Here is a 115,343-nt window from a genome sequence, read left to right on the forward strand (position 1 = left end):
TTGACAAGCAAAACATACATATAAAAGGCCCAAATCGTGAAAGTTTCATTCTACTAAATGACTTTTTGTAGGGTAAAACGCAGGCTCTTTAACTTTATAGGGTATTTGACCTAACGAATTTTGGGGCACTTCTGAGTTACGGAGTGCCAACTGTGAAAGTTCTGGACATAATCGAGTGAGAATCAATTGAGCATGAAATCGTAAGACGTTATTTACAACTCTACGATACATCAATAAAAAGAAACAAAATAATGCAGCGTTCGCAGTGCGAACATCAATCCCACTTCACCAAAGACTAACCACGTTTGAATCTGTTTCCTCTGCTCTAGATAACTTGCTTTCCCATAACTCCAAAGCATAACGCTTCTCAGCCAAATATTCGTATCTATCGTAATGTTTTGAGCTAACGTCGTTTAGAGCATGGTTTTGTAGCCTGTCTCTCAATGCCTTACTTACCCCAATCTCTCCCATCAATGTTTTACAGGTTCGACGTAAATCCCTAGGGATAAAATACTCAAATTGCGGGTGATCATCTCTATAACGAGCAATGACTTGGCTCAATGAATCTAAGCGAACGTGGTCATTGTCATCTTTATGATGCGGGAAAATAAATGGACTAGCTGAGTTGCTTTCTCTGAGCCTCTCTAAGATAGACATCGCTGATTCAGTTAAAGGGACCAAGTGGCTACGCTTGTTTTTCGAAAGGTCCGGAGTGACAAGTAACGTTCGTTCATCCCAATTGATTGCCGTCCATTTTGATGCTGCAATCTCATAAGGTCTTTGTCCACCAGTATGAATACAAAGAAGAATAAGGCATCGCATCATTTCTGAGGATCGAACTCCTTCTATATCAAACTCAATATCATGCATAAACTGATGTAATTCCGTGAACGTTAGATAGCGCTCCCCTACTCGTTCTGCATCTTTTTGTTTTGGTATAGAAGATACTGGATTAAAGACGAGACCAAACTTAGCGTCTCTCAAGTAATTCGCAGGATCATTGTCATGTGAAAGGCCATAATTAAATGCGGCATGAAGGTAGCTTCTGACTCGATTGCTTTGTGTAGCGGCACCACGTTGTATCATGTGAGCTAATATCGTAACGATATTAGACGTCGTCACATCACAAGCCTTTGTTTCTTTGGAGATAAATGGATAAACCTCTTTCTCCAGTGACCGATAAACGTTTTGATAAGTCCGCTTCCCCTCTTTTTTCATTTGGTTTACATAACTTTGAAACAGCAACTCTAAGCTTCCCTTGCTCTCCTCCTCTCTTCGAGCTACTTCACGCTTTTTCTCTGCGTTGGCTAATTCAAATTTAGGATCGAGTCCCTGCTTTAACATTAAGCCCAGTTTATGCGCCTCCTTCCGCGCATCAACAAGACTGAGCGCCGGAAATCGCCCTAACTGAATAAAGAGACGTTTACCCTCGCGGTAGTAGCGAAAGACAAACCCTTTATTTCCACTAGCAAACACTTTCACTCCAAGACGTCCAGCGCCTTTAGTTCGGTCATCATCCCAAACGTAATACGCATTACTTTTAGGCTTTAAACCCACAATTTCTTTTTGCGTAATTGCCATAACAGTTCCTTTGTTGCGCAACTACACCCAGAGTTAAATTGGGTGTAGTTGTGGGTGTAGTTAGGAGGTCTCTTAATGACAGTTTGTGAGATATCACAAGATAAGGCAAGCTAAACAATCCACTAATTATCAATAATTTAAATACAATTTGAGATAACATGGAATTTGATAAAACAAATATTATCACGACTCATAATCGATTGGTCCGCAGTTCAAGTCTGCGAGGGGCCACCATATTCCGAAAGGCGTAGCAGGTTAATACCTACTACGCTTTTTTTGTATCTTATATCTTTGGGTACAATTTCGGTTGCGGTAACTCGTCATTAACCTCGTAATAGCTTTTCCTCTTCCCCTTTTCTTTAACTATTATCTGGCTTTCTATATGTAGCAATGAAACAAAATGTCCGCTCGTGATTTAAACCATTGACCCTCAGACAACTTCTGATAGGATGGACATACAAACGTATGGACGTCTAAAACAAAAAATGGAGCTACAATGAAAAGTATTGGTCACTTAAAGAAACTAGCTTTGATTCTCACGGCAGTAGTCGGCTTAAGCGCTTGTGGAGAAAAAGATGACTCTGTCATTAAAGTGGGCGCGACAGTTGGGCCACATGCACAAGTAGTCGAGGCGGTAGCGAAGGAGGCAGCGAAGCAAGGTTTGAATGTCGAAGTCATTGAGTTTTCTGACTACGTGACACCTAATGCCGCTCTTAGCGATGGTAGCATCGATATTAATAGCTATCAGCACCAGCCATTTTTAGACAACTTCAACAGTAGCCATAACGCCCAATTAGTATCAATTGGTCAGTCCATTCTTATGCGTATGGGGCTTTATTCCAATAAGTATCGCTCACTGCAAGAGCTTCCAAACAATGCACGTATAGCGCTTCCAAATGACCCTACCAACGGTGGTCGTGGTCTGTTGCTACTCGCCGATGCAGGTTTAATTGAGCTGAAACAGGGTGTTGGCCATAAAGCCGCCCTAACTGATATCACAAAAAACGCAAAATCATTTGAATTTGTCGAGGTAGATGCCGCTCAGCTACCAAGAACATTAGATGATGTGGACGCGGCTGCGATTACAATGAACTACGTAATGTCTTCTGGTTTAGATCCGAAGAAACAAAGTATCTATCTTGAAGCAAAAGACGCCCCATTAGCAGTCATGGTCATCGCCACTCGTGACGCAGACAAAAATAATGAAGCGTATAAAAAGTTCGTTTCTATTTATCAATCTCAAGCGATTCGTGATTATCTCGATCGCACTTTCAAAGGCACAATCGAAGCAGCTTTTTAATCAATAAAGCAGCGAATACTTTGCCCCACGAATCAGATAGAAAAGAGGCTAATGTTTTCTCATAGCCTCTTCTTTTCATTACTCACTAAATCGACTCATTGTCGACTTTCAGCCTCTAACTTCATTGCCAAATAAGCTTGATCAGCAGAAACCAATTCAGGGCGGTTAATCAACTTCCAGAGGAAGTATGGTGGGATTAAAAATACGATGAAGTAGAGAGATTCATGGAAAAAAACATCGGCTATCGTTTGCTGATGCTCCCAAAGTGCCGTCAGTGCGAAGAGCTCTAACATCACGCCTAATACGCCAAAGACGACAGAGACAACAATCGCTAAACCCAGTAGTTCTCTAACAAAGTGCTTGTATGCCATGATACTAATTCCTTCTAGCAATAAGTCATACTAACTTACGCTCATAAGAAACAAGTGAGCTTGATTATTATCAAACTCACCTCATCACTGTTAAGAACTTAGTTTTATAAAAAAGTACTTGTATATAGCGTCAGCGAAGACTGATTTCCCTATCACAGAGCATAGATACCTCTACAAATAGAAGGTGATGGAACGACCAACTATTGACTATATGAGCGCAACTTTAATCAGATAAGTAATATTGAACCGTCGATACCACTCGTACTTTCTTAATGTAAGGCGTGTTGCTGTCTCGGTCATAAATCGAGAACTGCCCTTGAGTTGCACGTTTGATCTTACCCAGTGAACTCTGTGAGTCTTTCGCAAATTTCTCAGCCACTTCACGCGCATTCTTAGTCGCTTCTTCGATCATGTCTGGCTTCACATCATTCAGCTTAGTAAAGCTGTACTCAACACGATTTGCATAAGGATCTTGGTTAAGCAAAACGCCTTGCTTTCCTAGCTCACCTATTTCATTGATTGCCGCTCGAACAACATCAACACTCTGGCTATAAACCGTAACGGTTCGCGAGGCCAAATAACGATACTCAATGTCTTGCTCGCTCCCATATTGCTGTGCTTTTCTGTCAATGACCGCTGGGGAAGAAAGGGAAACGCTGGTTTCAGGAAGCCCTTTGGCACTTAGAAAGTCCAAAATCAAACGGGTTTGCTGGTCAATTTCATCAAACATGGCTCCCATATCATTACTCGCTAGAGTAAATTGAATCGGCCAAATCACCGTATCAGCAGGATACTCACGCTCCGACAAACCTTTTACTGTCACGACTCTTTCATAGGCTCGGTATTTCACCGCCGTCTGCTGCATAAAATAGCCAAGTATGCCAAGACCAAGTATCAAACTTAGCCCAATCCAAAGTGCTGCTTTATTGGAAACTCGTTCCATTATTTCCCCCTGATAAATATCAACTTAGCTTAATCTTTGTTCTAGATAAGATAGCCTATCTCTTGTTTTAAGAGGGAGACATAACGCGAGTTTTGATTCATAGCACAGTGATATACCGTTTTCTTTAGTCAATAAAGCTTCATTGGTTTGTCACTAAAGGCTCATGCTTTTGCCTCTGAATTGTCATCTGTAATTTCTACTATCCAATCAGCAACTTGTACGCTGAGGTAAATATGGATAGTTCGACCCCTTTTCGTCTCCCACGTAAAACGCCGTTTGGCATTGGTGAAAACGTTGCTGAATGGGCAACCGGTTTAAACCAACTTGATAAGTTCTACGCCCAACGCCCCGTTAATGCCGATACCAAAACTTTTCTCCGCTTCACGCTGGATGTCTTAGGTATCGACTATCGTATTGCTCATGGTTCACTCGATTCAGTTCCCAAACAAGGTGCTACCGTCATTGTGGCGAACCATCCGCTTGGTTGTGTGGAAGGCGTGATCTTGGCTGAATTACTGTTGATGGTCAGAGACGATATCCAAATCCTAGCCAATCAATACCTGAAAACCGTGCCGGAGTTAGATCAGCTCTTTATTGGTGTCGATGTGTTTGAAGGCAAAGACGCCGTCAAATCAAATATGAAGGCCCTCAGAGCGGCTAATAAACACCTCGCAAGTGGCGGCTTATTGCTTGTCTTTCCTGCCGGTGAGGTTTCCCAGTTAGTCGATGCCAAACAGCAACGCTTGGAAGACAAAGCGTGGAGTCGAAGCGTAAGTAGCCTGATCCGCAAAAACAAAGCAACGACAGTTCCAGTATTCATCAGTGGTCAGAACTCGAAACGCTTCTATATGGCAGGGAAAATCCATCCACTTTTGCGTACCCTAATGCTCGGGCGGGAGCTACTGAACAAACATGCACAAACCATCAACTTGTCTTTTGGCCAAGCGATTAAATTCAAAGAGCTCAACACACTTAACGATGATCAAGTGGTGAACTATTTGCGGCTCAACACTTACTTGCTCAATCGTGAAACCCAATCAGTTAAGCCTTCTTCTTCATCAGAACTGCTCTCTCCAATAGCGGCAGGGTTACCCGTAGGCGAATTGCTTGAAGAGCTGAACAACTTACCAAAAGAGTCCAAGCTGCTAACAAGTGGTGAGTTCGATGTTTACTGCACGGAGTCGCAGAGTATCCCTTCCCTACTGCATGAAATTGGTCGCCTACGTGAGCTCAATTTCCGACAAGTTGGCGAAGGGACTGGACTAGCAATAGACATTGACCATTTCGATCATGATTACCTGCATCTGTTTGTGTGGGACAGAGAGAACCAATGCTTGGTGGGCGCGTATCGTTTAGGTCTGGTTGATCAACTGATTGAAAAGCGCGGCGTAGCAGGTCTGTATTCACGAACGTTGTTTAACTATGACCAACGCTTTATCGACCAAATGGGTAAATCCATTGAGATGGGGCGCTCTGTGATTGCACAGCAATATCAAAAGAGCATGAGCGCGCTACTGCTACTGTGGAAAGGCATCGCAACGTTCGTTCATCAAAACCCAGATTACACTCACCTATTTGGTCCGGTAAGCATTAGCAACGATTATAGCGATACTGCACGTCAATTACTGGCTCAATCAATGACACTGCACCACTACGACAACAATTGCGCAGAGTACGTCACACCTTCTAACCCACTTCCTGAGCACCACCGTGACTGGAACACCAGCATGCTCACTGCTCTGGGTGATTTACAGCTATTGTCACGTGTCATTGCCAGAATCGATGAAGGGAAAGGAGTGCCCGTTTTGCTACGTCAGTACTTAAGCCTCAATGGCAAGCTGGTATGCTTCAACGTCGACCCTGCATTCAATAACGCTCTAGATGGATTGATTATGGTGGATTTGCGCGATGTTCAAGAAAAGACGTTGGCAAGGTATATGGGACGCGAGCAAGCTCATGACTACCTCGTCTATCATACTAATAGCAACGATGATTAAGAACAGTGATTAAGTAGAGAGTTGGGAATCACAAGAAGAACCGTGTGGCGACTCACTTTATTTACCCTTTCACCAACTAATTAGGCGTGCTCCGTGAAGTGCGCCGAAAAGACTCTTACAGATACAATCTATCGAAAGATCTAGATAGCATTTATCTCACCAATTCCGTCACAAACTTTCACAAAAAACAAAAACAGATCCAAGTCACACTTTGAATCCACCACAACTCAACACAAAACGTGACATTGATCATCACAAGCATTTAATTCGAATTTCAAAAAAAATCAAAAGTGATCAAAGTCACAAAGTATTTTGATTTTAAATTTGTCAGAAGATCGGATTGATCACTAAGATTTTTATTGACAGGTTTGAAAGTTGCTTTTTGTTATTAAGTTACAAGTTAATAAGTTGAACTTGGTCACTTAAAAACCGTTTCTCAGCCTAAGAAATGCGGGCATAGATCACGAAAAACCCGTTGTCAGTTCCAATTGGAAAATGTGTGGTAAATTGATTGGGTACTAAGCAATCAAACAAACGGTTTTGGCGAACCGTTTACTACAACAAGATTCATCAGAACATCGAACGGGGAATTGTTATGATATCACCAGATGCCAAGATCAAGATACAAAATTTTGGTCGTTTTCTGTCAAACATGGTAATGCCAAACATCGGCGCGTTTATCGCGTGGGGCTTTATCACTGCTCTATTTATCCCAACTGGATGGCTACCAAACGAAACGTTAGCCTCTATGGTTGGCCCAATGATTACCTACTTGCTGCCACTACTTATCGGTTACACCGGTGGTAAATTAGTTGGTGGCGATCGTGGTGCGGTAGTCGGTGCAATCACAACAATGGGTGTGATTGTCGGCACAGACATCCCAATGTTTATGGGGGCAATGATGGTCGGCCCAATGGGCGGCTGGGCTATCAAGAAATTCGATAACTACATCGATGGTAAAGTAAAAAGTGGCTTCGAGATGTTGGTTAACAACTTCTCTGCGGGCATCATCGGCATGCTATGTGCGATCCTTGCTTTCATCTTTATCGGTCCATTCGTAAAAATTCTTTCTGGTGGCTTGGCGGCCGGCGTTAACTTCCTAGTTTCTGCTCACCTACTACCACTGACTTCAATCTTCGTTGAACCTGCGAAGATCCTTTTCCTAAATAACGCGATCAACCACGGTATCTTCTCTCCACTGGGTATCCAACAAGCGTCTGAGACAGGTCAATCGATCTTCTTCCTAATCGAAGCAAACCCAGGTCCTGGTCTAGGTATCCTGCTAGCTTACATGGTGTTTGGTAAAGGTACGGCTCGTCAAACTGCAGGTGGTGCATCAATCATCCACTTCTTCGGCGGTATCCACGAGATTTACTTCCCATACATCCTAATGAACCCTCGCCTAATCCTTGCGGCTATCGCAGGCGGTATGACTGGCGTATTCGTTCTAACTATCTTTAACGCAGGTATCGTTTCTCCAGCATCACCAGGTTCAATCTTTGCAATCTTGTTGATGACTCAGAAAGGCTCAATCGTTGGTGTTCTAGCGTCTATCGCAGCAGCAACAGGTGTGTCATTCGCGGTAGCAGCACTACTAATGAAGACACAAACGTCCACAGAAGAAGACGGTGATGAAGCAGCACTAGAAAAAGCAACATCACAAATGAAAGACATGAAATCTGCATCTAAAAACGATGCGGTGGTAAACAGCCAAAGCAAAGGTGACGTAGACCTAGCGACAGTACAAAGCATCATTGTCGCTTGTGATGCGGGCATGGGCTCGAGTGCAATGGGCGCGAGCATGCTACGCAAAAAGATTCAAGACGCAGGTCTGAACATCCACGTAACCAACCTTGCCATTAACAGCTTACCAGAGAGTGCAGATATCGTGATTACTCATAAAGACTTAACGGATCGTGCACGTAAGCATGCTCCAAACGCACACCATATTTCATTGACTAACTTCCTAAACAGCGAGATGTACAACCAGCTAGTCACCAAACTACTAGCAGCGCAAAACCAATCCGCAGCCAATGACGACCAAATGGTAAAAGTTTCGCTCGTGGCAGCAAACGACGACAACTTCGAGCCACAGCAAACGTCGGTGTTCCAAATCCAGCGTGAAAACATTCACCTAGGTTTGAAAGCTGCCAACAAAGAAGAAGCGATTCGCTTCGCGGGCAACAAGTTGGTCGAACTTGGCTACGCAGAACCAGAATACGTAGACGCGATGTTTGAGCGTGAAGCATTGGTTCCAACTTACCTAGGCGAATCTATCGCAGTGCCTCACGGCACGGTAGAAGCGAAAGACCGCGTGAAGAAAACCGGCATTGTAATCTGCCAATACCCATCGGGTATCCAATTTACTGAAGACGACGATGATGTAGCGAAACTGGTTATCGGCATTGCCGCTAAGAACGATGAGCACATCCAGGTGATTACCACCATTACGAACGCGCTCGATGAGCCGGAGGCAATTGAGAAGCTAACCAGCACCAACGATGTGGAAGAGATTCTAAACATCCTTGGCGGTCAACAAGCGGCTTAATTACCCCTTTAATTTGCTCCTGAGGCAAATGAGGTCAGCTGTCACCCCCTATGCGGTTGGCCTCCCCCTAGTTTCGTAAGTCAACATTTTAGACATTGGTAGGTAAGAATTATGAAAAACGCAGTTCATTTTGGCGCAGGTAACATTGGTCGTGGCTTCATCGGAAAACTCTTAGCAGATGCAGAAGTCGAGGTCACATTTGCAGACGTTGACGCTCCACTCGTCGACCAACTGAGTCACAAGCAAGAATACAAAGTAAAAGTGGTCGGTACTGAGTGCCAAATCGACACAGTAACTCACGTCACCGCGGTAAACTCAGCCAGTGAAGATGTCATCGACCGCATTGTAAAAACCGACTTGGTAACAACAGCGGTTGGCCCTAACGTACTGGACATCATTGCAAAAACCATCGCTACCGGCATTGCTAAACGCTTTGCAGCAGGTAACGATAAACCATTGAACATCATAGCGTGTGAAAACATGGTTCGTGGCACCACACACCTAAAAGGTGAAGTGTACAAACACTTGGATGAATCATTGCACGCGAAAGCAGACGAGTTGGTTGGCTTTGTCGATTCAGCGGTAGACCGTATCGTACCACCAGCAGAAGCGGCGAACGATGACCCACTAGAAGTCACTGTAGAGAGTTTTAGCGAATGGATTGTGGATGAGCAGCAATTCAAGGGCGAAATCCCTGACATAGCTGGCATGGAAAGAACCAACAACCTAATGGCATTCGTAGAACGCAAGCTGTTCACTCTCAATACTGGTCACTGCATTACCGCTTACCTAGGTTGCTTGAAAGGCCATCGCACCATTCGTGAAGCAATTGAAGACCCAAGCATTCACGCTGAAGTAAAACAGGCGATGCAAGAGAGTGGTGAAGTGCTGATCAAACGTTACGGCTTCGACCGTGACATGCACAACGCCTACATCGAGAAGATTTTAGGACGCTTTGCCAACCCATACTTAGTGGATGAGGTGGATCGCGTAGGTCGTCAACCAATTAGAAAATTGGGTGCAAACGATAGATTAGTGAAGCCTTTACTCGGTACAATTGAGTATGGCACTGAAAATCAAACACTTTTGAAAGGCATTGCCGCTGCGTTGAAGTACACTAACGACACTGACCCACAAGCCGTAGAGCTACAAAACTCATTAAAAGAAGTGGGTGTGAAGAAGACGCTAGCGACATACACAGGTCTTGCAGAAGACAGTGATGAAGTGGCTCAAATCGAGACACTTTACAACCAACTTTGATTTACCTAGGGGAGCTTGGCTCCCCTTCTATGTCCTTCTCTGCTTGAAGAGTTGGGATAGCTAATAATTAGAAATGTATTCAGTATATGGCAGATAACATCAACGAAACCGAGATCATTGAGCGATTAAACAGCGCCCCATCGGTACGAGGCTTTTTCATTGCAGCAGTCGACGTTTTTAACGATTCGATCGACGGGTTAGTGCAAAGAATCTTTCGTAAAGATAACTTCGCTGTTCAATCGGTTGTCGGTCCGCTGCTACAAGACTCTGGACCGCTGGGCGATCTGTCTGTTCGTTTGAAGTTATTGTTTGGCTTGGGAGTGCTCCCCGATGACATTTACCACGACATCGAAGACATCATCAAACTCAAAAACCAACTCAATAGTGACGCTTCAGATTACGAATTCACTGACCCGAATATTCTAGAACCAATTAAGAAACTGCACTTGGTGAAGAAAATGGGCATGGTGCAACTGGAAGTCAGCGAACCAGATGACGACATCGACCTTGAGTTTTATCAGCTACAACTGCAACGTCAACAACAAATCATAAAGTCAGGGCTCTCACTTGCCATTGTCGAGATTTGCAATGAGCTCGGCAAAGACAGCCCTTTTTAATCGAAAAACTGGCACGGAAGCCTCCTCAACTCGCCCCTCTTTTTGCACATTCTTCTATACAACGTGCGTGAAAGCCATCACAGTCCATATTCCGATGTCTCTGTAACATCAGACCAATCTATCGCTAGTATTGAAACGGTATCGCATGCTTTCAATCGAAGACACTAAAACTAAGTGGGAGTTTTTCCAGAAACACCACTGGGTATCTCCAGAATTTTCCCGCACTCCCGTCCTCGAGTCGTGGGAGCGTTGCATAAAGCAATGCAGCCCTTACACCTGGTCAAAACCACATATTGCCTCTGGATTTACCTTCTCATCTCTAATGAAGCGCAACGAACATCTCATCGAATGCGCCACGACCGTACTTGAAGATACGTACGATATGCTTGGTGACGAAGACCTGGTATTGATGGTAACCGATGGCAACGGCTGCATTCTATCTGTTGTGGGACATGACTCAATGCGACAAGAGATGCAAGCGCTCGGCATAAAACAAGGCTGTTTTCTCTCCGAAGGAAAGATAGGCACAAATGCAGTCAATCTCTGTATTAGTACTCATATCCCGTGTGAAGTTTTCGCAGCAGAACATTTCAATCGCCACTTACATCCTTATGCCTCTGTAGCGGCGCCTGTTTTCGACCAGTTTGGCAAGTTACGCGGCACAACATGCCTTCTCAAAAAAGCAGAGAGCTATAAGAAAGAAGACTTAGTCATCATCGCGTCGAGCGCGAAAGAAGTCAGCTTGCAAATCCACATTCAGTCGGAACAAGAAAACATGAACCGCCTCACTTGTGCGCATAACGCAACGTTAGAGTGCATGGATGACGGCCTTCTGGCCTGGGATGAAGAAAGCCGTATAACAATGGTAAATCACCAGTCCGAGCGTTTGTTAAACATTGAAGCCAGTCAGGTCTTGGATAAAGAAGTCTTTTCTGTTTTGCGCTTCCCACCGAATGTCCTTACTAGTATTGAGTCAGGTGCGAGCATAAACCGCAAACTCACAACGGTAGAGGTTCGTGGCGAGTTTGTTGAAGCGATCATCACCTTGCGTCCACTCAAAGACGGCACACACTTATTGTTCTTGCACCCTATCGATAAAATTCGCGAACTTGCTCAACAACAAATAGGTGGCAGTGCGCGCTATACGTTCAGCACTTTGCCTGTCATTTCACGAAAAATGAAGCATGTCATTACCGTTGCAAAACGGGCCATAAAGTCCAAATCACCAATTCTAATTACAGGTGAAGAAGGCGTAGGAAAAGCCACTCTCGCCATGGCGATTCATAACGAAAGCACCTACAAAGAAGGGCCATTCATTACGCTCAACTGTCGCTCCATCAATACAGAGCAACTGGTCAAAGAAACCCTGGGATACGACGAGGGGCAAGGCATGCCTTCAAAGTTTGAGCTCGCCCATGGCGGTACGCTCTTTTTAGAAAAGGTGGAATATCTGTCGCCCGATTTACAAGCCGTGCTACTTAAGTTGTTAAAAACTGGGCTCGTCAGCCGCAGCGACAGTTTGCGATTGATCCCCGTAGACTTTCAACTTATCACCAGCACCTCTTCAGAGATCAGCGAGTATGTCACTCAGCGCTCATTTGGTCGGCAACTTTATTATGAAATCTCCTCGAACGAGCTGCATATTCCACCACTACGAAAGCGTAAAGAAGACATTGAATTTCTCGTCCAGCAGCTTATCAGCCATTACGAACGCCGCCACAATGTGACTATCTCGATAGAGCCAGTCGCACTGGAAGCGTTGATGAATTTTCGTTGGTCAGGCAACAACTCTGAATTAAGAAATCGAACTGAGCGAATTTTGCTTAACCGCAGTTCCAACTTAATCAAGCTGAACGATATTCCTGAAGACATTAAACTGAATTCTCGCCATACCGCAGAAAATACGCCAGTAATCACGTTAGAAGAAGCCGAGAGAAGAGCGATTGTTCAGGCTTGGAATCAGTGTGATGGCAAAATGCATGATATGGCGAAAGCATTGCAAATTGGCCGCACGACCTTATGGAGAAAAATTAATAAGTTTGGGCTGCAGGAGCAAATGAAGCTGTATTAAGTCGTGAATTGGCGTTCCTATAACAAAAGTAAAACCGGCGTAAGCACGCCGGTACAGGTGTACTAACGATAAGGTATCGATTAAACATCGACAGACAACTGACGAATCTGCGCTTTTAGTCCCGGTAGCATGCTCGAACTGGCGCTGAATTTTCGCAACCCCACGCGGAGCAATGTTTCTGTGGCATTTGGATCGCCAGCCATCTCACCACACATACTAACCGGTATGCCCGCGCGATCGCCTGCTGCACACGTGAGCTCAATGGCTTTTAGTACCGATGGTTCAAAGTAGTTCACCAATTCAGCAACAGCGGCGTTACCTCGATCGGCGGCCATAACATATTGAGTCAAATCATTGGTGCCGATAGAGAAAAAGTCGACTTCTTGGGCTAACGCATCAGCATTTAATACCGCGGCTGGCACCTCAATCATAATACCAACGGGCAAATGAGTCGCATCCAAGCCGAGTTGGTTTGCTTGATGCGCCAACAGCACTTTTACTTTTCTCACTTCTTCAACCTGAGCCACCATCGGTATCATCAATTGAATATTCGGTTGCTCGTGAAAGGCTCTCAGAATGGCTCGAAGTTGAGCGGTAAACAATGACTCATGTTGAAGGCACAACCGCACCCCTCTCAAACCTAAAAATGGATTATCTTCCGCTGGCATAGGATAAGCGGCTAAAGGCTTATCACCGCCAACATCTAGACTACGAATCGTAAGTGGCTTATCACCAAGTGCGGCGGCAATATCACGATACACTTGGTATTGCGCTTCCTCAGTTGGCAACTCATCACTGTTTTGAAATAGAAACTCAGTCCGAAATAGACCAACGCCCTCAGCTCCTGATGTTAGTGCATCATCAATATCTTTCGGTCCACCAATATTGGCGAATACTGGAATATGGACACCATCACAGGTGACTGCGGCTTGCTGAGCACTCGCTAGTGCACTTTGTCGGGTGCTTTGCCACTCAATTTGTTGCGCTTCTAATTCCTGCTGTACGGCATCTGAAGGAGAGAACCATAAATGCCCTCGGAAGCCATCAATAGTCACCACTTGACCAGCACGCACAGCATCAAGGCAGCCCTGAGCTTTAACGATGGCAGGAATACCCATCGCACGGGCAAGAATCGCACTGTGAGAGGTTTTTCCTCCTTCACTCAAACAGATACCAAGCACTTTCGATTTATCAAGCCCGGCCACATCAGAAGGCATCAGGTCGCGGGCCAACAAAATACTCGGTTCCTGAATGTCGATGGCATTAGGCGTTACGCCTGTCATTTCAACCATAACTTGGCGTGCGATATCATGCACATCAGCTTCGCGTTCCCGCATGTACTGACTTTCTGCCTGGCGAAACTCTTCGGCCAACCTTTGCAGTGATTCTACCCAAGCTTGCTCGGCTATCATGCCCGTTTGAATTCGCGACTCGACCGATGCCCATAATTCTGGGTCACTGAGCATCATGCTATGAGCAGCAAATATTTCCCCTTTCGGCTGCTTCGCTTGCTCCTGCAAATGTTGAACAACCACGCCTATCGCACGCTTAACCCGTTCAATTTCATCTTGTTCACTTTGGAAATCACGTTCAGGCACAGCTGGCATTTCATGAGTAAAAAGGACAGCAGGAGCAGTAGCGATACCGTCATTAACTCGAATACCAACAACAGCACCTTCAATCTGACTTGAGGCCATGCCATCGAGCAGAGTATCCGAGCTTTCTTCAGGTTCGACAATGCCTTGCTCAACCGCCTCTTTTTCTCCGAAGTGCTCACTAGCTAAGGCTTCAAATGCCTTGATTGCTTCACTGGATTGAGAGCCGAGTGCGCACAGCGTGATCGTCTCTTGGCTACGAACGCCAAGTTTCGCAATGCTGTTTAAGCTTTTCGCGTTCACACGGCGCTCGCCTTTTTTCAACCATAATTGGCAGTCAAAAGGCGCGAGTGCACCAACAATGGCCGCAGCGGGACGAGCATGTAATCCATGCGGATTTTGCACTACCCAATCAAATGTCCGTTCTTGCTCAAAGTTCTCTGATACTGGCGCTATCTCAGCGGACGTTAGTGGCTGATCACCAAGGTGCTCTTGTTTTACGCTTAACGCATTCTGTGCCTCTTCGACTACCGTCGATAAAGGTAGTCCGGCGGCGGCAGCCACCGACGCCGCCATGGTTCCTTCAACAATAGGTGCCGAGATAAGGGTGACATTTTCCCTCACATGATCATCAATCAGATCCAGAGCCATTTCCGTGCTAAGCAACGCGCTGCCAAGATCCATCAACACAACAACCCCTTGTTGATCTTGTACCTGCTCAATCGCTTCCATCACTGCAATGGCATCGGTTCCGATCGGGTTCTCTGGATCATCAATCCCAGCAGCAATCGCAAGCTTGGCTTTGCCTTGCGTCATTTGGGTGGCAAGTTCTGCCACCCCTTCTGCAAGTCGACGACTATGAGATACAACTACAATTCCCACCATCTTAATTACCTGCTATTGCCTGCTGTAGTGCTTTAATCATTAACAAAGAAGAGGTTGCACCGGGGTCTTGGTGGCCAATACTACGTTCACCTAAATAGCTTGCTCGCCCTTTTTTCGCCAACATTTCAATCGTGGCAACCGCGTTCGTTTCTGCTAGCTCAACCATTTCATTCAGTAAGTGATCGGCGTTCATGCCATTTTCTAACGACGCCTTCACGCTAACTAAAACGGGTAACCAAACATCACACATGGTTTTATCACCCAGTTCTGCTTTACCACGAGACACCACGCCATCCACACCGCTTTTTAGTGCATCCACTAACTCTTCAAACGTTAATTGCTCTCGAGTTCCGACAGCGGCAGCCGTGCGAATAAACAGCGTGCCATACAGCGGGCCACTTGCCCCACCGACACTAGAAAGCAAGGTCATGCCCGTATTCTTGAGAATGCTGCCGATATTTTGGTCCGCAAATTGCGGCAGTTTTTCAGCAACTTTTTTAAAGCCTCGGTTCATATTGAGACCATGGTCTGCGTCACCAATATCACGATCAAGGTCGGTCAGAAAATCTTGATTCTCTTGATACGTTTTCGCACATAACTCTAACCAGTGAACGATATGTTGTTTTTCGATTTGCATGTTTGCTCCCCCCTGTTACCACTTGATTGCAGCCGTATCGACAGGAGCATCAAACAGCTCCAACATCTCTTTATCTGCTTTCAGCAACGTAATTGAAACGCCTTCCATATCGAGTGACGTACAGAAGTTACCAACCATATTACGCACGATACGGAACCCCGCTTGCTCGCAGTTATGGGCAAGACGGCGGTACACTCCGTAAAGCTCAGAAATTGGCGTTCCGCCCATACCATTCACCATCACAATGTAGTCGTGTTCAGCGGCGAAAGGCTCAATGCTGGATTCCACTTCATCCCATTCACCTTCGTCACGATTCCAAATACGCAATGTGCGCTGATAAGGCGTGTTTTCAGCAACTTCAGCAAACATTTCATCCACTAACGTATCGACGTCGGTGTATTTAACTCGCTTGATACCTGGTTCACCATGGATACCAACACCAAACTCAACTTCATCATCTTCCAGAACAAAAGATGGTTTACCCGCCGCTGGTACAACACAAGCATTAAGCGCCACGCCAAATGAACGACAGTGATTATTCACGCGACGAGCCAGCGCTTCACATTGCTCCAACGAATAACCTTTGTTCGCGGCAGCCCCAACTAACTTTTCAACCAATACCGTTCCAGCAACGCCACGGCGACCAGCGGTGTATAGGCTGTCTTTGACTGCAACATCGTCATCCACCAACACCGACCCAACTTTGATACCATCGGTATGAAGCAGCTCCACAGCCGTTTCAAAGTTCAACACATCACCGGTGTAGTTTTTAATGATAAACAGCACGCCCTCACCGGTATTCACTTGGTTGCCACATTCGTACATTTGATCGGGCGTAGGTGAAGTAAATACCTCTCCTGGGCAGGCGCCTGTCAGCATGCCTTTACCAATAAAACCTGCGTGCAAAGGTTCATGACCACAGCCACCACCAGAAACCAGTGCCACTTGCCCCGGAGTTTCCTCATGCCACATGTAACGAGGTTCGTAGTTCGCTTTTAGCTCAGGGCGGGACAATGCCAGACCTTCCATTTGCTGCAATACAACATCATCAACTTGGTTAATTAACTTTTTCATCGTTCTATCTCATTCCATTTATATTTTTATGTAGGGTATGAATTCATCTTAAACAGAGAAAAAGCGTGCTCAAAAAAAATCAATCTGTTTCATATTGAAACAAAAACTTCGGCATTATTGTTTCAATATGAAACGAAAAACGACAAATTTTCCTGAATAGTGATCGTCGCCATAAAGCATGCTGATGCTTATTACTTCTGACAGTCGGTTTGACACAGAGGTCATAAAAGCATGGAACAAAACCAGAGATATCCTTCACCACTTACCACACCAAACCTAATATAAACCTTATCCCTACAATGGATATTCATTGCAGTCCAAAACACACATAAAAAAGGTTAAAGGTTTGAATTATGGACAAAATTATTATCAGCCCAAGCAAATACGTCCAAGGTGAACAAGTACTTACATCTATCGCTCACTATGTGAAAACATTGGGTGAACGTCCGTTAGTAATTGCCGATGAGTTCGTGACTAACCTGGTTGGCGATGACGTCAAACAAAGTTTTGCTGACGAAAAGCTTCCACTCACTATGAACATTTTTGGTGGCGAATGTTCACGCGTTGAGATTGAACGCATCACGGACATTTGTGCCACTCAGAAACACGATGTCATTGTCGGTATTGGTGGTGGTAAAACGTTAGATACAGTAAAGGCTGTTGCGTTTTACACAAAAATTCCTGTCGTGGTGGTTCCTACGATTGCCTCGACTGATGCGCCAACCTCAGCGCTTGCGGTGATATACACACCTGAAGGTGAATTTGCAGAATATTTGATGATCCCTAAAAACCCAGACATGGTCATCATGGATACGTCAGTCATCGCCAAAGCCCCTGTTCGCTTACTTGTATCGGGGATGGGCGACGCGCTTTCCACCTACTTTGAAGCTCGTGCCAACATGACTTCTGGTAAGGCAACAATGGCTGGTGGGTTAGCGACGCGTTCAGCACAAGCGCTTGCGAAACTTTGCTATGAAACCTTGCTTGAAGATGGTGTAAAAGCAAAAGCTGCAGTAGAAAATGGTGTGAGCACCAAAGCGGTAGAAAACATTATTGAAGCCAATACATACCTTAGCGGTATCGGTTTTGAAAGCAGTGGTCTAGCGGGTGCTCACGCTATTCATAACGGCCTAACTAAGCTTGAAGAGTGTCATCATCTCTATCATGGTGAGAAAGTCGCGTTCGGCACACTAGTTCAGCTGGTACTAGAAAACGCAGCGATGGAAGAGATTAATACGGTTCTTGCATTCTGCCGCTCTGTAGGTCTACCAACCAACTTATTTGATATGGGCGTTAAAGAGCTTAACCACGCTAAGTTGCGCGAGGTCGCCGAAGCCTCAACGGCCGAGGGAGAAACCATCCACAATATGCCATTCCCAGTGACGGCAGAAAATGTCTACTCTGCAATTCTAACCGCTCACCAGTTGGGTCAATAACTCACAAACCTTAAAATGGGTTTAAATAAAAAAGCGGCACATACTCTCGCATGTGCCGCTCAGGATTTTTGCTGTTAAGCGTAATTACTCAACCGTTACCGCTTTCGCTAGGTTACGTGGTTGGTCTACGTCCGTACCTTTGATCAGTGCTACGTAGTAAGACAGCAACTGCATTGGGATGGTGTAGTAGATCGCCGCCGTGATTTCACTAACGTGAGGCATAGTGATGATCTTCATTGTCTCATCGCCTTCGAAGCCTGCGTCTGCATCTGCGAATACGTATAGAAGGCCGCCACGCGCACGCACTTCTTCAACGTTTGATTTTAGCTTTTCAAGTAGGTCGTTGCTTGGTGCAACCACAACAACAGGCATGTCAGCATCAATTAGAGCCAGAGGACCGTGTTTCAGTTCACCCGCCGCGTACGCTTCTGCGTGGATGTACGAGATCTCTTTCAGTTTTAGAGACGCTTCCATCGCGATTGGGTAGAACTCGCCACGGCCTAGGAACAATGTGTGGTGCTTGTCTGCAAAATCCGTTGCAAGTGCTTCAATTTCTTTCTCGAAAGAAAGTGCCGCGTTGATTTGCTTAGGAAGTGCGTGTAGCGCTTCAACAATCTCTTTTTCTTTCTCTTTGCTGATGCGACCTTGCTCTTTACCCAGTGCTGTTACCAGCATAAGTAGTGCAGAAAGCTGAGTCGTGAACGCTTTGGTTGAAGCCACACCGATTTCAACACCAGCGCGAGTCATGAACGCAAAATCTGATTCACGAACCAGAGAAGAGCCTGCTACGTTACAAATGGTCATCGCCGCCATGTAACCTTTCTCTTTTGCTAGGCGAAGTGCTGCTAACGTATCTGCAGTTTCACCAGACTGAGACAACGTAATAAGAAGGCTGTTTGGACGAGTCACAAACTTGCGGTAACGGAATTCAGACGCAATTTCTACATCACAGCTAACGCCTGCAATGTCTTCAAACCAGTAACGTGCCGTCATACCTGCGTTGTAAGACGTACCACACGCCACGATTTGTACGTGTTCTACTTTGCTTAGAATGTCTGCCGCGTGCACACCGATCGCGTCTGTCACAACAGAATCTGACGTGATACGACCTTCCATTGTGTTGATCAACGCTTTAGGTTGCTCATAGATTTCTTTTTGCATGAAGTGACGGTATTGGCCTTTATCACCTGCATCATGCTCTGCATTAGATTCAACAATTTCACGCTCAACTGGCTCACCCGTTGCATCAAACACAGTGACTTCACGGCGAGTAATTTCTGCTACGTCCCCTTCTTCTAGGTACATGAAACGGCGCGTAACGTTAAGTAATGCAAGTTGGTCAGACGCTAGGAAGTTTTCACCTACACCAAAACCGATCACGATCGGGCTGCCTGAACGTGCTACTACGATGCGAGATGGATCTTTGCGATCCAACGCTACCGTGCCGTATGCGCCTTCAAGTTGTTTTGCTGTTTTTTGTACCGCTTCTAATAGCGTTTCTGAAGTACGAAGTTCCCACTCAACCATGTGTGCGATAACTTCTGTATCCGTTTGCGATTCAAACACGTAGCCACGAGATTGAAGCAGCTCACGCAGCTCTTCATGGTTTTCGATGATGCCGTTATGGACCACTGCGATATCACCAGACATGTGTGGGTGAGCATTGATTTCAGAAGGTTCACCGTGCGTCGCCCAACGAGTGTGCGCAATACCAGTTCCGCCGATCACTTTTGCTTCTTCTACTGCATCAGCCAATTCTTGTACTTTACCCAAGCGACGAACGCGCGTTAGGTTTGATTCGCCATCAACAACCGCAACGCCAGCAGAGTCGTAACCGCGGTACTCTAAGCGGCGTAGACCTTCAACCAAAATTTCTGCAACATCTCGTTGTGCTACTGCACCTACGATTCCACACATGTGTTTATCTCCGTTTGTAGTTTTGTTCTTCCCTAGCCATGATTTCAAATAGAGGCAGCAAGCAAAGGCCTTTATCCAGAGGGAAGTAAAATATGAAACTGATTACATTATTAGGCGCAAATGACTTTCACGCCATGTTGTTCAATCTGTACTTTATGCTCTGCTTGGATATCTGCATCGGTCACCAACACATCAACTTGATGCCAAGCGAGCTCTAAGTTTGGGATCTTACGGCCGATTTTTTCGGACTCGATCATTACGATCACTTCACGTGACGCTTCTGCCATTACCTTACTTAAGCCAACCAACTCATTAAATGTCGTGGTTCCACGCTCGAGATCGATGCCATCCGCACCGATGAATAGTTGGTCAAAGTCGTAAGCTCGTAATACAGATTCGGCTACTTTGCCTTGAAAGGACTCTGAGTGCGTATCCCAAGTACCGCCAGTCATCAGCAGTGTCGGTTCGCTCTCTAATTCATTTAGGGCGTTAGCAACATGCAACGAGTTGGTCATGACCACTAAGCCACGTTTGTCATTCAACTGTTGAATCAGCGCGGCAGTCGTGCTGCCACTGTCGATCACGATGCGATTATGATCGCGAATCAATGATGCTGCTGCTTTTGCTAAGCTTAACTTTCGAGTCGAAACATTAGCGCCCAATTCTTCGTGAATGACTTCCTTTGGGATAGCAATCGCACCGCCATAGCGGCGTAGAAGTTGGCCGTTTTTCTCTAAAGAAGCTAAATCCTTTCTAATCGTGACCTCTGAGGTTTCGAATTTCTGAGCAAGTTCATCAACGCTGACTTCTCCTAGTTCAGAAACCAAGTTAGAAATGGCGTGTCTTCTTAATTGAGTGTTTCGTTTCGACATTTAAGTTTTGACTTTAAGTTTCGATGTGAAACTTATTATAGTCAAACCGAAACTTTTAAGTCCATTTATTTCGATCCAAAAAATTAATATTTCTCGATAAAACCTTGTCCTAAGACAATTCTTAAACAGTGATATTGGATTCATTCAGTGGTAGAATTCGCCACCGAAAAGAAAAAAAATTACAGAATTGAAGGCTATTTTTTTGCAACTTTCTGCATATAAAGTGGGATTAGTCACAAAAAGGTAACCAAAATCGCCGATCTTTTAGTCATAAAATGACTAAACTTGGTGAAAGACTTTCAGAATCTGAAGTTCTAATAATGAGACGAAAAATCGGTGGGTGACAGGTACTAAATGTCATCAAAAACGTCCTGACTTCAGAGTAAATAACCGACTTTCAAATTGTAACTATACTTACCGGAGAGTATCTTCCATGAAAAAGACCAAAATCGTATGTACGATTGGCCCTAAAACAGAATCTGTAGAGAAGCTAACTGAACTAGTTAACGCAGGCATGAACGTAATGCGCCTTAACTTCTCTCACGGTGACTACGAAGAACACGGCACTCGTATCGCGAACTTCCGTAAAGTAATGGAAGCTACTGGCAAACCACTAGCAATTCTTCTAGATACTAAAGGTCCAGAAATCCGCACTATCAAGCTAGAAGGCGGTAACGATGTTGATCTAGTAGCAGGTCAAGAATTCACTTTCACAACTGACACTTCAGTTGTAGGTAACAAAGATAAAGTTGCAGTAACTTACGCTGGTTTCGCAGCAGACCTAAACGTAGGTAACACTATCCTAGTAGACGACGGTCTAATCGAGATGGAAGTTATCTCTAAGACTGAAACTGAAGTTAAATGTAAAGTTCTTAACAACGGTGCACTGGGCGAAAACAAAGGTGTTAACCTTCCTGGCGTTTCTGTAAACCTACCTGCACTATCTGAAAAAGATAAGAACGACCTAAAATTTGGTTGTGAGCAAGGCGTTGACTTCGTAGCAGCTTCTTTCATCCGTAAAGCGTCTGACGTTCAAGAAATCCGTGAAGTACTTGCTGCAAACGGCGGCGAGAACATCCACATCATCTCTAAGATCGAAAACCAAGAAGGTGTTGATAACTTCGACGAGATCCTAGAGCTTTCTGACGGCATCATGGTTGCTCGTGGTGACCTAGGTGTTGAAATCCCAGCTGAAGAAGTAATCTTCGCTCAGAAAATGATGATCGAGAAGTGTAACCGTGCACGTAAGATGGTTATCACTGCAACTCAAATGCTTGATTCTATGATCAACAACCCACGTCCTACTCGTGCGGAAGCAGGCGACGTTGCTAACGCAGTAATGGACGGTACTGACGCAGTAATGCTTTCTGGTGAAACGGCGAAAGGTAAATACCCTGTTGAAGCGGTAACTATCATGGCTCAAATCGCGAACCGTACTGACTCAGCGCTAAAAGCTGAACTAGGTTCTCGTCTAGACAGCCCACGTCTTCGCATCACTGAAGCAGTATGTAAAGGCGCTGTAGACACAGCTGAGAAACTAGCAGCTCCACTTATCGTTGTTGCAACTGAAGGCGGTAAGTCTGCACGTTCAGTACGTAAGTACTTCCCAACTGCAAACATCCTAGCGCTAACAACTAACAAGAAAACTGCTGCACAGCTAGTTCTAACTAAAGGTGTTACTCCTGTAGTTGTTGATTCAATCGAAAGCACTGACGCATTCTACGTAGCGGGTAAAGAACTTGCTCTAGAATCAGGTCTAGGTAACAAAGGCGATATCGTTGTTATGGTTTCTGGCGCTCTAGTTGCTTCAGGTACTACGAACACAGCTTCTGTACACGTACTATAAGACTGAACTTTTAACACTTCAGTTTCTTGAGAAGGAGGGCTTATGCCCTCCTTTTTTATATGGCTTTCTTGCTCTCATAATAGGCTAATTGTATTATTCACCTCTATCAGAATTTCGTACTGTTTAATTTTATCGTCACGATTAAAGTTTCTTCTATGAGGTGTATGTGTCTAGTCCCACTCTTACCGACAAAGTATTAAGAATGATCCGTCAGGATATTCTCGATGGCGAGCTTAAACCAGGTCAAAAACTCGTGGTTGCCGAACTCAAAGAGAAGTACAACGTAGGAGCGTCACCCATTCGAGAAGCATTGGTGCAATTATCTTGGAGCAAATACGTCAAACTCGAGCCGCAAAAAGGCTGCTGGGTTGCACCTGTATGTAAAGATGAGTTACATGACTTGTACGAAAGCCTGCAAATGGTCTCCGCATGCTTACTCAGTAAGGCAATCATGATTGGCGATGAAAAATGGGAACTGGATGTACTAACTGCTTATCACAAGTTATCCCGAGTAAAACCTGGCGAAAGCTTTTGTTGGAGGGAATGGGAAGAGCGCCAAAATCAGTTTCTTACTGCGCTGTTTGAAGGTGCTGGCTCTGTCAATATGTTTGGGTTTTTCCGCGATCTACTCACGCAAATTAAACGCTACCAATACTTCGCGATGCTGATTTTAGGCACAGGGAACCCTGGGCACTGTAATCTCGATGAGCAAGAAATACTGATGAAGGCATCGCTAGACAAAAAGAGTCAGGATGCTTTAGGTTATCTAGAGCGTTATTTGAGACAGTCAATACAGTGTATCGAAGCCGCCATCGACAACCAATGTCGCATACTGGCTAGCGAATAACGCTGAGACTGAAAAAGCGGGGTCTATCCCCGTTTATTCGTTTTTGTAAAAGCGCTAAGCAATATCATCATAACTATGACACAGCGATACGCAGTTACGCCCTGCACTTTTTGACTCATACAAAGCAATATCAGCACATTTATACGTTCTTGTACGATCAGAGGTTAAATCACTATACCCAGCACTGACAGTAATGCCTCTATCACTACGCATTTGAACCGCGACACGTAGCCTGTTCAATACAATTTCAGCCTCTTCTAGTGTTGTATGCGGCATAATCACTGCAAATTCCTCACCACCGACACGAGATACAAAGTCTGTGCTGCGGACTTCTTCTAGGAGGGTTTCTGCGACACTACAAATCACCTTGTCTCCTTCGTCGTGGCCAAGCTCGTCATTAATACGCTTAAAATGGTCAATATCAAACAACGCCAAACAAGCAGGAGGGCTATCAGGATAGCGTTCAATAATCCCCGCATATTGCGCCAATTGCTCTTCAAATTTTCGGCGGTTCCACAACCCCGTCAAGCCATCTTTTTCGCTTAGGTTTCGTAATTTTTCTTCTAACTCTTTTTGCCCAGAGATATCCACCAGCGACGTAATGTAATAACTCACTTTACCTGATTTGGTTAAATTCGCCTGAATACGCATTATTGCAGTAAAGACTTGATTAAACTTAGTTCGACAACGAATCTCCCCTTCCCATACGTGTTCACTCTTCAGTGTTTTCCAGATACTCAGGTTTGCTTCGAGATCTTCAGGTAAGAGAATTAAATGATGTGCACTCCAACCTTGGGCATGCTTGGTTGAGTAACCCATCATGTTTTCAAACTCTTGATTAACCATGATGATTCTATGTGAAGCATCCGAGATCATCACCGCAGTCATACCATCAAGAGCAGCTCGAGCCAACTTCGATTCCATACTATGACGCCGATAATGCAGAGCAAGGGCTGCCGTCGGCAAAGTGAAGCCGAGCACCAAACTTAGAACAAAAAACGCTTCTTGGATTAAGTCATCAATATCCCTCTGAGCTCGGGATAATAACTGCTCATTGGTAAGATCAATAACCAGATGAAGAGGTTCGCTAGAAACAAACTGGATGGTGCGATACGCGACCAAATTCGAACCATTGTAAGCATAGCCCGAATCTTTTGAATTTAAACTACGCCAAATGTTTGGGTACATCCGGCCAAAATTAAATTGAGAGCGAGCGGGAATTATATGGCCATACAAACGAGCTGATTTAGGGCTATCAATGTAAAATCCGTCACTTTTAATCAGCTCAATATGGAAATCAAGCACTGACGAATAGTTGAGTCGAGAAGATAAATAGTCAATATCAACATTAAGGACGAGATACCCTTCGCGCTTTCCGTTAAGCGAAATAGGCATCAAAATGCGCAGTGACGGGCTATAGGGATAGACTAACTCGCCATACTCTCGTTCTAAACCTATCCCCCACGAAGCGATTTCGCCATCGTCTAAGTTCTTAGCGAATTGAAAGTAATCTCGCTCTGACTTATTTTGCAATTTGATCGCGGGCAACGCAGCGCCTGTTTCAATCTCATAATTAATCCTCACTTTTTCTCGACCAGAAACATCAAGAAAGCGAATTTGCTTATACAACTTTTGATTGATTGCGACCGAGATCCACATGTCTTCTAAGATGGAACGGTTCACCCGGTTAGGTTGGCGCAGATATTCATACAGACTTTGGCTGTGACCAAGTAGGTCACTGATCGTTTCGATTTGATCCTGAATATTGCTGTATTCACGGCCAGTATAGGCCAATTGATGTAACGCTTCTTGAGCGGTGTTCTCAACATTGTTTTCTAACAACGTCAGATATTTCTGATAGTAGTAAGCGGCAGTGAGTGCACTAAAAAATAGTGCTGTCGCCAATAAGGTGCCGACTCGCTTAGGTACTTTCACACGTCTAATGCCTATCATGCTTACTAAAACGACAATTATATCATTAATTGTTATTTTCTAAACAAAAAAGCCACTTAGATTAAGTGGCTTTTCTATATGCAATCAGAGAGTTAAGGTTTGAGGGCTCGCTCTCCTCGCGCAATGCCAACGACACCACTACGAGCAACTTCGACAACTTCGGTCACTTCGGATATCGCTTGAATGAAGGCATCTAGCTTTTCACTCGTACCCGCAAGTTGTACGGTGTATTGGGAAGCCGTGACATCCACGATCTGGCCACGAAAGATGTCTGCCGTCCGCTTCACTTCTGCTCGCGCAAAACCACTGGCTTTCACTTTCACCATCATCAGTTCACGCTCAATGTGCTCATACTCGGTGACTTCTTGCACTTTCAGCACATCGATCAATTTGTGTAACTGCTTCTGAATTTGTTCCAACTGCATCTCATCAGATGTCGTGGTAATGTTCATTCGCGACAGGGTTTCATCATCAGTCGGTGACACCGTCAAAGATTCAATGTTGTAACCACGTTGAGAGAACAAACCAACAACACGAGACAACGCACCTGGTTGGTTTTCCAATAGCAATGAAATAATGTGTCTCATATTAAGTTCTCTCCGTTTTGCTTAGCCACATTTTATCCATACCCTCACCTTTGATTTGCATCGGGTATACGTGTTCGGTTTCGTCTACGTTGATGTCCACAAACACCAGACGATCTTTCATATCCAACGCTTTTTGTAGCCCTTCTTCGAGCTGATCAGGCGTTTCGATACGAATACCGACGTGACCATAAGCTTCTGCAATCGCTGCAAAGTCAGGAACAGAACTCATGTAAGAATTAGAGTGACGACCTTGATAAATAATGTCTTGCCACTGTTTTACCATGCCTAAGAATCGGTTGTTCAGGTTGATGATCTTCACTGGAATGTCGTATTGCATGGCCGTAGACAATTCTTGAATGTTCATCTGAATACTGCCGTCACCAGTCACAACCACGACCTCTTCTTGTGGCATGGCAAACTTCACGCCCATACCAGCCGGAAGACCAAATCCCATGGTGCCAAGACCACCAGAGTTTATCCAACGGCGCGGCTTATTGAATGGGTAGTACAGCGCCGCAAACATCTGATGCTGGCCCACATCAGACGCCACATATGCGTCGCCATTAGTTAGCTTGTGCAGCGTTTCAATTACTTGCTGTGGCTTGATTCGTTCTGGAGACGTTTCATAAGACAAGCAGTTGCGGTCACGCCATACTTGAATGTCATCCCACCATGCAGTGATAGCATCTTGATCATTTCCACTACCTTGCTCTGCAAGCAGCCCGAGCATGGTTGTCAGCACTTTTTCCGCAGAACCTACGATCGGCAAATCCACTTTCACGTTTTTCGAGATCGATGACGGGTCGATATCAATATGCATCACTTTTGCGTTTGGGCAGTACTTTTCAAGGTTGTTGGTTGTACGGTCATCAAAACGCACACCGATACCAAAAATAAGATCGGCTTCATGCATTGCCATATTAGCTTCGTAAGTGCCGTGCATACCCAACATGCCCAGTGAGTTTTTATGTGTACCCGGGAATGCCCCCAAGCCCATCAAAGTACTCACAACGGGTAGGTTCAGTTTGTCGGAAAGCTCTAAAATATGTTCATGGGCGCCAGAAATCACCGCACCACCACCGATATAAAGCACTGGTTTTTTCGCTTCTAATAGCGATTTAAGCGCTTTTTTAATCTGGCCTTTATGGCCCGAAGTTGTCGGCTTGTAAGAGCGCATTGAAAGCGTTTCTGGATATTGATAAGGCAGTTTGATTTGCGGGTTCATTACATCTTTTGGCAAATCAATCACAACTGGACCAGGTCGACCTGTAGTCGCGATATAAAACGCTTTTTTGATTGTTTCAGGAATATCTTCCGCTTTTTTTACTAAAAAGCTGTGTTTGACCACTGGGCGGGAGACACCGACGATGTCACACTCTTGGAAAGCATCATTACCAATTAGGCTATTCGGTACGTTACCCGAGATAACGATCATTGGGATAGAGTCCATATACGCTGTTGCAATACCCGTAATGGTATTGGTCGCGCCCGGCCCCGAGCACACAAGTACGACACCCGGTTTACCGGTAGCTCGAGCGTAACCATCTGCCATATGAGTGGCGGCTTGCTCATGCCTTACAAGTACGTGTTTGATTTGATCGGTTTTGGCATGCAGTGCATCGTAGATATCCAAAACAGAGCCACCTGGGTAGCCAAAGATCTGCTCTACGTGCTCTTCTATCAGAGATTGAACCACCATCTCTGCGCCTGACAACATTGCTGTCATAATTGCTCTCCTTAGCCAGTTTCCTCACCGTAAGGTCAACGGATTGGTCTGGTTTTACATAGTCTAGGTCTTATTCGTAGCCTAATCGAAATACTTCCACGTTTTCGGCTATGTCTTGCGTTCGTCATAACATCCCGCAAGGTTACCCAACAAATGTAACGTTTTATTATCAAAGGGTCTAATGAGAGATTGGTCTACTTTTTAAACAAGATACTAGTAATTAGAATGTTAGTAGGAATAGCAGCCACACATCTCCTATTTCACAGTACAACCTAAAAAATTAACGCTAAAAAAAAGAACATTATTTCATAAGCTTTTAGCTACAGGGTGCGAAATAGCGTTATTTGACGAGCAGAACAGAAAAAATCAATACAAACAAAAATCCCCAGCAATGCGCGATCACATCACTGGGGATTTTTTCATCAATATAAAATCTAAGTCAGCTTAAGTTACTTTTTATCGGACTTTTCCTTATACATTTCTTCAATTTCATCTTGGTATTTGTCATTGATGACTTTACGACGAAGTTTTTGAGTTGGCGTTAACTCACCATCATCCATAGAGAAAGCTCTTGGTAACAGTTTAAACTTCTTCACTTGTTCAAACTTTGCCAACTCTTTTTGAAGATCGTTCACCCGCTTCTCAAGCATTTCGACCACCTGGTGGTGCTTAATCAACTCAACGCGATCGTGATATTTGATATTCAGCTCTTTCGCGTACTCTTCTAGCGAGTCATAACAAGGCACGATAAGCGCAGAAACAAACTTACGAGTATCCGCAATGACTGCGATTTGCTCGATGAAGTGGTCTTTACCAATCGCACCTTCAATCATTTGTGGAGCGATGTATTTACCACCTGAAGTTTTCATCAACTCTTTGATACGGTCGGTGATGAACAAGTTGCCATTTTCATCAATGTAACCAGCGTCGCCCGTTTTTAGGAAACCGTGCTCATCAAAGGTCTTTTCCGTCTCTTCTGGCATTTTGTAATAGCCACGCATCACCATTGGACCACGAACCAGAATCTCGTTGTTTTCGCCGATCTTAACCTGTGCGCCAGGCATCGACATACCAATAGAGTCGGGGTTAAAACATTTATCATCCCAACACGATACTGTCGCCGTGGTTTCAGTCATGCCGTAGCCCAACTTAACGTTGATACCAATCGCATGGAAGAATCGACCGATGGTTTCATCCAGCTTTGCACCGCCACAAGGCATAAAGTTGATTTGCCCGCCAAGTAGCGCACGCAGTTTGCTCAGAACCAACTTATCCGCCAAAGCGTATGACTTACGCAGCAAGAGCGATGGCTGACGTTTTTCTTGATGACAAGCGGCCATTTTTGCGCCCATGTTGACTGCCCAAGTAAACATGATCTTACGGTGAATCGGCGCGCGAGACACTTTCTCGTGAATCGCAGAGAAGATCTTCTCATAGAAACGCGGTACGGCACACATCACGGTAGGTCGCACCTGGCTCAGTGCATCACGTACTTGCATGGTGTCTTGCAAATAGCAGTTGGTCGCCCCTTTGTACAATACATAAAAGGTCCAAGCGCGCTCAAATACGTGTGACAACGGAAGGAAACATAATGACACGTCACTTTGAGAAAGGCTCAAGCGCTGATCGTGCCCTTCCAATTGCGCCGCAATGTTTGCGTAGTCCAACATAACGCCTTTTGGCTGCCCTGTTGTACCCGAGGTGTAGATCAGCGTGAGTAGATCATCTTCTTTTGCCTGATCTAAACGCGCATCCAATTCAACTTGATATGTAGTGTCGCCTTTGGCAACAAATGCTTGCCAAGAGATAACGAAATCATGATCGCCAAGTTCTATATCATCAGACATCGCAACAATGAGCTCTAACTGTTCGCACTGGTCGAAAATGCTCACGGCTGCATCAAATTGAGGCTGTTCACCAACAAACAGAACTTTGACGTCTGCATTGTTAATGATGTACGCCGACTGAGCGGCAGTATTGGTTGGGTAAATAGGTACTGTCACGCTGCGTAATTGCAGTGCTGCGATATCAGCGATCGTCCATTGCGGCATGTTGTTCGAGAAAATGCCGATCTTATCTTGGACTCCTAATCCCTGAGCCAAAAGTGCAAGTGATAAAGCATCAACTTGCTGACCAAATTGCGTCCACGTAATACCTTGCCACTCCTCACCCACTTTATGCTTGAGTGCAACGCGTGTACCACCGTTCGCAATTTGTTCACGAATACGTTTAACGATATGAAAATCTAACTTGGCCATTCTTTTACTTACCTTTTGGCTTACAGGCGTAAGCTAATTGAGCGAACAAGTGTACTCACGGCTTGCTAAAACGCAACTGACCAGTATCAAACTTATCACTAATAAGAGACAACTATCACTTATACGTCGCGTAACGTAACTCAAATTGCTGAATGATTACTCTATTTAACTTACTGTTTCGATTGTTGATTACGAAAACAAAAAGCCCCGAGAGACAAAAATCGCTCGGGGACCAATGAATTGTAAAAATTGATGATTACCAATATGGTCTAATCGAGAAGACCAAACGTCATCTTATTTTGCGGCAACGACTTCACCACAAGTGATCATCAGTTGATCGCGCAGCCAAATGTGGCCTTTATCTTTTTCGCTTGATTCATGCCAGCTTAAGAAGCCGCTGATTTCTTTGTTCGCAAATGGGAAATCAAGAATTTGCAGTTGATCGCTGTTTACCGCATTTTCCGCCATCCAACGTGGTGCAATAGTCACAAGCTCAGATTGACCCACCACGTATAGTAGGTTGCTTAAACTAGAACCTTCATACGCCGCTTGGCAATCCAGTTCACGGTACGCTTGCTCTGAGAAACTACGTTGGCCATGCACTTTCGATAACTTCGCATGCTTTTCGTTAAGCAGTTGCTCAGCCGTCACACCACCTTGAATGCGTGGGTGTGTTTTTGATGCGATAACCACTAATTCATCTTTGAAGATTTCAGTACTTGAGAAACCTTGCTCATCAAAACGAGCGTAGTCGATCACGAAATCAATTTCTTGGTAGCGCATACGCTCAGACAACAAACGGTCAAATTCTGCATCTAGGTGAAGCTGAACGTTTGGTGCTTGTTGATTCACTTTTGCCATGATCTTCGGAGCAAAACGCATGTCGCAAGGGCTGCAAATCGCAAGCTTGAATAAGCGAGTCGAAGATTCTGGCTGGAATACGGAGCTAGGAAGTTCATTGCGAATCAGCTGCAGTGCTTGGCGAATAGGACCAAACAGTTGACGTGCTCGTTGCGTAGGCTGAATACCACGGCCTTGGCGCATGAATAGCTCGTCGTTAAACATCACTTTTAAGCGTGCCACGGCGTTACTTACCGCCGGTTGAGACATGCCTAGGTTATGTGCTGCACGAGTAATATTTTGCTCTTGCATTACAGCATCAAATACAGTCAGTAGGTTTAAATCTACACCACGCAAAGTGCTTTCCATACGGTAGCTAGCAATTGCGCTCATCGCGTCTTTCTTCTCTAACATTGAGTGCGCCTCTTTTGTAATCGTCAACTTTGTTCATTAAATTCATAACGAATAGAATCCCATCTCGCACAAAAGACGGCGGCTGGATTCGAATCATTTTACGAATAGATAACCTAACTTTTTATTATATTTATCGTCCGGATACTTCCGGCTCGAACTGTACTATCAACTAATCGATTGCGGTTTCGCAACTAGATTGATATTTAATCAGCAAATTTTAGCCAATTAGGTATTTATTTATTAAATAACAAAGACTTGATAAAAACATAAAAAACTATAAAACACGTAAAAATGCATTCTTTGAGGACGTATTTAGCAAATTGATAGGACAGGCGGTCAACACAAGCATGCATTTAGCTCAGTTATTAGTTGGAATAAGAACAACAGATGACAGCTATATCTCTGATTGAATTTTGCACTTATCAGTCAAATTATCAGCAAATACACACTGAATAGAAATGAGAGAGGAAGAATAAAAATGCAGCCTTCTAAACAGAAAGGCTGCAACAAAATCGTGTCAAAAATGGAAGGAACAGTGTACTGAACAACGTACTTAAATGTTCGACACGTAACTTGGAAAATCAACCTGCTCCCACAGTTGTCTGGATAACTCTGCTTTTGAATCCCATGCACCTTGCAGTACCCAATGAACAATAGCCTGAGCAACATCTGGGTATTTCACACTTTCGGCTTGTTGCTCCTTTAGCCACTGGCGTACTGCGGAAATGTCTAAGCTCTCCATCGACATCGCAAGCCCTAAATCTTCTAAGGTCGCAACATTGCTCTGCTGCTCGAATTGACCCGCGAGTGGCTTTAGTAACAATTTTTTCCCCAAAGACAAGGCTTCTGAAGGAAGCTCAAACCCACCATTAGCAATGACACCACTACAGCGATGCAAATGATGCTGGAAGTTGCTGTGGCATAAAGGGCGCAGTTCTATGTTTTCTACCTGCTCACATTCGATCACATCCGGGTGATAACAGATAAACGCTTGTTGATTAAAGTGGAACAATAAGTCCGAGATATCTTCAATCGATTCGAACGGTAGATACACCAACACGAAGTCGTCGTTTTCTGCTTGGCTATCGACGGTATGCACTATCGGCGGTAACAAAGGTTGATCAAAATGATGCCAATGCAAACCAAGGTGGTGTTGAGAAGGCGCAAAGTATTCAATGACGGATTTATCTAACCAACTTGCTCCCTTTAGTGGCACCGGATAACGAAAAGCATTTTGGTGGCTGATACCAATAGAAGGTTTATTTTGTTGTCTCGCTGCCCACGCTGTCACAGGTTCGAAATCATTAATGATAAGATCGTAGGACGACAGATCGAGTTGCTTAACTTCTTTGAAAAACTGCACCAAATTGTTATTCAATGCTGTTTTCGCGTAGTTTACAGAGCCTTTTTCGGTAATAAAGGTGAAGCCTCGGCGAGTCTGGTAATCGCCAAATGCTTCCATTGAAAAGTATTTTTCCGGCGCTCGCCCAGAAAACAAAAAGTCGACCTTAACATCGTGCTCTTTAAACGCATGACTCATCGCCCTTGCGCGTGCAATATGTCCGTTTCCTGTCCCTTGAACACCGTACAAGATTTTCATCAATTAGCCTCCTAACATCGCAATCGCTAATCCACCACAAAGACTGCCAAGCAGTGCACCAATGATGACATCGGTAAAAAAGTGCACACCCAATAAGATTCGCGCGGTTCCGATTAAACTTGCCCAAAAGAATGCAGCAACGCCTAGGCTCGGATAGAAATGGTCAATCAGCGTCGCCATGACAAACGCAGCGGCAGTGTGTCCTGAAGGAAGACTATAGCGATCAGAGGGGGTAATAAAAGCAGGAAGGAGTGCATTAAGCTCTTCAGGGCGACGACGCTTAAAACTATTTTTCAGCGTCCAATAAATTGGTAGCTCGATAGCAAAAGCAAGTAAACCCGCCAGTAAAAACCAGACTCCTTGCTCCTTATCTAAATACCAAGCTAATAACCCCAACACCAAGTAAAGATGCCCGTCACCACTGTGGGAAACTCCTTTACTGATATTGGCGACTTGTTGATTAAAACGGTGCTTAAGACAAACACTAGAGAGCGCTAAATCAAACTTAGCAATGGTTGCAATTGGCTGTGTAATTGTCTCTATGGTTCGCATGTGACCTTTCCTTACTTTGACAACGCCTTTGTGTGAAAAGTAGGAGGTTTAGGTGACAACAGCATGACGGGAGTTTGGACAATTAATGACAAAGGCCAAATTAAGGTGCGCCCAACAATTTATCTATTGGGCATAACCATAAAAATAGAACATTAAGAAGGGTTTGATAGTTGCGGTTGAGGGGTGTCTATATACCAGACTTTTCTCTTCTTGCGGCAGGCGCGCAAAGAGCCCGTCGTCATGTCGCCATCTTTTGTAAGCTCATAGCTCAGTGAGCGGCAAGTATAGTTTCCCGACAGTTCATGCTCTATACTCGTTTGCTCCGTTTTACTCGAGTTAGGCTCTAGTAGAGGGTTAGGCTGAGTAGATAAAATGTCACGATTTATCACATTGCTGCGCGCATAATCCTTATGGACATAACCTTTTATCACTCCTTTCTGTTCAACGAGAAACCAAGGTTGATCAACCACTTTTGCTAGCACATTAAAGACTTCCCCTTTCGATAATACGCCAAGCTTTGCCCCTTCAAGACTCGGTTTGGAGCGTAGGTTTAATGTGGTCTTAGAGCGGTAAGAGACATCCATAAACTCTACTGGGTTTGAGGTATCGACACCTTCAGTGGTTGGTCGGAAAACTTCCGCTTGCTGTTTCTCACTAGGTTGAACACGGATCTTCCACCAAGAATACGTTTCCGGATCTTTACCTTTAAACTTATTTCGGCTGTCAGACTCAAGGGCAACAAGCATCTGATTCAAGAAAGATTCGCGTCCCTCATAACTCAAAAATCGATCCATTTGATCATTGATAACCATGACGCTCTGCGAGTGATCATTCATAACAACGGGGGAAGCCACTTCCACATAGGTCTGCGATTGAAACAGCTGACAACCCGACAAGCTGACCAGAGTAAATACTATGGCTGAACGTCCAAATTGTTTTGTTAACCTCATTCTTTCCCTAACCCTTATTTCTTTTACCTAGTGCAACTGCACTACTATAAATGGTCATTCAAAACTTTTGCCAAACAATTCGGACCTTTGTGTGACAAGTCGCAATCCCGATGCTTGTTTTGGTAATGAAACGTCGCAAACTTGATGAGAACTTACTTCTTCTAGCACGTTTCTATCGCATCATGTCGTTTCACTTAGTGCATCATTTTTTTCAAGCAAACGAAAAGACTCATCCGATATGAATAAAAAATCGACTTTAGGGTTGACGCGCTTCATGGAGTGCGGTACTAATTTGTTAACTTAATTATGTGGAAAGCTTAACAACTATGTCAGCTCATTTTTCTATCCTGCTTAGCCTCCTCCTGATCGTGACCAGTTCGCGCGGGTAGGCTGTGGAAGAAAAATAACCACACCAATTTCTAAGAACCCGCATGAGAATGCGGGTTTTTTTATATCTAAATACTGGAAGTAAACGATTCACTTGCGCGAAAGTGCAGAAATCAGGAAGGAAGCAAACATGAACGATCAGGTCATTATATTCGACACCACATTGCGTGATGGCGAGCAAGCGTTGTCAGCAAGCTTGACGGTTAAAGAAAAACTGCAGATTGCCTATGCGCTGGAAAGACTCGGCGTTGATGTTATCGAAGCTGGCTTCCCAATCTCTTCACCAGGTGATTTCGAGTCTGTACAAACCATCGCAAAAAACATAAAAAACAGTCGAGTTTGTGCCCTTTCGCGTGCCGTTGCGAAAGACATTGATGCTGCCGCTGAAGCATTAAAAGTGGCTGACCAATTCCGTATTCACACGTTTTTAGCCACTTCCACCATTCACGTAGAAGACAAACTACGCCGCAGCTACGACGATGTACTAGAAATGGCAGTCAACGCCGTTAAACATGCACGTAACTACACTGATGATGTCGAGTTTTCTTGTGAAGATGCAGGTCGTACTCCAATCGACAACCTATGTCGCATGGTAGAAGCCGCCATCAATGCAGGTGCGAGTACAATCAACATTCCAGATACCGTTGGCTACACCGTACCAAGTGAGTTTGGTGGGATTATTGAAACTCTATTTAACCGCGTTCCGAACATTGATAAAGCGATCATCTCCGTTCACTGTCACGACGATTTGGGGATGTCAGTTGCCAACTCTATTGCCGCCGTTCAAGCTGGCGCACGTCAGATAGAAGGCACGATCAATGGCATTGGAGAGCGAGCGGGTAACTGTTCACTTGAAGAGATCGCAATGATCATCAAGACTCGTCAAGAGTTTTTGGGCGTTCACACTGGCATTAAGCATGATGAAATTCACCGCACCAGTAAGTTGGTTAGCCAGCTATGCAATATGCCTATTCAAAGCAACAAAGCAATTGTGGGTGCAAATGCGTTTAGCCACTCTTCAGGCATCCACCAAGATGGCATGTTGAAGAATAAGAATACCTACGAAATCATGACCCCTGAGTCTATTGGCCTAAAAAACCAAGCTCTGAACCTAACCAGCCGCAGCGGTCGCGCTGCCGTGAAGAGCCATATGGATACCATGGGTTACAACGAAGACGAGTACAACCTAGACGCGCTGTATGCGGATTTCTTGAAACTTGCTGATCGCAAAGGCCAAGTGTTCGATTACGACCTAGAAGCCCTAATGCACTTCTCGAACTTGCGTGAAGAAGATGACTTCTACAAATTGAGCTACCTAAGCGTGCAGTCTGGCAGCGTAATGGCTACCACCAGCATCAAAATGCAATGCGGTGATGAAGAAATGTGTGAAGCAGCGGTCGGTAATGGCCCAGTTGATGCGCTATACCAATGTATCTACCGCGTGACAGGCTACGACATCGTTCTGGATAAATTCGACCTAACCGCGAAAGGTGAAGGTGAAGATGGTTTGGGTCAAGCAGACATCATTGCCAACTACAAAGGTCGCAAATACCACGGTACGGGTGTTTCCACCGACATCGTTGAGGCTTCCGGCCAAGCATTATTGCACGTTATTAACAGCATTCATCGTGCAGATAAAATCGAAGAAATGAAGCAGAAAAAGATTGCGACTGTGTAATAACAACCGGGCTACACGGCTCAGGAAAGAACACGCTCGTTGAAATAATTAAGCTCAAAATTAGAAAACTTAAAGGATTAACATGACAGACAAATCGTACAAAATTGCCGTCCTACCCGGTGACGGCATTGGCCCGGAAGTAATGGCGCAGGCACATAAAGTATTGGATGCAATCGAAAAGAAACATGGTATTGCGTTTGAGCGTGACGAGCATGATGTCGGTGGTATCGCGATCGACAACCACGGTTGCCCACTTCCAGAGAGCACAATAAAAGCATGTGAAGAGTCTGATGCAGTCCTATTCGGCTCGGTTGGCGGCCCTAAGTGGGAGCACTTACCACCAAACGACCAACCTGAACGTGGTGCCCTACTTCCACTACGCAAACACTTCCAACTGTTCTGTAACTTACGTCCAGCGCAAATTCACTCAGGTCTTGAAGCTTTCTCACCGCTACGTGCAGACATCTCGGGTCGCGGCTTTGACATCGTGGTAGTCCGTGAACTGACGGGTGGTATCTACTTCGGCCAACCGAAAGGTCGTGAAGGTGAAGGCGCAACAGAAAAAGCATTTGATACTGAGGTGTACCACCGCTTTGAGATCGAACGTATTGCAAAAATCGCTTTTGACTCTGCTCGTCTACGTCGCAAGAAAGTGTGCTCTATCGACAAAGCGAACGTTCTACAAAGCTCTATCTTATGGCGTGAAGTAGTCGAAGAAATCGCAAAAGACTACCCAGATGTCGAGTTGTCACACATGTACATTGATAACGCGACTATGCAGCTTATCAAAGACCCTGCTCAGTTCGACGTAATGCTGTGTTCAAACATCTTCGGCGACATCATTTCTGATGAATGTGCGATGATCACAGGCTCTATGGGTATGTTGCCATCAGCAAGTCTAAACGAAAGCAAATTCGGTCTGTACGAGCCAGCAGGCGGCAGTGCACCAGATATCGCAGGTAAGAACATCGCTAACCCTGTGGCACAAATCCTGTCTGCGGCACTGATGCTACGTTATAGCCTAGGTGAGGAAACGGCGGCACAAGACATCGAAACGGCAGTTTCAAAAGCGCTATCAGCGGGGGAACTAACGGGTGACCTTGCTGGTGACAACCCAGCACTTTCGACGTCTGAGATGGGCGATAAGATCGCTGAGTACGTCTTAAACTCTTAATACAAAACAGATTCATAATAAATACTAAATCCTCGGTCAACCAATGGCTTTCCTCTAAGTCATTGGTGCAATAGCAAGGCAGCAAGCCCATTTATATTAAGGCGTTTAGTTCGCTAAATAAGCTAAATAACTGGATAAACGGGTGTCGCTAACGCAGTTATTGCGGCAACGGCGATGAGGAAAGGAAGCAAACAATGGGCAAAACATTATACGAAAAAGTCTACGACGCACACGTTGCCGTCGCAGCAGAAGGGGAAAACCCAATCTTGTACATCGACCGTCACTTGGTACACGAAGTGACGTCTCCGCAAGCATTTGACGGCTTGCGTGAAAAAGGTCGTAAAGTGCGTCAGGTCAGCAAAACTTTTGCCACCATGGACCACAACGTTTCGACAACCACCAAAGACATCAACGCATCGGGTGAGATGGCTCGTATCCAGATGGAAACGCTATCGAAAAACTGTGAAGAGTTTGGCGTTACGCTTTACGACATCAACCATAAATACCAAGGTATTGTGCATGTTATGGGCCCAGAGCTTGGTATTACCCTACCGGGCATGACCATTGTTTGTGGTGACTCGCACACGGCTACACACGGTGCATTCGGCTCTCTCGCTTTTGGTATTGGTACATCAGAAGTTGAGCACGTATTAGCAACTCAAACGCTAAAACAAGCGCGCGCCAAAACGATGAAGATCGAAGTGAAAGGCAAAGTGGCTCCGGGCATTACTGCGAAAGACATTGTGCTAGCAATCATCGGAGAAACGACAGCAGCTGGCGGTACAGGCTACGTGGTTGAATTCTGTGGTGAAGCGATCACAGACCTTTCAATGGAAGGCCGCATGACCGTATGTAACATGGCGATAGAGCTAGGTGCGAAAGCCGGTTTGATTGCGCCAGATGAAACCACGTTCGAATACATCAAAGGCCGTAAATTCTCACCTCAAGGTGCCGACTTTGATGCAGCAGTAGAATACTGGAAGACATTAAAAACTGACGATGATGCTCAGTTTGATGCAGTCGTGACGCTAAACGCAGCAGACATTAAACCACAAGTCACTTGGGGTACTAACCCAGGCCAAGTGATCGCGGTAGATCAACCTATCCCAGCACCAGAAAGCTTTGCCGACCCAGTAGAAAAGGCATCGGCAGAAAAAGCATTGGCTTACATGGGCCTAGAGGCAGGCAAGTCATTGTCTGATTACAACGTCGATAAAGTCTTCGTTGGTTCTTGTACTAACTCACGTATCGAAGACATGCGCGCAGCCGCTGAAGTAGCGAAAGGTCGCAAAGTCGCGCCTCACGTTCAAGCGCTGATCGTTCCTGGCTCTGAGCAAGTAAAAGCGCAAGCAGAAGCGGAAGGCTTGGACGTTATCTTTAAAGAAGCGGGCTTTGAGTGGCGCCTACCAGGTTGCTCGATGTGTCTAGCAATGAACAATGACCGTTTGGGCCCACATGAACGTTGTGCGTCTACTTCAAACCGTAACTTTGAAGGCCGCCAAGGTCGTGATGGCCGTACCCACCTAGTGAGCCCTGCGATGGCAGCAGCAGCAGCAATTGCTGGTCACTTTGTAGATATTCGTGAACTAGACTAAGGAGCAAACCAATGTCAGGCTTTAAACAACACACAGGCTTAGTTGTTCCTCTAGATGCAGCGAACGTTGATACTGATGCCATCATTCCAAAGCAGTTCCTACAAAAGGTCTCCCGCCTAGGGTTTGGTAAGCACCTATTCCATGACTGGCGCTTCCTAGACGATGCTGGCGAACAGCCAAATCCAGAGTTCGTGATGAACGCACCTCGCTACCAAGGCGCGTCTATCTTGCTGGCTCGTGAAAACTTCGGCTGTGGCTCATCTCGTGAGCACGCACCGTGGGCACTAGCGGATTACGGCATCAAAGCGATGATCGCACCAAGCTTTGCCGATATTTTTTACGGCAACTCGATCAACAACCAAATGGTGCCAGTTCGTTTGACTGAACAAGAAGTGGATGAAATCTTCCAGTTTGTTGAGGCAAATGAAGGTGCAGAAGTCGAGGTCGACCTAGAAGCGAATGTCGTTCGTGCCAACGGCAAAGAATATGGTTTTGAAATCGATTCGTTCCGTCGTCATTGCTTGCTAAACGGTTTGGACAACATTGGCCTAACCCTTCAACACGAAGATAAGATTGCTGAGTACGAAGCGAATATTCCAAGCTTCTTGCGTTAAGACGCGTTAGTAAATACACAAATCAAGGGCTGGCAATTGTCGGCCCTTGATTTGTTTTGGGTGACTGATCTCATATCGCTTTGCTTACAGAATACCGAACGCCTCTGTTGAAATTCGTCATCCTGAACAGCGACGAAGGAACGTGATTCAGGATCGACTACCAGAGCGCACTGTACAGATTCATACTGTCTTTACTCAAGAGTTTGTGGGTATTAGATTCCTGATATCGCTTATGCTCCTCGGAATGACAGCGAATAAAGGCCACTGATTACTGAAAGAAAACAAGCACTAAACTGGTCTACACTATCAACAATATCTCATTCAAAGGTATCTCTATGAAGCGTCTGTTATTGCTGTTGTGTGCTCTGGTTTCTTTCTCGACATTGTCCGCGCCTAAATCCGACTTATGGCCATATTGGAAACAATCGAATCAAGCCAACCAAACCCAAATTTCTCATCAAGAATGGCAACAACTGCTCGATACTTATTTAGTTGAACAAGGCGAGAATACCTTGTTTCGTTATAGCCAAGTCTCCTCTGTCGATAAAACTAAGCTGAAACAATACATCCAGCGTTTGGCAAAACTAGACCCTCTACAATACAACCAAGCAGAGCAATATGCCTATTGGGTAAACCTTTACAACGCCATCACGGTAGATCTTATTTTGGATAACTATCCAGTCGAATCAATCACCAAGCTAGGTGGTTTATTTAGCTTTGGTCCTTGGGGAGACGATGTGGTCGTGGTCAATGGGAAGGATCTAACTTTAAACGATATTGAACATCGAATTTTGCGTCCAATTTGGAATGACCCAAGAACGCATTACGCGGTTAACTGTGCCAGCCTAGGATGCCCTAATCTGCAATCTCAAGCATTCACTGCTGACAACACGCAAGCTCTACTGGATAGTGCCGCCAAAACATTTATCAACAGCAGCAAAGGCGTATCTATCCAAGGTAACACGGCACAGCTGTCTTCTATTTATGATTGGTTTGCAACGGACTTTGGTGGAGAAAAACAAATCTTCAAACACATCGCAAAGTATGCTCCGCAATACAAAAACTTCTCTGGCAAAGTGAAATACGAATACGATTGGGACTTGAATCAAGCCAACTAAACTGGGGGGATGTGAGGTCAATTAGCATTAGGGACATGATAGGCCAAAAGCTAAAGACACAGGCAACTCAAAGACTAAGACATGAAAAAGGGCACTGAGTGCCCTTTTTTACATCCAAATGTTTGATAGAAAACGTCCGACTACTTAAAGCCTTTAACCTTCTTAATAAGATCGTAAGCGTTTTGAATCTCTTGAGATTTCTCTTTCGCGACGTTCATCATCTCTGGTGGTAAACCTTTAGCCATCAATTTGTCCGGGTGATGCTCGTTCATCAATTTACGATAAGCACGCTTGACGGTTTTACTGTCTGCATCTGAAGACACATCCAGAATTTTGTACGCGTCGGCCAACTGATCCGCTTGTGAAGCTTGTTGCCAGCTACCACCTGAAGATTGGCCTTGGTGCTGACCATGAAAACCGCCCTGGCTTTGGAAACGAAATGCGGCTTCTTGCATTTGCAAACGACGCTCTAATTGCTCAGAAGAGAAATCCAAACCACGTGCAATCTTGTGTAGTACATTTCGTTCACTCGGGTGGATCGATCCATCGGCAAAGGCCGCCGAGATTTGCAGCTCTAAGAAAAATTGCAACAAGTCAAAGCGACCAGCTGTCGAAATTTTCACACGAACAAGAACATCTTCTAACGGAAAGTCGCTGTCTTTACCTTCACGAAACGCGTCTTGCGCTGCGCGACGCTGTTCGCCATGCAAATTCATGCGGTCCATCATGGCTGAAGCCAGTTGGATTTCCTCTTTGGTGACTTGGCCTTTCGCTTTTGCCACATGTCCCATTACCGCAAACGCCGCTTTAAAAAACTCTTCTTGGCGCTGAGCTTGACTTGGCCCTTTTCCAAAGCCGCCAGTAGAGAACCCGGCTTGACTCAAGCGACGTGCTTTATCGAATTGATGGCCAATAAATAAGCCAAAGAGTAAACCTAGTGGCCCGCCAAGTAACAAGCCAAAAAAGGCACCCAGAATTTTGCCAAAAATATGCATTATGTGTTCTCTATCAATGAATTTTTATCGACGACGGCGGTCTTATAGTGCCGGATGCAACGATTTCCTTTATGATAATGGAATTAGTTTTATTTCGGCTAGGCCATTTCGCCTGCTTATCTTTGCAGCTATTTTGTCGTCATTATGCCACAGTGAATCAATACGCTGGGATAAATGCGACTATAGTTGATTCATTTGGCTATTACGCTAGGGTACAACAAGCCCTATAGCCATCGAGTAGTAGTGACACAGGAAAGTTCAATTCAATGCAACATTTCTCCCGCACATTTTTAGCGGCCTCTATCAGCACCGCCTTGTTTGTACCCACCACTCAAGCTGAAGCGAATATCCATGATAGTGTGCAGGAAATGCCCGCCACAGATCAATGTTTGGTCGATACAAGTGGCGAGGAGGACGCTCTTAATACCCCAGTAGTGGTAGAAGCTGACACCCTGCAAGCCATCAATGGTGACAAAGCTCAGTACTCAGGTAATGTACAAGTCACCCAAGGCCAGAAGAAAATTACCGCAGATAGCGTAACGCTGCACCAACAAGACAACGTCGTGGTTGCCGAAGGCAACGTGACTTTCAATGACGGCCAAGTCAAAGCTCGATCTGATCGTGTTACTAACGACATTAATCAAGATACGTTTTCACTTGAGAACACCGATTATCAGTTCCTTTGCCAACAAGGCCGAGGCACTGCAGCCTATATCGCTCGCACAGGTCAGTCGGTTTATGAACTCGAAGATGGCTCTATCACATCGTGCCCTCAAGGCGATAATTCATGGCGATTGGTTGCGTCAGGCATCGATGTTGACCAAGATGAAGAGACAGCGACGCTGCACCATCCTCGATTTGAAGTGTTAGATGTGCCTGTTTTCTATGTGCCGTATCTAACCATGCCAATTGGAGATACGCGTAAAACGGGTTTCCTCTTCCCTTCTTTATCGTACGGTTCTAGTGATGGTATGGAAGTCGAGGTGCCATTCTATTGGAACATCGCGCCTCAATATGACATGACACTCACCACGCTCTATATGCAGCAACGTGGTACAAAACTCGATACTGACTTCCGCTACCTAACAGATGGTTGGGGAAATGGAGAAATCAAAGGCGAATACCTCAATAGTGATCGCAAATATCAGGACGAGTCTCGTTGGGGCTACCAAGTTAAACACGACGGTATCATCAATAAACAGTGGATAGTCAAAGTCGATTACTCAAAAGTGAGTGATATTGATTACTTCCTCGATCTCGACTCCGACATTGGTAACCGTGAAGATGGTCAACTGGTTCAAGAAGGACAAGTACAATATCGTTCTGACTTCTGGGATGCCTCGTTAACCGTTCGTGACTTCCAAATCTTATTGAAAGAAGAGAACCGCCCTTATCGCCTGCTTCCTCAGTTAGACTTGAACTACTACACGCCATTGTGGGGAGACTACCTTAACTTTGACGTGAAGAGCCAAATCAGCCGCTTCGATACCAGCGATGCTGCGCGACCAAATGCGACCCGTGTTCACATTGAACCAGGGCTTACATTGCCACTCTCAAACTCATGGGCAACGTGGACAACAGAAGCGCGTGTGCTCTCTACGTATTACTCTCAAGACTTAACGGGTTTGACTGATGTAAACTTGCAAAACCAGTTGGATGATGAAGTTTCTCGTGTTATTCCTGAGTTCCGTACGCATGCGCAACTTTACTTAGAGCGAGATACAAGCTGGATCAAGGGCTACACACAAACACTGGAGCCTCAGCTGCAGTACTTGTACGTACCTGAAGAAGATCAAACCAACATCTACAACTACGATACCACCTTGCTACAAACCGACTACTACGGGCTATTCCGCAGTCGTAAGTACAGTGGCATTGATAAAATCGCCTCGGCGAACCAGTTAAGCTACGGTGCGAGTACTCGCTTCTTTGATGATGACTATAAAGAGCGTCTTAACGTTTCATTTGGTCAGATTTACTACTTCGATAAAAAGACCAAACTGAGCAACAGCCCAAATCTTCCGGATGAGACAACCAATTACTCATCATGGGCGATTGAAGCTGATTTCAACTACAACGATTACTTGTTCTATCACGGTGGAATTCAATACGATATTGATTTGAGCTCCATGCAGTTGGCAAACAGTACCTTGGAATACCAATTCAACGGCGGCTTTATTCAGGGTAACTATCGCTACGTTACGCGTGAATACATCGAAGATACGATCATTCTCGAAAACCTAGACACAATTACTCGTAAAGGTATTTCTCAAGCAGGTATTGTAGCGGCCTACGAGTTCAACCCGAACTGGTCTGCGAGTGGTCAATACTACTACGACCTCAATGAAAATGCGGACCTAGAATGGTTAGCGAGCCTACGTTACCAATCTGACTGTTGGTACATTGGCGTCACTTACTCAAACCAATTGCTTGGTTGGGAAGACCAAGCTATCGGCAGCACCGGGGCATCACCTGAATACGAAAATAACTTCAGCGTTAACTTCGGTATTCAAGGCTTTGCGACTAACCAGCGTGAAGACACTGCTGTCAAAGAACTGGATGGTTCTGACAACGCGATTAAGTACGGCCGCCCATTCTATCTGAACAATTAATCAAAATAGGCGTCTTAAATGAATAAGACGCCTATTCAAAAATACTGACGGAATTTTAAATGAAAATTTGGAAATCAATCTTATTCACGACCCTACTCTCTTGCGGAGCGGTTGCAGCACCAGTAGAGATCGATAAGGTTGCGGTCATCGTGAATGACGGTGTAGTTCTACAAAGCGACATCGAAACAGCGATGAAAACGCTGCAAGCCAACGCTCGTCAAAGTGGAAAGAGCTTACCTTCTACCAGCGTGTTAAAAGAACAAGTCGTTGAAAAACTTATCATTGATACGTTGCAAGGCCAAGAAGCAGACCGTATTGGTGTGCGTATTGACGACAACCGTTTAAACCAAGCGATTGCAGAGATCGCACGTAATAATGAGCAATCGGTAGAACAACTCGCTGCTTCTGTAGAAAGTGAAGGTTTAAGTTACCCAGAATTCCGCGAACAAATTCGTAAGGAAATCGCCGCATCAGAAGCTCGCAATGCACTGGTTCGTCGCCGTATTAATATCCTTCCAGCAGAGGTCGATAGCCTTGCTGAGCAACTATCACAAGAAACCAATGCGACTGTTCAATACAAAATTGGACACATTCAACTGCGCTTCTCTGACGATAAAGAAAAGTCAGCTGTAGAAGCAGAAGCTAAAGCGCTCGCGAAAAAGCTAAACGAAGGTGCAGACTTTACGGAGATGGCCTACACCTACTCAAAAGGTCCTAAAGCTTTACAGGGTGGTGATTGGGGATGGATGCGTAAAGAAGAGATGCCAACCATCTTTGCTGATCAGATCAAGATGCAAAACAAAGGCAGCATTATTGGTCCATTCCGTAGTGGCGTTGGTTTCCACATCCTAAAAATAGAGGATGTAAAAGGCCTAGAAACGGTTGCGGTAACGGAAGTAAATGCGCGTCATATTTTGATTAAACCAACAGTGATTCTGAGCGACGAAGGGGCGAAGAAGCAACTGAATGAATTTGTACGCCGCATCAAAGCCGGTGAAGCAACGTTCGCTCAATTGGCAACACAATACAGTCAAGATCCTGGCTCGGCAGCACAAGACGGTGAACTAGGTTATCAAACACCAGATCTTTACGTGCCAGAATTCAAGCACCAAGTAGAAACTCTGCCAGTTGGCTCAATCAGCGAACCGTTCAAAACCGTTCACGGCTGGCATATCGTTGAAGTGTTGGATCGTCGCCAAGTGGACCGTACTGACTCAGCGATGAAGAACAAAGCTTACCGTATTCTATTTAACCGTAAATTTAATGAAGAAGCGGGCGCATGGATGCAAGAGCTACGCGCAAGTGCGTTTGTTGAAATCGTGGATGACAACAATGACAACTAATACAATTCGTAGAATTGTCGTAACCGCAGGGGAACCTGCGGGTATCGGCCCAGACTTAGTGCTTGCCCTATCGAAAGAAGATTGGGCGCACCAAATTGTCGTCTGTGCCGATAAGAATATGCTGACGGAGCGAGCCAAGCAGCTTGGCATCGAAGTCCAACTGTCTGATTACAATCCAGAAGAAGCACCTAAAGCACAAAAAGCGGGCACGCTTATCGTTGACCATATCCAAATATCGGAACCTGCGGTCGCAGGCGAGCTCAATGAAGCGAATGGCCACTATGTACTAAAAACGCTAGAAAGAGCAGCTTTAGGCTGTATGAATGATGAATTTGATGCTATTGTCACCGGCCCTGTTCATAAGGGGGTGATTAATCGCGCAGGTGTTGCATTCAGTGGTCATACTGAATTTTTCGCCGAGAAGTCACAAACGCCGCTAGTCGTAATGATGCTAGCAACGGAAGGACTACGCGTGGCGCTGGTTACAACACATATTCCTTTAGCTTATGTGTCCAAAGCTGTCACCGAAGAGCGATTAGAAAAAATCATCGATATTCTTCATAAAGACCTTGTAGAAAAGTTTGCTATCGCACAACCAAACATCTACGTTTGCGGGCTTAACCCTCATGCTGGCGAAGATGGCTGCTTAGGTCGTGAAGAGATCGAGACCATCACTCCGACACTGGAAAAAATTCGACAAGAAAAAGGTATCAACCTGATCGGCCCTCTGCCGGCTGATACCATTTTCAATGAAAAATATTTAAATGATGCTGATGCTGTTTTAGGCATGTACCATGATCAAGTATTGCCAGTATTAAAATACAAAGGCTTTGGTCGTTCAGTAAATATTACTCTTGGTCTACCTTTTATTAGAACATCGGTGGACCACGGTACTGCATTAGATCTGGCAGGGACAGGTCAAGCGGATACAGGGAGTTTCCGAACAGCGCTCACGCATGCGATAGATTTGGTAGAGAAGAAACAATGAGAAATGATGTCCATTTAGGGCACAAAGCGCGTAAACGTTTTGGTCAAAACTTCCTGAACGATCCATACATTATTGATGGAATCGTATCAGCGATTAACCCAAAACCAGGTCAAAACCTGGTTGAAATCGGTCCTGGTCTTGGTGCAATCACTGAGCCAGTAGGTCGTGAAGTGGATAAGTTCACAGTTATCGAATTAGACCGCGATCTGGCGGAACGCCTACGTACTCACCCTGAACTGGCAGATAAGTTGACCATCCATGAGGGTGACGCTATGCGTTTTGACTTCACTCAACTAGTGAAGCCAAACAACAAGCTGCGCATTTTTGGTAACTTACCATACAACATCTCTACACCATTGATGTTCCACCTTTTTGAGTTCCATAAAGACATTCAAGACATGCACTTTATGCTGCAAAAAGAAGTGGTAAACCGCTTAGCCGCCGGCCCTGGCAGCAAAGCTTACGGCCGTTTAACGGTAATGGCTCAGTACTACTGTAAAGTGGTACCGGTACTGGAAGTACCGCCAACGGCATTCGTTCCACCACCGAAAGTGGATTCTGCCGTTGTTCGTTTAGTGCCTTACGAAGAGCTGCCATGCCCGGCGAAAGATCTGCGTTTGCTCGATCGCGTTTGTCGTGAAGGCTTTAACCAACGTCGTAAAACAGTTCGTAACTGCTACAAATCGTTGTTAAGCACAGAAGTACTAGAAGAGCTAGGTGTTAATCCAAGCATGCGTCCAGAGAACCTGACGCTAGAACAATTCGTCGCAATGGCGAACTGGCTTGCGGATAACCCGCAGCACTAAGAACTCAAACAATAAGCCAAACCCTTGTAGGTTTGGCTTATTATTATTGGGATATTACGTTTCTGAGGAGTGCACATGGACGTCATTCAACCTTGCATCAAAATTCAAGTTCACACCAAATACATCGAAGAACAGTCCAACCCAGAGCTACAACGCTACGTTTTCGCTTATATCATCACCATCAAAAACCTTAGCCAACAAACCGTACAGTTAGTGAGCCGCCGCTGGCTAATCACAGACTCGAACGGCAAGCAAATGACGGTTGAAGGTGACGGAGTGGTAGGCCAGCAGCCCTTTATTCCAAGCAATGATGAATACACGTACAGTAGCGGAACCGCGTTAGAAACCCCTGTCGGCGTTATGCAAGGACACTACAAAATGCTGGATGAGAAAGGGCAAGAGTTCATCACCGAAATCGAACCATTTCGCTTGGCTGTTCCAAATGTTTTAAATTAGTAAATTGGAGATTCAGTGGCTACCTATATTGTTGGTGACATCCAAGGCTGTTTTGATGAATTGCAGCGACTACTAGAAAAAGTATCTTTCTCTGCGAAAAAAGACCAACTTTGGCTTGCTGGTGATTTGGTCGCCAGAGGGCCTAAATCACTAGAAGCGTTACGCTTTGTGAAGTCACTTGGCGCAAGCGCAATCGTCGTGCTTGGTAATCACGACCTTCACCTTCTTGCAGTGGCTCACGGGATAAAAAAGGTCAAAGACAAAGATAGAACCGCACCTATTTTCACGGCCCCTGACAAAGAGGAACTACTGACATGGCTAGCTCAGCAACCTCTAATGGCCGAGCATGACGAGTTCGTGATGTGTCACGCTGGCATATCACCGCAGTGGAATCTAAAAACAGCGAGAAAGTGTGCCCGTGAAGTTGAGCGCATCATCCAAAGTGAAGAGCTGCCTTGGCTATTAAAAAACATGTACAGCAATCAACCTGATTCCTGGGATGACTCTTTACAGGGTTTGGACCGATACCGTTATATTATCAATGCTTTTACGCGGATGCGCTTTTGTTTCCCTGATGGTCGTTTGGATATGGATTGTAAATTGCCACCGCAACAAGTTTCCGGTAACGAACTTATTCCATGGTTTGATGTGCCTAAACGTATCCACTTAAACAAAGCGGTGCTCTTTGGGCACTGGGCTGCACTACAAGGCTATATGAACAACGAAGTCATCGGGCTAGATACTGGCTGCGTTTGGGGCGGAAGACTGACCATGATCCGTTGGGAAGATAAGAAAATTTTTACTCAGGATGCGTTAAGTTAAACACTGAATAACAGTCGATAATCCATAGTAGGAGGAATACCTGTCACTTAACACCTCCTGTAGGGTCAACGAGCCTTAACGAGACTAGGAATCTAATATCCTCGCGCTGCGAATAGATAGAAATACCTTTGACAACAAAGTACTCGTATAGAGGCTCCTGAATCTCGCTCTTTCGTCGCTTTTCAGGATGACGGTAGGTTGGGATGGCCGCTCGCTGTTATACGAACGGCATTACCGTATTAACTACGCGGTGTTAATCTCGAATTACTTTTCTAACACAGTAAAGCGCATGTTGTAGGCGTTCTTCTCATCGGCTTGATACATTTCTGAGTAAGTTTCCTTAAACTCGTCTCCCCAATCTGGGAACTGAGTATCACCATCAATGGCCGCTTCAATGTGTGTTACATACAGTTTATTGGCCATAGGCAGACAAGTGGTGTAAATCGCACCACCACCAATGATCATCACTTCTTCCACATCACCTGCGACTTCCAGAGCCTGCTCAATCGATGTTACGGTAGTGACGCCTTCGATCTTTAGTGTCTCATCACGGCTAATAACAATATTCAAGCGACCTGGTAAAGGGCGACCAATAGACTCATAGGTTTTGCGTCCCATCACAACCGGTTTTCCCATGGTACAACGCTTAAACCAAGCGAAATCGGCGGGAAGATGCCAAGGCATTTGATTGTCTTTGCCAATGATGCGATTGTCGGCCATAGCGGCAATCATACTAATGATCATGTTAGGTCCTTATACAATTGGTCTGCGGCGATAGAATAACAGCCCTGGAACCGCAAGACCAACAGCTAAACCTGCAATAATAAACATGGCCTTAAGAAAGTTTTCCATACAGGTTGCGACAAGCTCGGGTGAGTAGCCAACATGATTGATTTCTACCATAGCGATCATTGCTTTGTACGCAAACACACCCGGCACCATCGGGATCAAAGCAGCCACAGTAAACACTTTTGGATGCGCGAGAAAACGGTGAGACCAGTACACACCAATCATCCCAACTAACGTCGCAGCAAAAAAGGTTGCCCACTCAATAGGAATGCCAAACTGCATCATCAAGTAGCGGCTACCATGACCAATCGCGCCACCAACAGCGCAATACACTAAAGCTCTTTGTGGTACGTTAAAAACCAATGCAAATCCTACAGCGGGAATCGCCGCAAAAAACATGTCATTCAAAAGGCCAAACATCAATTCAAATAAACTCATTAGATTGCCCACCCCCAAATTCCAGTTACACTCATCGCAGCAACGATCCCCAAACATGTCGCCAACGTTAGTAAACTAGCCATCACAAATCGAGCAATCCCCATATTAATGTGGCCTTTCAACATATCTGCGACAGAGTTAATGAGTGGGAAACCAGGTACAAGCATTAATACTGACGATGCCATTGCTACGGTAGGTAGATTACCGATTTGGTAAATTTCCGCCTGTGCTGAAATTAAGGTGGTCACAAAAGCGGTCGCAGCAAAGTTCAATAGAGGGTTGAAATGACGATGACCAATTTCTTGGCGAACGATCATGCCACCAGCTGAAGCTAAAAAGGTCATAATGAATACTCCCCAATCACCACCAGCTAGATGACTGAATGCCGCACAAGACAAGCCAATCATAAACACCACCAACCAGCGGTTATAACGCTCTGGACTGATAGCGTTCAGCTTTTTCTGCGCCATGGTTGCATCGAGCAAACCACGCTCCATCATGATACAGATTCGTTGAATTTGCGTAATAACGCGCATATTGATGCCACGATCAGCGCAGCTTCGGGTGGTGGTGATGCAATGCCCATCCATTACCGTCGTCACAACCAATGCATTAGCTGATAGTGCTACCGCAACTTCATTCACCCCACAAGCTAGGCCAATACGACGCATAATATCGCTCACAAGAGTACTTTCAGCACCATGAGCAAGTAGCATTTGTCCGGCTTGGGCGACAAGACGAGAAATCGATCGTTGAGTAGATACCGCCAACTCTCTAGGCGGTATGGTTTCTAGAGTCATAAATAAGTCTAATTCCTTTTAGGGTGTTACTCATTCATACGCGCGAGGGCCAAACTAACCCTCAAAAAACACGACGTATCGGTTATTGTGCCGTAAATCACATCACCTAAATATGATTTAGATACAAAAAAAGCCGCAATAAATAATTGCGGCTTAATGAATTATAGGCAAACAGGCATTGTTTGACCGTTCTGATTAGTCACGAACGTAGACAACGTGACCGTCATCTTCTTCATCGTCCCAGTCATCCCAATCGTCGTCGTCATCTTCAGTGATAACGTCTTTACCCGCCATCGCATCTTTATGGTAATCATCCCACATGAAGTTAACTTTATCTTCTTCAGCCACTTCTTCCTCTTCGCGAGGTAGGTTATCCATAAAGTCAGCCAGTTTGTAACAAAGCTCTTTAGTACCGTTACGATTGATCGCCGAGATCTTAAAGTACTCGTCTTCCCAACCTAGTGCGTCTAAGATTTCTTGGATCTTCTCATTCGCTTCTTCTTCAGGCATTAGATCAACTTTGTTGAACACTAACCAGCGCGGCTTACTTGCCAGTTTTTCGCTGTATTGTTCTAGTTCATCAATGATCGTCAATGCATTTTGCACCGGATCGGACTGATCAATTGGCATAATATCGATCATGTGCAGCAACACTCGACAACGCTCTAAGTGCTTCAAGAATCGAATACCAAGGCCAGCGCCATCTGCTGCACCCTCGATCAAACCAGGGATGTCTGCAACAACAAAACTTTTCTCTGGTACGACACTTACGACACCCAAGCTTGGGATCAAAGTCGTGAATGGGTAATCAGCGACTTTCGGTTTTGCTGCTGATACTGCGCGGATAAAGGTTGATTTACCAGCATTAGGTAGACCAAGCATACCCACATCAGCAAGAAGCAATAGCTCAAGGCGAATTTCGCGTACTTCACCTTTTGTACCCAATGTTCTCTGACGAGGCGCGCGGTTTACTGAAGATTTGAAACGCGTGTTACCTAGACCGTGCCAACCGCCTTTTGCGATCATCACTTTCTTACCGTGTTCAGCAACTTCCGCCACGATTTCATTTGTGTGGATATCCACAGCGCGCGTACCCACAGGTACACGAAGAACGATGTCTTTACCACGCTTACCTGTACAGTTACCACCGCGACCGTTTTCACCACGCTCAGCTTCGTAGAAGCGCTGGAAACGGTAATCAATCAGGGTATTTAGGTTTTCATCAGCTTGGATATAAACATCACCACCGTCACCGCCATCACCGCCATCAGGGCCACCTTTAGTGATGAATTTTTCACGCCAGAAACTGACAACGCCACTACCGCCATCACCAGCCTGAACTTTTACTACCGCTTCATCTACGAACTTCATCTTTTACTCCGACTACTTCGTGCGTGGATTAAATCTTACTATGTCATCCGACAATTTTAGCAGATGACAGATCTAAGCTCCCAGATTCAAATCGCTTAGGATCTTAGCGAGAAACTTCGATATGTCGACTGCCACAAATAAAAAACCCCGCCGATTCGGCAGGGCTTTTGAATTCAGCTTAAAGCTATTAAGTAATTTGGTTAAAAACCTAATTACTCAGCTTCGATGCTTACAAACTTACGGTTCTTAGGACCTTTCACTTCGAACTTCACTTTACCTTCAGTAAGAGCGAATAGAGTGTGGTCTTTACCGATACCTACGTTGTTACCAGCGTGGAACTTAGTACCACGTTGACGAACGATGATGTTACCTGCAAGTACAGATTCACCACCGAAACGCTTAACACCTAGACGTTTGCTTTCTGAATCGCGGCCGTTACGAGTAGAACCACCAGCTTTTTTGTGTGCCATTGTTAAACTCTCCTAATAGATTAAGCGTTGATACCAGTGATCTTCACTTCAGTGAACCACTGACGGTGACCCTGTTGCTTACGAGAGTGCTTACGACGACGGAACTTAACGATTTTAACTTTATCGCCACGACCGTGTTGTACAACTTCAGCAACAATTTTGCCGCCCTCTACAAGAGGAGCACCAACTTTGATGTCTTCGCCGTTAGCAACAAGAAGAACTTTATCAAATTCTACAGTTGCACCAGTTTCAACGTCTAATTTCTCTAAACGAAGAGTTTGACCTTCGCTTACACGGTGTTGTTTACCACCAGATTGGAAAACAGCGTACATATTTTACTCCGCTTTTTCCGCACAGCCTTTCTTGAGGGTGTGCGCTAAACTAATCATCAATAGGGCGCAGATTCTACAGAATAGATGCTCCTATGACAAGCCATATTTTGAAAAAATTGGCGAAAAGCTAATCGCCAAAGAAAAGTGCGGCAATCATGCCCTTTAGTAATGTATTAATCAACGTTTTTTAGTGTATTATTCGACAATTATATAAATCGAATAAGCCTTGCAGGGTCTAACTTCAGCCGGATATACGATGGATTTTAAAACTATCCAAGCGCTTACTGCCGATGACATGGCAAAAGTGAATGAAACAATTCAAGCCCAACTTAATTCTGATGTCTCTTTAATCAACCAGCTCGGTTTTTATATCGTGAGTGGTGGAGGCAAACGTCTAAGACCGCTTTTAGCGATACTGTCAGCCCGTGCACTTGGTTACCAAGGCAATGGTCATACAATGGCAGCTGCGTTTATTGAGTTCATCCATACAGCGACTTTGCTGCATGATGACGTGGTAGATGAATCAGACATGCGCCGTGGTAAAGCCACTGCGAATGCAGCATTTGGCAATGCGGCTAGCGTATTAGTTGGGGACTTTATCTATACACGCTCATTTCAGATGATGACGGAACTAGGATCCATGAAGATCCTTAAACTAATGAGCAATGCCGTAAACGTGATCGCCGAAGGTGAAGTACAGCAGTTGATGAACTGTAACGACCCTGACACGACAGAAGAAAGCTACATGCAAGTCATCTACTCTAAGACTGCGCGCTTATTTGAATCCGCAACTCAAATCGGTGCAATCTTAAATGATGCTCCTGAGCATGTGGAAATCGCAATGCAAAATTACGGTAAGTATCTAGGCACTGCGTTTCAGCTCATTGATGACGTCATGGATTACACTTCTGATGGCGAAGACATGGGTAAAAATGTGGGTGATGACTTGGCCGAAGGCAAGCCAACTTTACCTCTACTCCATGCTATGCGTAATACCACACCAGAAAACGCCATCATGATTCGTGAAGCGATTGAGAAAGCGAATGGCATGGATCGCTTAGAAGAAATTCTTGCGGTCATGAAAGAAGCAGGCTCTCTGGAATACACAACGCAAAAAGCTCTAGAAGAAGCAGACAAAGCAATCGCAGAACTATCAGTGTTGCCAGAGTCTGAATACAAACAAGCGCTTGTTACTCTGGCTCATGTCGCAGTACAACGCACGAAGTAATCAATAGCTACCCATAACGCAAGACTTATAGCAAAAAGGAAGAGCATACTCTTCCTTTTTTACGTTTGATACCTAATGACGACGCCCGAGGCGCTAGTAATATCTGTCACTACCGCCATGCAGTTGTGGATCATCTTCTATTTCATCAAAGCTAACGGCGAGTTGCTGTTCAGTCCCTTGTTTGGACAACAATACCGTCTCTGCTTCATGGTCGACCACTAATATCGTACCGACGCCTTGTTGGCACTCAACAACCATGCCTTTACGGATTCGACTCGCTTCCATCATCTTCTCCTTCACTACGTGGTTTTATTCGACCATTTTTACGAAGTTGAGAAATCAAGGATCAAAAAAGCCGATCAAAATGATCGGCTTTCTTCTTATATAGGCTTTCTAGATTACTTTGCGAATTCAACACCAATGTTGATGTCGCCATTTAGTGTTTCTAGCATACCGTCTAATGCAGACTTTTCGTAATCGCTGAGTTTGCCGTAGCTTAGTACTTCTTCAACGCCTTCTTTACCCAGTTTCACAGGTTGCGCAAAGTAAGTCGCGTGTTCGCCGTCGCCTTCAACGTAAGCGCACTCAACTACGCCTTCTTCACCTTGAAGAGCACGAACCAGAGACAGACCAAAGCGACATGCAGCTTGGCCCATTGATAGTGTTGCACTACCACCACCCGCTTTCGCTTCTACAACTTCAGTACCTGCATTTTGAATACGTTTCGTTAATGCTTCTACTTCTTCAGCTGTAAACTCAACACCTTCCACTTGAGACAGTAGAGGTAAGATCGTTACGCCAGAGTGACCACCAATTACTGGCACGCGAACGTCACCTGGATCTTTGTCTTTTAGCTCAGCAACAAACGTTTCTGAACGGATAACATCCAACGTTGTTACACCAAATAGACGACGCTTATCATAAACACCCGCTTTTTTAAGAACTTCAGCAGCAATTGGCACTGTTGTATTTACAGGGTTTGTGATGATACCAACACAAGCTTTCGGACAAACAACCGCAATCTTCTCCGCTAGCGATTTAACGATACCAGCGTTTACATTAAATAGATCCGCACGATCCATACCTGGCTTACGCGCAACACCAGCAGAAATTAGCACAACATCCGCGCCTTCTAGTGCTGGAGTAGGATCTTCACCAGCGTAACCTTTGATAGAAACTGGCGTAGGGATGTGGCTAAGATCAGCGGCCACACCAGGAGTTACTGGAGCAATATCATATAGGGCTAGATCAGAACCAGCAGGAAGACGGTTCTTAAGTAGAAGGGCCAGGGCTTGACCGATGCCACCAGCGGCACCAATAACGGCTACTTTCATGTAGTTCTCCTTGAGAGTATTTCTCTTATAAACGTATTCGTAGGGTAGTTTGTAACCAACTTAAATAAAGCTATCGGAATCACAACTTGATTACAATCAATTAACGCTAGCTTTGCGACCTCGCGCAACTCGCTGTTACCGTGCTACAAATGGGGCTTGGATTATTCTTTTATTCTGTTGAAATGACAAGGAATTCAAGAAAACAGATACAGCCCTACTTCAGCGCGCTAAAGAATTCTATGTGGTATATAGTTTACAGTGACGCATCTAACATAATCCTGGGACTCTTTGGCACCGCCTGAATATATATGCGAGAATATGCAAAATTGCTGACCCGTAATAAGAGATTTGTAATGACTATGCGCAATTCAGAAAAACAAGACAACTTAGTTCGCGCCTTTAAAGCCCTGTTAAAAGAAGAAAGCTTTGGCTCACAGGGCGAGATTGTTGACGCACTCAAACAGCAAGGGTTTGAGAGTATCAACCAATCTAAAGTCTCACGTATGCTGACTAAATTTGGCGCCGTCCGTACGCGCAATGCAAAAATGGAAATGGTTTACTGTCTTCCTGCTGAGCTAGGTGTCCCAACAGTCAGCAGCTCTCTGCGTGAACTGGTACTAGACATCGATCGTAATGCAGCGTTAGTGGTAATTCACACCGGCCCAGGTGCAGCACAGTTGATTGCTCGCTTGCTTGATTCACTCGGTAAATCCGAAGGTATTCTTGGCGTTGTCGCGGGTGACGATACCATTTTCATTACGCCAACCATGGCAATTACGACTGAGCAACTCTTCAAATCAGTGTGCGAGCTGTTCGAATATACTGGTTAAGTTCTATAAAGCTTCAATCAGCTAACTCATTGTGGGTTATAAAAGAAGTCTCATTTTGTAGCCCATAATTTATGTAAATTTTTTGCTTACTCCGCTCGTTCTTTAACCACCCATTTTGTGATTAACATCACGCAATTGATCTTTTTCATTTCAGTTACTAAACGTTAATTAAGTAATTGTTATAAAAAGAATTAAATCACAAATTGAATCCTATCCCCTGATACAAAATTCAGACTTATCAACTATAACATTTAACAATTGGATAATTTTCTGCCAATTTTTTGTTATGATTCGCTCGCTTTTTCAAACGATTGGATTGAAAAAGGTGCCGTTTCCAAATAGGAAACTCCAGAAGTGATTTATGGTTATTTCCGGGTAAATAATGAATATAAGGAAGGGAAATTCATGGCATTTAACAAACTTCTCAAAGTAGGCGCTATCGCTGCAGCCGTAATGGGCGCAGGCGCAGTTAACGCTCAAGAGTTTATTACCATCGGTACTGGCTCTGTGACAGGTGTTTACTACCCAACTGGTGGTGCTATCTGTAAGTTGGTAAATAAAGGTCGTAAAGACCACAACATCCGTTGTTCAGTAGAATCGACTGGTGGCTCAATTTACAACGTTAACACTATCCGTGCAGGCGAATTAGATTTTGGTATCGTGCAATCGGATTGGCAGTACCACGGCTACAACGGTACGAGCAAGTTTGAAGAACAAGGCCCGTACAAGAAGCTACGCGCAATGTTCTCTCTTCATACAGAACCTTTCAACATCATTGCGCGTGCAGATTCAGGTATTGAAAACGTTGAAGACCTGAAAGGTAAGCGAGTAAACATCGGTAACCCAGGCTCTGGTGACCGTGCAACGATGGGCGTTGTCATGGAAGCGATGGGTTGGACAAACGACAGCTTCAAATTGGCGTCTGAGCTAAAAGGCTCTGAACGCTCTCAGGCACTTTGTGATAACAAAATTGACGCCTTCATTTACATGGTCGGCCACCCGAACGGTTCAATCAAAGAAGCAACCACATCATGTGATGCGAAGCTAGTTTCAGCAACAGGCCCTAAAATCGATAAAATTGTTGCCGACAACCCATACTACGCCTTTAGCTCAGTACCGGCTGGTATGTACCGCGGTACAGACAAAGACGTAAACAGCTTTGGTGTTGCAGCAACAATGGTAACGACCTCTGATGTTTCAGACGATGTCGCTTACAACGTGGCAAAAGCTGTGTTTGAAAACTTTGATACCTTCAAACGTCTACACCCTGCATTCGCAAACTTGAAGAAAGAAGACATGGTGAAAGCTGGTCTTTCTATTCCTCTTCACCCAGGTGCAGAAAAATACTACAAAGAAATGGGTCTAATTAAGTAATTACCTCAGACTCTACATACAGGCAGGAAAGAATATTTTCTGCCTGTTTGAGCATACAGGTTGTAGCACGTTCTAACTATATGCTTCATTCGCCAGTTTTCTTCTGAAAACTGCGAGCTCATACCCAAGAAAACTTAAACGCCGCCTAACAGAGTATCCAACAATCAACACTTTGAGTTCAGGCAGCAAAATACTCGAAAGCAAACTTCGCTCCATTCACTACACTGATAGAGGCGAAGTGTGGTTCTCGATAAAAATCAGACAGGACCATCAATAATAAGGAAAAAGTACATGGCGACGAATCAAGCTCCGTCACAAGATGTGCAAGAAATGGTGGCTCAGGCAGACACAGGTGCACGTAGCCCTTCGGGAATGCAAGGACGAATCCTTTGGTTTGTTCCTCTGTGTTGGTCACTATTTCAATTATGGTACGCATCCCCGTTACCATTTATTTTCAATTTTGGCGTACTGAACGACACGGAAGCGCGATCTATCCACCTTACTTTCGCGATCTTTTTGGCTTTCACTGCTTATCCAGCGATGAAGAATTCTCCTCGCGATCATATCCCTCTTGTTGATTGGATACTCGCGTTGGCTGGCAGCTTTTCAGCAGCCTATATATACCTTTTTTATACCGAGCTAGCAGGACGCTCAGGCGCACCGACAACAGTTGATATCGTTGTTGCTGTTATCGGTATGCTCCTCCTTTTAGAAGCAACACGCCGAGCACTTGGTCCACCATTAATGGTCGTGGCTGCTGTTTTCCTTACTTACACCTTTGCAGGCCCTTACATGCCTGACGTTATCGCGCACAAAGGGGCAAGCTTGAACAAGGCCATGTCTCACTTGTGGCTAACAACTGAAGGCGTATTTGGAGTTGCGCTAGGTGTTTCTACCTCTTTTGTCTTCTTGTTTGTATTGTTTGGAGCAATGCTGGAACGCGCTGGTGCTGGTGCTTACTTCATTAAAGTTGCCTTCTCGTTGCTTGGCCATATGAAAGGTGGTCCAGCTAAAGCGGCCGTTGTTGCATCAGGTTTATCTGGTCTGGTTTCTGGTTCTTCAATCGCAAACGTAGTAACAACTGGCACCTTTACCATTCCACTGATGAAGCGTGTTGGCTTTCCCGGCACAAAAGCGGGTGCGGTAGAGGTAGCGGCTTCAACCAATGGTCAGTTAACACCGCCAATCATGGGTGCAGCAGCATTTTTGATGGTGGAATACGTCGGTATCTCCTACGTTGAGGTGATTAAAGCTGCCCTACTTCCAGCGCTAATCTCTTATATTGCTTTAATTTACATTGTTCACCTTGAAGCATGTAAAGCAGGCATGACAGGCCTTCCTCGTCGCCACAACCCAACACTAGTACAAAGTCTGCTGTCCTTTACTGGCACAATCTTAGGATTGTGTGTGATCAGCGCATTGGTTTACTACGGAGTGGGTTGGACAAAGGACGTCTTTGGCGATGCCGCGACACCAATTGTTACCGTCGCACTATTAATCGCGTACGTTGGGTTGGTGAAAGTCTCAGCAAATCACGTGCAAGATGGCGCAATTGAGATTGATGCAGAATTAACAGAAGTACCTGATCCTGGCCCAACCGTTAAGTCAGGCTTGCACTACCTACTCCCTATCGTCGTATTGGTTTGGTGTTTGACTGTCGAACGTTTCTCACCTGGCCTTTCGGCATTCTGGGCAACGGTGTTCATGATTTTCATTTTGCTGACTCAACGTCCGTTGATTGCACTGCTGTCAAAGCAAGGTGACATGCTTCAGCAAACCAAAGATGGCTTTGTCGATCTTGCCGAGAGCTTAGTTTCTGGTGCGCGTAATATGATTGGTATCGGCGTTGCAACCGCGGCAGCGGGCACCGTTGTTGGTGTTGTTACACTAACGGGTATCGGCCTAGTGATGACCGACTTCGTCGAGTTTATCTCTGGTGGCAGTATCATTCTTATGCTGCTGTTTACCGCCATCATTAGCTTGGTTCTGGGGATGGGTCTGCCAACAACGGCGAACTACATCGTGGTCTCTACGCTAATGGCGCCGGTTATTGTTACGCTCGGCGCGGCGCATGGCTTGATTATTCCGTTGATAGCGGTGCACTTGTTCGTTTTCTACTTTGGTATTTTGGCCGATGATACCCCACCTGTAGGTCTTGCAGCTTTTGCAGCAGCCGCAATTGCGAAATCAGATCCAATTCGTACCGGTATCCAAGGTTTTACTTACGATATTCGAACCGCTATTTTGCCGTTCATGTTTGTGTTCAATACCCAGTTATTGTTAATGGGGATCGACTCTTGGTGGCATTTGGCACTCACGGTCATCTCATCGATCATTGCAATGCTGATATTCTCTGCGGCAACTCAAGGGTGGTGGTTCACGCGTAACAAGTGGTGGGAAACAGTCCTATTATTAGTACTGACGTTTTCGTTTTTCCGTCCAGGTTTTTGGTGGGACATGCTGTACCCAGCGAAAGTTCTTTCTCCTGGCGTTGAGGTAGCTCAAATCACGGAAACACTAAATGTAGGAGAATCATTGGAGTTACGTGTTGCCGGTGAAAACCTTGAGGGCGACTACATTGAGAAAACGGTTCGTCTTCCATTCGAAGACAGTGCGACAACAGCAGACGCACGTATTTCATCTATGGGTCTGATGCTGACCGAAAGTGACAACAAAATGATTGTCGATATGGTTGAATTTGGTAGTCCAGCAGAGTCCGCAGGTATCGACTTTGATTGGGAAATCAAGTGGGTTATCCAGGATGCAGACCGTCCGATGAAAGAGTGGGTGTTTGTACCATGCTTAATGATTTTGCTGGTGCTTGCCATGAACCAAAAACGTCGTGCTCGTAAGGAACAATTGAGCGCATAACCGATTTGGCCCCGAGGATAAAGGGGCCTTAATGAGAGACATTGAATGTACAAACAAATTCTTGTTCCGGTTGATCTAAATGACCAAGGCTTTTCAGACCGAGCGGTTGAACTAGCGGTTTGGCAGGCAAAGCAAGCAAATGCTCAAATCCATCTTCTGACGGTACTACCTGGTATTCACATGTCGATGGTTGCCACATACTTTCCGAAAGATGCTGCGGCCAAAATGAAGCAAGACGTGAAGCAGCAACTAAAAACTTTCGCTAATGAGCATATTGCTGAAGATGTGGTTTACCAAGTGCATGTTGCTGAAGGCAAGGCCTACGCGACCATTCTTGATTATGCAGAACGTTTAGGCGCTGATCTCATCATTATGCCAAGTCACAAGCGCTCTAAAATCAATAAAGTAATGCTTGGCTCTGTCGCGAGTAAGGTTGTGGAATATTCTCCAATCAATGTGATGGTCGTAAAACCGCAAGGCTAAGTAAATACAGAAACGAAAAAGGACGCTAACATTAGCGTCCTTTTTATATTAAACAAGTAAGGGTTATGCCATCATTGGGTAATCGGTATAACCTTCTGCTCCACCCAAATAAAAGTGTTCTGGTTTCGCCTCATTAAGAGGTGCATTTTTCTTAAATCGCTCAACTAAATCTGGGTTTGCGATAAAGGGAACGCCAAATGCGACCACATCAACTTTGTTTTCTGCAATTGCTGTTGCCGCTTCTTGTGCACTGTAGCCCACGTTCGCCATTAAGTGACCTTTATAGTTTTCGCGTGCTGGCTTGAGAACATCTGCTTTTTGTACGCCTTTCAGATCCGCACGCATCACGTGCCAATAAGCAAGATCGAAAGAATTAAGTTGCTCTGCTAAGTAACGCACCAAGCCAACTGGATCACTGTCTTTCATGTCATTAAATCCATTTAGCGGAGATGTACGCAGACCGACTCTTCCAGGTCCCCACACCTCAACGACTTCTTTCACTATCTCAAGTAAAAATCGAGCACGATTTTCAACCGAGCCACCGTATTCATCGGTACGTAAATTTGAACCGTCACGAAGGAAGTTATCAATAAGATAACCATTGGCGCCATGTATCTCGACCCCATCAAAGCCGGCTTTCTTGGCGTTTTCTGCACCTTGTTTAAACGCCGCAACAATGGAAGCTATCTCATCCACTTCGAGTGCTCGTGGTACCGTATATGCTTGCTTACCCGAAGGGGTATGGACTAATTCATCACGAATGGCCAATGCGCTCGCCGCTACAGGTGTTTTTCCTTCATTCAGATCAGGATGACAAGCTCGTCCCGCATGCCAAATTTGCAGTACAATCTTACCGCCTCTCTCATGAACCGCATCCGTTACCTTTTTCCAAGCTGCGATTTGCTCTTCGCTGTAAATGCCCGGCTCTGCCATGAAAGCAGACGTACCTTCCATCACCATGGTGCATTCAGCAATGATAAGTCCGGCACTCGCACGTTGAGCGTAGTATTCAACCATAAGGTCATTAGGAATATGGTCCGCACCAGCACGAGCTCGCGTTAAAGGCGCCATAATGGCACGGTTATCTAATGCTAATTGACCGAGTTCGATAGGAGAAAATAAGTCTACAGAGTTGGACATGTTGTTTACCTCAAATGACAATAACTTGATGGCTAAGGATGAGGTGCCAGACTATAATCAGATTAATATTGAAACAATATGGATAATTGAAAGTGATTGTTCGCAATTTAGAAACAATTGACTTTAGAACGCTTTCTATCTTTGTCACAAGCTGTCGACTACTGAGCTTAACCAAGTGCGCACTGGAGTTAAACCTACCAAAATCTACTGTTAGCAAAGCCATAACCAAACTCGAACAACACTTTGAAGCCAAACTGCTAGAGCGCACAACCCGAAAGTTAGTGATCACCGAAGCTGGCCAAATGGTTTTAGAGCGTGCTGCAAGCTTAGTTGAGGAATTCCACTCAATTGGCCATGACGTTCAGGAGATGGAACAACAGATCCAAGGCCGGCTGCGTATTTCCGCGCCACCAGCGTTGGATGCGTATATGGCGGAGCACATCTTTTTGCCATTTTTAAAACAATGGCCAAAAGTACAAATTGCGTTAGAAGCATCGAACGATTTTGTTGATCTGTTTTCACACGGCTTTGATATGGCAATTAGAGTCGGTCAGATAGTTGATGATCGATTAATCGCGAAAAAATTAGGCTATACCACTCGAGTCCTGGCTGCTAGCCCTGAGTATTTAGCTGAGTTCGGCGTACCTGAAACGCCAGAAGACCTGACAAAACATAACTGTTTGAGGTATCAATATGTTTCAGAAATAGGACCTTGGACGCTGATCTCACACGATAATACCGTCAATGTTTCAATAACCAGTAACTTCTCAAGTACAACTGTAGAAGCAATATTGAAAGGCGCACTTAAAGGACTAGGCATCGCGAACTTACCTGTGCAGAACATGACGCAAGAGCTAGAAAGTGGCACCTTAGTCAGAGTGTTACCGCAATGGCACACGGTACCAATGCCTATTTATTTAGTGTATCGTCCTGGAGCAAACCGCCCACGGCGTGTACAAGCAATGATTGACCATATCATGAGCTTAAGATCTCAATTTGAATTTGGCCCTCGGCATGGTTTGTGTTGCGGAGAAGCATAACCTAGCAACTATCAGGCACTAGCATGCTGCTCGGATAAATGCCGCAAGCTTCTCACTAGCATGCTGTTCACTCAATGCAGACATATCACCCGCGGCTTCCACTTTACCATCTGCCACAAACACAAAGTGGCTGGCAATCGCTTTGGCATCGCTTAAATGGTGCGTGACCATCAATACAGTTATTCCCCGCTCTGCTGCGAGTTTTTTTACCAAGCTCAGCATCTCTTCACGCAACACCGGATCAAGCGCCGAGAACGGCTCATCCAATAGCCACATGGGATGAGGCTGAACAAAACAACGCGCTAAGGCAACACGTTGACGCTGGCCACCAGAAAGATGCTCTGGCAAACGGTCGAGGTACTCTGCAACACCAACTTGCTGCGCGGCTTGTTCAATCTGACGATTTTGGTCCACCGTAAGCTTTAGCCCTGGGTGTAAGCCCAAACCGATGTTGTCACGCACCGATAAGTGAGCAAACAAATTGTGCTCTTGGAACAACATAGAGAACGGACGCAGATAAGGCTCTTTACGCACAATGGACTCACCATCAACACAAATATCACCACGGTCAGGATGGATGAATCCTGCCACCAACGCCAGCAAGGTTGACTTCCCTGCCCCACTTGGTCCCATCAGCGACACAATCTGTCCTTGCTCAATCGTTAAGTCAAAACGAAACAGTTCACGTTGGTAGGTGTACTGCACATCATCCAACACTAACATTACGCTCTCTCCTTCGTTTTCAATACTTTCTCAATCAAGGCAAAACAGCCCACACTCAACAACAATAGGGTCACCGATACCACCGCAGCTGCGTCCATCTGATAACTGCCAAGCAACTGGAACAAATACAGAGGTAAGGTACGAAACTCTTGTCCACCAAACAGTGCTATGGCACTTAAATCCCCTATTGCAAACATAAAGCTGATCGCAAACGCATGTGCAAACGGCTTGCGTAGCGCCTGCCACTCCACCACTTTAAACCGTTGCCAGCCACGCATGCCTAAGCTGGCACATACATACTGATACTGTTGTTCAATGTGCAGCATTGGCTGCGCTAGCGTTTTGATCACGTAAGGCAAAGCCATCAAACCGTTCACCAAAATCACGACAAAAAATGCCAAGCTAAAAACATCGGTAAATGCGCGCAGTAGTAAGAATAAACCGGTGCTAATCACCAGACCTGGAGTCACCAAAATAACGGTGCCGATTAACTCAATCTGATCGGCTCGCGTGTTTTTGTACTGCAACCGCCAACGGCGACTGGTCAATAGTATGGACACCCCTGCAGCGACCGCAAGCGCGCTAGCGACACAGGCGACTTTGAGGGAGTTCAATAGCGCAGACCAAAAACGCTCATCGGTTAATACTGTCCAAACTTGTTGGTTGATGCCACTCAGTAACACCATCAATAACGGCGGTATTACCAGTAAAAAGGCACCTATGATCCAAAAGCTATCCCAAGCTTTTGACCACCCATGATCCTTCGTTAAATATTGCTGTACCGATGTGCTTCCAGCACTGATAGAAACAGGCCTTGTTAACTTCTGCACTCCAATAGCAAGCAGTCCACATAACAGCATCTGCCACAGCGCCAATAACGCCCCAGCTTGTAAATCAAAATCAAACTTAATCGCTTGGTAAATGGCCAATTCAATGGTGGTGGATTTTGGCCCGCCCCCCAACGCCATTACAGTGGCAAAACTGGTAAAGCACAACATAAACACCAACCCACAAACGTGGGGAAGCTGCTGCCTTAAACGCGGCCATTCTACCCAACGAAACTTATCCCAATGGCTCATCCCAAGATGCGCGCAAAGCTTATGCTGCTCGGCAGGAATAGACTCCAAGGCTTGCAGAAGCAATCGTGCCGCGTAAGGTAAATTAAAGAACACATGGGCGAGTAAAATGCCGTTCAAACCGTAAATAGAGAATGGCAGTTTAGTGTCGAAACTTTGCAACCACTGCGCCAACAAACCACTGTTGCCATAAATCGCTAACAGCCCAAAAACACCAACCAAAACCGGCAAAACCAGTGTCGATGCAAACAGCTTAAGCAGTAATGATTTACCAATAAATTGGCGACGCGAAAGTGCGTGCGCTACTGGAATGGCAAAGCCAACACTGAGCAATGTGGAAAGAAACGCTTGGTAGAAACTGAACTTGGTGACATGTTGATAGTACGGGTCGCCCCATACCACAGACACATCAAGTGAAGGGGCTTGAACAATCAAAGCACCTAGGGCAGAAATAACAAAGGTCGCGATGATCATCGCGACCCCTAAACCTATTTTTGGAACAGAATTCAAAGGTAAAACCTATCTCATTCAGATGAGGATGGAAACGTCAGCTAAAACGTCAATGCGCTTTGCCATTCGCGAATCCAAGACTTACGCATTTTTGCCACTTCATCAGCACTAAAGCTCAACGACTTGCTTGGAACACTCAAAGTTTCAAAACCTTTAGGTAACTCAACGTCAGTGACTGGGTACATCCAGTTACCCGTTGGCATCGCCGATTGGAACTCATCACTTAAAATGAAACTCATAAATTGATCAGCAAGTTCTGAATTTTTTGCCCCTTTCACTTTGGCGGCGACTTCAACTTGCATGTAGTGGCCTTCAGCAAAATTCGCCGTCGCAAACTTCGAATCGTTTTCCGCAATTAAGTGGTACGCAGGTGAAGTGGTGTAAGAAAGCACTAAATCGGACTCACCATTGAGGAACATAGAATACGCCTCAGACCAACCTTTCGTGACCGTTACGGTTTTGCTCGCTAGCTTCTGCCACGCTTGCGTCACATCGTCGCCATAAATAGATTTCATCCATAGCATTAAGCCTTGGCCCGGCGTTGAAGTCCGCGGATCTTGGTAAATCACTTTCAGATCGTTGCGCGTTTCCACCAGCTCTTTCATGCTTTTCGGCGGATTAGCCAGTTTCTCTTTGTTGTACACAAACGCGAAGTAGCCGTAATCGTACGGTACAAACGTCGTGTCACTCCAACCGTTTGGTAACACTGTGTTAGCCGTATCCACATTGTGCTCGGCAAGCAGATCGGTTTTCTTCGCTTCTGCCATCAGATTGTTATCCAAACCTAATACGATGTCCGCTTTGCTATTACCGCCTTCAAGACGAAGACGATTCAGAATCGACACACCATCGTCCAACGCTACGAAGTTAACGTCACAGCCACATTTTGCTTCAAAAGCTTGCTCGATTTTAGGACCCGGCCCCCAATCTGCGGCAAAAGAGTCGTAGGTATAGATGGTTAATGTGTTTTCAGCGGCAAACGCTGAAGTAGAGGTGATTGCAGCTAGGGCAATCAGATTTAGAGTGGGTTTCACTGCTCGCTCTCCATGAGTATTTCAGAGAAATAAGTTGAGCGGCACAGGGTTTGAGGCGGCTATTAAGGACTTCCAATATCCAGACTCAATTCCTACGCCAGCATTATCTGGTTCAGGTAATACGGGTCCCTAGTTAAACACTTAGGTCTCAGCGCCCCAATGCATTGATTGACTCAATGCTAAATGGGTTTGCTCCCCGATGAGTTGGATGGATTGTAAAGGTATTTGAGTGGTTACACAATCAGCTCACGAGCGCTGGTCATAACCCCAACGAGGCACCAAACCTTGCTCAATACCTAAGTGGTCAAGAATTCTCGCCACCATAAAATCCACTAAGTCTTCAATACTCTTTGGCTGATGATAGAAGCCTGGAGCTGCTGGCATGATGGTGACGCCCATTTGCGACAGTTTGTGCATGTTCTCCAGATGTAGCGTTGAAAATGGTGTTTCGCGAACCACGAGCAACAACTGCCCGCGCTCTTTCATTACTACATCAGCGGCCCGTTCGATCAAGTTGTCCGACATACCGTGTGCTATGGCTGCAACGCTTCCCGCAGAGCATGGGCAAACCACCATTTGCTTGGGTGCAGCAGAACCAGAGGCAACCGGCGAGAACCAATCGTCTTTACCGCAAACGGTGATGTTATTTCGATTGCAGTTCAGGTGCTCTACCAATGCTTGCTGCGCCGCTTCTGGGCCACTTGGTAGCTTAAGATTATGCTCGGTTGCCATCACAACACGAGCTGCCGAAGAAATCAGAACGTAGACATGATAATCCGCCGCAACCAAGCATTCTAAAAGACGAAGGCCGTAGGGAGCACCAGAAGCACCCGTTAATGCCAACGTGATGGCTTTTTTATGAGAGGGTTGTGTTTTGTTTTGCATATCAATCAGGCTTTTTGTTTTAACTGCTCAAGAAGTTTTCCGTGAATACCACCAAAGCCACCGTTGCTCATGACTAGAATTTGGTCACCTGGTCGCGCACGTTCGACGATCTTGGCTACAAAGTTATCTATATCCGCATCGACAAACGCTGGCTGTGTGCATTGGTCGGCAATGTCTTGCACAGACCACTCGATATTATCTGGCTGGAACAAGAAGACTTCATCTGCACTGTGTAGTGACTCTGCAAGTGTGTTTTTGTGTACGCCACGCTTCATGGTGGCAGAACGCGGCTCTAACACAGCTAGGATGCGTTTTTCACCTACCTTGTTACGCAAACCACCGACAGTAAGTTCAATTGCCGTTGGGTGATGCGCAAAATCATCGTAAACCGTCACACCTTGTTCTTCACCTTTCAGCTCTAAACGGCGCTTGGTATTGATGAAACGCCCTAATGCCTGGCAAGCAAGATCCGGAGTGACTCCAACATGTCGTGCAGCAGCGATTGCCATCAGCGCATTATCCACATTGTGGTCACCCACCAAATTCCATTCGACGGTACCAACCTTCTCGCCTTTCAACGCAACGTCAAATTTTGAGCCATCAAGCACTAATTTGTGCGCTTGCCAGTCACCATTCTCACCAGAGAACTGTTTTTCTGTCCAGCAACCACGCTCTAATACATCCGCCAAAGCTTGGTCTTGCTTCGGAGCTAAGATTAAGCCATTGCCGGGAACCGTTCGCACTAAATGATGGAATTGGCGCTTGATCGCCTCTAGATCATCGAAGATATCAGCATGATCGAACTCAAGGTTATTCATGATTAAAGTGCGAGGATGGTAATGCACAAACTTAGAACGCTTATCGAAAAAAGCACTGTCATATTCGTCCGCTTCAACGACAAAAAACATGCTTTCACCCAAACGAGCAGACACTCCGAAGTTACCGAGTACCCCACCGACTAAGAAACCCGGTTGATAACCACAATCTTCAAGTATCCAGGCAAGCATGCTCGACGTGGTCGTTTTCCCATGTGTACCCGATACCGCCAATACCCACCGATCATGCAGCAAAAACTCGTTGAGCCACTGCGGACCAGAGGTGTAGCGCATGTTAGTGTTGAGCACATGCTCGACACAAGGGTTGCCACGGCTCATCGCATTACCAATCACCACAAGATCTGGTTGAGGGTCGAGTTGAGACGGGTCAAAGCCTTCAATAATTTCAATACCTTGAGACTCAAGCAGTGTGCTCATTGGCGGATAAACGTTGGCATCAGAACCAGTGACTTTATGTCCTAATTGGCGCGCTAGAATCGCTGCGCCGCCCATAAATGTGCCACAGATACCCAAGATATGAATGTGCATAAACTAAACCTTGTAATGCGTTTTTTAATGCTTTCATTATCGCGATTACCGCCTGAAAAGCGAGTGACTTTAGCCTTCTTCTTGCAGTCCCTTTCACAAATATGACAAGGTTGAACACAGACTGTACAACCTCTTGCTTACTGATGAATCCCTCAAACAAGTCTACAAATAAATTGAGATCTCAAACAGTTACTTCATTACCATTAAAAAGATCTGCGACTTAAACTTACATCCAGCGCAATCGTTTAACATCCATAAAGAGATGCTCACTTGCGCACCACCCCCAATGAAATGAAAATGTAAGGATTAACCATGTCAGGACTGCGCACCCTAGGCGAGTTCATTGTCGAAAAACAAGCGGATTTCCCCCACGCTAGCGGTGATCTATCATCCCTTTTAGCCTCCATTCGTTTAGCTGCAAAAATCGTTAACCGCGAAATCAACGCAGCGGGTCTCGGTGATATCACTGGTGCTGTAGGTACGGAAAATGTCCAAGGTGAAGATCAGCAAAAGCTCGATGTTTACGCGAACGATAAGTTCAAAGCCGCGCTCGAAGCTCGTGATCAAGTGTGTGGCGTTGCCAGTGAAGAAGAAGACGAAGCAGTTGCGTTCAATAAAGAACTCAACCAAAACGCCAAATATGTAGTACTGATGGACCCACTTGATGGCTCTTCTAACATCGATGTGAACGTCTCTGTTGGTACTATCTTCTCGATTTACCGTCGTGTTTCTCCAATCGGTACTCCACCAACTGAAGAAGACTTCCTACAACCTGGTCACAAACAAGTGGCTGCGGGCTACGTAATTTACGGCTCCTCCACCATGTTGGTATACACAACTGGTAACGGCGTAAACGGCTTTACTTACGACCCATCTATCGGCAGCTTCTGTCTTTCTCATGAAAACATGATGATTCCTGATGATGGTAAGATCTACTCCATCAACGAAGGTAATTACATTCGTTTCCCTCAAGGGGTGAAGAAGTACATCAAGTACTGCCAAGAAAACGTGCCAGAAGACGGTCGCCCATACACTTCTCGCTACATTGGCTCGCTGGTTGCTGATTTCCACCGCAACCTACTGAAAGGTGGTATCTACCTTTACCCAAGCACACAAAGCCACCCACAAGGCAAGCTACGCCTGCTTTACGAATGTAACCCTATGGCATTCCTCATTGAGCAAGCTGGGGGCATTGCATCGGACGGCGTGAATCGCATTATGGACATCAAGCCTACTGAGTTGCACCAGCGTGTACCTTTCTTTGTGGGTTCGAAGAACATGGTTCGCAAAGTTGAAGAGTTCCTTGAACTGCACCGCGACGAAGAATAATTTCAGACCTTTGTCCAACGCGGCAGGTGTTTACCTGCCGCGTTTTTGTCGCTAAAGTGAAACGCGAATTTATCATCAGATGAAGCCGCTTTTGTGTGACTCATCGTTAATGAAAAGGAATATTCTAATGAGCTTAAACCATGTACCAGCAGGCAAGTCGCTGCCTGAAGATATCTATGTCGTTATCGAAATTCCTGCAAATGCAGATCCAATCAAGTACGAAGTAGATAAAGACTCTGGTGCTGTATTTGTCGACCGTTTCATGTCTGCACCAATGTTCTACCCATGCAACTATGGCTACGTGAACAATACCCTGTCTCTTGATGGCGACCCAGTCGACGTATTGGTACCAACACCATACCCACTCATGCCAGGTTCAGTCATTCGCTGCCGTCCTGTTGGCGTTTTGAAGATGACAGATGAATCGGGTGAAGATGCAAAAGTGTTTGCGGTTCCCCACTCAAAAATCTCGAAAGAGTACGAGCACATCCAAGATGTGGGCGATATCCCAGAACTACTGAAAGCGCAGATCACGCAATTCTTTGAGCGTTACAAAGAGCTTGAAGCAGGCAAATGGGTGAAAGTGGATGGTTGGGCAGATGTTGCTGCCGCCAAAGCTGAAATCCTAGAATCTTACGAGCGAGCTCAGAAAAAATAAGTATCACTGCTGATACAAAATTAAAAAGAGCTGCTCTAGGGCAGCTCTTTTGCTTTCATCTTACCTGTGTCAACTAGATAGGTGCGCCTGCTGAAGACATTCGTCCAGCGTCGTAGTCATGTTGAAAGAAGGGGTCAACATCATCACAAATGCCAAAATACGGCCGCCCGATAACACCGAGCATATAAGCACTTTGCTCACAATACTCTTGTTTGCCTTGCTGGTAACCCGCTTGATAAGCCATTATCAGTTCTGGCGTCGCATGGTTAACATCATCCAGCTTCGCAATTCGCTCCTCAGATAACTCCCGTAATCCATCTAAAGCTGACTGCTTACCAAACACTTGCCAATCGGTCACATTATTCGAAGTCGGTAGTGTTGTTTGTGCGCATGCAGCAAGAAGCAACGCCATTACTCCAATTACGAATGCTTTCATCGCGACTCCTTAGTGTTTAGCTCGTTGCTATTGATAATGTCAGTATAGCTCACACCTTTTGACACCAATCTCCGGAAGCGATTTCTTCGGTTAATTGCTCAGTATCTTGATATAAGTAGATCCAAGCTTGGCCAAAAGGCGTAGCGATGCTCTCTCGGCGATATTCCACTGGCACATCTTCTAACCTATCTAGCTCAGATAAGGTTTCATCATCAATCAGATACACTTCACCTTGAATCGAGCGTTGCCCATCAGACAACGCTGGATAAGGGCCTAAGTCATACATTGCAAATTGAGCATCCGTTTCATGTAAACCAAGAAACTGCGCCGAGCGCAAATACTGATGGTTGTACTCTCCCTTGCGTAACGTGCCGTAGACAAAAATCAAATGCTGCATAACCACTCCTTAGTCATGACTGTGTATGCTTAGGTTAAAGCACTTTAATCGAACTCAAACTGATAGAGTAGGTCAACGGCGCTATCTACACCAGATACCGCTTCTAAATACAAGTCTTGCATCAATCGGTAACGCACAGTGAACTCACCTAGGGAGTTAAAGATGCCGACACCATATTTCACCTGCAAACCTGGCAGAATATAACCACTCACCGTCACTTGCGAGTCATCGCCCGACCCAGCAGTGTCCAGCTGTAAATCCTGTACGCCAAAGGCTTCACCGATTTCACCAACCACACGACCACTCTTCGCCAAGCTTAAACCAATTAAGGTAGTTGTCATTGCATTACCACCGGCTTCACCATCAATATCTTGACCACGAAGTAGATAAGAAAGTGCATTGGCTTGGTTCATCGCGGGCTCTGAGAAAATTTCTATACTCGGATCAGATGCTGGGCCTGACACTTGTACCCCCGCAATGACATCATCTTGGGTATTGTCTGGATTACGAATCGCTTTGATAGACAAGTAAGGTTGATCTGGTGGACCATTCATCAGAATCTTACCTTCTTTAATCAATAAGTCCTGACCAAACGAACGATAAGAACCGTCGACAACATTCACTTCACCAACGATGAAAGGACCTTTGTCTTTTTGTGTCACGTTTAGGTTCCCTTTCAACCCACCTTTTAAACCAAAAGCGGCAAGTTGGAAGTCATCACCAATTTTAATGTTGATGTTCGTTTCCACATCAAACGGCATCGCAGCCACATCGTCCACTGGCTGCAAGTTTTTATCGAGAATAACGGTATCACTCGATACGCCTACCGCACTTGGTGGAAGCTCTTCGACGACAATTCTGCCCCATGGCAAATTAATATCACCCTCAATTTTCGCAAGCTGAGGGGTCACATCTATTGTCATGTCAGGCTCCACTTTGATTTTTACCATTGGAGGCAAATCAACATTGAGCTCTTTAGCAAATACACGCGCTTTAGTGCGCCAGTTCTGTAAGTCCTGCCAGTCGGCATCACCGGTAACGTTCAACTCACCATCCGGGGTTAAAATTCCGGCATCCAAGTCCGCTTGATGGCCTTTAAAGTTGATGACGACCTGCCCTGAGTTTATATCTATCGGTGTGACTTCACCCTGTAGCTTCATTTGGTCAATCAAGAACTGACCGTTCACCTTCGGATGCATAACGTCACCTGATATCGCTAGGTCAGTATTCATGTTTGCTTTAAACAAGCTGTACTCACCAATCAACGGTGCCAAGAAGTCCAAGTGGAACGTAGAGAGTGAAACCTTACCATCAATAGTGGGCTTTTCAGACGAGACATTCAGTAAAGAAACCTTACCAGACAAGTCACCGTTATCTTTCACATCAAATAGCCACTCGGCATCAAGCTTGTCTTTCGCTAATGCTGCTTTAAAGTTGAAGCTTTCCCAACCGACTTTAATTGGCTGTTCAAACGCTTGTTCAACTTGGCCTTTTGGCATATTGACACTTAAGGTTACTTCAGGCTTTTTCTCTGGTGCCCATTTAGCAAAAGCCTGTGCATTAACCGAGCCTTGCAGCTTGGTTTCTGGCGGCAGGAATTGTTTGATTTGGTCAAAATCAAAATCATTGATGGCTAACTTCGCCTGGCCACTCTTACCGACACTAATGTCTTCGGTTAGACATACGCTCGACTCCGCTTGCAACCAACAATGCGCTTGAACGTTCGCGATCTGTTTGTCGATATTGACCTTCACCGCGGTCGATTTTTGCAACGCCCACGGGCCTTGTTGCGAGCTCAGCGTCAAGCGGCGCAGCGCCCCATCCCAAATCATTTCTGGTTTCTGCTGGAATGTCCCTTCAATTTCTAAACTGGTCGACACCAGGTCAGACACTACATCGAGCGTCAGTTGATGCAGTTTTTCATCCCCAGAGACTTCAAGGTCAGCACTATCAACTTTTATGTCGTCATAGGTAATGTTGTTCGCAATAAGGCTTATGTTCGCTTTTGGTGCTGGCAGAGGCTTCACATCACCCTTTAAGGTGATCGTTTCTACGTTCGCCTGTTGCTGCCAGTTTATCTGATTTAAAGCGAGATCAAGATTGATGTCTGGTTCTTTCAAGCTACCACGTAGTGCGACTTTACCTTGCATTTTACCTGCAAGATCCGGAACACTTTTCGCAAAATCAGGGAAGTTAACCTCAACATCCATCAGAATTTGCTTATCGATCTTACCCTTTGCACTGAGTTGGTTTGGACCATGAGAAAGCGCTAGACCCTGAGTGGTAAGTTGGATGTCTTCGCCTTTGCCGTTTTTATCAGACGCTTCAAGTTGCCCTTCAACATTCAGCGGATACCCTCGCAAAATGCCGTCAATGTCTAACTTAGGCAAACTGACTTGCCAACCGCCTTGTTCTGTTAACGACCCCGAAGTCGAAAGGTTACCGCTGATATCCCCTTCAGCTTCTTTCCATTGTAAACCTGGTTGAATGTTTTTCAGGTTCAAGTCAGCTTGCCAGTTGATTGGCGCGGCCCAATTGGCCATGACTTTCCCAGAGAGTTCGCCCCCTAAGGTTTTCACTACAAGGCTTTCGAGGTCAATTTGCTCTAGCGTACCTTTGCCGTTTAGTGCGACATCAACGGCGGGAATATCTTTGCCCGAAGCTTTGGTTTCTAATGCGACTTCGTAGCCATCAAGTGAGCCTTTTGCCGCCAAGCTTGGTACAGAAACCTGGTAATCGCTTTGTCCAAATAGCGGCCATTGCGCCTGTACATTTTTAATCGCGACATCAAACGGCAACTGTGTTTTAAGCGGTTGAATATCACCTTTGATCTCCGCTTGTACAAGCTCAGAAAGCGTAGCATTTAGTGACAAATCACCAACCGAACCCGAGACCGAAAGCGACAGTTTTTGTCCCTTCGCATCCGCTTGCTTCACTAACGCGTCCAATTGCGCTTTGATAGGGTAATCAGAAGAAAGCGTCACTTGTGTGCTCAACTTGCCTTCCACTTCTGGCATGTCGAGCTCTAACGTTTTGACATCAACACGTTCACCGCCTGCTCTTGCAACCAAACCAAGATGATTGACGATCACTGGCGTTTCACCCGCCAGTTTGAAATTGTGAATATCAAGACGACGCGCTTCAACCGTCAGTGGAATCCATACTTCGGGTAACACAATATCTTGCGGCGTAACGTCAGTTTCTTTCGGCTCCTCGGCAGCCGCTTCAGGTTCAGCCTCACTTGGTGCTAAAGCCACATTAATGTCTTTCAACGCGGTAGGTGCGATCACCAAACGATCGCCTTGCATCGACAAAGCGGTCGAGAATGTTTGCCAATCAATTTGATTGCCCAGCACATTGACATTGATATCATTAAAGCTGACTTTATTAACAAAAATTGGCACTGGCGTACTGATAGAGCGCAGTGGTGGTGTTTCCTCTTGCTCCTCGCTTGCTGGCGGTAGCTCTGGCATCTTAAAGTCAAGCCCCTGCAGTCTTAACTCATCGACACAGACCTTAGGGTCAAAGAAACAGCGGAAGTTCACTGCCAATGCTAAACGCTCGACTTTGGCGTCGATATTCAAAGACTCATCGACAAAACTGACGTTATGCAGTTCGAAGCGAGGAAACAATGAACCCTGCACTTTTTCAATCTGCAATTGTGGTAATGCTTTTTCGGCTCCCCACAAGGCAAATTTGAGGCCTGGGTGGGTAAACAAAACTGTCGCGACAATAATGATGAGCAACAGCAATAGACCAATCAAACTGAGCGACAGCCATTTGGTCCACTTAAACATCATTTTGATCATAGCTCAGGCCCCAATGAGAAGTGGATACGAAACTCTCGTTCTGGTTTTGCATCCAACCCCCATGCAAAATCAAAACTAACAGGGCCCACCGGAGACGCCCAGCGGATACCAACACCAGCACCTGATTTCCAATCTGGTGTTTCATTAAACGCATCACCAATATCGTAAAACGTTGCAGCCCACCAGTTTCCATAAACACGATATTGGTATTCTAATGTACTGCTAACAATGTATTTACCACCCGTCAAAGCACCACTCTCATCCACAGGTGAAATAGATTCATAGCCGTAACCACGAATATTATTGTCACCACCTGCGAAGAAACGCAGCGACGGTGATAGCTTTTCAAGTTCATCGGTAATATTCGCACCACCTTCTAAGCGGAACAAACCACGATGATTCTCTCCAATACCACGAATCCAAGAAGTCGAGCCAATTAAGCGGAGCACTCTAGTTTCAGAAAGCATAGCGGTATCACCATACTCAATAGTGATGCTTTGCTTGTCTCCCCACATTGGCATATTGCCCCCTCGAACCCTAGTCCGAGAAAATGTCGCACCTGGAAGTACGAAGTTGAATTCATCATCTTGTAAACCTTGCGTAAAGCTCTCGTACAAATGACGAACATAAACGGTATTATGCCAACCACCGTCTGCTAACCAATGACGTTCCACTGCAAGGTTAGACTCGATACTCTGCGTGTCACGGTTGTCTAGGTTTTTAAGCCCATATTGAACTTGATAATAATCGTTAGCGACATCTTCTAAAGGAATTTTGTAAGAAGCAGTCACGGTTTGCTCTGGCTTAGATAGGGATAAAGCAGTGTTGAAACTGTGTCCTCGGGAGCTCACCCAAGGTTTCTTCCACTTCAACGTTCCTCGAACGCCAACATCCGTTGAGTAACCAATACCCGTCTCGATCTGATTCTTCGAAGCAGGAGATAAAGACACTTTAATTGGCAAGTCTCGGCCATCATCAAGCCTATCCAATTCAGGCTCAACAAAAACTGAGGAAAACCACTCCGTATTTGATAGCTTCTGGTTAAACTCGCCCAGCTTCGAAACGTTGTATGGGTCCCCTTCTTTAAAAGGTTGTAGTGATGCGACACGGTCTTCCCAGATGTGGTTGCCAATAAAAGAAACGTCGCCAAAATTGAAACGTATTCCACTGCTGTAGTGCAAACGGACATTAGCTTCGTTCAGATCAGGGATAACCTCTAATCGACTTAGCGTAAACTCACCATTGAAGTAACCACGCTGAAGCGCCAAGTTACGAATGCCTGACTTAAGGCTGTCGTATTGGCCTTGATTCAAAACTTGACCAACTTTGAGCGGAGAGCGCTCAATAAGTTTTGCAAACTCTTCATCGTCCTTGGCCTCTCCAGTGATGACCACATCCATGACTTTCACTTTCACTGGCAAGCCCGGCTTGATGAGCACAATTAACTCATCATTCGCTTCAGGAATAGAGTATGAAATTTTTGCATGATAATACCCAAGCGCGTTAAGCGCTTCAGTGATACTTTGATCTAATCTCGCTTGAAAACGCAGAGAAGTGGAGTAATCCTTCTCTGGAATAGATGATAGATACGCACTGACATTCTCTTCTAAAGCGCCATCAATGCCTTTCAAAGTCAAAGAAACATCGGCATAGGCACCATGAGAAAAGGCAAACAGGCCAACAATGGTGGGGAGAGCTTTTTTTATCATGCTTTTATGGCTGAATGAGGTTAAGTAAACGTAAATAATGATAACGCCAATTAGATTCTAAGTCTGTAATATTAATAGGTTTAACGCGGTCTATGTCATCACAGCATCAGATACAGACGAAATGAAAAAGTTCGCAAATTTAAGACACGTATTGAAGGACAAATACCATGCTCAACAAACAAACATTGATCAGTATAGAAGATGCCTTGCCAGGTAGAGATCAACCAATGCAGATTGACGATCATCATTTTGTAAATAAATCTAACCTAAAGGCGCCTCTTGCGTCACACCAACAGCAGATTTTGCTCGGAATGGGCTGTTTTTGGGGCGCTGAGCGCGTATTTTGGCAACTCGACGGCGTTGTATCTACTTCGGTCGGTTACGCTGGGGGGTACACACCCAATCCCACGTATGAAGAGGTCTGTACAGGTAAAACGGGTCATACAGAAGTCGTACGAGTCGTTTTCGATGAACGCGTCATCTCATTAGAAAAGCTACTGGCTGTTTTTTGGGAAAAACACGACCCAACTCAGGGAATGCGTCAAGGTAACGACTTAGGTACTCAATATCGTTCTGCAATTTACACTTATTCGACGGAGCAGCTCGAGAGCGCAGAGAAATCGAAACTCTTGTATCAGCAAGCACTGCAAGAAGAGCAACGCGCGAACATCACCACCGAAATACAACCAGCAGGTCCGTATTACTTTGCGGAAACCTACCACCAGCAATATTTGGCGAAAAACCCTGATGGTTACTGTGGCATCGGAGGAACGGGAGTTTGCTTCCCACCAAGCCTCCAAGGATAAACCTAACTAGCAACAAAAAGAGCGACCGATATGGTCGCTCTTTTCTAAATCTAAGTGGGTACCAAGCTAACTAAGCCGATAATGATGCTATCACTTGGTTGACTTCTTTAAAGATGGTGAGCCTTTTATGATCGTTGACGTCAGGTAGTAACACTTTGCCATTGTCGAACTGAAAACAGCCAACCCCAACAATAAAAAACTGACCTTTGAACAACGTTTTAACAAAACGGGCCACTTGTAATGGTCGATATACAGCAAACTCACGTAGCATAACTCACCTCAATTCCTTTGAGAAAACACGGATTGCTTATTTTTCCTCTGCAATCTTAATGCGCAATTTGCGACGGAACTCATTTTAGCAAATTCTAAATATAACGCAAGATTACACCACTCCATACGTTAAATAAATGTTATAAACGGTCCTACAAATTTCTAAGATCTGGATATATACTGGAAGCTTCCAAACCTCGTACGGAATATAACAATATGAAAACTAAGACTCTCCTACCTCTACTACTGGCCTTAACGCCAAGCTTGACCTTTGCACACAACTTGTCAGTAGGAAAAAGCGTTCCTCCTGTCAATGTTGCCGCTTACGGCGAGATTGTTTTACAAGGCGAAGGCGTTGCATACCAACCCTGGGCAACTCAACATATGCAAGGCAAAGTTCGTGTTATTCAAGCCATCGCAGGCCGTAGCAGTTCAAAAGAGATGAATGCCCCTTTAATGTCGGCAATAACAGCGGCAAATTTTCCACAAGAAAGCTACCAGACGACGACTATCATCAACCAAGATGATGCAATTTGGGGGACAGGCTCTTTCGTGAAGTCTTCAGCTCAAGACAGCAAAAAAGAGTTTCCTTGGTCATCCATGGTTCTTGATGAAAATGGCGTAGTTGCTAATACTTGGGACCTGAAAGAAGAAAGCTCGGCCATTATTGTTCAAGACAAAACGGGCAAAGTTCTGTTTGTCAAAGAGGGCGCACTTGAGCAAGATGAGATAACAAAAGTCATTGAGCTTATTAAACAGAACATCTAGCTTCATTGAATGGCTCCTTGTTCCTGTTGTAAGGAGCTATATGAATTTGATTAGAAGCATGGGCAGTGATAACTCTGCTCTTTATAAGTGCGACACTTCCATCAGAGAGTATTACCAATATTTTTCGGCACGTATGTGTTGAGTTAAATTTTTCTGCTAGCCAACAAAAGAGTGAACTTTTATTCATTATGGGTGTTATATTATAACAGTCGGTAAGAGGAGCTCAGATGTACCACCACCAGCAAAAAACACTAAGATATTGGTATCGCACTGCTTTATTTTTCAGTGTTGCGTTGCTGATCGCTTGGAACTTTGCGGTTGTACTCCATCAAGTCGATCTGACGCCCGACCATCATACCCATCATCATTGCCAATTATTTTCTGGGGTTCAGCACGGTATAGCAAAGGTACAACCAACCCTCTCTACACCGACTTTTACGCGCGCCCAGCATCATCATGTTTTTTTGCATCTCGTGTACGGCGAAGAAGTTCTTGGCGCTGCTCGTGCCCCTCCTTATTTTGCTTAATTTCCAAACTATTCCACACTCAAAATTATTGAGTTCATTTCCGCACCTAGTGTGTCAGGGAACAATAACTTAGTGAAACTCGAATCTGAGCAATACCGCCTTTGGTTAATGCCAGTAAAATTAGGAAAAATACAATGTCATCAAAACACGTTTTAGCCCTTGCTATTGGCCTCACTTTATCGACAGCAGCGAATGCAAACGAATACCGCCAGCATGGTGCTCATGTGCATGGTCACGTCGAGTTTAATATCGCCCAAGATGGCAAAGATCTGTTAGTAGAGATCACAGCTCCTGGAGCTGATGTTGTGGGTTTCGAACATGCTCCAGAAAACGCACAACAAGAGCAAGCGCTTAAACAAGCCGTCGCTACACTCGAAGACAGCAACGCATTGTTCGCTATTAACTCACAAGCTGATTGTAATATTGAAGAAGCTTACGTGAGCCACAACCTAAGCGAAACTCATGAGGAACATGATCATAGTGAGCACGACCATGATGACCATGCACATCACGATCATGAAGGACACGAACACCATGATCATAATGAACATCATGATAAACATGACCACCATGACGATCATGATGAGGCGCACGATCATGGCGGTCACGGTGAATTTTCGGTGCAATATCGCTTCAATTGCGAACAAGTTAATCAGCTTAGCCAAATCCAAACCGATTGGTTTAACCAATTCCCAACTACAGAGTCCATCAGCGTCAATATATTCACTGATACCATGCAATCAGCAATTAAATTAAGCAAAGATAACACCCAAATCGTAATCAAATAACACGAGTGGCGTGTAAGTACCCACTTACACGCCACAGCTTTGGTGATTTAATATGACTGAAACCACACCAAATGTTGTCGAGCTAGAGGATGCCCAATTTTTCTGGCCCGGTTCAACCAACGCGACCATCCACATCCCCAAATTACACATTACACAAGGCGAACATGTGTTTATCAAAGGTCCAAGTGGCTGCGGTAAATCGACCTTGCTCGCTTTGTTGACGGGGATTAACACATTAACTTCAGGCTCTCTATCTGTACTCGATACTGACCTTGCTAGTTTAAGTGCCAGTCAGAGAGACCGCTTTCGCGCCAATCATATTGGCTACATCTTTCAACAGTTCAATTTATTGCCGTACCTTAACGTACTTGAAAACGTATTATTGCCATGTCAGTTCAGTAAAATACGACGTGACCGTGCCCATTTAGGTGCCTCATCTCAAACGTTAAATGAACAGGCTCAGGCCCTACTAGAACGACTGCACTTGCCAAACGAGCTTCATACACGCCCTGTCTCTGAATTGAGTATTGGTCAACAACAACGTGTGGCTGCGGCTCGAGCTCTGATAGGACATCCAGAGTTAGTGATCGCTGACGAACCAACCTCAGCTTTAGACTATGACAATCGTAAAGCATTTATTGAGCTCCTTATGGAGCAAGCGAATCAAGCCAATGCCACACTGGTATTCGTTAGCCACGACCCAACACTCGAACCCTTATTCGATCGCACGCTCAATCTACCCGACATTAATCAAGTATCTAGCCTAGGAGCCATATCATGAGTGCTGTTGTAAAGCTCGCCTGGAAAAGCTTGATGAACCGCAAAGCGACGGCAATTCTAACCATCATGACCGTTGCGATTTCAGTGGTACTCCTCTTGGGCGTCGAGCGTATCCGAACTCAAGCCAAGGATAGCTTCGCCAATACAATTTCAGGCACTGACCTCATTATTGGTGGACGCTCTGGGCAAGTGAACCTATTGCTCTATTCTGTGTTTCGTATTGGTAATGCGACCAACAACATCGATTGGAAAAGCTACCAAGAGTTTGCCAATCATCGTTCAGTCGATTGGGCTATTCCAATCTCGCTTGGCGACTCGCATAAAGGCTTCCGAGTTATGGGAACCAATCACAGTTACTTTGAGCATTACAAGTTTGGAAGTAAGCAAACACTAACATTTAGCAAGGGTAGAGAATTCAATGGTTTATTTGAAACCGTGCTAGGTTCTGATGTCGCTAAACAACTTGGTTATGATATCGGTAGCGAAATCATCATTGCCCACGGCATTAGCGACGTTGGCTTTAGCCGTCATGACAATCTGCCATTTAAAGTTGTCGGTATCCTTGCACCTACAGGAACACCAGTCGACAAAACCGTCCATGTATCATTGGAAGCCATCGAAGCCATTCACGTTGGGTGGGAAAGTGGTGCGCGTTTGGGCCCGACACCCAAGGCACAAGATCTCAAAAACAGAGATTTTCAGCCCAAACAAATTACCGCTATGCTCGTTGGTTTGAAATCTCGTATTCAAACTTTCGCTCTGCAAAGACAAATTAACACCTACCCCAAAGAGCCGCTCAGCGCCATTATGCCCGGCATTGCGTTGCATGAGTTATGGGGAATGATGTCTGTTGCAGAGCAAGCCCTAATGGCAGTATCTGGTTTTGTCGTGATCGCAGGGTTGTTAGGTATGTTAAGCAGTCTATTAACTAGCCTACAGGAACGCCGCCGTGAAATGGCGATTTTGCGTGCCATGGGAGCAAGGCCTCGTCATGTTTTCTCACTCTTAATTAGTGAAGCCAGCTTGCTTACTGCTGCTGGTATTATTACTGGCGTTACTGGGCTGTATGCCATTCTTGCTATCGCGCAGCCGATCATCCAACAGCACTATGGAATACATCTCACCTTAAGCATCTTATCTAATTATGAGTGGATGCTATTAGGTTTCGTACAATGCGCTGGTATTGTGATTGGTTTCATTCCCGCACTCCGCGCCTACCGACAGTCACTGAGTGACGGAATGACAATAAGGATTTAATAAAATGTGGAAAAAAATACTCGCAAGTTGCTTGCTGGTCGTCGCATTCACAGCGCCTGTTATGGCCAGCGAAGAACCATTAAAGCTTGACTGGATTGACCTTGTTCCAGAAAAAGAGCGTAAATTGTTCGACAGTATAGGCATGCCCGCATCTGATCACAGTGGTGGCGCAGCCCAGCAGTCCAAGATTGGTAACGTTCGACCAGAACTGAACGGAAGCCAAGTTAAAATTCCGGGGTTTGTTATCCCACTTGAAGGTGATGCCGATACCGTCACCGAATTTTTATTGGTGCCATATTTTGGAGCTTGTATTCACGTGCCACCACCGCCTCCAAACCAGATCATTTACGTGAAGTTTCCGAAAGGCGCGCCTGTTCAAGAGTTGTGGGATGTTATATATGTGGTTGGAACGTTGAAAACCGAGACGATAAACCACGAACTGGCAGAAACGGCTTACGTTATTGAGGGATCAGAAATAGAAGCCTACGACGATATGTAATTTAAGTCGTCGATAAGCCTCGCTACACCTAAGGCGTCACACTGGCGCCTTTTTTAGCTTTGTGCTACACGATATAACGAGATAAATACGCTAACACGCCCACATAAATAACCAAAAGAAACGCTATCGACAGGTGCTTTTTGAGTTTACCTGCTTCTGAGAACTTCATAGCCCCTCCAAAATAACGATAACAATTTTAACAACTCATTATCATTTTGAATAGCCCTATTCGTTCAAAAACTGAGAACTCCTGTCTGGTCGCTTGGTCAGATAAGGTGTAAATTTAAACGTGCGAACCGCGCAGTTCTTGGTAGGAAAACGAATGGCAGACCCGACAAAGCAACCTGTTGTCATCGAACATCAGTCAGACACAAAAAAAAATACGCAACAAGAAAAGAAACAAGGCTACATAAAAGACAGTGCTAGTAAGGTAAAAACCATAGCCCAAATACACGGTCTTGACGCCTTACTGCAAACCGAACCACCAGCCAAATCTGCGTTTGAAAGAGCCCAATTGCGAGAGCAACGACGCCAAGAACAGCGACAAAAAAACTTAGAACAGATTTTAAAATTAGCGCACAGTTCATGCCGAGATGAGACAGCGGGAGAGCCAGACCAAGATTGGTTGCATCGATTTTTTGAGATGGCTCAAGACATCCATAACAGCGCGATGCAAAAGCTATGGGCTCAAGTGATGAAGCGTGAAGTGACCAATCCGGGTTCAACGTCCATGAAAGCGTTGAAAACCCTCAAGGATATGTCACCAAAGGAAGCACAAACTCTGCAAAGAGCCGCCTCTTTAGCGTGCAGTTTTGGAGGGGATCACAGCAGAAAACTGCTGATTGGTTGCAAAGCCCAAGGAGGCATATTTAGCTTCGGCAAGCGAGACGTCGCTAACAGCCTAAATATGGGAAGTTTTCAACTGCCGTATTCAAGCTTGTTGCTCTTAATTGAATTAGGGCTGCTGCACAGTGCCGAACTTGAATCTGGCGAAATTAGTATCGAGACACCGTTGGTCCTCACCTACCAAGGTAAAAACTTGTCACTGAACGTAAACAGTAAAGGTGTCCGCCTTTTATATTACCGCTTCACACCCACAGGCAATGAGCTCTGTACCTTGCTCGGAAACAAACCACATGCCGAATACTACGATCAAATGCTTGCACTGTTAAATCATAGATTTAGTGTCCATAGTGAAGCTAAAAGTACGGTTCATCATACCGTCTAGCCAGCTTGAGAAGCATTTGATCACCTATGATCCAAATACTTCTCCAGCTGCTCAAAGAGCTTTAGGTCACCTATGATCTAAATGCTTTTTTATCGGATCACACCGCGTTGTTTAAGATCGATTAAGCACAAATCCACCAGCTCATCGACACTCTTTTCTCCCGCGGGCAAATCGATTTCAGGGTTCTCTGGCGCTTGATATTCCGAATCAATACCAGTGAAATTAGGAATCTCTCCCGCACGGGCTTTACGGTATAAACCCTTAGGATCTCGACCTTCGCAAACCTCTAGAGATGCATTGACATACACTTCGATAAACTCGCCTTCTGGCAATAAATCGCGCACTAACTTCCGCTCTGCACGATGCGGTGAAATAAACGCCGACAGAACAATTAAACCCGCATCTGCCATCAACTTCGCCAGTTCACCAATACGACGAATGTTCTCGCGACGGTCCTGTTCAGAAAAACCTAAATCGCTACACAAACCATGTCGTACATTGTCACCATCCAATAAATAGGTGTGGTAACCCAATGCTGCAAGGCGATTTTCCAACGCCCCCGCTACGGTTGATTTACCCGCTCCAGATAAGCCAGTGAACCACAATACGGCAGGTTTTTGCTTCTTTAATTCAGCACGAAACTGTTTATCAACCGAATGCTGGTGCCAAACAATGTTTTCATCTTTTACCGTCGTTTCGGCAGTCATAACGTATCCTTGTAAATATCGGAATTAAAACGGGAAAAAGACCGGGATCAAAGTAAGTACTAATACAGAGTACACAATCGAAATTGGCACTCCAATTCTCACGTAGTCGGTCAATTTGTAATTTCCTATGCTGTACACCAGCAGGTTAGTTTGGTAACCGTAGGGAGAGATAAAGCTCGCACTCGCGCCGAACAAAACCGCCATGATGAATGGCATCGGATCCACGCCATAACCCACCGCCATGCTATAGCCGATAGGAAAAGAAAGCGCAGCCGCGGCATTGTTTGTCACCAATTCAGTGAGTACCAATGTCATGATATAAGTCGCCACCAAGGCACCAAATACTCCCCAGCCATTAAACGCTTCAATAAACATCACTCCCATTCTTTCTGACAATCCAGAAGAGATCATCAGTTGAGCAATAGACAAAGCGGAACCGACAATCACGACGATATCGATCGGAAAACGGCGGCGCAGTTCTGAAATCTGCACAATACCAAACGCAATAAGCGCGATAAGGTACGCAGCTAGACCTTTAATAATCGGTACTAACTCTAATAGAGCGCATCCAATTACGGCTGCAAAGCCCAGTAATACAATAGAAGACTTATTCGTATCAAGCCGAGCGCTAGAGTCCAAGTCATGCACTAAAACAAACTCTTTACGATGAGCTCGGCGTTCAGACTCAAAACGCTTTCCTGGAACCAGAACTAACGTGTCTCCTGGCGCTAAGGTAATACTACCCAAGCCACCTTCTAGGCGTTCGTGGCCTCGGCGAATCGCCACAACAACGGCATCGAATCGGTCGCGGAATCGGCTCTCTTTGAGGGTTTTGTAGCAAAATGTCGCCGACGAGCTCACCACAACTTCGATAAAGTTTTGCCCATTTAAGTGCTGCTGACCAAACAACTTGAGGCCCGGAATTTCTTGCAGGGTCGCGACGCTCTCAACATCGCCACAAAATAACAGGCGGTCTTTTGCGTTGAGCACAAAATCCGGTCCCACAGAAGAAACAGTAACACCATCGCGCACCACTTCTGCAAGAAACAGTTTGCGCAGCGCACGTAAATTATTCTCGCTGATCGTACGCCCAACTAGCGGTGAGCCAGGCTCAACGCGAGACTCAAGAAAGTAAGGTAAATCTTCTTGGTTTTGATCATCATAATTCGGTAGCAAGTAGCTCAGTGGAATAAGAATCAGCATCCCTCCCACCAGCACAGCCAAACCTATCATCGTAGGTGTAAAAAAGCTCAGGCTCGGTAAGCCTGCGTCTTCGACAAAGCTGTTGATGATTAAGTTAGTCGACGTACCAATCAAAGTTAATGTGCCACCAAAAATGGCGGCGTAAGACAAGGGGATAAGTAATTTCGAAGGTGCATGCTGCTGATTACGCTTAATCGCCCCAATCAATGAAACAACCACAGCGGTATTATTCGTAAATGAAGAGAGCAAGGCTGTCGATACGCCGAGCTTAGCAATCACGCGACCTAACTGGCCCTCAGAGATACTTCGGCTCACCCAACTGATCAGCAGTGTTTTTTCTAGAGCACAGGATGCAAGAATCAATAGAACCAGGGTTAACAATGAAGAGTTGGTAAAATTGGATGCGATAGTGGCTGAATCCATCATCCCAGCCATGAATGCAATAAAAGCGGCACCCGCAAAGACATAACTAGGCTTAATTTTCGTGACAAGCAAGCAAGTGATAATGCCAAGCAAAATCGCTAACACAAACCCTTGTTCCCACATAGCCTTTCCTTACCAAATAGCCCTAAAGGGCACAACAACGACTCATTTATCCATGAATCACCGACAAACGAGCAAACAGACAAAAATCAGCGCAAGCGAAAAGAACATCAGAATGCTCGGTTTCTTGGGCTCCACCGAAGCATTCTGGTATTAGGAGAATACCTAACGACATTTCGCAATTCAGTTAGGTAGCGACACCCCAAGTACAACAGCAAACAGTGCCTGAAATTATCGTACTTGGGTGAGCCAGTTACTTTTTCAGAAACTGGCTGACGTCTTTTGCTTCCCAGTGTGGGAAGTGTTTACGGACAAGCGCATTAAGCTCAACTTCAAACGCAGAGATGTCCGTCAAATCGCGCTCAACCACGGCGAGGCTCTCTTTAACCATGCCGGCACCAACCGTCACGTTTGTCAGACGATCGATAATGATAAAGCCACCGGTATCTGCACAGTCTTGATAATTGTCCAGCGCGACTGACTCATTAAGAGACCATTCACACAAACCAATACCATTCAATGGCAGCTCTGCCGAGCTATGAGTCGAGAGATTATTAATGTCATATTGATGACGAATCGCTTCAACATGACCTACGGTTTTCTTACCTGCGATTTTGATGTCATAGTCACGACCCGGTTGCAGGGGTTGCTCTGTCATCCATACCACATCGGCAAGCAAATGGTTTGTGGTTTCCACTTGAGCATTATCTAGAACAATCAAATCGCCACGGCTAATATCGATCTCATCGCTTAGCGTCAGAGTGACAGCTAATCCGGCACGAGCTTCTTCGATATCACCATCAAATGTCACAATACGTGCCACAGTTGACGTTTTACCCGATGGCAATGCTTTAATGGCATCACCGACTTTGATCGAACCAGAAGAAATGGTCCCCGCAAAACCACGGAAATCGAGGTTAGGGCGATTAACGTATTGCACAGGGAAGCGGAATTCACCCGCGCCTTTTTCTTGATCCACATCGACCGTTTCAAGAAGCTCAAGCAATGATGGGCCTTTAAACCAAGTCAGGTTTTGGCCTTTATCCACAACATTGTCCCCTTCAAGCGCTGAGATCGGGATGATTTGAATATCAATATCCCCTGTCAGATTCTCAGAGAACTTCAGATACTCATCGCGGATCTCTTCAAAGCGCTCTTGGGAGTAATCCACTAAGTCCATCTTGTTGATCGCCACAACAAAGTGCTTCAAACCCAACAGGTTGGAAATGAAAGAGTGACGACGAGTTTGATCGAGAATGCCCTTACGTGCATCAACCAGAATCACAGCTAAGTCACATGTCGATGCGCCTGTAGCCATGTTACGTGTGTACTGCTCGTGTCCAGGAGTATCTGCAATGATGAATTTACGTTTCTGCGTCGAGAAATAGCGGTAAGCCACATCAATCGTGATCCCCTGCTCGCGCTCAGCTTGTAAGCCATCGACCAACAACGCAAGGTCAGGTTTTTCACCCGTGGTGCCCACACGTTGGCTGTCTGAGTGCACTGCCGCTAGCTGATCTTCATAAATTTGTTTTGAGTCATGGAGTAAGCGACCGATTAATGTACTTTTACCGTCATCCACCGAGCCACAAGTCAAGAATCTAAGTAACGACTTGTACTGGTGTTGTGTTAAATAGCCTTCGATACCAAGCTCGGCTAATTGAGCTTCAACTGCACTGTTCATTATCTTTCCTTAGATCCTTTAGAAGTAACCTTGACGTTTCTTAAGCTCCATCGATCCTGACTGATCGTGGTCGATCGCTCGGCCTTGGCGCTCACTCGACGTTGCCACCAGCATCTCTTCAATAATGCCAGTTAAAGTGTTCGCTTCAGACTCGATGGCCCCGGTCAATGGATAACAACCAAGGGTACGGAAGCGCACACTCTTCTCTTCAATCACTTCACCCGGTTGAAGCTCCATACGATCATCATCAACCATGATCAGCATGCCATCGCGTTCAACAACTGGGCGTTTGTCCGCGAGGTAAAGCGGCACGATCTCGATGTTTTCTAAATAGATGTATTGCCAGATATCAAGCTCAGTCCAGTTAGACAGCGGGAATACACGAATGCTCTCACCCTTATTAACCTGACCGTTGTACGTCTTCCATAGCTCAGGACGTTGGTTTTTAGGGTCCCATGTATGGTTCTTATCGCGGAATGAATACACGCGCTCTTTCGCCCGTGATTTCTCTTCGTCGCGGCGCGCACCACCAAAGGCCGCATCAAAACCGTACTTGTTCAGCGCTTGTTTTAAGCCTTGAGTCTTCATGATGTCAGTGTGCTTAGAAGAACCATGAACAAACGGACTACAGCCCATGGCTAGACCTTCTGGATTCTTATGTACCAAAAGCTCAAAACCGTATTTGGCCGCGGTGCGATCACGAAATTCAATCATCTCGCGGAACTTCCAATCGGTGTCGACATGCAGCAATGGAAATGGAATCTTACCTGGGTAAAAAGCTTTACGCGCTAGGTGCAGCATCACTGATGAGTCTTTACCAATCGAATACATCATGACTGGGTTATCAAACTCAGCCGCAACTTCGCGGATAATATGGATACTCTCCGCTTCGAGTTGTTTAAGGTGAGTTAAACGTTGTTGGTCCATGTTTTGTATTTCCTTTTTAAGCTTGAAGGCGCATTACGTCTCTAATCTTTGGTCTGAAATTATATGGAGTTGGCAATAGCACTTTTGTTGAATTCAGTACTAGACAAAAACCAGTCTAACTTTTGAGACAGTCGCACTACCTCTCCGACAACAATCAAAGATGGCGACTGTGCTTCCTTCGATAAATCAGAGAGTTGGGAGAGTTCTCCCGTAAATACTTTTTGTTGAATCTGCGTGCCACGCTCAATAATGGCAATCGGAGTCGACGCTGAACGACCATGCTTAATGAGTTGATTCTGAATATAGTGTGATTTCATCAGCCCCATGTAGATCACTAAAGTCTGATTCCCACGCGCCAACGTGGACCAATCCATCTCATCACTTTCTTCTTTCAAGTGGCCAGTCACAAAGATGGCCGATTGCGCATAATCACGATGAGTCAGTGGAATACCAGCATAAGCGGTTGCGCCAGCTGCTGCGGTAATGCCAGGGACAACTTGAAAACGAACGCCGGCATCAGCAAGCACTTCTAACTCTTCACCACCACGACCGAATACAAACGGATCCCCACCTTTAATGCGCACTACTTTGTAGCCCTGCTTGGCAAAATCCACCAAAAGCTGATTCGTCTTCTCCTGCGGCACACTGTGATGCCCAGCTCGCTTCCCAACGCACACCAAAATCGTATCGCTTGGAATCAATGCCATGATTTCTTCAGACACCAAGTAGTCGTACAAAACCACGTCAGCTTGCTGCAAGCAGTTCAGTGCTTTCACCGTCAGAAGTTCAGGATCGCCTGGTCCTGCACCGACTAAGGCGACTTCACCAGGCTGTAGCGATTGCTTTGCAAAACGAGTAACACCAGCGACTGGGTTGTCAGAAACTAACCGGGGCTTTGGTTTAGGAAAAGAAGTGACTGAATCGTTCGTTGCCATGTGCTTGCTCATCGTCCATTGATATCGTTATGCAAGCATTATGGCGGGGCGTTTATATTACCTGAAATTCTAAAATTTCATTTTTTATTCAAAAATCTGCTAAGAAGTTTTTGTTTGGTCTCATTCAAAAGCGTGCAAAAGTCGGCGGTTAATATGGATAAGGTTCAGTAAACTGATTAATGTTCACAGTTTTCTGTATCTTTATCATCAAGTTGCACCTGTGTTTGATACATTACGCAGTACGATTTCCCCTTATCATTGAATTGGAGCACCAAATGAAAGTGGCAGTTCATCCTATTTCCCTCGCAGTATTAAGTGGCATGCTAACGCTTGCTGGCCCAGCAATGGCCGATACCATCAAGCTTCGTATTATCGAAACCACCGACATTCACACCAACGTGATGGATTACGATTACTACAAAGACCAACCATCACAGCAAATCGGTTTAAGTCGCGCAGCAACAATAGTGAAACAAGCTAAGTCCGAGGCAGAAAACACGGTACTAGTTGATAACGGTGATTTAATTCAGGGCAGCCCAATGGGCGATTACATGGCGGCAAAGGGGATTAATCCCGGCGACGTGCACCCAGTCTACAAAGCGATGAACCAGCTAGACTACGATGTGGGCAATATTGGCAATCATGAGTTCAACTATGGCTTAGATTTTCTACAAAAGACGTTGAAGGGGGCAAACTTCCCTTACATCAACGCAAACGTATTTGATAAACAAACCGGTGAGCATTACTTCAAACCTTACCTCATCAAAACTCACACTTTTAAAGACACAAACGGCGAAGCGCATCAAATAAAAGTGGGTTACATCGGCTTTGTACCACCACAAATTATGGTCTGGGATAAGAAGAACTTAGAAGGCAAAGTCTTTGCTAAAGACATTAAGGAAACAGCAGAGAAACTGATTCCTCAAATGAAGAAAGAAGGCGCAGACGTGATTGTGGCGATTCCACACTCGGGCATTTCTACTGATCCATACAAGCTAGGCGCAGAAAACTCTGTTTACTACCTCACAGAAGTTGAAGGTATTGATGCGATTGCTTTTGGCCACTCTCACGCCGTCTTCCCAGGGAAAGACTTCGCAAACCTACCTGGTGTTGATATAGATAAAGGGACCATCAATGGTGTAACGTCCGTGATGCCGGGCCGCTGGGGAAGTCACGTAGGTGTGATGGATTTGATGCTGAAAGAGAAAGACGGCAGATGGCAAGTCGTCGAAGGCCAAGCAGAAGCACGCCCTATCTTCGATAAAGTAAATAAGAAGTCATTAGCTAAAGCCGATGAAGATATTGTGAAAGCGTTAGAAGAAGATCACAAAGGCACTCGTGAATTTGTAAACCAACCAATCGGCAAAGCAAATGATGTCATGTACAGCTTCTTGGCATTAGTGCAGGACGACCCCACCATTCAAATCGTTAACCTTGCTCAGAAAGACTACGTAGAACGCTTTATTCAAGGCGACCCAGACCTTTCTGACATTCCAGTACTGAGTGCGGCAGCACCATTTAAAGTCGGCGGTCGTAAGAACGATCCGAATAACTTTACAGAAGTAGAATCCGGTCAGCTCACCTTTCGTAATGCGGCCGATCTTTACTTATATCCAAACACCTTGGTTGCGATGAAAGTGAAAGGTAAAGAAGTTCGCGAATGGCTAGAGTGCAGTGCGGGTCAATTCAACCACATCGACATCAACAATCCTAAACCGCAATCTTTGATTGATTGGGATAATTTCCGTACGTACAACTTCGATGTTATTGATGGGGTTAACTACCAAATCGACGTTACCCAACCGCCGAAGTACGATGCGGATTGTAAAGTGATTAATCCAGATTCTCAGCGCATTGTGAATCTGACGTTCAATGGTAAGCCTGTCAATCCGAAGCAAGATTTCATCATCGCAACCAATAACTACCGTGCATATAGCAATACTTTCCCTGGTACAGGCCCAGATTTCATTGCATTTGACGCACCAGATGAAAACCGCTCTGTCGTCGCCACTTATATTTCTCGCGTGAGTGAAGAAAAAGGAGAAGTGACACCAAGCGCTGACAACAACTGGTCTTTCGCACCGATTAAGTCCGATAACAAGCTAGATATTCGTTTCGAAACCTCCCCTAGCGATAAAGCGGCGCAGTTCATCAAAGAGAAAGGACAATACCCAATGAAACGCGTGTCAACAGACGACATTGGTTTCGCAATTTATCAAATCGATCTGAATAAATAAGGTTGATTTGACAGCAACACTAAGCGGCTCTCATGAGCCGCTTTTTTGTTATCAATAAAACCCGTTAAAATAAAGAAAACCGTTTCCGAGTTATCACATGCACAGCGATCTTTTTTCAGACTTAGTCAATCATGGCTTTTTAGAGACAGAAGCAAACCAACTTATTGAAAATGGTGAGTTGCTCGAACTGCCTACACGCCACATTCTTAATCACCAAGGAGAGTTGAGCTCACACCTTTACTTCATCATTGAGGGGTTATGCCACGCAAGCTATCTCACGGAGCACGGCAAAGAATTCAGTAAAGAATTTTATTGGGAGAAGGACTGGGTTATCGGGTTTGAGAGCATAATAAAGGACCAACCTTCGCCTTACTTATTGGAAACGCTGAGCGCTTGTCAGCTATTTTGCTTGCCAATTGAAACGTTGCATCACTGGCGAGCAGAAAAGCACGCCATTTACTTAAAGCTACTCGAAAACCAACTGGTTAATAAAGAGAATAAAGAACGCTTTATGTTGCTCTACTCTCCAGAGGAACGATATCAATTATTTTGCGCTCATTACCCAGATTTAAAGCAACGTATTACCGATAGTCAAATTGCGGCCTACCTGGGCATTACGCCAATCAGTTTGAGTCGAATCAAAGCACGCTTAACCAAAGATCACACTCTCAAATAAACTCAAAAAAGAAAAAAGCTCTTCAAACGAAGAGCTTTTTCTCTGCTATTTGAGCTATTTAAGAATTCGCGCCCGGAACTGGCGCCCTTTCATCTTGCCGTTACTAATGGTTTGTAGAGCCTTTTTAGCCACAGATTTTTCGACGGCAACATAAGCGCGCACAGGGAACAGGTGAATCTTTCCGACTTGAGAGCCTGGAATACCATTTTTTCCTGTCAAACAACCTAAAATATCACCCGGTCGTACTTTCTGTTTCTTACCGCCATCAATGTTAATCGTCACCATCTTCGCTTGGTATGGCTGCTGATTTGATTTGGCAGGCAATGTTGCTGGTACCACGTCCATCTCTAGGTATTCTTCAATACGAGCTACACGTAAACCGTCTTTCTCACCAAAAAAGCTAAACGCTAAACCTTTACTACCCGCACGACCTGTACGACCAATACGGTGCACATGAACCTCAGGATCGCGCGATAGCTCAAAGTTAAAGACAGCATCAAGATTATCAACGTCCAAACCACGCGCCGCAACGTCTGTTGCAACAAGGATAGACACACTCTTGTTAGCAAACTGCACCAATGCTTGGTCGCGTTCACGCTGCTCTAAGTCCCCGTGGATATCGATAACGCTGAATCCTTTGTGATGCAACTCATCTGCGACACTTTGCACTTCTTTTTTGGTATTACAAAAAACCACCGCGGACTCTGGTTGGTGAGTCAGCAGCAAATTCGCCAATGCTTCATCACGTGCTTCCGAGCCTTCAACTTTATAGAAGTACTGCGCAATGCTTGAGGTATCATGCGTCGATTCCACCTTAATCACTTCCGGTGTCTGCATTATACGCTGCGCAATTTGCTCAATTTTTTCTGGAAAAGTAGCACTGAAAAGTAGAGTTTGACGCTGCTTTGGCGCTGCATCGATGATTGCATCTAATGCGTCTTGGAACCCCATGTCCAACATGCGATCAGCTTCATCTAGCACCAAGGTATTCAGTTCGCTAAGATCAATTCGGCCTTTTTCAAGGTGATCCAAAATACGACCAGGAGTACCAACTAGGATATGCGCACCATGCTCCAGCGAACCAATTTGTGGCCCCATAGGCATCCCACCGCAGAGAGTAAGCACTTTAATATTATGAATGCCGCGACCTAAAGTACGAATTTCCTTCGCTACTTGGTCTGCAAGCTCACGCGTTGGACACAATACTAATGACTGGACACGAAAGCGTTTGACGTTGAGGTTCGATAAAACCCCTAAACCAAATGCAGCGGTTTTACCTGAGCCCGTTTTACCCTGCCCGATGACATCACGATGTTTTAGGATTGCAGGCAAGCTCAAAGCTTGAATTGGCGTCATGTGGGTATAGTTCAGGGAATCAAGTGTGGCGAGTAACGCTGGGTTAAGCCCAACTTGATCGAATGTTTGTTTGCTCACGGGGATATCCTCAGGTGAGATGGAAAGAGGGCACATTATCACCAGATTTGGTGGGAAAACCAGTGCTAATTAACCTTTGTTAATGAGTATGAGCTCAAAACAAAGTAAAGTCAGTCACTCTATTCTCATTACGGATAACAACATGCTCACTTGGATTACTTTGCCCTTTGCTCAGCTAACAACCACGCAGCTGTATGAAATGATGAAATTGCGTGTGGATGTATTCGTTGTTGAACAAACCTGCCCTTACCCTGAACTGGATGGTAAGGACACGCTGGAAGGCGTTTATCATCTAATAGGCTATCACGGTGATGAACTGGTTGCTTGCGCAAGATTACTGCCCGCAGGCACTACGTATGACAATGTGAGTATTGGTCGAGTGGTGACAAAGCAGACCGCGCGAGGCGGTGGCTTAGGTCATAAGTTATTGGACAAGGCCTTGGCACAATGCGAAACATTATGGCCAGGACAGACAATAGATATAGGTGCTCAAGAACACCTCATCCAGTTTTATGCTAGTCATGGATTCAAGGTTATCTCAGAGTGCTATCTTGAAGATGGTATCCCTCATGTGGATATGCGGAAAGAATCCGTAGCGCTATAAGCTTCAACTCGATTGGTTACTATGAAAACTAATCGCTATGAAAAACTAACTAAAAAGACGCGATATCTTCGCGTCTTTTCATTTGAAGCGTTTACTTGTTACGTCCAAAGGTCCCATCCGATAAACGGAAAAACATAACGGACCGCCCGCTTTTTTCCAGCTGTAGCATATCTAACTCACCTTCGTCACTAAGCTTAAAGCGAATCAATTGTCCCTGCTTTATTTGGCTTAGCGGCTTATCACTGCCCTCTATTTTGACTAGAGCGCTAAGATCCGCCATAGAGAGCTGATTACTTCTGAAAACCTGCGCTAATGTATCACCATTTTTAACCGTGTACTCTTTCCAGTCTTCAGATTTCGGTCCAGAGTTCTGAGAGGTTCTCTGCTGGCTTAAACTCTGCGCGTTCAGCTCAATCGCTACGCGTGGATGATCGACCTCAGTCTGCTCAACTGGTTGTTCTGTTTTATTCGGCAAAGGAATAACAAGGAGTACCAGAATCAATGGCACTAAGACCATCAAAGCACGCTGATGAAATTTAGGCAGACGCAACCAAAACTGCTTAACAGGCTGTATACGCTCCAACCATTGCTCTTTGTTGAACGGCTGCTTCCAGTCGATAGCAGCGAATTTTTGTTTAACCAATTCGACATAGTCGACTTGCTGCTTTTTCTTTCTGCGACGATTCATTGTAATGAGTCCCTTAATACTTCTACGGCCAGTATAAAAATACCGACGCGGAGAGTATATGTTTTTCACCAAACTAAAATGGAATTGGGATTAAATTAGCAGAAATTTCACTTGGAGTAAGAGATAAGTCACAACCTGGCCGCCTCAATTAAGCATTCGGTCGCAATCATTTAAACCTAAGCTCGAAACTGATATCCTGTTACCTTTATCACTCCTAATAAGAGCGACATTCATGTCTGAAATTAAATTTGAAACTGCAGAACAAAAAGCAAGCTACGGCATTGGTCTGCAAATGGGTCAGCAACTTGCAGGCTCTGGTCTTGAAGGTCTTAGCGTTGATGCTATCGCAGCAGGTATTGCAACAGCACTAACTGGTGACATGCCATCAATCGAAATTGATGAAATCAACAAAGCACTACAAGAACTTCACACTCGTGCAGAAACAGCTCGCCAAGAAGCAGCAAAAATTGCGGCAGCAGAAGGCGAAGCGTTCCTAAAAGACAACGCTCTACGACCTGAAGTTAACGTTCTAGACTCTGGTCTTCAGTACGAAATCATTTCTGAAGGTACTGGTGCAGTTCCTACAGCAGAAAGCTCAGTTCGCGTTCACTACCACGGTGAGCTAACTGACGGTACTGTATTCGATAGCTCTGTATCTCGCGGTCAACCTGCTGAATTCCCTGTTACAGGTGTAATCAAAGGTTGGGTAGAGGCACTACAACTAATGCCTGTTGGCTCTAAGTGGAAGCTATACGTACCACAAGATCTTGCGTACGGTGAGCGTGGCGCTGGTGCGGCTATCCCTCCATTTGCAGCTTTAGTTTTCGAAGTAGAACTATTAGATATTATCTAATTGAAACCATTTTCAATTATGATTAAATAAAACGGCGCACTAGCGCCGTTTTTTTGTCTAAACTGAATAAACTTTCTCACCTCTGAACCTTTCACTCTGATAGCCTTTAAAAATAAAATCACTTTTAAAAAACGCTCAACCTTTGGAGGTACTATGCGTAAAACACTCCTAACTCTAGCACTCCTATCAATCAACATTGGTAGTGCGCACGCATTCTTAGATTCAGTCACTCAAAAAAGTAAAGAAAGTGGCCTGATGGACATGGTCGGCAGCAGCTTGAACACCGAGTCGTCTCCATTAACAGACATGCTAACTAGCCAATTACCAGTATCCACTGAGCAAGCAGCCGGAGGCAGTGGTGCACTACTCGCTTTGGCTCAAAGCCAGCTTTCGCAAGAAAATAGTAGTGAATTACAGTCTTTGATTCCTGGACTTTCAAACTTGCAAGGAGCACAAAGCTTACTAGGAAATATTGAGAATATCAGTGCAGTAAAAAGTGCATTCGATACGTTAGGTTTAGACCCATCTATGATCAGTCAGTTTGCTCCAGTAATCTTGGATTACTTGAACAAGCAAGGCGCTAGCGAAGGGCTTCTAAGTTCGTTGGGCGGGTTGTGGAATACTAGTAAATAAGCGTAAGTGATAATCACTTTTTAAATTGCCAGTCTGCATCGGTTGAAATAAATGCAGGCTGGATATAAAGGTTTACTGAATTACAGATACAAAAAAGCCGAGCTAATGCTCGGCTTTCTCGTTCTTACGAACTGATTACTCAGCAGCTTCTTCAGCAGCTGGGCGATCTACAAGCTCAATGTAAGCCATTGGAGCTTTATCACCAGCACGGAAGCCAGCTTTTAGGATACGAGTGTAACCGCCCTGACGAGCAGCAAAACGTGGACCTAGTTCGTTAAATAGTTTTGCAACTACTTCGTTGTCACGAGTACGTGCAAATGCTAGACGACGGTTAGCAACACTGTCAGTCTTAGCTAGTGTAATCAAAGGCTCAACTACGCGACGTAGCTCTTTTGCTTTTGGCAAAGTAGTCTTGATAACTTCATGACGTACTAGAGAGCTAGCCATGTTGCTGAACATCGCTTTGCGATGTGAGCTGTTGCGGTTGAGTTGACGACCACTCTTACGATGGCGCATGACCTAATCCTTCTAACTAGTATCGATTAATCTTCAGCGATTGATGCAGGTGGCCAGTTTTCTAGGCGCATGCCCAGAGACAGACCACGTGACGCAAGTACGTCTTTAATCTCAGTAAGAGACTTTTTACCAAGGTTAGGCGTTTTAAGTAGCTCAACCTCAGTACGTTGTACTAGATCACCGATGTAGTGAATCGCTTCTGCTTTCAGACAGTTAGCAGAGCGAACTGTTAGTTCAAGATCGTCTACAGGACGCAGTAGGATCGGATCGAATTCTGGCTTCTCTTCCTTCTCCTCAGGAACTCGTACATCACGAAGATCTACGAATGCATCCAATTGTTCAGCTAGGATTGTAGCTGCACGACGGATTGCTTCCTCAGGTTCTAGAGTACCGTTTGTTTCCATATCGATAACAAGCTTGTCTAGATCAGTACGCTGTTCTACACGAGCTGCTTCTACAGCGTAGGCAATTTTGTCTACTGGGCTGTAAGTAGCATCTACTAGTAGGCGACCGATAGGACGCTCGTCTTCTTCGTTATGGATACGCGCAGAAGCTGGAACATAACCACGACCACGTTCAACTTTGATACGCATTGCGATCTCAGCGTTGTCATCCGTTAGGTGACAAATTACGTGTTCAGGGTTAGCGATCTCTACATCACCATCATGGGTGATGTCACCTGCAACCACAGGGCCCGAGCCTGATTTGTTCAAAGTAATGAACACTTCATCTTTGCCTTCGGCAACGCGCACAGCCAAACCTTTAAGGTTTAGAAGAATTTCAAGAATATCTTCTTGAACGCCTTCTTTCGTGCTGTACTCATGAAGTACGCCTTCAATTTCTACTTCTGTTACAGCACAACCTGGCATAGAAGATAGAAGGATGCGGCGAAGTGCATTACCCAGAGTATGACCAAAGCCACGCTCTAATGGCTCAAGAGTTACTTTTGCGTGAGTCGAGCTGATTTGTTCGATGTCAACTAGACGTGGCTTAAGAAATTCTGTTACAGAACCCTGCATTGTGTCCTCTCTTTAGTTTAAACCTTACTTAGAGTAAAGCTCGACGATCAATTGTTCGTTGATGTCAGCTGATAGATCAGAACGCTCAGGCATACGCTTGAATGTACCTTCCATCTTGCCACCATCTACTTCAATCCAAGTTGGTTTTTCACGTTGTTCAGCAACTTCTAGAGCTGCTTTGATACGAGCTTGCTGTTTAGCTTTCTCGCGAATAGAAACAACGTCATTAGCCGCTACTTTGAAAGAAGGAACGTTTACAACTTTACCGTTTACTAGGATAGCTTTGTGGCTAACTAGCTGACGTGCTTCTGCGCGAGTTGCGCCAAAGCCCATGCGGTAAACTACGTTATCAAGACGACCTTCAAGAAGCTGAAGTAGGTTTTCACCAGTGTTGCCTTTTAGGCGAGCAGCTTCTTTGTAGTAGTTACGGAATTGTTTTTCTAGAACGCCGTACATACGACGTACTTTTTGCTTCTCACGAAGCTGAACGCCATACTCAGATAGACGACCGCGACGAGCGCCGTGTACACCTGGTGCGTTATCAATTTTACACTTGGTATCGATCGCGCGAACACCAGACTTAAGGAATAAGTCAGTGCCTTCACGACGGCTAAGCTTCAGCTTAGGACCCAAATATCTTGCCATGATTCTTCTCCAATTGTCCTAGAAACGTTATACGCGACGTTTCTTAGGTGGACGACAACCGTTATGAGGGATTGGTGTAGCATCAACGATGTTTGTGATGCGGAAACCAGCGGCGTTTAGTGCACGAACAGTAGATTCGCGACCTGGACCAGGACCCTTAACCATAACTTCCAAGTTCTTTAGGCCGTATTCTTTAGCCATTTCAGCACAACGCTCAGCAGCAACCTGTGCAGCGAACGGAGTAGACTTACGAGAACCACGGAAACCAGAACCACCTGCAGTAGCCCATGCAAGAGCGTTACCTTGACGGTCAGTAATGGTTACGATTGTGTTATTGAAAGAAGCATGGATGTGCGCAACGCCATCTGCAACTTGCTTGCGTACGCGCTTACGAGCGCGAGTTGGTTGTTTAGCCATTGTACTCTACCTTCCCGATTATTTCTTGATCGGCTTACGCGGACCCTTACGGGTGCGAGCGTTGGTTTTAGTACGCTGTCCACGTAGTGGTAGACTGCGACGATGACGAAGACCACGGTAACAGCCAAGGTCCATAAGACGCTTGATGTTCATAGATACTTCACGACGTAGATCACCTTCTACAGTGTACTTAGCTACACCATCACGCAGTTGATCGATCTGCTCTTCAGTTAGTTCACTGATCTTAACATTTTCAGCAATACCCACTTCAGCTAGGATAGCTTGAGAGCGAGTTTTACCGATGCCGTAGATCGCTGTTAGAGCGATTACTGCATGTTTCTGATCAGGAATGTTAATGCCTGCTATACGGGCCATTATTCACTCCTAAGTGTTTCTATAAAAGAATTAGCCGCAGCAAAGCCCGTTATGGATACGCTGCGGAATACTACTTCTTTTGCACGCAAAAGGTAGGCCGAGGAATATACTCGACCCAACCTTCATTTTCAAGTAAAAATTTCTGCTAATTAGCCTTGGCGCTGTTTGTGCTTTGGCTCACTGCAAATCACGCGAACGACACCGTTACGCTTGATTACTTTACAGTTACGGCAGATTTTTTTAACGGAAGCACGAACTTTCATTGCTAAACTCCGTAAATGAAACTGAGTCTACCGCCGGATTAACGGCCGTAGCCTTTCAGATTCGCTTTCTTCAACACAGAATCATACTGTTGAGACATCAGATGAGTCTGTACCTGTGCCATAAAGTCCATAATTACAACAACTACGATTAGTAGCGATGTACCGCCGAAGTAGAAACGTACGTTCCACGCGACCATCATGAACTCGGGAATCAGACAGATAAAGGTAATGTACAGTGCACCAGCAAGGGTTAAACGTGTCATTACTTTATCAATGTATTTCGCTGTCTGCTCACCTGGGCGGATACCGGGTACGAATGCACCAGACTTCTTCAAGTTATCTGCTGTTTCACGCGGGTTGAAAACCAACGCCGTGTAGAAGAAACAGAAGAAGATAATTGCTGCTGCATAAAGCATTACATACAACGGTTGACCTGGGCTAAGAGCCAAAGACACGTCAGTTAACCAACCGAACGCGCTGCTCTCACCGTTTTGACCAAACCACTGAGCCAATGTTCCTGGGAACAAGATAATACTTGATGCAAAAATCGCTGGAATTACACCTGCCATGTTAATTTTAAGAGGCAAGTGCGAGCTTTGCGCAGCAAATACTTTACGACCTTGTTGACGTTTCGCATAGTTAACGACGATTCGGCGTTGACCACGTTCCATGAAAACAACGAAGTAAATTACTGCAAAAGCTAATACCGCGATTAGCAACAGAAGAAGTACATGCAATTCACCTTGACGCGCTTGCTCGATTGTTTGACCGATTGCAGAAGGCAATCCAGCAACAATACCTGCAAAAATCAGTATCGAAATACCGTTACCAATTCCGCGCTCTGTAATTTGTTCACCTAACCACATCAAGAACATGGTACCGGTTACTAAACTTACGGTAGCAATTAGCGTAAACATGGTTTGGTTGATAACAACCAGATTGTCGACCATGTTTGGTAGGCCAGTTGCAATACCTATAGCTTGGAAGGTTGCAAGTACAAGCGTGCCGTAGCGTGTGTATTGGCTTATCTTACGACGGCCTGCTTCACCCTCTTTTTTGAGTTCAGCTAACGCTGGATGAACTACAGTTAGCAATTGGACAACAATAGATGCCGAAATATACGGCATGATGCCCAATGCTAATATAGATGCACGCTCAAGAGCACCACCGGAGAACATGTTAAACATTTCAACGATGGTACCTTTTTGCTGTTCGAACAAATCGGCAAGTACAGCAGCGTCAATACCAGGAATCGGCACAAAAGAGCCGGCTCGGAATACTAAAAGTGCACCAATTACGAATAACAAGCGCGACTTTAGTTCACTTAAGCCGCTCTGAGCACTACGAAAATCTTGTCCTGGTTTCTTAGCCATCTGTACCTCGTTCCTCGAGATTATTCCTCGATTTTACCGCCTGCAGCTTCGATTGCAGCTTTAGCGCCTTTAGTCACACGTAGACCTTTAACAGTCACTGCTTTGTTGATTTCACCAGAAAGAACAACTTTTACAAATTCGATGTTCTTAGTGATGATGTTAGCAGCTTTAAGACTGTTTAGATCAACTACGTCACCAGAAACTTTCGCTAGCTCAGCTAGACGAACTTCAGCAGACACTAGGCTCTTACGAGAAGTGAAACCGAATTTTGGTAGACGTTGTTTCAGAGGCATCTGACCGCCTTCGAAACCTGGACGAACACTGCCGCCAGAACGTGATTTTTGACCTTTGTGACCACGGCCACCAGTTTTACCTAGGCCTGAACCGATACCACGACCTACTCGCTTCGCAGAAGTTTTCGCGCCAGCAGCCGGTGCTAGAGTATTCAAACGCATTCTGATTACTCCTCAACTTTAACCATGTAGTAAACCTTGTTGATCATACCGCGAATACACGGAGTATCTTCAAGTTCTACTGTGTGGTTGATTTTACGAAGACCTAGACCGCGCAAAGTAGCTTTGTGCTTTGGCAGACGACCAATTGAGCTTTTAGTTTGAGTTACTTTAATAGTTGCCATGGTGTTCTTACTCCGAAATAGATTCAACAGTTAGACCACGTTTAGCAGCAACCATTTCTGGTGACTTCATGCTACCTAGTGCATCGATCGTTGCACGAACGATGTTGATAGGGTTCGTAGAACCGTACGCTTTAGATAGTACGTTGTGTACACCAGCAACTTCTAGTACTGCACGCATCGCACCACCTGCGATAACACCAGTACCTTCTGCAGCAGGCTGCATGTAAACTTTAGAGCCCGAATGGCGACCTTTCACTGGGTGGTGAAGAGTGCCTTCGTTTAGAGCGATCGTAGTCATGTTACGACGCGCTTTTTCCATTGCTTTTTGAATCGCTGCAGGTACTTCACGAGCTTTGCCGTAACCGAAACCTACACGACCGTTACCGTCACCAACTACTGTTAGTGCAGTGAAGCTCATGATTCGACCACCTTTAACCGTTTTAGAAACACGGTTAACTGCGATTAGCTTTTCTTGCAAATCATTCGCTTGAACTTGTTGTTCTTTAGCCATCTTCCAACCCTACCTTAGAATTTCAGACCAGCTTCGCGAGCAGATTCTGCTAGCGCCGCTACTCGACCGTGGTATTGGAAACCAGAACGATCAAATGCAACTGCAGTTACGCCCTTCTCTAGAGCGCGCTCAGCAATAGCTTTACCCACTGCTTTAGCTGCATCAACGTTACCAGTGTATTTCACTTGCTCACGGATCGCTTTTTCTACAGTAGAAGCTGCTGCGATAACCTCAGAGCCGTTAGCCGCGATAACCTGTGCGTACACGTGACGAGGAGTACGGTGTACAACTAGGCGAGTCGCACCCAGTTCTGCAATCTTACGACGTGCACGTGTAGCACGACGGATGCGAGATGCTTTCTTATCCATAGTGTTACCTTACTTCTTCTTAGCTTCTTTAGTACGCACATTTTCATCTGCGTAACGAACACCTTTGCCTTTGTATGGCTCAGGCTCACGGTAAGAACGAATGTCAGCCGCAACTTGACCAACTAGTTGCTTGTCAGCACCAGTGATCACGATTTCAGTTTGGCTTGGACATTCAGCTTTAATACCCGCTGGCAACTCGTGCTCAACTGGGTGTGAGAAGCCTAGTGTTAGACCTACAGCGTTGCCTTTGATAGCAGCACGGTAACCTACACCTTTAAGAGTTAGCTTCTTAGTAAAGCCTTCAGTAACACCAACAACCATGTTGTTAACTAGAGCGCGAGCAGTACCTGCTTGAGCCCATGCGTTAGCAACACCTTCTTTAGGACCGAAAGTCAGGTTATTTTCTTCCTGAGCGATTACAACTGCGTTGTTAAGAACGCGAGTTAGTTCGCCTTTCGCACCTTTTACAGTGATTTCTTGGCCGTTTAGTTTCACCTCTACGCCAGCTGGAATAGCGACAGGTGCTTTTGCAACACGAGACATAGTCTACTCCTTATTAAGCTACGTAAGCGATGATTTCACCACCAAGACCTGCTTTACGTGCAGCGCGGTCTGACATAAGACCCTTGGAAGTAGAAACGATAGCAATACCAAGACCACCCATTACAGAAGGAAGTTCATCTTTCTTCTTGTAAACACGTAGACCTGGACGAGAAACACGTTTAAGTTGCTCGATTACTGGTTTAGCTTGGAAGTACTTAAGTGTAACTTCTAGCTCAGGTTTTGCTTCGCCTTCAACAGCGAAGTCAACGATGTAACCTTCAGCTTTTAGTAGTGCAGCAATTGCAACTTTAAGCTTTGAAGAAGGCATTTTTACAGCAACTTTGTTTGCTGCCTGACCGTTACGAACGCGGGTCAGCATATCCGAAATCGGATCTTGCATGCTCATATGATTTACTCCAAATGATTAAGTGGCAATTACCAGCTAGCCTTACGAAGACCCGGAATCTCGCCTTTCATGCAAGCTTCACGAACCTTAATACGGCTTAGACCGAACTTACGTAGGTAACCGTGTGGACGACCAGTTTGGTTGCAACGGTTGCGCTGACGTGATGCACTTGAATCACGTGGAAGAGATTGCAGTGTAAGAACCGCGTTCCAACGATCTTCTTCAGATGCGTTTACATCGCTGATGATAGCTTTTAGCGCTGCACGCTTTTCAGCGAACTTAGCTACTAGCTTCGCACGTTTTGCTTCACGTGCTTTCATTGAATTTTTAGCCATAACAGTAACCCTTCACCTTACTTACGGAATGGGAAGTTAAAGGCAGCCAGCAGAGCACGGCCTTCCTCATCAGTACCAGCAGACGTCGTAATAGTGATGTCTAGACCGCGTACTCGATCAACTTTATCAAAGTCGATTTCCGGGAAGATGATTTGCTCGCGAACGCCCATGCTGTAGTTACCGCGACCGTCAAAAGACTTAGCGCTAACACCACGGAAGTCACGTACACGTGGAAGAGCGATGTTAATTAAACGCTCAAGAAAATCCCACATACGTTCGCCACGCAAGGTTACTTTACAACCGATAGGGTAGCCTTCACGGATTTTGAAACCTGCAACAGATTTGCGCGCTTTTGTGATAAGTGGCTTTTGACCAGAGATCGTTGCCATATCAGACGCTGCATTTTCTAGCAGTTTCTTATCGTTGATTGCTTCACCAACACCCATGTTTAGGGTGATTTTCTCGATTCTAGGGACTTGCATGACGCTTGTGTAACCGAACTGTTTGGTCAGTTCAGCGACTACAGACGACTTGTAGTAATCATGCAGTTTCGCCATAGTAGAACTCCAAATTACTTCTATTAGTTAGAAACGGTTTCGCCGTTAGACTTGAAGAAACGAACTTTTTTGCCGTCTTCAAAACGGAAACCGATACGGTCAGCTTTACCAGTAGCTGCGTTAAAGATAGCCACGTTAGAAACGTCGATAGCTGCTTCTTGCTCTACGATACCGCCTTGGATACCCATAGCTGGAACAGGTTTCTGATGTTTCTTAACTAGGTTGATACCTTCAACGATAACTTTACCAGTTGCTAGAACCTTAGTTACTTTACCTTTCTTGCCTTTGTCTTTACCAGCAAGAACGATTACTTCGTCATTACGACGGATTTTAGCTGCCATTTCTACGTGCTCCTTACAGAACTTCTGGAGCCAGTGAAACGATCTTCATGAACTTATCGCCACGAAGTTCGCGTGTCACAGGACCAAAGATACGTGTACCGATTGGTTGCTCAGTATTGTCGTTTAGCAATACGCAAGCATTTCGGTCGAAGCGAATGACAGAACCGTCAGGACGACGTACGCCTTTACGGGTGCGCACTACCACCGCCTTCAGAACATCACCTTTTTTAACTTTACCGCGAGGGATTGCTTCCTTCACAGTAACTTTGATGACGTCACCGATATGTGCATAACGGCGGTGAGAGCCACCCAGAACCTTAATACACATTACGCTGCGTGCGCCTGAGTTATCAGCTGCGTCCAGCATACTTTGCATTTGGATCATGTTAGTGCTCCGCTAAATATTAATAACTAGACCCATCACGGGTCGGGCTGCCTCTTTAAAAGGGACGCGAATTGTACCACCCTTTTTTGTGATTGGGTAGTCAAAAAATAAACGGCTCCAAAAATATTTTGGAGCCGCTTTAGTTTCATAGAATTAACGAGATTAAATCTTCGCCTTTTCTAGAACTTTTACCAAAGTCCAAGACTTAGTCTTAGACAGTGGACGACACTCTGCGATTTCAACTGTGTCGCCTAGGCCACACTCGTTGTTCTCGTCATGTGCGTGTACTTTAGTCGTACGTTTTACGTATTTACCGTAGATTGGGTGTTTTACGAAACGTTCGATAGCAACAGTGATAGACTTGTCCATCTTGTCGCTAACAACACGACCTTGTTGAGTACGTTTTACTTCGCTCATTATGCGCCTGCCTTCTCAGTCAAAACAGTTTTCACACGTGCGATATCACGGCGTACAGCTTTCAGAGTATGAGTTTGCTGTAGTTGACCAGTCGCAGCTTGCATGCGCAAGTTGAACTGTTCACGTAGCAAATTCATTAGCTCAGCGTTAAGCTCTTCAACGCTTTTCTCGCGTAGATCTTGTGCTTTCATCACATCACCTGCTTAGTTACAAATGTAGTTTTGAAAGGCAGTTTACGTGCCGCAAGACGGAACGCTTCACGTGCCAATTCTTCAGGTACACCACCCATTTCGTACATAACCTTACCAGGTTGGATTTGGGCTACCCAGTACTCAACGTTACCTTTACCCTTACCTTGACGAACTTCAAGTGGTTTTTCTGTGATTGGTTTGTCTGGGAACACACGGATCCAGATTTTACCTTGACGCTTAACGTGACGTGTCATTGCACGACGTGCCGCTTCGATTTGACGAGCAGTTAGACGACCACGGCCAACAGCTTTAAGACCGAATTCGCCGAAGCTTACATCAGTACCTTTAGCTAGACCACGGTTACGACCAGTCTGAACCTTACGGAACTTAGTACGTTTAGGTTGTAGCATCTGTCGACTCCTTACTTACGGCCTTTACGCTGCTTCTTAGGCTTGTCGCCTTTAGGCTCTACAGCGTTAGCTGCTGGCATACCACCTAGGATTTCACCTTTGAAGATCCAAGTTTTAATGCCGATCACACCGTATTGAGTGTGAGCCGAAGAAGTTGCGTAATCAATGTCAGCACGTAGAGTGTGTAGAGGCACACGGCCTTCACGGTACCACTCTGAACGTGCGATTTCAGCGCCGCCTAGACGACCGCTTACTTCCACTTTGATACCTTTAGCGCCTAGGCGCATTGCGTTTTGTACTGCGCGCTTCATAGCACGACGGAACATAACACGACGCTCTAGCTGAGACGCGATGCTGTCACCAACAAGTTGCGCATCTAGTTCAGGCTTACGTACTTCAGCGATGTTAATTTGCGCTGGTACACCTGCAATTTTAGCTACAGCTGCGCGTAGCTTCTCAACGTCTTCACCTTTCTTACCGATAACAACGCCTGGACGAGCAGTGTGAATAGTCACACGGATGCTCTTAGCAGGACGCTCGATAACGATACGTGATAGAGACGCTTTTTTCAGTTCACTTGTAAGGAACTGACGTACCTTGAAGTCGCCGTCTAGGTTGTCAGCGAAATCTTTGGTGTTAGCAAACCATGTAGCATTCCAAGGCTTAACGATGCCTAGACGAATACCATTTGGATGTACTTTTTGACCCATTGCTTACTCTCCTAGTCTCTAGCGATCTGCTACAACAACAGTGATGTGGCTTGAACGCTTCAAGATACGATCCGCACGACCTTTAGCACGAGGCATAATACGCTTCATGGTTGGGCCTTCATCTACAAAGATTTTTGCGACATTCAGATCGTCAATATCTGCACCTTCGTTGTGCTCCGCGTTAGCGATAGCAGACTCTAGAACTTTCTTAACTAGTGCAGCAGCTTTTTTGTTGCTGAACGTTAGGATTTCTAGAGCTTGGTCAACAGATTTACCACGGATTAGATCCGCAACTAAGCGAGCTTTCTGAGGCGAAATGCGAGCAAAGTTATGTTTAGCAATTGCTTCCATTATCTACTCCTTAGCGCTTCTTAGCTTTCTTATCCGCAGCGTGACCGCGGTAAGTGCGTGTTGGTGCGAATTCACCCAGTTTGTGACCGATCATTTCATCAGTTACAAATACTGGTACGTGCTGACGACCATTATGGACAGCGATGGTCAAACCGATCATCGTAGGGATGATCATTGAACGACGGGACCAAGTCTTAATAGGCTTTTTGTCTCCGCTTTCCACCGCTTTCTCTACCTTCTTCAGCAAGTGTAGGTCAATAAAAGGACCTTTCTTGAGAGAACGTGGCATGGCGATTCCTCTTTATATAGATTACTTGTTACGACGACGTACGATGTACTTGTCAGTGCGTTTGTTCTTACGAGTCTTGAAGCCTTTAGTAGGCATACCCCAAGGAGATACTGGGTGACGACCACCAGAAGTACGGCCTTCACCACCACCATGTGGGTGGTCAATCGGGTTCATTACAACACCACGAACCGTTGGACGGATACCGCGATGACGTGATGCACCTGCTTTACCAAGTTCACGTAGCATGTGCTCAGAGTTACCAACTTCACCGATTGTTGCACGGCCTTCAGAAAGAACTTTGCGCATCTCGCCAGAACGTAGACGGATAGTTACGTACGCACCGTCGCGAGCAACGATTTGAGCGTAAGCACCAGCCGAACGAGCTAGCTGACCACCTTTACCAGGCTTAAGTTCAACGTTATGTACTGTTGAACCTACTGGGATATTACGCATTGGTAGAGTGTTACCAGCTTTGATTGGTGCATCAACACCAGACTGAATAACATCACCAGCTACAACACCTTTAGGTGCTAGGATGTAGCGACGCTCACCGTCTTTGTAAAGAACTAGAGCAATGTTTGCGCTACGGTTTGGATCGTATTCAAGACGCTCAACTGTCGCTGGAATACCATCTTTAGTACGTTTGAAGTCAACTACACGGTAGTGATGCTTGTGACCACCGCCGATGTGACGTACTGTGATACGACCCTTGTTGTTACGACCACCGTTCTTAGAGTTTTTCTCTAGAAGAGGTGCGTATGGCTTGCCCTTGTGTAGGTCAGCGTTAACAACTTTAACAACGTGACGACGACCAGGGGAAGTCGGCTTACATTTAACAATAGCCATTTTTAACTACTCCTGTTATTCCGCGCCGCCAACGAAGTCAAGATCTTGACCTTCTTTCAAAGTAACGTACGCTTTCTTAACGTCGCTGCGGCGACCTTGGCGTAGACCTTGACGTTTGGTCTTACCCTTAGTGATAAGAGTATTTACAGACTTAACTTCAACTTCAAATAGCTTTTCTACAGCTGCTTTGATCTCTTTTTTAGTCGCATCTTTAGCTACTTTGAAAACGATAGTGTTCGCTTTCTCAGCTGCCATAGTTGCTTTTTCAGAGATGTGCGGTGCACGTAGAACTTTTAGGATACGCTCTTCAGTGATCATGCTAGCATTTCCTCTACTTGCTTAACTGCTTCTGCAGTCATTACAACTTTGTCAAACGCGATTAGAGATACTGGATCGATACCAGCAACATCACGTGCGTCAACTTTGTATAGGTTACGAGCAGCTAGGAATAGATTCTCATCTACTTCGCTAGTCACGATTAGAGCGTCAGTTAGCTCAAGCTCTTTAAGCTTAGCAACTAGCTCTTTAGTCTTTGGTGCTTCAACTGAGAAGTTATCAACAACGATTAGACGCTCTTGACGAACAAGCTCAGAAAGAATGCTCTTCATAGCACCACGGTACATTTTTTTGTTTACTTTTTGGCTGTGATCTTGTGGTTTCGCAGCAAAAGTAACACCACCTGTACGCCAGATTGGGCTACGGATTGTACCAGCACGCGCACGGCCAGTACCTTTTTGACGCCATGGCTTAGCGCCACCGCCAGAAACTTCTGAACGTGTTTTTTGAGCACGAGTACCTTGACGAGCACCTGCTGCGTACGCAACAACTACTTGGTGTACAAGAGCTTCGTTAAACTCACGTCCGAAAGTAGTTTCGGAAACAGTTAGTGCATCGGCACCTTTAACCATTAGTTCCATTACTTACTCCTGAGACGTTATGCTTTAACAGCTGGTTTAACGATCACGTTGCCGCCAGTTGCGCCTGGGACTGCACCTTTAATAAGAAGCAGGTTGCGCTCAGCGTCAACACGTACGATCTCTAGGTTTTGAGTCGTTACACGCTCAGCACCCATGTGACCTGCCATTTTCTTGCCTTTAAATACGCGACCTGGAGTCTGACATTGACCGATAGAACCAGGAGCACGGTGAGACAATGAGTTACCGTGAGTCATATCTTGAGTACGGAAGTTCCAACGCTTAACAGCGCCTTGGAAACCTTTACCCTTAGATGTACCAGTAACGTCTACTTTCTTAGTTTCGTTGAATAGTTCAACAGTTAGTTCTGAACCAACTTCGAACTCTTCGCCGTTTTCTAAACGGAATTCCCAAAGACCGCGACCAGCTTCAACGCCAGCTTTAGCAAAGTGACCTGCTTCAGCTTTGTTTACACGGTTAGCTTTCTTAGAACCAGCTGTAACCTGGATTGCTGCGTAGCCGTCAGTTTCAAGAGTTTTCACTTGAGAAACACGGTTAGCTTCAACCTCAACAACTGTTACTGGGATAGAAACGCCTTCTTCAGTAAATACGCGGGTCATGCCCACTTTACGACCGATTAGACCAATCATACTTCTAATCTCCCTTAACCTAGGCTAATTTGAACGTCAACGCCCGCAGCAAGGTCTAGACGCATTAGAGCATCAACAGTCTTGTCTGTTGGCTCAACGATGTCGATTAGACGCTTGTGAGTACGGATTTCGTACTGGTCACGTGCTTTCTTGTTAACGTGTGGAGAGATAAGAACTGTGAAACGCTCTTTACGAGTTGGCAGTGGGATTGGACCACGAACCTGTGCGCCAGTGCGCTTAGCTGTTTCAACGATTTCCGCTGTAGAAGCATCGATTAGTTTGTAATCGAAAGCTTTTAGGCGGATACGGATACGTTGGTTCTGCATGAGACAGAGCTCCAAATTTAATAAATTACACAAACAATATCGCCACTCAAACTCGTCAAGACGAGAGAATGCCGATTGATTTATGTGAAACCGTAGCATCCAAGATTAGGACGCATTGTCAGTTAATTTTCGATTAACTATCCCTATATGCCAAAGTCACCTTTGAGGATAGTTTTTCCGAAGAAAAGATAGCTAATTGTATTAACCGCGAACATAAGCTGAGTATACATTACCTCGCAAATCCTTAGATTTGCTCGCTCCTCACTGCTCATTGGTTCACAACTGGCTTAACCAGTGCGCTGCATTATACAGATCACACTTTAGGTTGCAAGCGCTGAGTGAAAAATAATCGGGAATATTCCAAACCCCATACATTCCTCTTCGCTTGGTAGCCATTAAACAAAAAGGACGCCGAAGCGTCCTTTTCTAAACTGTAATCGTAATAGCGGCTGCTATTATTTCTTACCGCTTGATAGTGCACCGAAACGCTTGTTGAAGCGATCAACACGGCCGCCTGTATCAACGATACGTTGCTTACCAGTGTAGAATGGGTGACACTTGTCACATACGTCTAGGTGGATAGACTCTTTACCTAGAGTAGAGTTGAACTCAAAAGAGTTGCCGCAAGAACAAGTCGCTTTTACTGCTTTGTATTCTGGGTGGATACCAGCTTTCATGGGATAACCTCAATAGTAGGCCGTGTCGCTATACGAATCTAAGCCGCACACCACACGCAATTAATAATAAAATGGGATACCGCATCAACTAATTGCCGAAGCCATATCTCAAGGCGCGATATAGTAAAGAATCACATTGTTCGGATCAACACATTTGGCAACTTTTTCGCCACTTTTTTAGCAAGACTAATCATAGAGGCACGATTCACGCTGAATCACATAGCTTTACTCGAATTTCCATACCGATTTTAATAGACTCTCATTTCCTTTCCCTCTTTTTAATAGCTAAGAATTTATGCGTCCAACCATTGCTAGAGTGGCATTACCCGTTCCGCTCGACAAACAATTTGATTACGCCATTCCGGGGCACCTGTTTCCGATCATTGGTGGACGCGTTTCCGCGCCTTTTGGACGCCAAACCTTAGTCGGCATCGTCACCGCAATGGTTAATCACTCGGACTTTCCCAAAGATCAACTCAAGCCAATCAAAGCAGTTCTTGATTCTCAGCCGATATGGTCTGAAAAGCTTTATTCGTTGCTGACTTGGTGCAGCCAGTTCTACCAATACCCACTTGGAGATACGCTACACAATGCGATGCCAGCAGCTCTACGTAAAGGAAAGCCTGCAGATTTTGCGACGCTACAAGAGTGGCAAATTACCGAATCCGGTAAAGACAAGCTGATGCAAGGGCTTGATCGTCGAGCGGTCAAACAACAGAAGGTCTTGCAAATGTTGGTTAACGGCGCTTTGCCTCACCAGGAATTTGTCGACCAAGAGATAGCCTCAACAGTACTAAAGTCTTTAGAAGAGAAAGGCTGGATTGAACGTATCGAGAAGAAGCCTGTAATCACCCCGTGGGGACAGCACGTTGAATGCGACGTCGAGAAGCCAAAGCTCAACCACGAACAAGCGCTGGCTATTGCAAGTGTAAATAGCCAAACAGGCTTTGCTTGCTATTTATTAGAGGGAGTAACTGGCTCTGGTAAAACCGAAGTTTACTTAAACCTTATCAAGCCAGTTTTAGAGCAAGGGAAACAAGCCTTGGTTTTAGTACCAGAGATTGGCTTAACGCCCCAAACCATCAACCGCTTTAAACGCCGTTTTAATGTGCCAGTTGACGTCATCCACTCCGGGTTAAACGAGACGGAGCGTCTGAATGCGTGGCTTTCTGCACGCGACAAAGCGGCCGGAATCATTATCGGCACACGCTCTGCCCTACTCGCGCCTTTTGCTGATCTCGGGATTATCATTGTGGACGAGGAACATGACACCTCTTACAAACAGCAAGATAGCTTGCGTTATCATGCACGCGATGTTGCTGTAATGCGCGCTCATAAAGAACAAGTTCCGATTGTTCTGGGCTCAGCCACACCTGCACTGGAGACATTGCACAATGCCTTGTCAGGCAAATATCACCATTTAACACTAACCCAACGAGCTGGCTCTGCCGTGCCAACCACTAATAAAGTGTTAGATGTAAAAGGTCAGTATTTAGAAAGTGGCTTATCTGCCCAACTGATTGCCGAGATGCGCAAGCATTTAAAAGCGGGCAATCAAGTAATGTTGTTTCTTAACCGCCGAGGCTTTTCGCCCGCTTTGATGTGCCATGAATGCGGTTGGATTGCAGAATGTAAACGTTGTGATGCGTACTATACGTTCCACCATTACAGCAACGAAATACGCTGCCATCACTGCGGCTCACAACAACCGGTAATTCATCAATGTCAGGGGTGTGGTTCAACTCAACTGGTTACCGTCGGCGTAGGAACGGAACAACTCGAACAACAATTGGCTCAGTTATTTCCAGAATACAACGCCATTCGCATCGACAGAGACAGCACACGTCGCAAAGGTAGTTTGGAAGATGCCCTTGAATCGATTCGTAAAGGTGAACATCAAATTCTGATTGGCACCCAAATGCTGGCTAAGGGGCACCATTTTCCAAATGTAACACTCGTTGCTCTTTTGGATGTTGATGGCTCTCTCTATAGTAGTGACTTCCGCGCTTCCGAGCGACTAGCGCAGTTGTTTATTCAAGTCGCAGGTCGTGCCGGCCGCGCAAGTAAACCTGGCGAGGTTATCCTACAAACCCACCATCCTGAGCACAGCTTGCTGCAGGCCCTGCTTCAAAAAGACTATCGCCACTTTGCTATGACTGCTCTGGAAGAACGCAAACTGGCTCAGCTTCCGCCTTATAGTTTCTTGACTCTGTTTAAAGCAGAGGCGAACCAAAGTGAGATAGTTGAAGACTTCCTGCGTCAGGTTCGCTTTACGCTAGAGTCACACCCTCTGTTCGATGATTCCTGCATGGTGTTAGGCCCTACTCCTTCACCTTTGGCCAAGCGGGCTGGTAAATACCGTTGGCAACTATTACTGCAAACTCAGCATCGTTCATTGATGCAAAAGTTATTAACCAGTGCCAAACCTGCTATTGAGTTGTTGCCAAATGCTAAGAAAGTACGCTGGAATTTAGACATAGAACCACAAGATCTCAGCTAGCAAACGTTTAACTATGTAATGAATTACCACTTAATGTGACCAGAATCACACCAAGATTACAATTTTTGTTAAACAGACCGTAACTTTCACTTTAGAAATGAATAGACTATCCAAATTAGAAAAGTCTAAAGTGACTTGTTTGCACAGGCTTAGATTAAAACAATGACTATTCCCACAAATTGATATCGCGGTGAAGAATCCATTTTCCCACTCGTTAACACGAACTGAGCGAAGAGCAAACACAGCTCTAACTCGGTTTGATTACTCTGATTTCAAACCGGAATAACGTCATCTTGGCAAAAAATAAATGAGAGGTTAAAAACTATGGCGACAATGAAGGATGTTGCCCAGCTTGCGGGAGTGTCTACGGCTACGGTATCTCGAGCCTTAATGAATCCAGAGAAAGTCTCTTCTTCTACAAGAAAGAGAGTAGAAGATGCCGTACTTGAAGCGGGTTATTCTCCAAACTCATTAGCGCGTAACTTACGTAGAAACGAATCAAAAACCATTGTTACTATCGTTCCCGACATCTGTGATCCTTATTTTTCTGAAATTATTCGCGGTATTGAAGATGCAGCCATGGAACATGGCTATCTAGTCCTGCTGGGCGATAGCGGACAACAGAAGAA

The 115,343-nt window shown here is 45.3% G+C and carries 115 protein-coding genes and 1 riboswitch (1 of these 116 running past the window's edge); of the genes, 43 read left to right on the forward strand and 72 right to left on the reverse strand.

Annotated elements, in window-relative coordinates; translation table 11 throughout:
• Window positions 1–285: 285 nt before the first annotated feature.
• Window positions 286–1,581, reverse strand: coding sequence for a tyrosine-type recombinase/integrase (locus tag R7M72_RS06800; RefSeq protein WP_017633489.1), 1,296 nt, complete (start codon window positions 1,579–1,581; stop codon window positions 286–288).
• Window positions 1,582–2,077: 496 nt separating this feature from the next.
• Between R7M72_RS06800 and R7M72_RS06805 the strand changes: the two genes are divergently transcribed.
• Window positions 2,078–2,881: a MetQ/NlpA family ABC transporter substrate-binding protein gene (locus R7M72_RS06805; RefSeq protein WP_017633488.1), complete on the forward strand. Its 804-nt coding sequence runs from the start codon at window positions 2,078–2,080 to the stop codon at window positions 2,879–2,881.
• Window positions 2,882–2,976: 95 nt separating this feature from the next.
• Here R7M72_RS06805 and R7M72_RS06810 read toward each other — a convergent pair whose 3' ends face one another.
• Window positions 2,977–3,252, reverse strand: coding sequence for a hypothetical protein (locus R7M72_RS06810; RefSeq protein ID WP_005379716.1), 276 nt, complete (start codon window positions 3,250–3,252; stop codon window positions 2,977–2,979).
• 223 nt (window positions 3,253–3,475) lie between these two features.
• Window positions 3,476–4,195, reverse strand: a complete 720-nt coding sequence (locus tag R7M72_RS06815) for an SIMPL domain-containing protein (RefSeq protein WP_005379714.1) — start codon at window positions 4,193–4,195, stop codon at window positions 3,476–3,478.
• 233 nt (window positions 4,196–4,428) lie between these two features.
• Between R7M72_RS06815 and R7M72_RS06820 the strand changes: the two genes are divergently transcribed.
• The 5 genes from R7M72_RS06820 (at window position 4,429) to dhaR (ending at window position 12,688) form a co-directional block, all read left to right on the forward strand.
• The gene (locus R7M72_RS06820) at window positions 4,429–6,192 is read left to right on the forward strand and encodes a lysophospholipid acyltransferase family protein (RefSeq protein ID WP_315956841.1); all 1,764 of its coding nucleotides are present in this window, start codon (window positions 4,429–4,431) and stop codon (window positions 6,190–6,192) included.
• Between the two features lie 595 nt (window positions 6,193–6,787).
• Window positions 6,788–8,740 carry a PTS mannitol transporter subunit IICBA gene (locus R7M72_RS06825; RefSeq protein ID WP_064377416.1) on the forward strand — a complete coding sequence of 651 codons (1,953 nt, stop codon included), beginning with the start codon at window positions 6,788–6,790 and terminating at the stop codon, window positions 8,738–8,740.
• A 111-nt stretch (window positions 8,741–8,851) separates the two neighbouring features.
• The gene (locus R7M72_RS06830) at window positions 8,852–10,000 is read left to right on the forward strand and encodes a mannitol-1-phosphate 5-dehydrogenase (RefSeq protein WP_005379709.1); all 1,149 of its coding nucleotides are present in this window, start codon (window positions 8,852–8,854) and stop codon (window positions 9,998–10,000) included.
• A gap of 86 nt (window positions 10,001–10,086) precedes the next feature.
• The gene (locus R7M72_RS06835; protein WP_005379708.1) at window positions 10,087–10,617 is read left to right on the forward strand and encodes an MltR family transcriptional regulator; all 531 of its coding nucleotides are present in this window, start codon (window positions 10,087–10,089) and stop codon (window positions 10,615–10,617) included.
• A 145-nt stretch (window positions 10,618–10,762) separates the two neighbouring features.
• Window positions 10,763–12,688 carry a dihydroxyacetone kinase operon transcriptional regulator DhaR gene (gene dhaR, locus R7M72_RS06840; protein WP_136976970.1) on the forward strand — a complete coding sequence of 642 codons (1,926 nt, stop codon included), beginning with the start codon at window positions 10,763–10,765 and terminating at the stop codon, window positions 12,686–12,688.
• Window positions 12,689–12,768: 80 nt separating this feature from the next.
• Here dhaR and ptsP read toward each other — a convergent pair whose 3' ends face one another.
• Genes ptsP through dhaK form a run of 3 tightly spaced genes read right to left on the reverse strand, consistent with a single transcriptional unit; the run spans window position 12,769 to window position 16,879 of the window.
• Entirely contained in the window at window positions 12,769–15,168 is a 2,400-nt protein-coding gene (gene ptsP / locus R7M72_RS06845; RefSeq protein WP_258657546.1) for a phosphoenolpyruvate--protein phosphotransferase, read from the reverse strand.
• A 1-nt stretch (window position 15,169) separates the two neighbouring features.
• The gene (gene dhaL / locus R7M72_RS06850) at window positions 15,170–15,805 is read right to left on the reverse strand and encodes a dihydroxyacetone kinase subunit DhaL (RefSeq protein WP_170890667.1); all 636 of its coding nucleotides are present in this window, start codon (window positions 15,803–15,805) and stop codon (window positions 15,170–15,172) included.
• A gap of 15 nt (window positions 15,806–15,820) precedes the next feature.
• Window positions 15,821–16,879, reverse strand: a complete 1,059-nt coding sequence (dhaK, locus tag R7M72_RS06855; RefSeq protein ID WP_025768377.1) for a dihydroxyacetone kinase subunit DhaK — start codon at window positions 16,877–16,879, stop codon at window positions 15,821–15,823.
• A gap of 353 nt (window positions 16,880–17,232) precedes the next feature.
• Here dhaK and R7M72_RS06860 point away from each other — a divergent pair, with 353 nt between their 5' ends.
• On the forward strand, window positions 17,233–18,315 hold the full coding sequence (locus R7M72_RS06860; protein ID WP_258657549.1) for a glycerol dehydrogenase: 1,083 nt from the start codon (window positions 17,233–17,235) through the stop codon (window positions 18,313–18,315).
• 84 nt (window positions 18,316–18,399) lie between these two features.
• Here R7M72_RS06860 and glmS read toward each other — a convergent pair whose 3' ends face one another.
• Entirely contained in the window at window positions 18,400–20,232 is a 1,833-nt protein-coding gene (glmS, locus tag R7M72_RS06865) for a glutamine--fructose-6-phosphate transaminase (isomerizing) (RefSeq protein WP_005379702.1), read from the reverse strand.
• Window positions 20,233–20,342: 110 nt separating this feature from the next.
• Window positions 20,343–21,104 (reverse strand): DeoR/GlpR family DNA-binding transcription regulator, encoded by a 762-nt coding sequence (locus tag R7M72_RS06870; RefSeq protein ID WP_005379701.1) that lies wholly within the window; start codon window positions 21,102–21,104, stop codon window positions 20,343–20,345.
• A gap of 433 nt (window positions 21,105–21,537) precedes the next feature.
• Between R7M72_RS06870 and pykF the strand changes: the two genes are divergently transcribed.
• Together pykF and R7M72_RS06880 are read left to right on the forward strand one after the other, a co-directional pair.
• On the forward strand, window positions 21,538–22,950 hold the full coding sequence (gene pykF, locus R7M72_RS06875; RefSeq protein WP_005392243.1) for a pyruvate kinase PykF: 1,413 nt from the start codon (window positions 21,538–21,540) through the stop codon (window positions 22,948–22,950).
• A 160-nt stretch (window positions 22,951–23,110) separates the two neighbouring features.
• Window positions 23,111–23,797, forward strand: a complete 687-nt coding sequence (locus R7M72_RS06880; protein ID WP_213869777.1) for a GntR family transcriptional regulator — start codon at window positions 23,111–23,113, stop codon at window positions 23,795–23,797.
• Window positions 23,798–23,851: 54 nt separating this feature from the next.
• Here R7M72_RS06880 and R7M72_RS06885 read toward each other — a convergent pair whose 3' ends face one another.
• The 8 genes from R7M72_RS06885 to R7M72_RS06920 all read right to left on the reverse strand — a co-directional run bounded on the left by R7M72_RS06885 (window position 23,852) and on the right by R7M72_RS06920 (window position 34,677).
• Window positions 23,852–25,732, reverse strand: coding sequence for a GGDEF domain-containing protein (locus R7M72_RS06885; protein ID WP_005379698.1), 1,881 nt, complete (start codon window positions 25,730–25,732; stop codon window positions 23,852–23,854).
• Window positions 25,733–25,842: 110 nt separating this feature from the next.
• Window positions 25,843–26,337, reverse strand: a complete 495-nt coding sequence (gene ilvN, locus R7M72_RS06890; RefSeq protein WP_005379697.1) for an acetolactate synthase small subunit — start codon at window positions 26,335–26,337, stop codon at window positions 25,843–25,845.
• Window position 26,338: 1 nt separating this feature from the next.
• Window positions 26,339–28,063, reverse strand: coding sequence for an acetolactate synthase 3 large subunit (locus tag R7M72_RS06895; RefSeq protein WP_005379695.1), 1,725 nt, complete (start codon window positions 28,061–28,063; stop codon window positions 26,339–26,341).
• Window positions 28,064–28,512: 449 nt separating this feature from the next.
• Window positions 28,513–30,321: an AMP-dependent synthetase/ligase gene (locus R7M72_RS06900; RefSeq protein ID WP_033906039.1), complete on the reverse strand. Its 1,809-nt coding sequence runs from the start codon at window positions 30,319–30,321 to the stop codon at window positions 28,513–28,515.
• A 294-nt stretch (window positions 30,322–30,615) separates the two neighbouring features.
• Window positions 30,616–31,575 (reverse strand): LysR family transcriptional regulator CalR, encoded by a 960-nt coding sequence (gene calR, locus R7M72_RS06905; RefSeq protein WP_005379693.1) that lies wholly within the window; start codon window positions 31,573–31,575, stop codon window positions 30,616–30,618.
• Window positions 31,576–32,128: 553 nt separating this feature from the next.
• Entirely contained in the window at window positions 32,129–33,175 is a 1,047-nt protein-coding gene (locus R7M72_RS06910; protein WP_203345700.1) for an MJ1255/VC2487 family glycosyltransferase, read from the reverse strand.
• A 3-nt stretch (window positions 33,176–33,178) separates the two neighbouring features.
• Entirely contained in the window at window positions 33,179–33,727 is a 549-nt protein-coding gene (locus R7M72_RS06915) for a phosphatase PAP2 family protein (RefSeq protein ID WP_033906038.1), read from the reverse strand.
• Window positions 33,728–33,879: 152 nt separating this feature from the next.
• Window positions 33,880–34,677 (reverse strand): SH3 domain-containing protein, encoded by a 798-nt coding sequence (locus R7M72_RS06920; RefSeq protein ID WP_203345701.1) that lies wholly within the window; start codon window positions 34,675–34,677, stop codon window positions 33,880–33,882.
• A 517-nt stretch (window positions 34,678–35,194) separates the two neighbouring features.
• Between R7M72_RS06920 and leuA the strand changes: the two genes are divergently transcribed.
• The 5 genes from leuA to R7M72_RS06945 all read left to right on the forward strand — a co-directional run bounded on the left by leuA (window position 35,195) and on the right by R7M72_RS06945 (window position 41,243).
• Window positions 35,195–36,742, forward strand: coding sequence for a 2-isopropylmalate synthase (gene leuA / locus R7M72_RS06925; RefSeq protein ID WP_005379685.1), 1,548 nt, complete (start codon window positions 35,195–35,197; stop codon window positions 36,740–36,742).
• Between the two features lie 82 nt (window positions 36,743–36,824).
• A complete protein-coding gene (gene leuB, locus R7M72_RS06930) occupies window positions 36,825–37,916 on the forward strand; it encodes a 3-isopropylmalate dehydrogenase (RefSeq protein WP_017820268.1) in 1,092 nt (363 codons plus the stop codon).
• A 194-nt stretch (window positions 37,917–38,110) separates the two neighbouring features.
• Entirely contained in the window at window positions 38,111–39,511 is a 1,401-nt protein-coding gene (leuC, locus tag R7M72_RS06935; RefSeq protein ID WP_005379681.1) for a 3-isopropylmalate dehydratase large subunit, read from the forward strand.
• Window positions 39,512–39,522: 11 nt separating this feature from the next.
• The gene (gene leuD / locus R7M72_RS06940) at window positions 39,523–40,125 is read left to right on the forward strand and encodes a 3-isopropylmalate dehydratase small subunit (RefSeq protein ID WP_005383071.1); all 603 of its coding nucleotides are present in this window, start codon (window positions 39,523–39,525) and stop codon (window positions 40,123–40,125) included.
• A gap of 335 nt (window positions 40,126–40,460) precedes the next feature.
• The gene (locus tag R7M72_RS06945) at window positions 40,461–41,243 is read left to right on the forward strand and encodes a DUF547 domain-containing protein (protein ID WP_005383074.1); all 783 of its coding nucleotides are present in this window, start codon (window positions 40,461–40,463) and stop codon (window positions 41,241–41,243) included.
• A gap of 140 nt (window positions 41,244–41,383) precedes the next feature.
• On the opposite strand, the gene djlA is transcribed toward R7M72_RS06945, so the two are convergent.
• Window positions 41,384–42,238, reverse strand: a complete 855-nt coding sequence (djlA, locus tag R7M72_RS06950) for a co-chaperone DjlA (RefSeq protein ID WP_203345702.1) — start codon at window positions 42,236–42,238, stop codon at window positions 41,384–41,386.
• Window positions 42,239–42,504: 266 nt separating this feature from the next.
• Here djlA and lptD point away from each other — a divergent pair, with 266 nt between their 5' ends.
• From lptD to apaH, 6 genes are all read left to right on the forward strand, one after another.
• Window positions 42,505–44,850 (forward strand): LPS assembly protein LptD, encoded by a 2,346-nt coding sequence (gene lptD, locus R7M72_RS06955; RefSeq protein ID WP_203345703.1) that lies wholly within the window; start codon window positions 42,505–42,507, stop codon window positions 44,848–44,850.
• Window positions 44,851–44,909: 59 nt separating this feature from the next.
• Window positions 44,910–46,193: a peptidylprolyl isomerase SurA gene (gene surA / locus R7M72_RS06960; protein WP_005379672.1), complete on the forward strand. Its 1,284-nt coding sequence runs from the start codon at window positions 44,910–44,912 to the stop codon at window positions 46,191–46,193.
• Window positions 46,183–47,181 (forward strand): 4-hydroxythreonine-4-phosphate dehydrogenase PdxA, encoded by a 999-nt coding sequence (pdxA, locus tag R7M72_RS06965; RefSeq protein ID WP_005383085.1) that lies wholly within the window; start codon window positions 46,183–46,185, stop codon window positions 47,179–47,181. The genes surA and pdxA overlap by 11 nt, the downstream gene beginning before the upstream one ends.
• The gene (rsmA, locus tag R7M72_RS06970) at window positions 47,178–47,987 is read left to right on the forward strand and encodes a 16S rRNA (adenine(1518)-N(6)/adenine(1519)-N(6))-dimethyltransferase RsmA (protein ID WP_005379669.1); all 810 of its coding nucleotides are present in this window, start codon (window positions 47,178–47,180) and stop codon (window positions 47,985–47,987) included. Before pdxA ends, rsmA begins: the two co-directional genes overlap by 4 nt.
• Before the next feature lie 75 nt (window positions 47,988–48,062).
• Window positions 48,063–48,443, forward strand: coding sequence for a Co2+/Mg2+ efflux protein ApaG (gene apaG / locus R7M72_RS06975; protein WP_005379668.1), 381 nt, complete (start codon window positions 48,063–48,065; stop codon window positions 48,441–48,443).
• Between the two features lie 15 nt (window positions 48,444–48,458).
• Entirely contained in the window at window positions 48,459–49,265 is an 807-nt protein-coding gene (gene apaH, locus R7M72_RS06980; protein WP_054574252.1) for a bis(5'-nucleosyl)-tetraphosphatase (symmetrical) ApaH, read from the forward strand.
• Window positions 49,266–49,529: 264 nt separating this feature from the next.
• Here the strand turns inward: apaH and folA are convergent, their stop codons facing one another.
• From folA to rplU, 6 genes are all read right to left on the reverse strand, one after another.
• Entirely contained in the window at window positions 49,530–50,009 is a 480-nt protein-coding gene (folA, locus tag R7M72_RS06985) for a type 3 dihydrofolate reductase (RefSeq protein WP_005379666.1), read from the reverse strand.
• A 9-nt stretch (window positions 50,010–50,018) separates the two neighbouring features.
• On the reverse strand, window positions 50,019–50,492 hold the full coding sequence (locus R7M72_RS06990; protein WP_053306852.1) for a threonine/serine exporter family protein: 474 nt from the start codon (window positions 50,490–50,492) through the stop codon (window positions 50,019–50,021).
• Window positions 50,492–51,292, reverse strand: a complete 801-nt coding sequence (locus R7M72_RS06995) for a threonine/serine exporter family protein (RefSeq protein WP_005383089.1) — start codon at window positions 51,290–51,292, stop codon at window positions 50,492–50,494. Before R7M72_RS06995 ends, R7M72_RS06990 begins: the two co-directional genes overlap by 1 nt.
• Window positions 51,293–51,487: 195 nt before the next feature.
• Window positions 51,488–52,663 carry an Obg family GTPase CgtA gene (gene cgtA / locus R7M72_RS07000; RefSeq protein WP_005383091.1) on the reverse strand — a complete coding sequence of 392 codons (1,176 nt, stop codon included), beginning with the start codon at window positions 52,661–52,663 and terminating at the stop codon, window positions 51,488–51,490.
• A gap of 212 nt (window positions 52,664–52,875) precedes the next feature.
• Window positions 52,876–53,133, reverse strand: a complete 258-nt coding sequence (rpmA, locus tag R7M72_RS07005; protein ID WP_005383095.1) for a 50S ribosomal protein L27 — start codon at window positions 53,131–53,133, stop codon at window positions 52,876–52,878.
• Window positions 53,134–53,153: 20 nt separating this feature from the next.
• The gene (gene rplU / locus R7M72_RS07010; RefSeq protein WP_005383096.1) at window positions 53,154–53,465 is read right to left on the reverse strand and encodes a 50S ribosomal protein L21; all 312 of its coding nucleotides are present in this window, start codon (window positions 53,463–53,465) and stop codon (window positions 53,154–53,156) included.
• Window positions 53,466–53,721: 256 nt separating this feature from the next.
• Here rplU and ispB point away from each other — a divergent pair, with 256 nt between their 5' ends.
• Window positions 53,722–54,693, forward strand: coding sequence for an octaprenyl diphosphate synthase (gene ispB, locus R7M72_RS07015; protein ID WP_005383097.1), 972 nt, complete (start codon window positions 53,722–53,724; stop codon window positions 54,691–54,693).
• Between the two features lie 93 nt (window positions 54,694–54,786).
• Here the strand turns inward: ispB and R7M72_RS07020 are convergent, their stop codons facing one another.
• Together R7M72_RS07020 and mdh are read right to left on the reverse strand one after the other, a co-directional pair.
• Complete coding sequence (locus R7M72_RS07020; RefSeq protein WP_005379661.1) at window positions 54,787–54,978, reverse strand: hypothetical protein; 192 nt, start codon at window positions 54,976–54,978, stop codon at window positions 54,787–54,789.
• Between the two features lie 113 nt (window positions 54,979–55,091).
• On the reverse strand, window positions 55,092–56,027 hold the full coding sequence (gene mdh / locus R7M72_RS07025) for a malate dehydrogenase (RefSeq protein ID WP_005379660.1): 936 nt from the start codon (window positions 56,025–56,027) through the stop codon (window positions 55,092–55,094).
• 359 nt (window positions 56,028–56,386) lie between these two features.
• Here mdh and argR point away from each other — a divergent pair, with 359 nt between their 5' ends.
• The 4 genes from argR to R7M72_RS07045 all read left to right on the forward strand — a co-directional run bounded on the left by argR (window position 56,387) and on the right by R7M72_RS07045 (window position 61,585).
• A complete protein-coding gene (gene argR / locus R7M72_RS07030) occupies window positions 56,387–56,857 on the forward strand; it encodes a transcriptional regulator ArgR (RefSeq protein ID WP_005379659.1) in 471 nt (156 codons plus the stop codon).
• Between the two features lie 405 nt (window positions 56,858–57,262).
• On the forward strand, window positions 57,263–58,231 hold the full coding sequence (locus R7M72_RS07035; RefSeq protein WP_005379657.1) for a TAXI family TRAP transporter solute-binding subunit: 969 nt from the start codon (window positions 57,263–57,265) through the stop codon (window positions 58,229–58,231).
• Between the two features lie 291 nt (window positions 58,232–58,522).
• Entirely contained in the window at window positions 58,523–61,102 is a 2,580-nt protein-coding gene (locus R7M72_RS07040; protein WP_017820274.1) for a TRAP transporter permease, read from the forward strand.
• Window positions 61,103–61,147: 45 nt separating this feature from the next.
• Window positions 61,148–61,585: a universal stress protein gene (locus tag R7M72_RS07045; protein WP_005379654.1), complete on the forward strand. Its 438-nt coding sequence runs from the start codon at window positions 61,148–61,150 to the stop codon at window positions 61,583–61,585.
• A 63-nt stretch (window positions 61,586–61,648) separates the two neighbouring features.
• On the opposite strand, the gene R7M72_RS07050 is transcribed toward R7M72_RS07045, so the two are convergent.
• Window positions 61,649–62,725: an alkene reductase gene (locus tag R7M72_RS07050; protein WP_005379652.1), complete on the reverse strand. Its 1,077-nt coding sequence runs from the start codon at window positions 62,723–62,725 to the stop codon at window positions 61,649–61,651.
• A 92-nt stretch (window positions 62,726–62,817) separates the two neighbouring features.
• Between R7M72_RS07050 and R7M72_RS07055 the strand changes: the two genes are divergently transcribed.
• Window positions 62,818–63,765: a LysR family transcriptional regulator gene (locus tag R7M72_RS07055; RefSeq protein ID WP_005379650.1), complete on the forward strand. Its 948-nt coding sequence runs from the start codon at window positions 62,818–62,820 to the stop codon at window positions 63,763–63,765.
• An 18-nt stretch (window positions 63,766–63,783) separates the two neighbouring features.
• Here the strand turns inward: R7M72_RS07055 and thiQ are convergent, their stop codons facing one another.
• From thiQ to mpl, 5 genes are all read right to left on the reverse strand, one after another.
• The gene (gene thiQ / locus R7M72_RS07060) at window positions 63,784–64,488 is read right to left on the reverse strand and encodes a thiamine ABC transporter ATP-binding protein (RefSeq protein ID WP_005379648.1); all 705 of its coding nucleotides are present in this window, start codon (window positions 64,486–64,488) and stop codon (window positions 63,784–63,786) included.
• The gene (thiP, locus tag R7M72_RS07065) at window positions 64,488–66,074 is read right to left on the reverse strand and encodes a thiamine/thiamine pyrophosphate ABC transporter permease ThiP (protein ID WP_017820277.1); all 1,587 of its coding nucleotides are present in this window, start codon (window positions 66,072–66,074) and stop codon (window positions 64,488–64,490) included. Before thiP ends, thiQ begins: the two co-directional genes overlap by 1 nt.
• A 41-nt stretch (window positions 66,075–66,115) precedes the next feature.
• On the reverse strand, window positions 66,116–67,108 hold the full coding sequence (gene thiB / locus R7M72_RS07070) for a thiamine ABC transporter substrate binding subunit (RefSeq protein ID WP_047101920.1): 993 nt from the start codon (window positions 67,106–67,108) through the stop codon (window positions 66,116–66,118).
• A 72-nt stretch (window positions 67,109–67,180) separates the two neighbouring features.
• Window positions 67,181–67,317: riboswitch (TPP riboswitch) on the reverse strand.
• Between the two features lie 37 nt (window positions 67,318–67,354).
• On the reverse strand, window positions 67,355–67,993 hold the full coding sequence (locus R7M72_RS07075) for a flavin prenyltransferase UbiX (RefSeq protein WP_005379640.1): 639 nt from the start codon (window positions 67,991–67,993) through the stop codon (window positions 67,355–67,357).
• 5 nt (window positions 67,994–67,998) lie between these two features.
• Entirely contained in the window at window positions 67,999–69,357 is a 1,359-nt protein-coding gene (gene mpl, locus R7M72_RS07080) for a UDP-N-acetylmuramate:L-alanyl-gamma-D-glutamyl-meso-diaminopimelate ligase (RefSeq protein ID WP_053303335.1), read from the reverse strand.
• A 312-nt stretch (window positions 69,358–69,669) separates the two neighbouring features.
• On the opposite strand from mpl, the gene fbp reads away from it, so the two are divergent.
• Together fbp and ppa are read left to right on the forward strand one after the other, a co-directional pair.
• The gene (fbp, locus tag R7M72_RS07085; RefSeq protein WP_005383114.1) at window positions 69,670–70,686 is read left to right on the forward strand and encodes a class 1 fructose-bisphosphatase; all 1,017 of its coding nucleotides are present in this window, start codon (window positions 69,670–69,672) and stop codon (window positions 70,684–70,686) included.
• A gap of 127 nt (window positions 70,687–70,813) precedes the next feature.
• The gene (gene ppa, locus R7M72_RS07090) at window positions 70,814–71,344 is read left to right on the forward strand and encodes an inorganic diphosphatase (protein WP_054574250.1); all 531 of its coding nucleotides are present in this window, start codon (window positions 70,814–70,816) and stop codon (window positions 71,342–71,344) included.
• Between the two features lie 73 nt (window positions 71,345–71,417).
• Here ppa and R7M72_RS07095 read toward each other — a convergent pair whose 3' ends face one another.
• Genes R7M72_RS07095 through R7M72_RS07110 form a run of 4 tightly spaced genes read right to left on the reverse strand, consistent with a single transcriptional unit; the run spans window position 71,418 to window position 77,695 of the window.
• Window positions 71,418–71,780 (reverse strand): DUF2799 domain-containing protein, encoded by a 363-nt coding sequence (locus tag R7M72_RS07095; RefSeq protein WP_017633454.1) that lies wholly within the window; start codon window positions 71,778–71,780, stop codon window positions 71,418–71,420.
• Between the two features lie 49 nt (window positions 71,781–71,829).
• The gene (locus R7M72_RS07100; protein WP_053303337.1) at window positions 71,830–72,177 is read right to left on the reverse strand and encodes a gamma-glutamylcyclotransferase; all 348 of its coding nucleotides are present in this window, start codon (window positions 72,175–72,177) and stop codon (window positions 71,830–71,832) included.
• 44 nt (window positions 72,178–72,221) lie between these two features.
• The gene (locus tag R7M72_RS07105; RefSeq protein WP_158173621.1) at window positions 72,222–75,986 is read right to left on the reverse strand and encodes a translocation/assembly module TamB domain-containing protein; all 3,765 of its coding nucleotides are present in this window, start codon (window positions 75,984–75,986) and stop codon (window positions 72,222–72,224) included.
• Window positions 75,983–77,695, reverse strand: coding sequence for an autotransporter assembly complex protein TamA (locus R7M72_RS07110; RefSeq protein WP_005383121.1), 1,713 nt, complete (start codon window positions 77,693–77,695; stop codon window positions 75,983–75,985). Before R7M72_RS07110 ends, R7M72_RS07105 begins: the two co-directional genes overlap by 4 nt.
• A 167-nt stretch (window positions 77,696–77,862) precedes the next feature.
• Between R7M72_RS07110 and msrA the strand changes: the two genes are divergently transcribed.
• Entirely contained in the window at window positions 77,863–78,501 is a 639-nt protein-coding gene (gene msrA, locus R7M72_RS07115) for a peptide-methionine (S)-S-oxide reductase MsrA (protein ID WP_005379620.1), read from the forward strand.
• Between the two features lie 70 nt (window positions 78,502–78,571).
• Here the strand turns inward: msrA and R7M72_RS07120 are convergent, their stop codons facing one another.
• Window positions 78,572–78,772: a DUF1107 domain-containing protein gene (locus R7M72_RS07120; protein ID WP_005379612.1), complete on the reverse strand. Its 201-nt coding sequence runs from the start codon at window positions 78,770–78,772 to the stop codon at window positions 78,572–78,574.
• Window positions 78,773–78,987: 215 nt separating this feature from the next.
• Between R7M72_RS07120 and R7M72_RS07125 the strand changes: the two genes are divergently transcribed.
• From R7M72_RS07125 to R7M72_RS07155, 7 genes are all read left to right on the forward strand, one after another.
• Entirely contained in the window at window positions 78,988–79,539 is a 552-nt protein-coding gene (locus R7M72_RS07125) for a YtfJ family protein (protein ID WP_005383122.1), read from the forward strand.
• Window positions 79,540–79,766: 227 nt separating this feature from the next.
• Window positions 79,767–80,066: a DUF2607 family protein gene (locus R7M72_RS07130; RefSeq protein WP_005379608.1), complete on the forward strand. Its 300-nt coding sequence runs from the start codon at window positions 79,767–79,769 to the stop codon at window positions 80,064–80,066.
• A gap of 134 nt (window positions 80,067–80,200) precedes the next feature.
• Entirely contained in the window at window positions 80,201–80,854 is a 654-nt protein-coding gene (gene zrgA, locus R7M72_RS07135) for a zinc uptake protein ZrgA (protein ID WP_085569684.1), read from the forward strand.
• Between the two features lie 52 nt (window positions 80,855–80,906).
• Window positions 80,907–81,635: an ABC transporter ATP-binding protein gene (locus R7M72_RS07140; RefSeq protein WP_042522447.1), complete on the forward strand. Its 729-nt coding sequence runs from the start codon at window positions 80,907–80,909 to the stop codon at window positions 81,633–81,635.
• On the forward strand, window positions 81,632–82,891 hold the full coding sequence (locus R7M72_RS07145) for an ABC transporter permease (protein WP_318056114.1): 1,260 nt from the start codon (window positions 81,632–81,634) through the stop codon (window positions 82,889–82,891). Before R7M72_RS07140 ends, R7M72_RS07145 begins: the two co-directional genes overlap by 4 nt.
• 4 nt (window positions 82,892–82,895) lie before the next feature.
• Window positions 82,896–83,390: a DUF3299 domain-containing protein gene (locus R7M72_RS07150; protein WP_005379600.1), complete on the forward strand. Its 495-nt coding sequence runs from the start codon at window positions 82,896–82,898 to the stop codon at window positions 83,388–83,390.
• A 322-nt stretch (window positions 83,391–83,712) separates the two neighbouring features.
• Window positions 83,713–84,618, forward strand: a complete 906-nt coding sequence (locus R7M72_RS07155) for a TIGR03899 family protein (RefSeq protein WP_203345705.1) — start codon at window positions 83,713–83,715, stop codon at window positions 84,616–84,618.
• 89 nt (window positions 84,619–84,707) lie between these two features.
• Here R7M72_RS07155 and cysC read toward each other — a convergent pair whose 3' ends face one another.
• The 5 genes from cysC to cobA form a co-directional block, all read right to left on the reverse strand.
• A complete protein-coding gene (gene cysC, locus R7M72_RS07160; protein WP_005379598.1) occupies window positions 84,708–85,325 on the reverse strand; it encodes an adenylyl-sulfate kinase in 618 nt (205 codons plus the stop codon).
• Between the two features lie 24 nt (window positions 85,326–85,349).
• Window positions 85,350–87,074: an SLC13 family permease gene (locus tag R7M72_RS07165; protein ID WP_318056115.1), complete on the reverse strand. Its 1,725-nt coding sequence runs from the start codon at window positions 87,072–87,074 to the stop codon at window positions 85,350–85,352.
• 250 nt (window positions 87,075–87,324) lie between these two features.
• Window positions 87,325–88,755 carry a sulfate adenylyltransferase subunit CysN gene (cysN, locus tag R7M72_RS07170; RefSeq protein WP_017633444.1) on the reverse strand — a complete coding sequence of 477 codons (1,431 nt, stop codon included), beginning with the start codon at window positions 88,753–88,755 and terminating at the stop codon, window positions 87,325–87,327.
• Between the two features lie 18 nt (window positions 88,756–88,773).
• Complete coding sequence (cysD, locus tag R7M72_RS07175; RefSeq protein ID WP_005379592.1) at window positions 88,774–89,682, reverse strand: sulfate adenylyltransferase subunit CysD; 909 nt, start codon at window positions 89,680–89,682, stop codon at window positions 88,774–88,776.
• A gap of 59 nt (window positions 89,683–89,741) precedes the next feature.
• Complete coding sequence (gene cobA / locus R7M72_RS07180) at window positions 89,742–90,617, reverse strand: uroporphyrinogen-III C-methyltransferase (protein WP_031780800.1); 876 nt, start codon at window positions 90,615–90,617, stop codon at window positions 89,742–89,744.
• Between the two features lie 275 nt (window positions 90,618–90,892).
• Between cobA and cpdB the strand changes: the two genes are divergently transcribed.
• Together cpdB and R7M72_RS07190 are read left to right on the forward strand one after the other, a co-directional pair.
• On the forward strand, window positions 90,893–92,854 hold the full coding sequence (gene cpdB / locus R7M72_RS07185; protein WP_085569689.1) for a 2',3'-cyclic-nucleotide 2'-phosphodiesterase: 1,962 nt from the start codon (window positions 90,893–90,895) through the stop codon (window positions 92,852–92,854).
• Between the two features lie 97 nt (window positions 92,855–92,951).
• Window positions 92,952–93,530 (forward strand): Crp/Fnr family transcriptional regulator, encoded by a 579-nt coding sequence (locus R7M72_RS07190; RefSeq protein WP_033906009.1) that lies wholly within the window; start codon window positions 92,952–92,954, stop codon window positions 93,528–93,530.
• A 54-nt stretch (window positions 93,531–93,584) separates the two neighbouring features.
• On the opposite strand, the gene dbpA is transcribed toward R7M72_RS07190, so the two are convergent.
• Window positions 93,585–94,964 carry an ATP-dependent RNA helicase DbpA gene (gene dbpA / locus R7M72_RS07195; RefSeq protein ID WP_005379583.1) on the reverse strand — a complete coding sequence of 460 codons (1,380 nt, stop codon included), beginning with the start codon at window positions 94,962–94,964 and terminating at the stop codon, window positions 93,585–93,587.
• Between the two features lie 142 nt (window positions 94,965–95,106).
• Here dbpA and R7M72_RS07200 point away from each other — a divergent pair, with 142 nt between their 5' ends.
• Window positions 95,107–95,568, forward strand: coding sequence for a GNAT family N-acetyltransferase (locus R7M72_RS07200; RefSeq protein ID WP_017820295.1), 462 nt, complete (start codon window positions 95,107–95,109; stop codon window positions 95,566–95,568).
• 91 nt (window positions 95,569–95,659) lie between these two features.
• On the opposite strand, the gene R7M72_RS07205 is transcribed toward R7M72_RS07200, so the two are convergent.
• A complete protein-coding gene (locus R7M72_RS07205; RefSeq protein ID WP_053303347.1) occupies window positions 95,660–96,256 on the reverse strand; it encodes a LysM-like peptidoglycan-binding domain-containing protein in 597 nt (198 codons plus the stop codon).
• A 232-nt stretch (window positions 96,257–96,488) separates the two neighbouring features.
• On the opposite strand from R7M72_RS07205, the gene R7M72_RS07210 reads away from it, so the two are divergent.
• Window positions 96,489–97,109: an FKBP-type peptidyl-prolyl cis-trans isomerase gene (locus tag R7M72_RS07210; RefSeq protein ID WP_005383137.1), complete on the forward strand. Its 621-nt coding sequence runs from the start codon at window positions 96,489–96,491 to the stop codon at window positions 97,107–97,109.
• Between the two features lie 153 nt (window positions 97,110–97,262).
• The gene (locus R7M72_RS07215) at window positions 97,263–97,742 is read left to right on the forward strand and encodes a DUF2780 domain-containing protein (protein WP_017820297.1); all 480 of its coding nucleotides are present in this window, start codon (window positions 97,263–97,265) and stop codon (window positions 97,740–97,742) included.
• Window positions 97,743–97,877: 135 nt separating this feature from the next.
• On the opposite strand, the gene rplQ is transcribed toward R7M72_RS07215, so the two are convergent.
• From rplQ to rpmE, 29 genes are all read right to left on the reverse strand, one after another.
• A complete protein-coding gene (gene rplQ / locus R7M72_RS07220; RefSeq protein ID WP_005383141.1) occupies window positions 97,878–98,258 on the reverse strand; it encodes a 50S ribosomal protein L17 in 381 nt (126 codons plus the stop codon).
• Between the two features lie 26 nt (window positions 98,259–98,284).
• Window positions 98,285–99,277 (reverse strand): DNA-directed RNA polymerase subunit alpha, encoded by a 993-nt coding sequence (locus R7M72_RS07225; RefSeq protein WP_005383143.1) that lies wholly within the window; start codon window positions 99,275–99,277, stop codon window positions 98,285–98,287.
• A 24-nt stretch (window positions 99,278–99,301) separates the two neighbouring features.
• Window positions 99,302–99,922 carry a 30S ribosomal protein S4 gene (gene rpsD, locus R7M72_RS07230; protein WP_005383146.1) on the reverse strand — a complete coding sequence of 207 codons (621 nt, stop codon included), beginning with the start codon at window positions 99,920–99,922 and terminating at the stop codon, window positions 99,302–99,304.
• 27 nt (window positions 99,923–99,949) lie between these two features.
• Window positions 99,950–100,339: a 30S ribosomal protein S11 gene (gene rpsK, locus R7M72_RS07235; RefSeq protein ID WP_001118870.1), complete on the reverse strand. Its 390-nt coding sequence runs from the start codon at window positions 100,337–100,339 to the stop codon at window positions 99,950–99,952.
• A gap of 18 nt (window positions 100,340–100,357) precedes the next feature.
• Window positions 100,358–100,714, reverse strand: coding sequence for a 30S ribosomal protein S13 (gene rpsM, locus R7M72_RS07240; protein ID WP_005383154.1), 357 nt, complete (start codon window positions 100,712–100,714; stop codon window positions 100,358–100,360).
• A 149-nt stretch (window positions 100,715–100,863) separates the two neighbouring features.
• Window positions 100,864–100,977 carry a 50S ribosomal protein L36 gene (gene rpmJ / locus R7M72_RS07245; RefSeq protein WP_000868186.1) on the reverse strand — a complete coding sequence of 38 codons (114 nt, stop codon included), beginning with the start codon at window positions 100,975–100,977 and terminating at the stop codon, window positions 100,864–100,866.
• A gap of 38 nt (window positions 100,978–101,015) precedes the next feature.
• Complete coding sequence (gene secY / locus R7M72_RS07250) at window positions 101,016–102,350, reverse strand: preprotein translocase subunit SecY (protein WP_005379562.1); 1,335 nt, start codon at window positions 102,348–102,350, stop codon at window positions 101,016–101,018.
• A 20-nt stretch (window positions 102,351–102,370) separates the two neighbouring features.
• Window positions 102,371–102,805 carry a 50S ribosomal protein L15 gene (rplO, locus tag R7M72_RS07255; RefSeq protein WP_005383155.1) on the reverse strand — a complete coding sequence of 145 codons (435 nt, stop codon included), beginning with the start codon at window positions 102,803–102,805 and terminating at the stop codon, window positions 102,371–102,373.
• 5 nt (window positions 102,806–102,810) lie between these two features.
• A complete protein-coding gene (gene rpmD / locus R7M72_RS07260) occupies window positions 102,811–102,987 on the reverse strand; it encodes a 50S ribosomal protein L30 (protein ID WP_005379565.1) in 177 nt (58 codons plus the stop codon).
• Between the two features lie 7 nt (window positions 102,988–102,994).
• Window positions 102,995–103,498 carry a 30S ribosomal protein S5 gene (rpsE, locus tag R7M72_RS07265; protein ID WP_004745894.1) on the reverse strand — a complete coding sequence of 168 codons (504 nt, stop codon included), beginning with the start codon at window positions 103,496–103,498 and terminating at the stop codon, window positions 102,995–102,997.
• Window positions 103,499–103,512: 14 nt separating this feature from the next.
• On the reverse strand, window positions 103,513–103,866 hold the full coding sequence (gene rplR, locus R7M72_RS07270) for a 50S ribosomal protein L18 (RefSeq protein ID WP_005379568.1): 354 nt from the start codon (window positions 103,864–103,866) through the stop codon (window positions 103,513–103,515).
• 9 nt (window positions 103,867–103,875) lie between these two features.
• Window positions 103,876–104,409, reverse strand: a complete 534-nt coding sequence (gene rplF / locus R7M72_RS07275) for a 50S ribosomal protein L6 (RefSeq protein ID WP_005379570.1) — start codon at window positions 104,407–104,409, stop codon at window positions 103,876–103,878.
• A 13-nt stretch (window positions 104,410–104,422) separates the two neighbouring features.
• Window positions 104,423–104,815, reverse strand: coding sequence for a 30S ribosomal protein S8 (rpsH, locus tag R7M72_RS07280; protein WP_005379572.1), 393 nt, complete (start codon window positions 104,813–104,815; stop codon window positions 104,423–104,425).
• Between the two features lie 29 nt (window positions 104,816–104,844).
• Window positions 104,845–105,150 (reverse strand): 30S ribosomal protein S14, encoded by a 306-nt coding sequence (rpsN, locus tag R7M72_RS07285; RefSeq protein WP_004410442.1) that lies wholly within the window; start codon window positions 105,148–105,150, stop codon window positions 104,845–104,847.
• A gap of 17 nt (window positions 105,151–105,167) precedes the next feature.
• On the reverse strand, window positions 105,168–105,707 hold the full coding sequence (rplE, locus tag R7M72_RS07290; protein WP_005379573.1) for a 50S ribosomal protein L5: 540 nt from the start codon (window positions 105,705–105,707) through the stop codon (window positions 105,168–105,170).
• A gap of 23 nt (window positions 105,708–105,730) precedes the next feature.
• Window positions 105,731–106,048: a 50S ribosomal protein L24 gene (gene rplX / locus R7M72_RS07295; protein ID WP_005379574.1), complete on the reverse strand. Its 318-nt coding sequence runs from the start codon at window positions 106,046–106,048 to the stop codon at window positions 105,731–105,733.
• 13 nt (window positions 106,049–106,061) lie between these two features.
• Window positions 106,062–106,433, reverse strand: coding sequence for a 50S ribosomal protein L14 (rplN, locus tag R7M72_RS07300; RefSeq protein WP_004410450.1), 372 nt, complete (start codon window positions 106,431–106,433; stop codon window positions 106,062–106,064).
• Window positions 106,434–106,595: 162 nt separating this feature from the next.
• Complete coding sequence (gene rpsQ, locus R7M72_RS07305; protein WP_005379575.1) at window positions 106,596–106,850, reverse strand: 30S ribosomal protein S17; 255 nt, start codon at window positions 106,848–106,850, stop codon at window positions 106,596–106,598.
• Window positions 106,850–107,041 (reverse strand): 50S ribosomal protein L29, encoded by a 192-nt coding sequence (gene rpmC / locus R7M72_RS07310; protein WP_005379576.1) that lies wholly within the window; start codon window positions 107,039–107,041, stop codon window positions 106,850–106,852. The genes rpsQ and rpmC overlap by 1 nt, the downstream gene beginning before the upstream one ends.
• Window positions 107,041–107,451 (reverse strand): 50S ribosomal protein L16, encoded by a 411-nt coding sequence (rplP, locus tag R7M72_RS07315; RefSeq protein ID WP_005379577.1) that lies wholly within the window; start codon window positions 107,449–107,451, stop codon window positions 107,041–107,043. The genes rpmC and rplP overlap by 1 nt, the downstream gene beginning before the upstream one ends.
• Before the next feature lie 11 nt (window positions 107,452–107,462).
• Window positions 107,463–108,161, reverse strand: a complete 699-nt coding sequence (rpsC, locus tag R7M72_RS07320) for a 30S ribosomal protein S3 (RefSeq protein ID WP_005383161.1) — start codon at window positions 108,159–108,161, stop codon at window positions 107,463–107,465.
• Between the two features lie 18 nt (window positions 108,162–108,179).
• Window positions 108,180–108,512, reverse strand: a complete 333-nt coding sequence (gene rplV, locus R7M72_RS07325; protein ID WP_005383164.1) for a 50S ribosomal protein L22 — start codon at window positions 108,510–108,512, stop codon at window positions 108,180–108,182.
• Window positions 108,513–108,522: 10 nt separating this feature from the next.
• Window positions 108,523–108,801, reverse strand: a complete 279-nt coding sequence (rpsS, locus tag R7M72_RS07330) for a 30S ribosomal protein S19 (protein ID WP_004394525.1) — start codon at window positions 108,799–108,801, stop codon at window positions 108,523–108,525.
• Window positions 108,802–108,822: 21 nt separating this feature from the next.
• Window positions 108,823–109,647: a 50S ribosomal protein L2 gene (gene rplB, locus R7M72_RS07335; protein WP_005383168.1), complete on the reverse strand. Its 825-nt coding sequence runs from the start codon at window positions 109,645–109,647 to the stop codon at window positions 108,823–108,825.
• Between the two features lie 15 nt (window positions 109,648–109,662).
• Window positions 109,663–109,965, reverse strand: a complete 303-nt coding sequence (gene rplW, locus R7M72_RS07340; RefSeq protein WP_004398471.1) for a 50S ribosomal protein L23 — start codon at window positions 109,963–109,965, stop codon at window positions 109,663–109,665.
• Entirely contained in the window at window positions 109,962–110,564 is a 603-nt protein-coding gene (rplD, locus tag R7M72_RS07345) for a 50S ribosomal protein L4 (RefSeq protein WP_005379556.1), read from the reverse strand. The genes rplW and rplD overlap by 4 nt, the downstream gene beginning before the upstream one ends.
• 17 nt (window positions 110,565–110,581) lie before the next feature.
• A complete protein-coding gene (rplC, locus tag R7M72_RS07350) occupies window positions 110,582–111,211 on the reverse strand; it encodes a 50S ribosomal protein L3 (protein ID WP_005379555.1) in 630 nt (209 codons plus the stop codon).
• Window positions 111,212–111,225: 14 nt separating this feature from the next.
• Window positions 111,226–111,537 (reverse strand): 30S ribosomal protein S10, encoded by a 312-nt coding sequence (rpsJ, locus tag R7M72_RS07355; RefSeq protein WP_004410492.1) that lies wholly within the window; start codon window positions 111,535–111,537, stop codon window positions 111,226–111,228.
• A 455-nt stretch (window positions 111,538–111,992) separates the two neighbouring features.
• Window positions 111,993–112,214 (reverse strand): 50S ribosomal protein L31, encoded by a 222-nt coding sequence (gene rpmE, locus R7M72_RS07360; protein WP_005379546.1) that lies wholly within the window; start codon window positions 112,212–112,214, stop codon window positions 111,993–111,995.
• Window positions 112,215–112,509: 295 nt separating this feature from the next.
• On the opposite strand from rpmE, the gene priA reads away from it, so the two are divergent.
• Entirely contained in the window at window positions 112,510–114,714 is a 2,205-nt protein-coding gene (gene priA / locus R7M72_RS07365; protein ID WP_318056116.1) for a primosomal protein N', read from the forward strand.
• 303 nt (window positions 114,715–115,017) lie between these two features.
• On the forward strand, window positions 115,018–115,343 hold the beginning of the coding sequence (gene cytR, locus R7M72_RS07370) for a DNA-binding transcriptional regulator CytR (RefSeq protein ID WP_254901949.1). It continues 703 nt past the right edge of the window; the window shows 326 of its 1,029 coding nt (coding positions 1–326); its start codon is at window positions 115,018–115,020; its stop codon lies beyond the right edge, outside the window.

It is taken from the genome of Vibrio sp. YT-18 (assembly GCF_033337345.1).
In the GTDB taxonomy this organism is placed as follows: Bacteria; Pseudomonadota; Gammaproteobacteria; order Enterobacterales; family Vibrionaceae; genus Vibrio; species Vibrio alginolyticus.

Coding starts and splice junctions, on each gene's coding strand:
- mpl (WP_053303335.1), bottom strand. CDS start 69,357: ATGCACATTCATATCTTGGGTATCTGTGGCACATTTATGGGCGGCGCA.
- rpmE (WP_005379546.1), bottom strand. CDS start 112,214: ATGAAAGCTGGTATCCACCCAGAATACAAAGCAGTAAAAGCGACTTGT.
- R7M72_RS07205 (WP_053303347.1), bottom strand. CDS start 96,256: ATGAATCGTCGCAGAAAGAAAAAGCAGCAAGTCGACTATGTCGAATTG.
- calR (WP_005379693.1), bottom strand. CDS start 31,575: ATGTTAGAGAAGAAAGACGCGATGAGCGCAATTGCTAGCTACCGTATG.
- R7M72_RS06995 (WP_005383089.1), bottom strand. CDS start 51,292: ATGACTCTAGAAACCATACCGCCTAGAGAGTTGGCGGTATCTACTCAA.
- leuD (WP_005383071.1), top strand. CDS start 39,523: ATGTCAGGCTTTAAACAACACACAGGCTTAGTTGTTCCTCTAGATGCA.
- R7M72_RS07215 (WP_017820297.1), top strand. CDS start 97,263: ATGCGTAAAACACTCCTAACTCTAGCACTCCTATCAATCAACATTGGT.
- cgtA (WP_005383091.1), bottom strand. CDS start 52,663: ATGAAGTTCGTAGATGAAGCGGTAGTAAAAGTTCAGGCTGGTGATGGC.
- R7M72_RS07125 (WP_005383122.1), top strand. CDS start 78,988: ATGAAAACTAAGACTCTCCTACCTCTACTACTGGCCTTAACGCCAAGC.
- rpmA (WP_005383095.1), bottom strand. CDS start 53,133: ATGGCACACAAAAAAGCTGGTGGTTCTACTCGTAACGGCCGCGATTCA.
- ppa (WP_054574250.1), top strand. CDS start 70,814: ATGAGCTTAAACCATGTACCAGCAGGCAAGTCGCTGCCTGAAGATATC.
- R7M72_RS06800 (WP_017633489.1), bottom strand. CDS start 1,581: ATGGCAATTACGCAAAAAGAAATTGTGGGTTTAAAGCCTAAAAGTAAT.
- rpmD (WP_005379565.1), bottom strand. CDS start 102,987: ATGGCAACTATTAAAGTAACTCAAACTAAAAGCTCAATTGGTCGTCTG.
- rplV (WP_005383164.1), bottom strand. CDS start 108,512: ATGGAAGCAATTGCTAAACATAACTTTGCTCGCATTTCGCCTCAGAAA.
- rplB (WP_005383168.1), bottom strand. CDS start 109,647: ATGGCTATTGTTAAATGTAAGCCGACTTCCCCTGGTCGTCGTCACGTT.
- rpsM (WP_005383154.1), bottom strand. CDS start 100,714: ATGGCCCGTATAGCAGGCATTAACATTCCTGATCAGAAACATGCAGTA.
- rsmA (WP_005379669.1), top strand. CDS start 47,178: ATGAGAAATGATGTCCATTTAGGGCACAAAGCGCGTAAACGTTTTGGT.
- rplN (WP_004410450.1), bottom strand. CDS start 106,433: ATGATCCAAATGCAAAGTATGCTGGACGCAGCTGATAACTCAGGCGCA.
- R7M72_RS06810 (WP_005379716.1), bottom strand. CDS start 3,252: ATGGCATACAAGCACTTTGTTAGAGAACTACTGGGTTTAGCGATTGTT.
- R7M72_RS07145 (WP_318056114.1), top strand. CDS start 81,632: ATGAGTGCTGTTGTAAAGCTCGCCTGGAAAAGCTTGATGAACCGCAAA.
- R7M72_RS06920 (WP_203345701.1), bottom strand. CDS start 34,677: ATGAGGTTAACAAAACAATTTGGACGTTCAGCCATAGTATTTACTCTG.
- R7M72_RS06835 (WP_005379708.1), top strand. CDS start 10,087: ATGGCAGATAACATCAACGAAACCGAGATCATTGAGCGATTAAACAGC.
- rplF (WP_005379570.1), bottom strand. CDS start 104,409: ATGTCTCGTGTTGCAAAAGCACCTGTCGCTATTCCAGCTGGCGTAGAG.
- R7M72_RS07040 (WP_017820274.1), top strand. CDS start 58,523: ATGGCGACGAATCAAGCTCCGTCACAAGATGTGCAAGAAATGGTGGCT.
- priA (WP_318056116.1), top strand. CDS start 112,510: ATGCGTCCAACCATTGCTAGAGTGGCATTACCCGTTCCGCTCGACAAA.
- rplO (WP_005383155.1), bottom strand. CDS start 102,805: ATGCGTTTGAATACTCTAGCACCGGCTGCTGGCGCGAAAACTTCTGCG.
- rpsH (WP_005379572.1), bottom strand. CDS start 104,815: ATGAGCATGCAAGATCCGATTTCGGATATGCTGACCCGCGTTCGTAAC.
- R7M72_RS06820 (WP_315956841.1), top strand. CDS start 4,429: ATGGATAGTTCGACCCCTTTTCGTCTCCCACGTAAAACGCCGTTTGGC.
- rplX (WP_005379574.1), bottom strand. CDS start 106,048: ATGGCAGCTAAAATCCGTCGTAATGACGAAGTAATCGTTCTTGCTGGT.
- folA (WP_005379666.1), bottom strand. CDS start 50,009: ATGATCATTAGTATGATTGCCGCTATGGCCGACAATCGCATCATTGGC.
- R7M72_RS07020 (WP_005379661.1), bottom strand. CDS start 54,978: ATGGAAGCGAGTCGAATCCGTAAAGGCATGGTTGTTGAGTGCCAACAA.
- R7M72_RS06915 (WP_033906038.1), bottom strand. CDS start 33,727: ATGCGAACCATAGAGACAATTACACAGCCAATTGCAACCATTGCTAAG.
- rplD (WP_005379556.1), bottom strand. CDS start 110,564: ATGGAACTAATGGTTAAAGGTGCCGATGCACTAACTGTTTCCGAAACT.
- rplE (WP_005379573.1), bottom strand. CDS start 105,707: ATGGCGAAACTGCATGATTACTACAAGTCGTCTGTAGTCGCTGAACTG.
- surA (WP_005379672.1), top strand. CDS start 44,910: ATGAAAATTTGGAAATCAATCTTATTCACGACCCTACTCTCTTGCGGA.
- dhaR (WP_136976970.1), top strand. CDS start 10,763: ATGCTTTCAATCGAAGACACTAAAACTAAGTGGGAGTTTTTCCAGAAA.
- dhaL (WP_170890667.1), bottom strand. CDS start 15,805: ATGCAAATCGAAAAACAACATATCGTTCACTGGTTAGAGTTATGTGCG.
- thiQ (WP_005379648.1), bottom strand. CDS start 64,488: ATGTTAGTGTTGGATGATGTGCAGTACACCTACCAACGTGAACTGTTT.
- rplU (WP_005383096.1), bottom strand. CDS start 53,465: ATGTACGCTGTTTTCCAATCTGGTGGTAAACAACACCGTGTAAGCGAA.
- ispB (WP_005383097.1), top strand. CDS start 53,722: ATGGATTTTAAAACTATCCAAGCGCTTACTGCCGATGACATGGCAAAA.
- rplQ (WP_005383141.1), bottom strand. CDS start 98,258: ATGCGCCATCGTAAGAGTGGTCGTCAACTCAACCGCAACAGCTCACAT.
- rpsC (WP_005383161.1), bottom strand. CDS start 108,161: ATGGGTCAAAAAGTACATCCAAATGGTATTCGTCTAGGCATCGTTAAG.
- R7M72_RS07130 (WP_005379608.1), top strand. CDS start 79,767: ATGTACCACCACCAGCAAAAAACACTAAGATATTGGTATCGCACTGCT.
- pdxA (WP_005383085.1), top strand. CDS start 46,183: ATGACAACTAATACAATTCGTAGAATTGTCGTAACCGCAGGGGAACCT.
- dhaK (WP_025768377.1), bottom strand. CDS start 16,879: ATGAAAAAGTTAATTAACCAAGTTGATGATGTTGTATTGCAGCAAATG.
- R7M72_RS07150 (WP_005379600.1), top strand. CDS start 82,896: ATGTGGAAAAAAATACTCGCAAGTTGCTTGCTGGTCGTCGCATTCACA.
- R7M72_RS06900 (WP_033906039.1), bottom strand. CDS start 30,321: ATGGCCAAGTTAGATTTTCATATCGTTAAACGTATTCGTGAACAAATT.
- rpmC (WP_005379576.1), bottom strand. CDS start 107,041: ATGAAAGCACAAGATCTACGCGAGAAAAGCGTTGAAGAGCTTAACGCT.
- rpmJ (WP_000868186.1), bottom strand. CDS start 100,977: ATGAAAGTTCGTGCTTCCGTTAAAAAAATCTGCCGTAACTGTAAAGTA.
- rpsD (WP_005383146.1), bottom strand. CDS start 99,922: ATGGCAAGATATTTGGGTCCTAAGCTGAAGCTTAGCCGTCGTGAAGGC.
- rpsS (WP_004394525.1), bottom strand. CDS start 108,801: ATGCCACGTTCTCTCAAGAAAGGTCCTTTTATTGACCTACACTTGCTG.
- rplP (WP_005379577.1), bottom strand. CDS start 107,451: ATGCTACAACCTAAACGTACTAAGTTCCGTAAGGTTCAGACTGGTCGT.
- R7M72_RS07045 (WP_005379654.1), top strand. CDS start 61,148: ATGTACAAACAAATTCTTGTTCCGGTTGATCTAAATGACCAAGGCTTT.
- argR (WP_005379659.1), top strand. CDS start 56,387: ATGCGCAATTCAGAAAAACAAGACAACTTAGTTCGCGCCTTTAAAGCC.
- rpsN (WP_004410442.1), bottom strand. CDS start 105,150: ATGGCTAAAAATTCAATGAAAGCACGTGAAGCAAAACGTGCGAAGCTA.
- ilvN (WP_005379697.1), bottom strand. CDS start 26,337: ATGAGACACATTATTTCATTGCTATTGGAAAACCAACCAGGTGCGTTG.
- R7M72_RS06805 (WP_017633488.1), top strand. CDS start 2,078: ATGAAAAGTATTGGTCACTTAAAGAAACTAGCTTTGATTCTCACGGCA.
- rpsE (WP_004745894.1), bottom strand. CDS start 103,498: ATGGCTAAAGAACAACAAGTTCAAGCGAATGATTTGCAAGAAAAGCTA.
- R7M72_RS07105 (WP_158173621.1), bottom strand. CDS start 75,986: ATGATCAAAATGATGTTTAAGTGGACCAAATGGCTGTCGCTCAGTTTG.
- R7M72_RS06830 (WP_005379709.1), top strand. CDS start 8,852: ATGAAAAACGCAGTTCATTTTGGCGCAGGTAACATTGGTCGTGGCTTC.
- R7M72_RS06990 (WP_053306852.1), bottom strand. CDS start 50,492: ATGAGTTTATTTGAATTGATGTTTGGCCTTTTGAATGACATGTTTTTT.
- R7M72_RS07140 (WP_042522447.1), top strand. CDS start 80,907: ATGACTGAAACCACACCAAATGTTGTCGAGCTAGAGGATGCCCAATTT.
- ptsP (WP_258657546.1), bottom strand. CDS start 15,168: ATGGTGGGAATTGTAGTTGTATCTCATAGTCGTCGACTTGCAGAAGGG.
- R7M72_RS07225 (WP_005383143.1), bottom strand. CDS start 99,277: ATGCAGGGTTCTGTAACAGAATTTCTTAAGCCACGTCTAGTTGACATC.
- R7M72_RS06910 (WP_203345700.1), bottom strand. CDS start 33,175: ATGAAAATCTTGTACGGTGTTCAAGGGACAGGAAACGGACATATTGCA.
- cpdB (WP_085569689.1), top strand. CDS start 90,893: ATGAAAGTGGCAGTTCATCCTATTTCCCTCGCAGTATTAAGTGGCATG.
- rplR (WP_005379568.1), bottom strand. CDS start 103,866: ATGGATAAGAAAGCATCTCGCATCCGTCGTGCTACACGTGCACGTCGT.
- R7M72_RS07120 (WP_005379612.1), bottom strand. CDS start 78,772: ATGCTACGTGAGTTTGCTGTATATCGACCATTACAAGTGGCCCGTTTT.
- leuA (WP_005379685.1), top strand. CDS start 35,195: ATGAACGATCAGGTCATTATATTCGACACCACATTGCGTGATGGCGAG.
- lptD (WP_203345703.1), top strand. CDS start 42,505: ATGCAACATTTCTCCCGCACATTTTTAGCGGCCTCTATCAGCACCGCC.
- R7M72_RS07165 (WP_318056115.1), bottom strand. CDS start 87,074: ATGTGGGAACAAGGGTTTGTGTTAGCGATTTTGCTTGGCATTATCACT.
- rpsJ (WP_004410492.1), bottom strand. CDS start 111,537: ATGCAGAACCAACGTATCCGTATCCGCCTAAAAGCTTTCGATTACAAA.
- rplC (WP_005379555.1), bottom strand. CDS start 111,211: ATGATTGGTCTAATCGGTCGTAAAGTGGGCATGACCCGCGTATTTACT.
- R7M72_RS07110 (WP_005383121.1), bottom strand. CDS start 77,695: ATGATAAAAAAAGCTCTCCCCACCATTGTTGGCCTGTTTGCCTTTTCT.
- R7M72_RS07075 (WP_005379640.1), bottom strand. CDS start 67,993: ATGCAAAACAAAACACAACCCTCTCATAAAAAAGCCATCACGTTGGCA.
- R7M72_RS06895 (WP_005379695.1), bottom strand. CDS start 28,063: ATGACAGCAATGTTGTCAGGCGCAGAGATGGTGGTTCAATCTCTGATA.
- R7M72_RS07035 (WP_005379657.1), top strand. CDS start 57,263: ATGGCATTTAACAAACTTCTCAAAGTAGGCGCTATCGCTGCAGCCGTA.
- R7M72_RS07200 (WP_017820295.1), top strand. CDS start 95,107: ATGCTCACTTGGATTACTTTGCCCTTTGCTCAGCTAACAACCACGCAG.
- mdh (WP_005379660.1), bottom strand. CDS start 56,027: ATGAAAGTAGCCGTTATTGGTGCCGCTGGTGGCATCGGTCAAGCCCTG.
- msrA (WP_005379620.1), top strand. CDS start 77,863: ATGCTCAACAAACAAACATTGATCAGTATAGAAGATGCCTTGCCAGGT.
- rpsK (WP_001118870.1), bottom strand. CDS start 100,339: ATGGCTAAACAACCAACTCGCGCTCGTAAGCGCGTACGCAAGCAAGTT.
- djlA (WP_203345702.1), bottom strand. CDS start 42,238: ATGCATATTTTTGGCAAAATTCTGGGTGCCTTTTTTGGCTTGTTACTT.
- glmS (WP_005379702.1), bottom strand. CDS start 20,232: ATGTGTGGAATCGTAGGTGCAGTAGCACAACGAGATGTTGCAGAAATT.
- R7M72_RS06860 (WP_258657549.1), top strand. CDS start 17,233: ATGGACAAAATTATTATCAGCCCAAGCAAATACGTCCAAGGTGAACAA.
- R7M72_RS07190 (WP_033906009.1), top strand. CDS start 92,952: ATGCACAGCGATCTTTTTTCAGACTTAGTCAATCATGGCTTTTTAGAG.
- cysN (WP_017633444.1), bottom strand. CDS start 88,755: ATGAACAGTGCAGTTGAAGCTCAATTAGCCGAGCTTGGTATCGAAGGC.
- R7M72_RS06815 (WP_005379714.1), bottom strand. CDS start 4,195: ATGGAACGAGTTTCCAATAAAGCAGCACTTTGGATTGGGCTAAGTTTG.
- R7M72_RS07050 (WP_005379652.1), bottom strand. CDS start 62,725: ATGTCCAACTCTGTAGACTTATTTTCTCCTATCGAACTCGGTCAATTA.
- R7M72_RS07100 (WP_053303337.1), bottom strand. CDS start 72,177: ATGCAGCATTTGATTTTTGTCTACGGCACGTTACGCAAGGGAGAGTAC.
- R7M72_RS07095 (WP_017633454.1), bottom strand. CDS start 71,780: ATGAAAGCATTCGTAATTGGAGTAATGGCGTTGCTTCTTGCTGCATGC.
- cysD (WP_005379592.1), bottom strand. CDS start 89,682: ATGGACCAACAACGTTTAACTCACCTTAAACAACTCGAAGCGGAGAGT.
- cysC (WP_005379598.1), bottom strand. CDS start 85,325: ATGACTGCCGAAACGACGGTAAAAGATGAAAACATTGTTTGGCACCAG.
- cobA (WP_031780800.1), bottom strand. CDS start 90,617: ATGGCAACGAACGATTCAGTCACTTCTTTTCCTAAACCAAAGCCCCGG.
- zrgA (WP_085569684.1), top strand. CDS start 80,201: ATGTCATCAAAACACGTTTTAGCCCTTGCTATTGGCCTCACTTTATCG.
- R7M72_RS06870 (WP_005379701.1), bottom strand. CDS start 21,104: ATGTCGAAACGAAACACTCAATTAAGAAGACACGCCATTTCTAACTTG.
- leuC (WP_005379681.1), top strand. CDS start 38,111: ATGGGCAAAACATTATACGAAAAAGTCTACGACGCACACGTTGCCGTC.
- rpsQ (WP_005379575.1), bottom strand. CDS start 106,850: ATGAGCGAAGTAAAACGTACTCAACAAGGTCGTGTTGTTAGCGACAAG.
- secY (WP_005379562.1), bottom strand. CDS start 102,350: ATGGCTAAGAAACCAGGACAAGATTTTCGTAGTGCTCAGAGCGGCTTA.
- fbp (WP_005383114.1), top strand. CDS start 69,670: ATGTCAGGACTGCGCACCCTAGGCGAGTTCATTGTCGAAAAACAAGCG.
- pykF (WP_005392243.1), top strand. CDS start 21,538: ATGAAAAAGACCAAAATCGTATGTACGATTGGCCCTAAAACAGAATCT.
- R7M72_RS07155 (WP_203345705.1), top strand. CDS start 83,713: ATGGCAGACCCGACAAAGCAACCTGTTGTCATCGAACATCAGTCAGAC.
- apaG (WP_005379668.1), top strand. CDS start 48,063: ATGGACGTCATTCAACCTTGCATCAAAATTCAAGTTCACACCAAATAC.
- R7M72_RS07210 (WP_005383137.1), top strand. CDS start 96,489: ATGTCTGAAATTAAATTTGAAACTGCAGAACAAAAAGCAAGCTACGGC.
- leuB (WP_017820268.1), top strand. CDS start 36,825: ATGACAGACAAATCGTACAAAATTGCCGTCCTACCCGGTGACGGCATT.
- rplW (WP_004398471.1), bottom strand. CDS start 109,965: ATGATCACTGAAGAGCGTATCCTAAAAGTTCTACGTGCACCGCACATC.
- R7M72_RS06825 (WP_064377416.1), top strand. CDS start 6,788: ATGATATCACCAGATGCCAAGATCAAGATACAAAATTTTGGTCGTTTT.
- R7M72_RS06945 (WP_005383074.1), top strand. CDS start 40,461: ATGAAGCGTCTGTTATTGCTGTTGTGTGCTCTGGTTTCTTTCTCGACA.